This is a genomic window from Sphingobium herbicidovorans, assembly GCF_002080435.1.
GTDB lineage: Bacteria > Pseudomonadota > Alphaproteobacteria > Sphingomonadales > Sphingomonadaceae > Sphingobium > Sphingobium herbicidovorans.
Window position 1 is genome coordinate 2,641,298 of record NZ_CP020538.1, and the last position, 109,732, is coordinate 2,751,029.

Annotated in this window: 116 protein-coding genes, 2 tRNA genes, 1 other RNA gene and 4 pseudogenes (1 of these 123 only partly in view); 65 read left to right on the plus strand and 58 right to left on the minus strand. The window is 63.6% G+C overall.

Annotated features, from left to right (window positions below):
• Positions 1-532: pseudogene (locus B6S01_RS21640) on the minus strand (GMC family oxidoreductase) (its annotated part extends 65 nt beyond the left edge of the window); the annotation flags it as partial.
• A 321-nt stretch (positions 533-853) separates the two neighbouring features.
• Here B6S01_RS21640 and B6S01_RS13095 point away from each other — a divergent pair.
• Positions 854-1,066 (plus strand): ferredoxin, encoded by a 213-nt coding sequence (locus B6S01_RS13095; RefSeq protein ID WP_231568053.1) that lies wholly within the window; start codon positions 854-856, stop codon positions 1,064-1,066.
• Positions 1,067-1,241: 175 nt separating this feature from the next.
• Here B6S01_RS13095 and B6S01_RS13100 read toward each other — a convergent pair whose 3' ends face one another.
• The 11 genes and pseudogenes from B6S01_RS13100 to B6S01_RS13145 form a co-directional block, all read right to left on the minus strand.
• Entirely contained in the window at positions 1,242-1,820 is a 579-nt protein-coding gene (locus B6S01_RS13100) for a ParB/RepB/Spo0J family partition protein (protein ID WP_037467896.1), read from the minus strand.
• A 93-nt stretch (positions 1,821-1,913) separates the two neighbouring features.
• Positions 1,914-2,330, minus strand: a complete 417-nt coding sequence (locus B6S01_RS13105; RefSeq protein ID WP_037467895.1) for a DUF2958 domain-containing protein — start codon at positions 2,328-2,330, stop codon at positions 1,914-1,916.
• Positions 2,327-2,479: a hypothetical protein gene (locus B6S01_RS21095; protein WP_174525939.1), complete on the minus strand. Its 153-nt coding sequence runs from the start codon at positions 2,477-2,479 to the stop codon at positions 2,327-2,329. Before B6S01_RS21095 ends, B6S01_RS13105 begins: the two co-directional genes overlap by 4 nt.
• 106 nt (positions 2,480-2,585) lie before the next feature.
• A complete protein-coding gene (locus B6S01_RS13110) occupies positions 2,586-3,587 on the minus strand; it encodes a site-specific integrase (protein WP_037466134.1) in 1,002 nt (333 codons plus the stop codon).
• A complete protein-coding gene (locus B6S01_RS13115) occupies positions 3,584-4,948 on the minus strand; it encodes a tyrosine-type recombinase/integrase (RefSeq protein ID WP_037466136.1) in 1,365 nt (454 codons plus the stop codon). The genes B6S01_RS13110 and B6S01_RS13115 overlap by 4 nt, the downstream gene beginning before the upstream one ends.
• Positions 4,945-6,177: a site-specific integrase gene (locus tag B6S01_RS13120; RefSeq protein ID WP_037466138.1), complete on the minus strand. Its 1,233-nt coding sequence runs from the start codon at positions 6,175-6,177 to the stop codon at positions 4,945-4,947. The genes B6S01_RS13115 and B6S01_RS13120 overlap by 4 nt, the downstream gene beginning before the upstream one ends.
• A 223-nt stretch (positions 6,178-6,400) precedes the next feature.
• Positions 6,401-6,487: pseudogene (locus B6S01_RS22140) on the minus strand (zincin-like metallopeptidase domain-containing protein); the annotation flags it as partial.
• A gap of 378 nt (positions 6,488-6,865) precedes the next feature.
• A complete protein-coding gene (locus tag B6S01_RS13130; RefSeq protein WP_016744716.1) occupies positions 6,866-8,215 on the minus strand; it encodes a dihydrolipoyl dehydrogenase family protein in 1,350 nt (449 codons plus the stop codon).
• Positions 8,197-8,976, minus strand: coding sequence for an organomercurial lyase (gene merB / locus B6S01_RS13135; protein WP_021224338.1), 780 nt, complete (start codon positions 8,974-8,976; stop codon positions 8,197-8,199). The genes B6S01_RS13130 and merB overlap by 19 nt, the downstream gene beginning before the upstream one ends.
• Before the next feature lie 12 nt (positions 8,977-8,988).
• Entirely contained in the window at positions 8,989-9,213 is a 225-nt protein-coding gene (locus tag B6S01_RS13140; RefSeq protein WP_021224337.1) for a GDCCVxC domain-containing (seleno)protein, read from the minus strand.
• On the minus strand, positions 9,206-9,565 hold the full coding sequence (locus tag B6S01_RS13145; RefSeq protein ID WP_021224336.1) for a hypothetical protein: 360 nt from the start codon (positions 9,563-9,565) through the stop codon (positions 9,206-9,208). Before B6S01_RS13145 ends, B6S01_RS13140 begins: the two co-directional genes overlap by 8 nt.
• Before the next feature lie 74 nt (positions 9,566-9,639).
• Between B6S01_RS13145 and B6S01_RS13150 the strand changes: the two genes are divergently transcribed.
• On the plus strand, positions 9,640-10,056 hold the full coding sequence (locus B6S01_RS13150) for a MerR family transcriptional regulator (RefSeq protein WP_016744720.1): 417 nt from the start codon (positions 9,640-9,642) through the stop codon (positions 10,054-10,056).
• A gap of 3 nt (positions 10,057-10,059) precedes the next feature.
• Here the strand turns inward: B6S01_RS13150 and B6S01_RS13155 are convergent, their stop codons facing one another.
• The 12 genes from B6S01_RS13155 to B6S01_RS13215 form a co-directional block, all read right to left on the minus strand.
• Positions 10,060-10,923: an ArdC family protein gene (locus tag B6S01_RS13155; RefSeq protein ID WP_030538909.1), complete on the minus strand. Its 864-nt coding sequence runs from the start codon at positions 10,921-10,923 to the stop codon at positions 10,060-10,062.
• Between the two features lie 169 nt (positions 10,924-11,092).
• Positions 11,093-13,255 (minus strand): hypothetical protein, encoded by a 2,163-nt coding sequence (locus B6S01_RS13160; protein ID WP_037466144.1) that lies wholly within the window; start codon positions 13,253-13,255, stop codon positions 11,093-11,095.
• Positions 13,252-15,039, minus strand: coding sequence for a hypothetical protein (locus tag B6S01_RS13165; protein WP_021224414.1), 1,788 nt, complete (start codon positions 15,037-15,039; stop codon positions 13,252-13,254). Before B6S01_RS13165 ends, B6S01_RS13160 begins: the two co-directional genes overlap by 4 nt.
• Complete coding sequence (locus B6S01_RS13170; RefSeq protein ID WP_021224415.1) at positions 15,036-16,385, minus strand: tyrosine-type recombinase/integrase; 1,350 nt, start codon at positions 16,383-16,385, stop codon at positions 15,036-15,038. Before B6S01_RS13170 ends, B6S01_RS13165 begins: the two co-directional genes overlap by 4 nt.
• Before the next feature lie 157 nt (positions 16,386-16,542).
• Positions 16,543-17,367, minus strand: coding sequence for an ArdC family protein (locus B6S01_RS13175; protein WP_051908359.1), 825 nt, complete (start codon positions 17,365-17,367; stop codon positions 16,543-16,545).
• A gap of 927 nt (positions 17,368-18,294) precedes the next feature.
• On the minus strand, positions 18,295-18,591 hold the full coding sequence (locus B6S01_RS13180) for a DUF736 domain-containing protein (protein WP_037467285.1): 297 nt from the start codon (positions 18,589-18,591) through the stop codon (positions 18,295-18,297).
• Positions 18,592-18,975: 384 nt separating this feature from the next.
• Positions 18,976-20,784, minus strand: coding sequence for a DUF6504 family protein (locus B6S01_RS13190; RefSeq protein WP_081570415.1), 1,809 nt, complete (start codon positions 20,782-20,784; stop codon positions 18,976-18,978).
• A complete protein-coding gene (locus B6S01_RS13195; protein WP_051908361.1) occupies positions 20,702-21,394 on the minus strand; it encodes an ImuA family protein in 693 nt (230 codons plus the stop codon). Before B6S01_RS13195 ends, B6S01_RS13190 begins: the two co-directional genes overlap by 83 nt.
• A 265-nt stretch (positions 21,395-21,659) precedes the next feature.
• Positions 21,660-22,004, minus strand: a complete 345-nt coding sequence (locus tag B6S01_RS13200; RefSeq protein WP_322787650.1) for a DUF1810 domain-containing protein — start codon at positions 22,002-22,004, stop codon at positions 21,660-21,662.
• Positions 22,001-22,621, minus strand: a complete 621-nt coding sequence (locus tag B6S01_RS13205; protein ID WP_037467232.1) for an SOS response-associated peptidase — start codon at positions 22,619-22,621, stop codon at positions 22,001-22,003. The genes B6S01_RS13200 and B6S01_RS13205 overlap by 4 nt, the downstream gene beginning before the upstream one ends.
• Before the next feature lie 79 nt (positions 22,622-22,700).
• On the minus strand, positions 22,701-23,096 hold the full coding sequence (locus tag B6S01_RS13210; protein ID WP_037467235.1) for a type II toxin-antitoxin system VapC family toxin: 396 nt from the start codon (positions 23,094-23,096) through the stop codon (positions 22,701-22,703).
• Positions 23,096-23,305, minus strand: a complete 210-nt coding sequence (locus B6S01_RS13215; RefSeq protein ID WP_231568037.1) for a type II toxin-antitoxin system VapB family antitoxin — start codon at positions 23,303-23,305, stop codon at positions 23,096-23,098. The genes B6S01_RS13210 and B6S01_RS13215 overlap by 1 nt, the downstream gene beginning before the upstream one ends.
• Before the next feature lie 161 nt (positions 23,306-23,466).
• On the opposite strand from B6S01_RS13215, the gene B6S01_RS13220 reads away from it, so the two are divergent.
• Positions 23,467-23,985, plus strand: coding sequence for an SOS response-associated peptidase family protein (locus B6S01_RS13220; protein WP_037467239.1), 519 nt, complete (start codon positions 23,467-23,469; stop codon positions 23,983-23,985).
• Between the two features lie 471 nt (positions 23,986-24,456).
• Here the strand turns inward: B6S01_RS13220 and B6S01_RS13230 are convergent, their stop codons facing one another.
• The 5 genes from B6S01_RS13230 to B6S01_RS13250 form a co-directional block, all read right to left on the minus strand.
• Positions 24,457-25,698, minus strand: coding sequence for a tyrosine-type recombinase/integrase (locus B6S01_RS13230; RefSeq protein ID WP_037467244.1), 1,242 nt, complete (start codon positions 25,696-25,698; stop codon positions 24,457-24,459).
• Between the two features lie 131 nt (positions 25,699-25,829).
• Positions 25,830-26,525 carry a tRNA (guanine(46)-N(7))-methyltransferase TrmB gene (trmB, locus tag B6S01_RS13235; protein ID WP_037467247.1) on the minus strand — a complete coding sequence of 232 codons (696 nt, stop codon included), beginning with the start codon at positions 26,523-26,525 and terminating at the stop codon, positions 25,830-25,832.
• Positions 26,526-26,620: 95 nt separating this feature from the next.
• Positions 26,621-27,826, minus strand: a complete 1,206-nt coding sequence (gene metK / locus B6S01_RS13240) for a methionine adenosyltransferase (protein WP_037467251.1) — start codon at positions 27,824-27,826, stop codon at positions 26,621-26,623.
• A gap of 59 nt (positions 27,827-27,885) precedes the next feature.
• Entirely contained in the window at positions 27,886-29,487 is a 1,602-nt protein-coding gene (lnt, locus tag B6S01_RS13245; RefSeq protein ID WP_407695202.1) for an apolipoprotein N-acyltransferase, read from the minus strand.
• On the minus strand, positions 29,454-30,089 hold the full coding sequence (locus B6S01_RS13250; protein ID WP_037467253.1) for a YqaA family protein: 636 nt from the start codon (positions 30,087-30,089) through the stop codon (positions 29,454-29,456). The genes lnt and B6S01_RS13250 overlap by 34 nt, the downstream gene beginning before the upstream one ends.
• 116 nt (positions 30,090-30,205) lie before the next feature.
• Here B6S01_RS13250 and B6S01_RS13255 point away from each other — a divergent pair, with 116 nt between their 5' ends.
• The 13 genes from B6S01_RS13255 to B6S01_RS13315 all read left to right on the plus strand — a co-directional run bounded on the left by B6S01_RS13255 (position 30,206) and on the right by B6S01_RS13315 (position 39,141).
• Positions 30,206-30,448 carry a hypothetical protein gene (locus B6S01_RS13255; protein ID WP_037467303.1) on the plus strand — a complete coding sequence of 81 codons (243 nt, stop codon included), beginning with the start codon at positions 30,206-30,208 and terminating at the stop codon, positions 30,446-30,448.
• Position 30,449: 1 nt separating this feature from the next.
• Complete coding sequence (locus tag B6S01_RS13260) at positions 30,450-31,187, plus strand: hypothetical protein (protein WP_322788853.1); 738 nt, start codon at positions 30,450-30,452, stop codon at positions 31,185-31,187.
• Positions 31,188-31,337: 150 nt separating this feature from the next.
• Positions 31,338-31,991 carry a glutathione S-transferase family protein gene (locus B6S01_RS13265; protein ID WP_037467256.1) on the plus strand — a complete coding sequence of 218 codons (654 nt, stop codon included), beginning with the start codon at positions 31,338-31,340 and terminating at the stop codon, positions 31,989-31,991.
• A 152-nt stretch (positions 31,992-32,143) separates the two neighbouring features.
• The gene (locus B6S01_RS13270) at positions 32,144-32,716 is read left to right on the plus strand and encodes a hypothetical protein (RefSeq protein ID WP_037467258.1); all 573 of its coding nucleotides are present in this window, start codon (positions 32,144-32,146) and stop codon (positions 32,714-32,716) included.
• Positions 32,717-32,834: 118 nt separating this feature from the next.
• The gene (locus B6S01_RS13275; protein ID WP_407695203.1) at positions 32,835-34,169 is read left to right on the plus strand and encodes a DNA-packaging protein; all 1,335 of its coding nucleotides are present in this window, start codon (positions 32,835-32,837) and stop codon (positions 34,167-34,169) included.
• Positions 34,170-34,230: 61 nt separating this feature from the next.
• Positions 34,231-34,569, plus strand: coding sequence for a hypothetical protein (locus B6S01_RS13280; RefSeq protein ID WP_037467309.1), 339 nt, complete (start codon positions 34,231-34,233; stop codon positions 34,567-34,569).
• A 113-nt stretch (positions 34,570-34,682) separates the two neighbouring features.
• The gene (locus B6S01_RS13285) at positions 34,683-35,810 is read left to right on the plus strand and encodes a phage portal protein (protein ID WP_037467260.1); all 1,128 of its coding nucleotides are present in this window, start codon (positions 34,683-34,685) and stop codon (positions 35,808-35,810) included.
• A 166-nt stretch (positions 35,811-35,976) separates the two neighbouring features.
• Entirely contained in the window at positions 35,977-36,297 is a 321-nt protein-coding gene (locus tag B6S01_RS13290; protein ID WP_037467262.1) for a DUF6127 family protein, read from the plus strand.
• The gene (locus B6S01_RS13295) at positions 36,294-36,707 is read left to right on the plus strand and encodes an HK97 family phage prohead protease (protein ID WP_037467264.1); all 414 of its coding nucleotides are present in this window, start codon (positions 36,294-36,296) and stop codon (positions 36,705-36,707) included. Before B6S01_RS13290 ends, B6S01_RS13295 begins: the two co-directional genes overlap by 4 nt.
• A gap of 100 nt (positions 36,708-36,807) precedes the next feature.
• Entirely contained in the window at positions 36,808-37,923 is a 1,116-nt protein-coding gene (locus tag B6S01_RS13300; protein WP_231568036.1) for a phage major capsid protein, read from the plus strand.
• Positions 37,924-38,003: 80 nt separating this feature from the next.
• The gene (locus B6S01_RS13305; protein WP_051908362.1) at positions 38,004-38,555 is read left to right on the plus strand and encodes a head-tail connector protein; all 552 of its coding nucleotides are present in this window, start codon (positions 38,004-38,006) and stop codon (positions 38,553-38,555) included.
• Positions 38,531-38,746, plus strand: coding sequence for a hypothetical protein (locus B6S01_RS13310; protein ID WP_051908364.1), 216 nt, complete (start codon positions 38,531-38,533; stop codon positions 38,744-38,746). The genes B6S01_RS13305 and B6S01_RS13310 overlap by 25 nt, the downstream gene beginning before the upstream one ends.
• Entirely contained in the window at positions 38,743-39,141 is a 399-nt protein-coding gene (locus B6S01_RS13315; RefSeq protein WP_037467273.1) for a DUF3168 domain-containing protein, read from the plus strand. The genes B6S01_RS13310 and B6S01_RS13315 overlap by 4 nt, the downstream gene beginning before the upstream one ends.
• 135 nt (positions 39,142-39,276) lie before the next feature.
• On the opposite strand, the gene B6S01_RS13320 is transcribed toward B6S01_RS13315, so the two are convergent.
• The gene (locus B6S01_RS13320) at positions 39,277-39,591 is read right to left on the minus strand and encodes a hypothetical protein (protein WP_037467276.1); all 315 of its coding nucleotides are present in this window, start codon (positions 39,589-39,591) and stop codon (positions 39,277-39,279) included.
• Positions 39,592-39,647: 56 nt separating this feature from the next.
• Here B6S01_RS13320 and B6S01_RS13325 point away from each other — a divergent pair, with 56 nt between their 5' ends.
• The 12 genes from B6S01_RS13325 (at position 39,648) to B6S01_RS13375 (ending at position 49,569) form a co-directional block, all read left to right on the plus strand.
• Complete coding sequence (locus tag B6S01_RS13325) at positions 39,648-40,055, plus strand: phage tail tube protein (protein ID WP_037467277.1); 408 nt, start codon at positions 39,648-39,650, stop codon at positions 40,053-40,055.
• Positions 40,052-40,363: a gene transfer agent family protein gene (locus B6S01_RS13330; RefSeq protein ID WP_037467279.1), complete on the plus strand. Its 312-nt coding sequence runs from the start codon at positions 40,052-40,054 to the stop codon at positions 40,361-40,363. The genes B6S01_RS13325 and B6S01_RS13330 overlap by 4 nt, the downstream gene beginning before the upstream one ends.
• Entirely contained in the window at positions 40,360-40,554 is a 195-nt protein-coding gene (locus B6S01_RS13335) for a phage tail assembly chaperone (protein WP_037467282.1), read from the plus strand. The genes B6S01_RS13330 and B6S01_RS13335 overlap by 4 nt, the downstream gene beginning before the upstream one ends.
• Positions 40,555-40,590: 36 nt before the next feature.
• Positions 40,591-41,142, plus strand: a complete 552-nt coding sequence (locus B6S01_RS13340) for a hypothetical protein (protein WP_062792992.1) — start codon at positions 40,591-40,593, stop codon at positions 41,140-41,142.
• Positions 41,139-43,469: a DUF2460 domain-containing protein gene (locus B6S01_RS13345; protein ID WP_037467924.1), complete on the plus strand. Its 2,331-nt coding sequence runs from the start codon at positions 41,139-41,141 to the stop codon at positions 43,467-43,469. The genes B6S01_RS13340 and B6S01_RS13345 overlap by 4 nt, the downstream gene beginning before the upstream one ends.
• Positions 43,466-44,281 (plus strand): DUF2163 domain-containing protein, encoded by an 816-nt coding sequence (locus B6S01_RS13350; protein ID WP_037467925.1) that lies wholly within the window; start codon positions 43,466-43,468, stop codon positions 44,279-44,281. The genes B6S01_RS13345 and B6S01_RS13350 overlap by 4 nt, the downstream gene beginning before the upstream one ends.
• Before the next feature lie 8 nt (positions 44,282-44,289).
• Positions 44,290-44,700: a hypothetical protein gene (locus B6S01_RS13355; protein ID WP_037467935.1), complete on the plus strand. Its 411-nt coding sequence runs from the start codon at positions 44,290-44,292 to the stop codon at positions 44,698-44,700.
• Positions 44,688-46,883 (plus strand): phage tail protein, encoded by a 2,196-nt coding sequence (locus B6S01_RS13360; RefSeq protein ID WP_037467927.1) that lies wholly within the window; start codon positions 44,688-44,690, stop codon positions 46,881-46,883. Before B6S01_RS13355 ends, B6S01_RS13360 begins: the two co-directional genes overlap by 13 nt.
• Before the next feature lie 30 nt (positions 46,884-46,913).
• Positions 46,914-47,417, plus strand: coding sequence for a DUF2793 domain-containing protein (locus tag B6S01_RS13365; RefSeq protein WP_037467929.1), 504 nt, complete (start codon positions 46,914-46,916; stop codon positions 47,415-47,417).
• A gap of 177 nt (positions 47,418-47,594) precedes the next feature.
• Positions 47,595-48,683 carry an OmpA family protein gene (locus tag B6S01_RS13370; protein ID WP_062792994.1) on the plus strand — a complete coding sequence of 363 codons (1,089 nt, stop codon included), beginning with the start codon at positions 47,595-47,597 and terminating at the stop codon, positions 48,681-48,683.
• A gap of 126 nt (positions 48,684-48,809) precedes the next feature.
• On the plus strand, positions 48,810-49,010 hold the full coding sequence (locus tag B6S01_RS21100) for a hypothetical protein (RefSeq protein WP_156103321.1): 201 nt from the start codon (positions 48,810-48,812) through the stop codon (positions 49,008-49,010).
• 7 nt (positions 49,011-49,017) lie between these two features.
• On the plus strand, positions 49,018-49,569 hold the full coding sequence (locus B6S01_RS13375) for a superoxide dismutase family protein (RefSeq protein ID WP_037463413.1): 552 nt from the start codon (positions 49,018-49,020) through the stop codon (positions 49,567-49,569).
• A 22-nt stretch (positions 49,570-49,591) separates the two neighbouring features.
• Here B6S01_RS13375 and thpR read toward each other — a convergent pair whose 3' ends face one another.
• Entirely contained in the window at positions 49,592-50,137 is a 546-nt protein-coding gene (thpR, locus tag B6S01_RS13380; protein ID WP_037463380.1) for an RNA 2',3'-cyclic phosphodiesterase, read from the minus strand.
• 118 nt (positions 50,138-50,255) lie between these two features.
• Here thpR and B6S01_RS13385 point away from each other — a divergent pair, with 118 nt between their 5' ends.
• Positions 50,256-50,990, plus strand: a complete 735-nt coding sequence (locus B6S01_RS13385) for a Bax inhibitor-1/YccA family protein (RefSeq protein WP_037463378.1) — start codon at positions 50,256-50,258, stop codon at positions 50,988-50,990.
• 59 nt (positions 50,991-51,049) lie between these two features.
• Here B6S01_RS13385 and B6S01_RS13390 read toward each other — a convergent pair whose 3' ends face one another.
• The 3 genes from B6S01_RS13390 to B6S01_RS13400 form a co-directional block, all read right to left on the minus strand.
• The gene (locus tag B6S01_RS13390; RefSeq protein ID WP_037463376.1) at positions 51,050-51,679 is read right to left on the minus strand and encodes a glutathione S-transferase family protein; all 630 of its coding nucleotides are present in this window, start codon (positions 51,677-51,679) and stop codon (positions 51,050-51,052) included.
• A 129-nt stretch (positions 51,680-51,808) separates the two neighbouring features.
• Entirely contained in the window at positions 51,809-54,127 is a 2,319-nt protein-coding gene (gene clpA, locus B6S01_RS13395) for an ATP-dependent Clp protease ATP-binding subunit ClpA (RefSeq protein ID WP_037463375.1), read from the minus strand.
• 156 nt (positions 54,128-54,283) lie between these two features.
• Positions 54,284-54,481, minus strand: a complete 198-nt coding sequence (locus B6S01_RS13400; protein WP_037463373.1) for a DUF1192 domain-containing protein — start codon at positions 54,479-54,481, stop codon at positions 54,284-54,286.
• Between the two features lie 101 nt (positions 54,482-54,582).
• Here B6S01_RS13400 and B6S01_RS13405 point away from each other — a divergent pair, with 101 nt between their 5' ends.
• The 7 genes and pseudogenes from B6S01_RS13405 to B6S01_RS13435 all read left to right on the plus strand — a co-directional run bounded on the left by B6S01_RS13405 (position 54,583) and on the right by B6S01_RS13435 (position 61,154).
• Positions 54,583-55,587 (plus strand): NAD(P)H-quinone oxidoreductase, encoded by a 1,005-nt coding sequence (locus B6S01_RS13405; protein WP_037463371.1) that lies wholly within the window; start codon positions 54,583-54,585, stop codon positions 55,585-55,587.
• 100 nt (positions 55,588-55,687) lie between these two features.
• Positions 55,688-56,548 carry a UDP-2,3-diacylglucosamine diphosphatase gene (locus tag B6S01_RS13410; protein WP_037463369.1) on the plus strand — a complete coding sequence of 287 codons (861 nt, stop codon included), beginning with the start codon at positions 55,688-55,690 and terminating at the stop codon, positions 56,546-56,548.
• Positions 56,548-57,575: pseudogene (locus B6S01_RS13415) on the plus strand (glycosyltransferase family 4 protein). Before B6S01_RS13410 ends, B6S01_RS13415 begins: the two are co-directional and overlap by 1 nt.
• 114 nt (positions 57,576-57,689) lie before the next feature.
• Positions 57,690-58,373 (plus strand): DUF1013 domain-containing protein, encoded by a 684-nt coding sequence (locus B6S01_RS13420; protein WP_037463365.1) that lies wholly within the window; start codon positions 57,690-57,692, stop codon positions 58,371-58,373.
• 123 nt (positions 58,374-58,496) lie between these two features.
• Positions 58,497-60,203, plus strand: a complete 1,707-nt coding sequence (locus B6S01_RS13425; RefSeq protein ID WP_037463363.1) for a long-chain-fatty-acid--CoA ligase — start codon at positions 58,497-58,499, stop codon at positions 60,201-60,203.
• 42 nt (positions 60,204-60,245) lie between these two features.
• Positions 60,246-60,779, plus strand: a complete 534-nt coding sequence (gene msrA / locus B6S01_RS13430; RefSeq protein ID WP_037463362.1) for a peptide-methionine (S)-S-oxide reductase MsrA — start codon at positions 60,246-60,248, stop codon at positions 60,777-60,779.
• A gap of 144 nt (positions 60,780-60,923) precedes the next feature.
• Positions 60,924-61,154, plus strand: coding sequence for a hypothetical protein (locus tag B6S01_RS13435; RefSeq protein ID WP_051908065.1), 231 nt, complete (start codon positions 60,924-60,926; stop codon positions 61,152-61,154).
• Between the two features lie 6 nt (positions 61,155-61,160).
• On the opposite strand, the gene B6S01_RS13440 is transcribed toward B6S01_RS13435, so the two are convergent.
• Positions 61,161-62,114 carry an L-threonylcarbamoyladenylate synthase gene (locus tag B6S01_RS13440; RefSeq protein ID WP_037463356.1) on the minus strand — a complete coding sequence of 318 codons (954 nt, stop codon included), beginning with the start codon at positions 62,112-62,114 and terminating at the stop codon, positions 61,161-61,163.
• 110 nt (positions 62,115-62,224) lie between these two features.
• Between B6S01_RS13440 and B6S01_RS13445 the strand changes: the two genes are divergently transcribed.
• Complete coding sequence (locus B6S01_RS13445) at positions 62,225-63,043, plus strand: ATP-binding protein (protein ID WP_037463354.1); 819 nt, start codon at positions 62,225-62,227, stop codon at positions 63,041-63,043.
• On the opposite strand, the gene B6S01_RS13450 is transcribed toward B6S01_RS13445, so the two are convergent.
• Positions 63,044-64,372 (minus strand): PQQ-dependent sugar dehydrogenase, encoded by a 1,329-nt coding sequence (locus B6S01_RS13450; protein WP_037463353.1) that lies wholly within the window; start codon positions 64,370-64,372, stop codon positions 63,044-63,046.
• A gap of 42 nt (positions 64,373-64,414) precedes the next feature.
• Positions 64,415-64,588, minus strand: coding sequence for a hypothetical protein (locus B6S01_RS21380; protein ID WP_169802840.1), 174 nt, complete (start codon positions 64,586-64,588; stop codon positions 64,415-64,417).
• 215 nt (positions 64,589-64,803) lie between these two features.
• Here B6S01_RS21380 and B6S01_RS13455 point away from each other — a divergent pair, with 215 nt between their 5' ends.
• Positions 64,804-65,013: a hypothetical protein gene (locus B6S01_RS13455; RefSeq protein WP_174525895.1), complete on the plus strand. Its 210-nt coding sequence runs from the start codon at positions 64,804-64,806 to the stop codon at positions 65,011-65,013.
• Positions 65,014-65,046: 33 nt separating this feature from the next.
• Here B6S01_RS13455 and argC read toward each other — a convergent pair whose 3' ends face one another.
• The 4 genes from argC to B6S01_RS13475 are packed head-to-tail and all read right to left on the minus strand — an operon-like array spanning position 65,047 to position 68,722.
• A complete protein-coding gene (gene argC, locus B6S01_RS13460) occupies positions 65,047-65,991 on the minus strand; it encodes an N-acetyl-gamma-glutamyl-phosphate reductase (RefSeq protein ID WP_037463352.1) in 945 nt (314 codons plus the stop codon).
• Complete coding sequence (locus B6S01_RS13465) at positions 65,988-66,896, minus strand: C40 family peptidase (protein WP_037463350.1); 909 nt, start codon at positions 66,894-66,896, stop codon at positions 65,988-65,990. The genes argC and B6S01_RS13465 overlap by 4 nt, the downstream gene beginning before the upstream one ends.
• A complete protein-coding gene (locus B6S01_RS13470) occupies positions 66,856-67,263 on the minus strand; it encodes a MarR family winged helix-turn-helix transcriptional regulator (protein ID WP_037463348.1) in 408 nt (135 codons plus the stop codon). The genes B6S01_RS13465 and B6S01_RS13470 overlap by 41 nt, the downstream gene beginning before the upstream one ends.
• 55 nt (positions 67,264-67,318) lie before the next feature.
• The gene (locus B6S01_RS13475; RefSeq protein WP_037463346.1) at positions 67,319-68,722 is read right to left on the minus strand and encodes a leucyl aminopeptidase family protein; all 1,404 of its coding nucleotides are present in this window, start codon (positions 68,720-68,722) and stop codon (positions 67,319-67,321) included.
• Between the two features lie 139 nt (positions 68,723-68,861).
• Here B6S01_RS13475 and B6S01_RS13480 point away from each other — a divergent pair, with 139 nt between their 5' ends.
• Together B6S01_RS13480 and B6S01_RS13485 are read left to right on the plus strand one after the other, a co-directional pair.
• Positions 68,862-69,062, plus strand: a complete 201-nt coding sequence (locus tag B6S01_RS13480) for a hypothetical protein (RefSeq protein ID WP_037463410.1) — start codon at positions 68,862-68,864, stop codon at positions 69,060-69,062.
• Positions 69,062-69,907 carry a DUF4163 domain-containing protein gene (locus B6S01_RS13485; protein ID WP_081570417.1) on the plus strand — a complete coding sequence of 282 codons (846 nt, stop codon included), beginning with the start codon at positions 69,062-69,064 and terminating at the stop codon, positions 69,905-69,907. The genes B6S01_RS13480 and B6S01_RS13485 overlap by 1 nt, the downstream gene beginning before the upstream one ends.
• Positions 69,908-69,949: 42 nt before the next feature.
• Here the strand turns inward: B6S01_RS13485 and rimO are convergent.
• From rimO to serS, 4 genes and pseudogenes are all read right to left on the minus strand, one after another.
• Positions 69,950-71,316: pseudogene (gene rimO / locus B6S01_RS13490) on the minus strand (30S ribosomal protein S12 methylthiotransferase RimO).
• A gap of 53 nt (positions 71,317-71,369) precedes the next feature.
• Positions 71,370-72,428, minus strand: a complete 1,059-nt coding sequence (locus B6S01_RS13495; protein ID WP_037463345.1) for a potassium channel family protein — start codon at positions 72,426-72,428, stop codon at positions 71,370-71,372.
• A 19-nt stretch (positions 72,429-72,447) separates the two neighbouring features.
• On the minus strand, positions 72,448-73,212 hold the full coding sequence (surE, locus tag B6S01_RS13500; RefSeq protein ID WP_037463342.1) for a 5'/3'-nucleotidase SurE: 765 nt from the start codon (positions 73,210-73,212) through the stop codon (positions 72,448-72,450).
• A 94-nt stretch (positions 73,213-73,306) separates the two neighbouring features.
• Positions 73,307-74,584 carry a serine--tRNA ligase gene (gene serS, locus B6S01_RS13505; protein ID WP_037463340.1) on the minus strand — a complete coding sequence of 426 codons (1,278 nt, stop codon included), beginning with the start codon at positions 74,582-74,584 and terminating at the stop codon, positions 73,307-73,309.
• A gap of 91 nt (positions 74,585-74,675) precedes the next feature.
• Here serS and B6S01_RS13510 point away from each other — a divergent pair, with 91 nt between their 5' ends.
• The 4 genes from B6S01_RS13510 to B6S01_RS13525 all read left to right on the plus strand — a co-directional run bounded on the left by B6S01_RS13510 (position 74,676) and on the right by B6S01_RS13525 (position 77,341).
• Positions 74,676-75,116 (plus strand): host attachment family protein, encoded by a 441-nt coding sequence (locus B6S01_RS13510; RefSeq protein WP_037463403.1) that lies wholly within the window; start codon positions 74,676-74,678, stop codon positions 75,114-75,116.
• A 131-nt stretch (positions 75,117-75,247) separates the two neighbouring features.
• A complete protein-coding gene (locus B6S01_RS13515; protein WP_234810769.1) occupies positions 75,248-75,745 on the plus strand; it encodes a hypothetical protein in 498 nt (165 codons plus the stop codon).
• 705 nt (positions 75,746-76,450) lie between these two features.
• Positions 76,451-76,915, plus strand: coding sequence for an RNA polymerase-binding protein DksA (dksA, locus tag B6S01_RS13520; protein WP_037463338.1), 465 nt, complete (start codon positions 76,451-76,453; stop codon positions 76,913-76,915).
• A 63-nt stretch (positions 76,916-76,978) separates the two neighbouring features.
• Positions 76,979-77,341 carry a PilZ domain-containing protein gene (locus tag B6S01_RS13525; protein WP_037463336.1) on the plus strand — a complete coding sequence of 121 codons (363 nt, stop codon included), beginning with the start codon at positions 76,979-76,981 and terminating at the stop codon, positions 77,339-77,341.
• 117 nt (positions 77,342-77,458) lie between these two features.
• On the opposite strand, the gene B6S01_RS13530 is transcribed toward B6S01_RS13525, so the two are convergent.
• Positions 77,459-77,614: a YdcH family protein gene (locus tag B6S01_RS13530; protein ID WP_081570468.1), complete on the minus strand. Its 156-nt coding sequence runs from the start codon at positions 77,612-77,614 to the stop codon at positions 77,459-77,461.
• Positions 77,615-77,799: 185 nt separating this feature from the next.
• Here B6S01_RS13530 and B6S01_RS13535 point away from each other — a divergent pair, with 185 nt between their 5' ends.
• From B6S01_RS13535 to B6S01_RS13555, 5 genes are all read left to right on the plus strand, one after another.
• Positions 77,800-77,979 carry a YdcH family protein gene (locus B6S01_RS13535; protein WP_037463399.1) on the plus strand — a complete coding sequence of 60 codons (180 nt, stop codon included), beginning with the start codon at positions 77,800-77,802 and terminating at the stop codon, positions 77,977-77,979.
• Between the two features lie 118 nt (positions 77,980-78,097).
• On the plus strand, positions 78,098-78,577 hold the full coding sequence (locus tag B6S01_RS13540) for a DUF1465 family protein (RefSeq protein WP_037463334.1): 480 nt from the start codon (positions 78,098-78,100) through the stop codon (positions 78,575-78,577).
• Positions 78,578-78,691: 114 nt separating this feature from the next.
• Positions 78,692-80,698 carry an autotransporter assembly complex protein TamA gene (locus tag B6S01_RS13545; protein ID WP_407695204.1) on the plus strand — a complete coding sequence of 669 codons (2,007 nt, stop codon included), beginning with the start codon at positions 78,692-78,694 and terminating at the stop codon, positions 80,696-80,698.
• Positions 80,698-84,873, plus strand: a complete 4,176-nt coding sequence (locus B6S01_RS13550; RefSeq protein WP_037463330.1) for a translocation/assembly module TamB domain-containing protein — start codon at positions 80,698-80,700, stop codon at positions 84,871-84,873. Before B6S01_RS13545 ends, B6S01_RS13550 begins: the two co-directional genes overlap by 1 nt.
• Positions 84,874-84,988: 115 nt before the next feature.
• The gene (locus B6S01_RS13555) at positions 84,989-85,642 is read left to right on the plus strand and encodes an outer membrane protein (RefSeq protein ID WP_037463328.1); all 654 of its coding nucleotides are present in this window, start codon (positions 84,989-84,991) and stop codon (positions 85,640-85,642) included.
• A gap of 41 nt (positions 85,643-85,683) precedes the next feature.
• On the opposite strand, the gene pyrF is transcribed toward B6S01_RS13555, so the two are convergent.
• Entirely contained in the window at positions 85,684-86,358 is a 675-nt protein-coding gene (gene pyrF / locus B6S01_RS13560; RefSeq protein ID WP_037463326.1) for an orotidine-5'-phosphate decarboxylase, read from the minus strand.
• Positions 86,355-86,690 carry a hypothetical protein gene (locus B6S01_RS13565; protein WP_037463324.1) on the minus strand — a complete coding sequence of 112 codons (336 nt, stop codon included), beginning with the start codon at positions 86,688-86,690 and terminating at the stop codon, positions 86,355-86,357. The genes pyrF and B6S01_RS13565 overlap by 4 nt, the downstream gene beginning before the upstream one ends.
• 168 nt (positions 86,691-86,858) lie before the next feature.
• On the opposite strand from B6S01_RS13565, the gene ku reads away from it, so the two are divergent.
• The 3 genes from ku to B6S01_RS22005 all read left to right on the plus strand — a co-directional run bounded on the left by ku (position 86,859) and on the right by B6S01_RS22005 (position 90,476).
• On the plus strand, positions 86,859-87,734 hold the full coding sequence (gene ku / locus B6S01_RS13570) for a non-homologous end joining protein Ku (protein ID WP_037463322.1): 876 nt from the start codon (positions 86,859-86,861) through the stop codon (positions 87,732-87,734).
• Positions 87,735-87,736: 2 nt separating this feature from the next.
• Positions 87,737-90,229 carry a DNA ligase D gene (gene ligD, locus B6S01_RS13575; protein WP_037463320.1) on the plus strand — a complete coding sequence of 831 codons (2,493 nt, stop codon included), beginning with the start codon at positions 87,737-87,739 and terminating at the stop codon, positions 90,227-90,229.
• A 61-nt stretch (positions 90,230-90,290) separates the two neighbouring features.
• Positions 90,291-90,476 carry a hypothetical protein gene (locus B6S01_RS22005; RefSeq protein WP_081570418.1) on the plus strand — a complete coding sequence of 62 codons (186 nt, stop codon included), beginning with the start codon at positions 90,291-90,293 and terminating at the stop codon, positions 90,474-90,476.
• 86 nt (positions 90,477-90,562) lie between these two features.
• Here B6S01_RS22005 and B6S01_RS13585 read toward each other — a convergent pair whose 3' ends face one another.
• Positions 90,563-90,943 (minus strand): EF-hand domain-containing protein, encoded by a 381-nt coding sequence (locus B6S01_RS13585; protein ID WP_037463397.1) that lies wholly within the window; start codon positions 90,941-90,943, stop codon positions 90,563-90,565.
• 268 nt (positions 90,944-91,211) lie between these two features.
• Between B6S01_RS13585 and purB the strand changes: the two genes are divergently transcribed.
• Entirely contained in the window at positions 91,212-92,528 is a 1,317-nt protein-coding gene (gene purB / locus B6S01_RS13590) for an adenylosuccinate lyase (RefSeq protein WP_037463318.1), read from the plus strand.
• A 180-nt stretch (positions 92,529-92,708) separates the two neighbouring features.
• On the opposite strand, the gene B6S01_RS13595 is transcribed toward purB, so the two are convergent.
• Both B6S01_RS13595 and B6S01_RS13600 read right to left on the minus strand, forming a co-directional pair.
• Positions 92,709-92,785, minus strand: a tRNA-Pro gene (locus B6S01_RS13595).
• 100 nt (positions 92,786-92,885) lie between these two features.
• Complete coding sequence (locus tag B6S01_RS13600) at positions 92,886-93,185, minus strand: JAB domain-containing protein (RefSeq protein WP_037463316.1); 300 nt, start codon at positions 93,183-93,185, stop codon at positions 92,886-92,888.
• Between the two features lie 227 nt (positions 93,186-93,412).
• Here B6S01_RS13600 and thyA point away from each other — a divergent pair, with 227 nt between their 5' ends.
• The 4 genes from thyA (at position 93,413) to B6S01_RS13620 (ending at position 98,439) form a co-directional block, all read left to right on the plus strand.
• On the plus strand, positions 93,413-94,303 hold the full coding sequence (gene thyA / locus B6S01_RS13605; RefSeq protein ID WP_051908067.1) for a thymidylate synthase: 891 nt from the start codon (positions 93,413-93,415) through the stop codon (positions 94,301-94,303).
• A 104-nt stretch (positions 94,304-94,407) separates the two neighbouring features.
• Entirely contained in the window at positions 94,408-95,715 is a 1,308-nt protein-coding gene (locus B6S01_RS13610) for a 3-methyl-2-oxobutanoate dehydrogenase (2-methylpropanoyl-transferring) subunit alpha (protein ID WP_037463314.1), read from the plus strand.
• A 424-nt stretch (positions 95,716-96,139) separates the two neighbouring features.
• Entirely contained in the window at positions 96,140-97,144 is a 1,005-nt protein-coding gene (locus tag B6S01_RS13615; RefSeq protein ID WP_037463312.1) for an alpha-ketoacid dehydrogenase subunit beta, read from the plus strand.
• Positions 97,145-97,149: 5 nt separating this feature from the next.
• Positions 97,150-98,439 carry a dihydrolipoamide acetyltransferase family protein gene (locus tag B6S01_RS13620; protein ID WP_037463310.1) on the plus strand — a complete coding sequence of 430 codons (1,290 nt, stop codon included), beginning with the start codon at positions 97,150-97,152 and terminating at the stop codon, positions 98,437-98,439.
• Between the two features lie 108 nt (positions 98,440-98,547).
• On the opposite strand, the gene B6S01_RS13625 is transcribed toward B6S01_RS13620, so the two are convergent.
• Entirely contained in the window at positions 98,548-99,015 is a 468-nt protein-coding gene (locus B6S01_RS13625; protein WP_037463394.1) for a DUF11 domain-containing protein, read from the minus strand.
• A 157-nt stretch (positions 99,016-99,172) separates the two neighbouring features.
• Here B6S01_RS13625 and B6S01_RS13630 point away from each other — a divergent pair, with 157 nt between their 5' ends.
• Both B6S01_RS13630 and B6S01_RS13635 read left to right on the plus strand, forming a co-directional pair.
• Positions 99,173-100,327: an AI-2E family transporter gene (locus B6S01_RS13630; protein WP_037463309.1), complete on the plus strand. Its 1,155-nt coding sequence runs from the start codon at positions 99,173-99,175 to the stop codon at positions 100,325-100,327.
• A gap of 41 nt (positions 100,328-100,368) precedes the next feature.
• Positions 100,369-100,445: transfer RNA gene (locus tag B6S01_RS13635), tRNA-Asp, on the plus strand.
• Between the two features lie 149 nt (positions 100,446-100,594).
• Here B6S01_RS13635 and B6S01_RS13640 read toward each other — a convergent pair.
• The 5 genes from B6S01_RS13640 to B6S01_RS13655 form a co-directional block, all read right to left on the minus strand.
• Entirely contained in the window at positions 100,595-100,783 is a 189-nt protein-coding gene (locus B6S01_RS13640; protein ID WP_169802841.1) for a DUF2842 domain-containing protein, read from the minus strand.
• Positions 100,784-100,830: 47 nt separating this feature from the next.
• Positions 100,831-101,409 (minus strand): 5-formyltetrahydrofolate cyclo-ligase, encoded by a 579-nt coding sequence (locus B6S01_RS13645; protein WP_037463305.1) that lies wholly within the window; start codon positions 101,407-101,409, stop codon positions 100,831-100,833.
• A gap of 152 nt (positions 101,410-101,561) precedes the next feature.
• Positions 101,562-101,718, minus strand: a non-coding RNA gene (gene ssrS, locus B6S01_RS22230) — 6S RNA.
• Between the two features lie 11 nt (positions 101,719-101,729).
• Positions 101,730-102,068, minus strand: coding sequence for a cell division protein ZapA (locus B6S01_RS13650; RefSeq protein WP_037463303.1), 339 nt, complete (start codon positions 102,066-102,068; stop codon positions 101,730-101,732).
• Positions 102,061-102,258 (minus strand): hypothetical protein, encoded by a 198-nt coding sequence (locus tag B6S01_RS13655; RefSeq protein WP_231567931.1) that lies wholly within the window; start codon positions 102,256-102,258, stop codon positions 102,061-102,063. The genes B6S01_RS13650 and B6S01_RS13655 overlap by 8 nt, the downstream gene beginning before the upstream one ends.
• Positions 102,259-102,432: 174 nt before the next feature.
• Here B6S01_RS13655 and tkt point away from each other — a divergent pair, with 174 nt between their 5' ends.
• From tkt to B6S01_RS13680, 5 genes are all read left to right on the plus strand, one after another.
• Positions 102,433-104,400: a transketolase gene (gene tkt / locus B6S01_RS13660; RefSeq protein WP_037463390.1), complete on the plus strand. Its 1,968-nt coding sequence runs from the start codon at positions 102,433-102,435 to the stop codon at positions 104,398-104,400.
• 29 nt (positions 104,401-104,429) lie between these two features.
• Complete coding sequence (gap, locus tag B6S01_RS13665) at positions 104,430-105,440, plus strand: type I glyceraldehyde-3-phosphate dehydrogenase (RefSeq protein WP_037463301.1); 1,011 nt, start codon at positions 104,430-104,432, stop codon at positions 105,438-105,440.
• Between the two features lie 162 nt (positions 105,441-105,602).
• Positions 105,603-106,775: a phosphoglycerate kinase gene (locus B6S01_RS13670; protein ID WP_174525897.1), complete on the plus strand. Its 1,173-nt coding sequence runs from the start codon at positions 105,603-105,605 to the stop codon at positions 106,773-106,775.
• Positions 106,776-106,869: 94 nt separating this feature from the next.
• Complete coding sequence (locus tag B6S01_RS13675) at positions 106,870-107,766, plus strand: fructose bisphosphate aldolase (protein WP_037463298.1); 897 nt, start codon at positions 106,870-106,872, stop codon at positions 107,764-107,766.
• A 7-nt stretch (positions 107,767-107,773) separates the two neighbouring features.
• Positions 107,774-108,250: an AAC(3)-I family aminoglycoside N-acetyltransferase gene (locus B6S01_RS13680; protein ID WP_037463297.1), complete on the plus strand. Its 477-nt coding sequence runs from the start codon at positions 107,774-107,776 to the stop codon at positions 108,248-108,250.
• On the opposite strand, the gene B6S01_RS13685 is transcribed toward B6S01_RS13680, so the two are convergent.
• On the minus strand, positions 108,247-108,963 hold the full coding sequence (locus B6S01_RS13685; RefSeq protein WP_037463295.1) for a DUF72 domain-containing protein: 717 nt from the start codon (positions 108,961-108,963) through the stop codon (positions 108,247-108,249). The two genes, B6S01_RS13680 and B6S01_RS13685, sit on opposite strands and share 4 nt — an antisense overlap.
• Positions 108,964-109,039: 76 nt before the next feature.
• Between B6S01_RS13685 and thiE the strand changes: the two genes are divergently transcribed.
• A complete protein-coding gene (gene thiE, locus B6S01_RS13690; RefSeq protein WP_037463388.1) occupies positions 109,040-109,732 on the plus strand; it encodes a thiamine phosphate synthase in 693 nt (230 codons plus the stop codon).

Here is a 109,732-nt window from a genome sequence, read left to right on the forward strand (position 1 = left end):
CCGCCGACAGGATCACTTCGCGCGAGGCACTTGCCTGCTCCAGCTGGCCGGCGCGTCGCCAGCTGATCCCGGTCGCACGGCCATTCTCGACGATCACGCGCTCGACATGCGCGCCGGTGATGACGCGCAGGTTCGGTCGACGCAGCGCAGGCTTCAGGTAGGCGCGCGCAGCGCTCCACCGGTAACCGGCCGACGCGGTCACGTCGGCAGGCACGACGCCTTCGCGCTGCGACCCGCTGGGATCATCATTATAGGGCACGCCAGCGGCGACCGCCGCATCGCGGAACGCCTTGGCCTGCGGATTGAATGCCGGGCCGAGTTACGACTACGGGGCCGCCGCGGCCATGATAGCCGTCCTCGCCGCCGGGCTGGAATCCTCCAGCTTCTTGAAATAGGGGAGCACATCGTCATAGCTCCACCCTTCATTGCCGAGCTGCCGCCAGCCGTCATAGTCGGCCGCAGCGCCGCGGTCATAGACCATGCCGTTGATGGACGAGGAGCCGCCCAGCACCTTGCCGCGCGGCGTATACATCTTTCGTCCGCCAGCATGCGATTGGGGCACGTGGTGAATTGGTCAATATGATACGCAGGTCAAGCCCGATGTGATGCGTCTGACGACCTTGAGCTGTCCATGTTGCGAAAACAGGCCATGATGTCCCAGCACGTTGCGGAGGATACGTCGGAAAATGGCCTTATCGAACCTCGAAACTTCCGCACGCCTCGACCTCGGGTCGATGTAAGACTGGCGAAGCACGGAATGTCTTGAACGGTTCCTGATGGCAGATGCTCCCACCCCATCATAGGCCTTCCGTCGCCGCCTTGTTAATAAGTGGAACCGGATGAGCAGGAGAGAGTGCTGGATGCGCGTGATTGCCAATATAAAGGTCTGTCAGGGACAGGCCGATGTGAAGACCTGTGCCCGGAAGTCTTTTCGACAGACGCCGCCGAGGGCAAGGTAGTCATAGAAAAAGCTGAATTTCCGCAAGAATTGGAAGAAAAGGTGCGTCTTGCAGTTCGCAACTGTCCTGAAGGCGCTCTTCGTATCGCCAGAGGGGTGGCGGAATGAGCTTTTATCCACAATCTCCTGATCATGTTCCAGCAGACCGAATTATCGATTTCGATTTTTTCGACGTGCCGGCCGGCATATCTGATCCGATCGAAATATGGCACGGGCTGGTGAAGCGCGGTGCCCCGCCCATTTTCTAGACACCGCGCAATGGCGGGCACTGGGTATTCCTGCGCTATAGCGATATCGCGGAGGGATATCGTAACCACGAGATGTTTTCGACGACCAAGGCACAGGTTCCGCCGTTGGAGCCATTCCCGGTTCTGCAACCCAATGGCGTTGACCCGCCAATGCGGGGCAGCAGGTTGCCGAGCGCAAGGATGCGCCGCACCGTCAGTTCAGGCAGACCGAATGTGGACGAAAGATCCTCGAGCGTCCGCCCCTGCTTCACCAGCCGGACAAAGCTCTCCCAGCGCGACACTTCGTCAGGGTCGAGGCGGGCGAGATTTTCGATCAGCGAGGCTTCGAGCGCTGCGGCATCGTCTCCTGCCTCCATGATGGCGGCCGGCAGGCGGGCGAGCTCGGGGTCGGCACCCTCCTCCTGGCACGCGAGTCGCGCTGCGTGCACGCGCCGCCTTCCTGCAACGATTTCGAAGCGGCCTTCTTCGCTGCCGGGCCGGAGGATCACGGGGACGATGACGCCGCGCTTGCGGACCGTTGGCAGGAGATCGGAGACGTCCGGGTCCCTGCGGCTGTGCCGCATGTTCATGACACACACATCGATATTGCAAAGGTCGATAAAGTCGAGTTTCATCGGTCTGGCTCCTGATGGAGTGCCGGTTCCGTTATGCGTTGGACTGCCAGACGGAACCGGCTTTCTTCGAAAAGACGGCAAACGGCCGCCGCGTCAGCCGCCGTGCGAGGGCGGAAGCTTGTGGAAGCGGGAGGATGCCCGGTTCAGGAAAGTTTCGGCTTGGATGATCGAGCCTGTGCGCTGGGCGGTCTGCGCCCATGCGGACAGGGGAAAGGGCGCGGCAAAGCCCAGGTCCCGTTCGATGCGAAGGCCAAAAGGCAGACGGATCGCCTCGATTTCCATCAGCGAGAAGCAGCCCAGTTCCGGGCACCCAAAGCCAAGGTCGGCGAGGCCGAAGAGGGTGTCGCCGTTCTCATACAGTTCCGTCGCCAGCCAAGTCGCTGCGCCAACGGGGTTGAAGAATTTGACGACCGGGGCGGGATCATGAAGCCGGTCATCATGCTGAGCCTCCATGCTGGCCGCGAAATTGGCTGACAGCGCGGCGCGCAGTTCGGGGGTGAGGAGGATCATGCGGCCAGCCTCCCGTCGCAAACGGCTTGTCCAGCCTCCCGATGCCGCGCGAGCAGCCATTCAGCAGCTTGGCTTGCCTGTCGGGCTGCCCGGAAGATGGCGCGTCCACGCGGGCCGGTGCTGCCGCGCACGGCGGGATCGTCGCTCATGTCGCCGCGCAACACCTCCAGTAATCGCGAGGTGACAGTAATGTGAAGGAACGGAGTTCGGGCTGCGCTACTCTGCGGCGATCCGAGCCCCGTCCTGCACATTATTTCAGAGGGTATCGAGCCAGGCGAGCAGGCTCGCATCCCGCTTCCATGACGGCTGACACGCTGCTGCTGGAACGCCGACGTGTTCGAGCGCCTTTCGCTTGGTTTCCAGATTGGCTTGGGCGTAGTGGCTGGTCGTATCGAGGCTGACGTGCCCGAGCCAACTGCGGATGACGGTAATATCGACGCCGGACGAGACGAGGTGGACAGCGGTCGCATGGCGGAAGCTGTGCGGGGTCACGTGCTTCGACCGCAGCGTGGGGACTATCTTAGCGGCGGCCTGGACGTATGATGCGAGTTTGAACCGTACACCCGATGCGCCAAGCGGTTCGCCATAGCGATTGACGAAGAGCCGATCGCTCGGTGCCCTTGGCTGCCTGTCCAAGAGTTTCTTCAACAACGTCACCGTTTCCGGCCAGAGCGGACTGATGCGTTCCTTACGCCCTTTGCCGTAAAGGCGCACGCAATGCGGCGCTTCGAACCGGATCGCATCGGGACGTAAATCGAGCGCTTCCTGGATGCGTGCGCCGCTGTTGTACAGGAAGGATAACAGCGCGTGGTCACGCATTCCCTCCAGCGTTGATCGGTCGGGTTGTGCGAGGATCGCTTCGACCTCATTCGGCTCAAGATAACAGGGCGCAGGGATCGCTCCCCGTTTTATCGGGACGGCAAGAACCTCGGCGCATTGGGCGATATATGTTGGCTCTTTACCCGCCACGAAGCCGAAGAAGCTGCGGATGGCGGCAAGCCGGCAGTTGCGCGTGCCGATCGTGCCTTTCCGCTCATGTTCCGCATGGGCCAGGAACGCGCCGAGCTCACCGGCGGTGAGATCGGCCAGCGCAACCGCCGCTACTCCACCACCTTTTCGTGCAGCGACGAACCGGAGGAACAACCGCCAGGTGTCACGATAGGACCGGATGGTATGGACGGACGCGTTGCGCTGCTCGGCCAGCCACTCATGGAAGAAGGCGCGCAGCAGGGCGGGGAACGGATCGATCTTTCTCATGCCCGCGCCTCCTGCGTTATATTGAGGCAGGCGGCGCCGATCATGCGGAACCTCTCGCTTGCTTCCTGCATCAGGTCCTGCGTGACCGTGATGTAGACCAGCGTCGAGTTGATATCCCGATGCCCAAGATAAGTTGCAAGGAACGGCAGCCTGTCCTGGGGATTGATGCCGGACCGATACCATTGAAGCATCCGGTTCACGACCATCGAGTGCCGCAGGTCATGGATGCGCGGTCCGGTTTTTCCCGATGGTGGTTTGAACCCAGCACGGCGAAGGATATCGACAAGCATCCAGCTAACCGCTGCGGGGCTGTAGCGGTTATTGGATTGGTCGTGCCAGAACAACCCCGATTGGGGATACTGCGGCCCGCCGGCACGCCCTCTATCCTCGATATAGGCACGCAGTTCGACCATCACGCTATCGGGCAACGGCAAGATTCTGGTCTTGAAGAACTTCGTTTCGCGGATTGTGATCGTACCGTTTTCGAGGTCCACGTCCCCAAGGTCGAGGCGTGCTATCTCACTACGGCGCAGCCCCGCGCAATAGGCCAGCAGCAGCATGGTATAAATGGCCATTGGCCGCAGCGGCGCGCGCGGTGATGGGTAGGACCGCGCGATGTCCAACATGCGCTGCACATCGGCGGGGCTGTAAATATGCGGCTTGCGATAATGCCGTGCCACTTCCTTCAGCGGCCGTGTATTGGGCCGACGCACTGGCAGGCTCGGGTCCCGATGCCGGAGAGCCTTGGCCAATGCCTGTTTGAGTCTTTCGCATTCGGCCGCATGATTGCGGGTGGACTTGGCCTCCGCCCAATGTTCCAGCATCACCGCTAACGGCTTGGTTGCCAGCTCCGGATTCGCCTGGAGGAACCGATCGAACCGAAGGAACCATGCGCGTTGGGTCGTATAGCGATAGCCCCTGTTGCGCATCAGCGCGATATGATCGCGCATGATCTCGCCAAGCACGCTGCCGAAGGGCTTGGGCCGACGCAGTGCGGCAAGAGCATGATCCGGCATAGGTGCTATCAGCGCCCGCCAGATTGGCTTGCTATGTTCGACGCCGTATTCGCTGCGCAGGTCCGCGATGGGGTTGCGGGCGATCAGGTTCACTTCGACCAGATGGTCGAGAAAGCGATCAACGATCCGGGTACGATGCAACAAGGTGGAGGGGTGCCAGCGCGCTCCCCATTCCCGCAGCCACGCCTCCAGTGTCGACCGGTCGATGACCGGATGGCGCTCAGCCACTTCCCGGAAGCCATTCAGGACCTGGCGATAATAAATGTGGCTGATCTTGCTCCGCAACCGCAGCGTCGCCAGATACCTGGTGATGACGGCACGATCAGGATTGGGCAACGCGGTCATGCCAGCACCTCCGATCCCGGCACATCAAGAGCGATTGCCCTCAGATCCTCGGTGGCCAGCTTGAGATAGGGGATTGTGGATTCGCTCGATCGATGTCCGAGCAGGTCGCCGATCACCTTTTGCGGCACCGACGCGCGCAGCAGTTCGACGGCCCTGGCGTGGCGGAAGATGTGAGGGCCGCATTTTCCTGGCGGCTTGATCCCGGCAGCCCACAGCCGCCGTCGCACTTCGCTATGCAGGTCTTGCAGGGGCCGGTACGGCGCACGCGAGCGGATAAAGATTTCCCGCCTGTCTGTCTCAGGGCGTCCATGCCGTAAATAGTCGAGCAATGCCTCGCCAACCGGCGCCATCAACGGCAGGTACGAACAAGCGCCGGTTTTTGTATGCCGGATGCGCAAGGATTCCGCACGCCAGTTGACGTCCTCCAACAGGAGATTGCGGATTTCACCGGAGCGCAGCCCATAGGTCGCCAGCAGTTGCAATATGGCATAATCACGCAGCCCTTTGGGCGAGGTGTCGCGCCTCGTGATTTCCAGGACGGCCGCAATCTGGTCACGGCCCAATGTCGAAGGCACGCCTTCATAGGCGTACAGCACCGGGCCTACGACATGACCCGTGAGATCGGCGGCGACGTACCCCATGCGGTGCATGTAGCGCAGCAGCGAGCGAAGGCGTTCAGCGACATCCTTTAAGGACCGACGGCTCAGACCCGGCGCGCGCATGTCCATGTAGAGATCGATGTCCCGCACGCTCAGTTCCATGACGCTCGCCGTTCCGCCGTGATCGAGCTGCCATGCCAGAAAGTGACGCGCTTCCCACATCAGCGCGTAGATACTTGCACGGGCCAGGCCGCGGTCCTCATGCAGCCAGCGATCATATTCGCAGCATATCGCGTGCCGAACCGTCGCCTCTGGTCCGATCACTTCCGGTTCAGGCGGCCATTTGCCTTGGGCGAGGCGCAGCAACGCGTGGATTCCTGAGCGAGGGATCGCGTGCCACCGTGACGCGGGTGCTCGGTCATGACGCTTGCGAAAGCACCGGATTGCGTGGTGCAGATATTGTTCGATCTGGGGCGGCTTCACCGCCGCCACGTCCAGCTTCCGCCGTGCCAGGTATTGGAGAAAGCCGCGCGCGTAGCTGCAATAATTGGCCGCTGCCACCGGGCTATATTTCTGTCGGGCAAGGTCTTCCGCAAGCCTGGCGATCAATTCTTCATCGGGACTTAGCATCATTGGCTCCTCAGTCGGTTCGACGACCGCTGAGGTTCGCAACGTACTGGCTCCAGTCAAATAATGCGGATCCTTCCGCCTTCCGTCAGCAATGAAAAATAATGCTCAGCACTGTAGTTCGATTATCGCTGAAATTCTGCGGTTTTAACGCAGCCCGAACCTCGTTCCTTCACATTACCGTCACCTCGCGATTACTCGCCTAATGTCGAGCTGCCCATTAGGTCAACCATGATCCGATATAGTCCGCATGACGCACGGTCGGAACGATGCCCAGCGCCGCGCACAGGAAAGCCGATCCCATTTCGGCCACATATCCTGACAGTCCAGCCCAAAATGGCGGTTGGAAGGTGAAAACCATCGGTTGCCTCCAGCACTGCCCAAAAGCCCCATGGCCTCCCCCGAGGCGGGGGTGGGCGGCGAGAGCGACCGGAGAGGCCTGCTGAAGCGGCGGGCTGCACCCGCAGGGGCGAAATGAAATGGAGCAGCCCGGCGAAGCCGAGGCTTGCAGCGCGCCGCGGCGGGCCTAGCAGGGAGCGCCGACCACTCCCGCATCGAGGGAGAGGCCAAAAAATCGGAGCCGCCGCGCAAGCGGCGTCCGCTTAATGGCGGGCGACAGCCCGCATCGACATGCATCGCGAAGCGGCCGATCGCGCGAGGGATCGGCCGCCATGGCAGTGGCGCTCGTGCGTTAAGTCAGCATGTAGCCGACGTCGGAGGCGCCGGTCGGATAGGCGAACATGGTGGAGCGAAGATCGGCCGCGGTGAGGCCGTGGCGGATTGCCAGACCGAAAACGTTGATTACCTCGTCGGCGTTCGGCCCCACGAGATGCGCGCCGAGGATGAGGTCCGTGTCCTCGTCGATCAGCAGCTTATGGCCGTAGACCGGCTCGGCGAGGCGGCGGGCGGTGAACCAGTCTGGCGTCGAGGCTGCGTTGACCCGGAGCGCGACGCCGCCGCGGCGCGCCGCCTCCTCTGACAGTCCGACGGCGGCGATCGGCGGCAGAGTGAAGGCCACGCTCGGCACGCCGCGATAGTCCGGCTGGTGCGTCGGGCCATCCAGGAGGTTGGCGGCAACTACCTTGGCATCGTGGCTGGACACCGGCGTCAGCCGCGGCCCGACTCCGGCAGCGTCGCCGGCGGCATAGACCCGCGGGTTGGAAATGCTCCGCAGATGCGCGTCGAGCTGCAGGCGCCCGTCCTGCACCGCCACCTCGCCGGCGGACAGGTCGAGCGCCTTGAGGTCAGGACCGCGCCCGGCGGCATGAACGACGAGATCGGCGGCGACGCTGAGATCAGGCTCGCCCTGGCGCTCGGCGTGGACCAGCAGACCGCTCCCGCTGCGCTCGACCCGGGTAACGGTGGCACCGGTCTCGACGCGGATGCCGAGCGCCTCGAACCGGGGCGTCAGCCAGCCCACCAGGTCGGGATCGAAGTGCGGCAGGAGCCGCTCGGCCCGCTGTAGGATGGTGACCTCTGCGCCCGCTCGGGCCGCCAGATGCGAGAACTCCGCAGCGACATAGCCGCCGCCGATCAGCACGATCCGGCGCGGCAGGGCCTGAAGCTCCAGGAACGCATCGCTTGTGCTCACCAGATCTTCGCCCGGAATGCCGAGCGGGACTGGACGCGCGCCGCTGGCGATCAGGATATGGCGGGCCCGCAATGTCCGGCCTTCCACCACGATCGTGTCTGGGCCGGCAAAGCGAGCAACACCGTGTAATGCGTCGACACCGAGCTCGGCGTAGCGGTGCGCCTGCTTGGCGGGGATCGGATCGGTGAAGGTCCGCTTGAACGCCATCAGGTCGGGCCAGTCGATCGCCAGCGTGCCGTCGACGCCATGTCTGGCCATGCGCCTTGCCGCGTCGATCGCTTCCTCGCCGCTGACCAGCATCCTCTTGGGATCGCAGCCACGCAGCGCACAGGTGCCGCCGAACGGACGGTGATCGATGACGGCGACGGACCATCCAGCGGCACGGACCCGGCCGACCGCGACCTGCGCTGCCGTGCCACTGCCGATGACGATCAGGTCGTAGGAAGCCATGGTCGCATCTCCATCCGCATCGGCGCAAAAATCGCGCGCCCAACCTCGAGCGCTTCGGCCAGGCACAGACGAATGCCGTCATCGGCTCCGACCGGACCGCTCGCGCACCAGGCCGCCAGATGATCGTCATCGCAGAAGAAGGCCTGCAAGGTGCAGAGCGACGATGCCGCGCAGCCACTGGCATAGCGACGGCCGGACCAGACGACGATCGCGCCCGGCTCAACCTCTTCCAGCTCGCGGCCGCGGCTGGGGGTATGGATGGCGAGCGTGCGCCGGCACTGGCGGCAGGCCGAGCGGATCATGCAGTCCCGCTCCAGCATGGCGCCGATCCCCAACGCGTCGATGGCGCACATGGCGCTCATGGTCACTCCGCTGACTTCGACTTGATGTTCGCTGGGGCCGTCGGTGAACGGATAGGCGCCGGTCACCCGGCCCGCGCCGTCGAGGACCACGAGATCGCGCCCGGCGAGCCGCTGCAGGGCCGAGCCGACCTCGCCGGAGGGGAGTCCCGATGCGGCGGCGATCTGTGCCGGCACCGGCGAGCGACCATCGGCAGCATAGGCTTGAAGCACGGCGCGCCGGACCCGCTCCTCGACGCCGTCCATCCCGCGCCACTTCGAACCGATGAACGCCGCGAACAGTGCCGTCAGGGCTGCGCGGGCGCTGGGTGTTGTGACTGCGCTCCAGTCCGGGACAACGGCACCGCCGGGAAATGTAACCGTCGATCCAAAGGCGGCTTCAGCGGATGATGCGCGCGCCATCGCCCGCCCTCCTCAGCCGCAGCACGCCTTGCCGCCGCTCTCCTGGATCGGCGGACAGGGCACGTCGCCGTAGGAGCAATAGACGCAGCAATCGCCCGGCTTGGGCTTGAGGACCGCGCCGCAACCCCGGCAGTCGTAGAAATACTGGCAGGCATTGGTCGGCATGGTCTCCGTCGCCCGATGACCGCAGTGGGGACAGGTCAGCGTCGAGCGCAGCTCGGGGGTGGCATCAGACATAGCGATAGCCTGCCCAGAGCAGGGCCGCACCGAGCAGCAATCCGATGAGCGTGAGAACACGCATCCAGCGCGGCGTGCATATGCCGCCCGGCCCACAGCGCGCCGCCGTAACTTGCTGGCGCAACAGCAGCGCCGCGCCGGCAAGCAGGCACAATGCGCCAATGAGGAGAAGCGGCGTGCGATACGGCGCGGCGACAATGGCCACGCCGCCGAGCCAAGCTGCGCCGATCCCGGCGGATGCGAAGAGGATCGGCAGCGCACAGCAGGCGGCGACGCCGAACGCCGCAGCGATCCCCGCCAGCGTGAGCGTGGCGGTGCCGATCCCCTTAGGCGGGCTTGGCGTCTGGGTCACGGGCGACTCCTTGTGGCGGGCATTGAGCTGTCCTAACATCTGTAGCGACTACAGACTCAAGAGGTATTTTGGGGATGGCCGCAACCGGCGCGATCCAGATCGGCGAACTCTCACGCCGCACCGGATGCAACATCGAGACGATCCGCTATTACGAGCGGATCGGGCTGCTGCCCGCTCCGCCGCGGCGGGGCCGCTACCGCAGCTATGGCCGGGAGGACGTGGCTCGCCTGGGCTTCGTGCGCCGCGCGAGGGAGCTGGGCTTTACCCTGGACGAGGTACGCGCCTTGCTCGGACTCGCGGTTGGCGGTCAGGCCTCCTGCGCCGAGGTGCGCGAGCTCGCGGCGTCGCACCTGAAGGACGTACGCGCGCGGATCGCGGACCTCAAGCGGATGGAACGGGTTCTGGCCGACTCGGTGCGCGCCTGCGATGCCGGTCGGGATCCGGGCTGTCCGCTGCTCGACACACTTGGCGCCGAAGTGCGGGTCGCGTGAGCATTACGGCTGTCGGGCGTGCATCCAGTCGGCTGCCGCCTGCGCCTTGCTCGCCGCGGTGAAGATCGCCCGAGGCTCGTCCTTGAGCAGTTGCAGCCAGGAGGCGATGTAGGCCGCATGATCGGGTCGCGGTTCGTGCGCGATCCCAAGATCGGCGAGCAGGAACGATGCGGTCAGTTCGGCGGTCGCTTCCTCCATGGCGAGCGCGTGCCTGGTCCACTTGGCGCTGAAATCCCGGTCAAGCCGATGGGCTGCGCCACTGGCATGAGCCGCTTCGTGAATGTGGGTGGCGTAGAAGCCGTGGGCATCGTGGAAGGCGCTGAAATCCGGCATGTGAATGCGGTCTTCGGCGATATGATAATAGGCGCTGGCCGAGCCGTAGACAGTATCGATGCCGAGCGCGGCGATGAAGGCTTCGGCGGCGGCGAGGCGTTCGCTCTCAGGCAGGTCCGGCGCCGGTTCGGGCGCGTAGCCATCGACCTGATCGGCGTTGAACAGGCTGAACGCCTTGGCGAAAAGCCGTCGATGGTCGTCATCGCCGCCGGCGTCGTCACCCTTCGCGCGAAACTCCTTCCAGAGGACGCCGAGGCTGGCGTGCTCGCCCTTGCGGACCTGCGCGCCGAGCGCCTGCCACTGGCGATAGGTGCCCCAGACCCCGCTCGCGTAGCCGCTGCCATAGGCGGCCGCCCAGAGCGAGATCGTATTTATGCCGCGATAGGGCTTGCCGCTGGCGACGTTGGTCGGGCGGGTGACGTCGGCGCCAAAATGATGCCACGGCATGCGCCAGGTGCCGGTGCCGGCTTCGATGGCGTCGACGATCGCTTGCGTGACGCGAGCGTAGACGTCTGAGCGTGGTGAGGCTGACATGATATGTTCTCCGTTCTCGCGCCGGGGACCATCCCCGGCGGCGGAGGCCCGTTCGCGCCGGGCACAGGGGGGCTCGCGCACCCGTCAGGGCCGCAGCGAAGCGAAGGACGGCGAAGCCGTTGCGCGGGCGCGCCGACCGGCGCAGGACTCCGCCAACAGCCGGGGTGGTCTACGGCGCGGGAGGGTCGATCCCGGCAATCACCGCGGTCAGGCGATCAAGCTCGCGCTGGAGCGCCTGACGCTGGAGGTCGGAGATGCGCCGTTCGCGTAAGTGCGCCCGGGCATCGGCCGCCGCACGTTCCCAGGCCGGTCTGTGGCGGGCGGTGATGCAGGCGTTGGGGCAGCGGGTCGGTTCGCACAGGGCGGTAAGCGGCTGCGCGGGATCGGGGGTCGTCACGCGCTTGAGGCAGAGCGCGGTCGCGGGATCGAAGAAGCAATCCGCGAGCGGGCCGACATGGAAGGTGCGCGCGACGCTGGCGAGCATGACGCGCAGGCGGGCCCGATCGGCGATCATGGCGGGCAGTGGCCCGAGCTTAACGGCGGCATCGTCGAGGGTCCGCGCGATGCGTGGTCCCGCCGGTCCGCCGAGTGATGCGCCGCCCTGCCGCCGGTCGAAATAGTCCAGCAGATCGTCAATCTGACCGAGCCGGCGCTGCGCCTCGACCTCTGCGCGAAACCCCGATCCACTGGTCCCGGCATAGCCCTCGAAAGCGGCGACCGAGGCATGCTTGTACTGGATCATGCCGGCGATGGTGCCGAACGGACGGTTGGCGATGTGCCACGCGATGGTGCGCCGGAACTGCCGCGTCGTGATGCGCCACGGCTTGCCATCGGGGCCGGGTGGGATGACCGGCGCATCGGGGCTGCCGAAGACGGTGTTGAGGTGGTCGCGGAAGGCGTTGAGCTGGCGGACCACCTCGCTCGACAGATGCGTCTTGGTGACAGCGCGGGGACGAAGCACCGGCCAGAGCGTGTCGCTTCCAGTCTTCCGTGCCGCGTGTTCCGACAGCCGTTCGAGCACCGTGATCGCCTCGGCCACCGGTTCGATCGTCACCCAGCTCGCCGACTCACCGGCGCTCGATCGGCGCTTGTAGAGGGTCGATCGGACGCGTTGCCGCTCGATCAGGCCGTCTTCGCTGCGCGCGATCGAGAGGCAGCCGCGCCGCATCGCCTGGACCTCGCAGTCGCGCATGCCGGTCAGATAGGCGCATACGATATAGGCGGCGGCCTGCAGCATCCGCTCCTCGATCGCTAGGGTCTTCACGTCGAAGCGGGCACGCCATGGCCGACCGCTCTCGGGAGCGATCGAGATCGGCGTGTCCATGCCGCCGACCTCGGTACCAAGCGATGCAACCGCTTCGCGAATGACATCCGGTGCGCCGGTAGTGAGCATGAGATGCATGGCCGGCTCGGCGACGGCATCGATGCCGGCATGCAAATGGAGGAGATGGGCGTTGATCGGCGGGGTTGCATCCCCGGTGAGGGGATCGATGCGCGTGGCGCCGTTGTGTGCCGTCGTCCAGATGGGCACGCCGCGTCCTTGCCGGGCTCGGCGCGCGAGATAGCGCTCGAGGCGCGCGCGCTGCCGCAGGCGGCGCTCTGCATCAGGCAGTCCGCGTTCGGCGGCGAGCAGCCGAGCGCGGACTGCCTCGAGCCGATCGAGCGCGACCCGAGCCGCCAGAATATCGGTCGCGAAGGTCGTGACATAGCGCAGCGACCAGGCGAGCAGCGGCGTGACAATCTCCTCCGGCATGCGTGGGGTGCGGTTCTCGCGCACATGCCGATATCCGGCGACGCGCGCAGCCGCTTGCCCGGCCCACGGCTCGAACCCGAAACCGCCTCCAGGCAGGTGATCCCGGAGATGGTAGAGATCGGTGACCACCTGCAAGAGCTGGCCGACGATGACGGGGCGCCGCGCTGAATCATCCCGCAGGTGGCGCGCATAAGCGTCGATCAGCGCCTGATCGATGCGGCCCAGGTCGAGCCGCCCAAGCCGCTCGCGCGCGAAGGCGAAGAACCGGCGAGCCCGGTTGAATGCCTGTCGGATGCTGGCGGGCGGCAGCTTCGGGTGGTAGCCGGGAAGACCGACGTTGAGGCGGGCGTAGAGATAGGCGCGCATTGCCGCCTGCACATCGGCATGTTCGAGCACGTCGAAATGCACGGTGACGTGGCAGCGCCGAGCGTTCTCGCGGAAGACGGCGGGACCGAGATCCCAGGTCGGGTCGCCGACGTGCGACAGCTCCTCGCGGGCATGGCCCGCCTTGAGCGGCGCGCTCGCCAGCACAGGGCGATCGTCGAACGCGGGCACGAGGGCATGGACGGGCGTGGTCATGCGCGTGCCTCCGGCGGCAGATAGAGCCGTTCGCTCCCCATCTGCCGGCGCGCTTCGGCGATAACGGCATCGGAGAAGACCGGCAGGACCTGGACCGTGATCCGGGTGTGGACGCGGCCGAACTTGGCGGCCCAGTCGCTCGCCGGCAGGCTGCATCGCTGCTCTTCGACGAACGCGAGAAAGGCGAGGATCGCGGGGAGCTTGCGCGCGGTGATGACGGCGTTGGGACAATCGAGGCAGCCCCAGAAGGGCTGCGCGCAGGGCGAACCGGGCTCGGCGAAAGGACTGCTATGGAAGCCCGCGCAGGCGGCGAGCCAGACATCCTGTTCGCCGTCGAGCACCGGACCCACCGTATCAGCCGACATCAGCGACGCGACCTGTTCGGGCGCTTCGCGCAGCGCCTGCTCGGCGGTGGGTGGAAGCACGGTCGGCATCGCCGCAGCGACCGCTGCGCGGAAGGCATCGGCGACGGCCGCCTCGTGCAACGGCCGGAGCGACGGCAGATCGGCATAGTGGCGCGCCGCAACCTCGCGGGTGTGACCGACCGCGAAGCGGGCCATATGCCCCTCGGTCTTGGTGTACCATAACGCCTTGTGGGTCTTGCGCAGCCGGGAAAGCAGCAGATGGAGCGGCTTCCCATCATCGCCGGCGATACCATGGCGACGAGCCCAGGCGGCGAGTTGGAACTTGGGATCGACGATGCCGGCGCGAAGGCCGCCAACGTTGTGATAGAGCCAGAGGCAATCGTCGGTCAGATGCTCGCGTGCGACGGCGGTGACGTCGATCAGGCGACGCATGAGGCCGCCGGGTGTGCCGCTACCACCATCGCGGACCCGCATGCTCTTGTGCTCGGCACCGCGGGCGCGGCGCTTCAGATAGCGCAGCTCCACCGTGCCGGCATGCGGGTTGGTGAGACAATCCACGGTCAGCGTCTTCAGGCACTCCGGCTCGAGGCCGGTATCGAGCGTGAGCAGCACGAGCAGCGCCGGCAGATCGCGCGCGAGCAGATGATGGCGGCCATGCAGGTCGTCGATGAGCGTGCTGATCGGCAATCCGCGCCGCATGCGCATGAAATAGAGGCGCTTCAGCGCGGGCTGGTCTGCGACGATAAAGCCCTGCCGCGCGATGATCGCTTCGACATCGGCGCGCGCCCTGGCGACGACAGGGTCGCCCTCATCAGTGCGGTCGTCGGCGCCGAGGCGGCGAAGCATCGCTTCGATATCGGCCCTCGCGGCGTCGCGCAGCGCGCGGGCGACGAAGGGGCTATAGGCATCGCGCGGGGTCGAGCGGCCCGCCGAAGTGGCCAGCGTGTAGCGCAGCCGCTCATGCAGGTCGGGCGCGATCCGATCGGGCCGGTCTGCCTCGATCGCGCGCAGCGTGTTGATGACCTTGCCGACCGTTATGTGCCGGTGGATCGCGCCCATCCCACGCCGTTCGAGCGCGGACGCAAAGCCATCGATATGGACTGCGCGCAGGTCGTTGACGCCGGTCACCTCCGGCGCATCATCGCCAAGCCAGGCGAAGAAGTGGCGATAGACCTGAACATACTGCTTGATGACGCTGGCCGCACCGATGGGGCCGCCGAGCGCCGCCGATCGACGCAGCGCACCGGCGAAAGCGATGGCGAGTGGGCGAGGATCGAGCCCGGTCATATCGACTAGGACCGTTCCGCCATGCCGCGCCTCGATGGTGAACTTGAGGCCGAGCACAGGATCGGGCTGCGATCGCTCCGGCGTGATCGGCGCAAAGGCGACAGGCCGGCCCTTGCGGGGACGCCCGCTCATACGCCTTGCGGCCCCGGCAGTAACGCCAGCAGCTCCTCGACGGCCGCGTCCACCGTATCGGCGCGGGTCGCGATATGGTCGAGGTAGATATAGGTGGTGGTGAGGCTGGCGTGGCCAAGCAGGCGTTGCACCTGTTGCAGCGGGTCGCCCAGGATCAGCCGATAGCTCTCCACCGGCCCCACCGGCAATGCCGCTTCGCGCAGCCGCTGCTGGATCAGCAAGGCGAGCATATGGACTGCGAAGGCGTGGCGAAGCTGGTGCGGGCTGATCGACAGCGGGAAGCCGTTCTGTGCGCACCGCTTGCAGGCGCGGGTGAAGATCACCTCCCACGAGTTGGGGCGGACAGGCTGGCCGACCTCGGTCAGCCATAGCGCCGCCGGCTCGCGGGGCGTTCCATCCTCGTCGCACAGGATCAGGCGGCATCGTTCCTCCGGGGTGCAGATATCGCGCATGCGGTCGAGACCGGCGCGGGTGACAGGGATCGGTCGGTCGAAGCTGGCCGCACCGTCGCGCGCGGCGAACTTGGCCACGCCCGCGGCGCGCTCGACCGCGACATAGGCGGCGATCTGACGAAGCAGCCGGCGTGGGACCAGAACGCTGCGTCCGCGGTCGCCCTTGGTGAGCGGCGGCGGAAGGGGCAACCAAAGTTGTTGGACGTCACCGTCCTCGCGGTCGATCGCCGCGAGCTCGACGGTGAGCAAGCCCGACGCCTCTTCGAGGCGCAGGCCGGTGGTGACGAGAAGATCCGCGAACAGCGCGTTGCGCAGCCCATTACGGTCGCGAGCGCCGGGGCGCTCCGTGCCGTCAGGGGTGAGCCCGCGCAGGCCGACCTCGCGGAAAATGCGGTAGTCGTCCATCGTGACGAACCGGACATCCGATCGCCTGGCGACACGTTCATAGGCATCGTTGCGCGCCGCGATCATGCCGCGACGGCCACCTTGCGCCGGTCGCCACACGGCGCGGCGGCTGAACGGCGCGTCGGCGATCAACCCTTGCTGCTCGCCCCAACGGTAAAGGCGATCGAGGCTGGCGACGGCGCGGTTCCAGCTTGCCGCCGTTATCCGGTGATCGGCATCGTCGCGGCGTCGCTCACGATGATAGGCGTCGACATCGTCGCGGGTCGCAGCCCACACGGTCTTGCCGCAGGCATCGAGAAAACGAAGCCAGACTACGACATCATAGGCGTAGGCGCGAAGCGAGTGCCGCGAGCGGACGCCCGACAGCGGCAGGTCGAGAAAGAAGCGATCCAGATCGGGATCGTAGAGCGCGTCGTCGCGCTGGATCAGCGGCACATGCGCATCGAGGCCCCTGGCCTCGCGACGCTCGCAAACAGTAATGATCGACACCGGCGCGAAGCCCTCCCCCCGGACCCCCCACCCGGAAGCTGACCTTCACACCGATGCGCGCTATGGCCCGGCAGCTATCAGGCTGGCCTCCGCCAGCTCTTGGGTCAGCGCTACGGCCAGCCTGATTACTGCCTACCGTGGGCGTCCATCGCCGACCTTACTGCAATGTTGCGGACGGCGCAGACTGTCCAGATAACGCGACCAGTTCCTCGCGGGCATAGTCCTTCGTCCCGAAGCTGGTCCCGAATGTCCGGGCAAGACGCTTGGGATGGCCTGTCGCGTGAATCAGTTCGTGCAGACAGGTGCGATAATAGTCGACCTGCGCATAGAAAGCCGGTTGCGGCGGCACCTGCACAAAGTCTGCTGACGGAACATAATAGGCCTCGTCGCCGCCGATCCGGAAATCAACGCCGCTGGCGGCGATCACCTCCTCGGCGACCGGGATGATCTCACGTCCCGGGAGGGGAAGGGGATCGCGCGCAAGGCCGGGGTCAAGCCCCTCGCATTGCGCTACATTGAACAGGGTGAAGCGCTTGAGGAAGGCTATGGTCCTGGCTTGCCCACCTTCCGCAGCGACCCCCGCCTTCTCCTCGTCGGTGACGAACCGGTCGGCGTAGGCGACCATCGTCCCCTGTTCGCCCTTGCGAACATTGCCGCCTGCCTGCAACGCTTGGCCATAAGTCAGCCAGCCCTGCGAGGGCCAGCCGTTCGCGATGACCGCGCCCCAGAGCATGAGAATATTGACGCCCGAATAGGGGCGACCGGTGATGGCGTTGCGGGGCAGAGCAGGTCCAGCGCAGGCGGTGCTGTCCCATGGCTGAACCCATGGCAGGCGTCCCTCTTCCAGCTGCGATATGATTTTGGCTGTGACTTCCTCGTAGAGGCTTTTGCGGTTGGTGCCTTCACCATCTGCTGCCCGCAACTTGCGTTCCTTCCTCGCTCCGGGAGCGGAACGGGCCTTTCCGTTGATCATCTGGTTCATGCCTGTCCTCCAAGCCTGCCCAAAAACCACAAGGCCTCCCCGGAAAGCGGGGGTGGGCGGCGATGAGCGGACGGGAAGGCCCGCTGGAGCGGCCGGCGGCACCGGCAGGGGCGCAATGCACATGGAGCACCCCAAGCGTAGCGCCGGGGTTGCCGCAGGCCGCGGCGGGACTATCCGGGAGCGACGCCCGCTCCCGCGTTTCGGGAGAGGCCTCATCATCACGCCGTCGCGGCAAGCGCCGCAGCGACCATGGATAAGCCCGGTCCACAGGACGGGGCGTCGCGCCAGTGATCGTCACCGCAGGCCAAGACCCGGAGGGGCTTGGGGGCGAAGCCCTAGAGCACGGTCGGAAGGAGGCGCCGGAATGACGCTCTTTATGGAATGGACCTCACAAGAGGACGCCGCGGCCACAGGGAGTGATGGAAGCTCGCCCTGGAAGGTTGGCGAGGCATCTGTTCGCATCATGTGCCGGAGCGCGTGTTTGCAAACATCGATGCCGAGGAGTTTGATCAGGCGAATTTTGCGAGCCCTTTCCGGCGGTGGCAATCTTATCGGGATTGTCCGGCCGGCTGGATGAGCCGCTGGCTTGAGGATTGACCCGACGATCATGCGCCATGCGTGCATTGGGCGCTCCGGTTCGTGAAGCAACCGGGCTAAGACGTCGGAACGGACCGGCGGTCATGTCCTTGCCCATAGGAAGACATGCCGCCGTCCGCAGGAGGCCATGAGGACGCGACTCAAAACGTCAGCATGACCTGACCCGTCGGCAAGCTCACCCGCCGGGCTGTCCATATGATGATCTATCCGGAGGGGTGCAGCAAGTCTCCACGGTCAAGGCATTTGGCTTAAGACGGAGAGCAGCATCCTATCTGGTTTCCCAGCTGCACGCGAAAAGGGGCGCCCCAGACCAGCGGGGCGCCCCTCGGCTTATCGTGACCAGATGAGGTCGCAGGTCTTGCCATCCTCGCGCAGGACTAGCGAGGCGTAGACCGGAGCGGGGAAGCTTGGATCGTCAAACTTGCACGATAGATACTCCGATCCTGCGGCGGAGACCTTCTGCCAAGCCGCGCCAACGTCGGCATCGCCGGCGTAGAAGCGGTAGTCAGGCGCCTTGTCGGTTTCCTTCTCTGCCGGACGGAGGGTGACGCCGATATCGAGTGTCAGCGTCTTGATGGTGCCGGCAAAGCCGGCTTGGGTCTTGGTGAGTGTACCGATGATAGCCATGTTCATTCTCCTTTGCGGAAGGCCGCGCCCTTTGCGACCTCGATGGCGCCGAGAGGGGCGGAGGCGCGGTGACGGCATGCGAGATGCACCGCAGCGGCAGCGAAGGACCCGAAGCGCCGGCATTTTGTTTCGCGATGCAAAGCTGGCACGCCGGCGGCGGAAAATGGCGGCAGGCGCAGGGTTGCCGTCCAACCGCGAAGGCGCAGCCGGCTTCGGTCAGGCAGCCATCCCAGGAGAGGTCGGAAGGGCCGTTCCGCAGCTTTGGGAACATGTGCTGGGCGGCCCTCGATCCGAGCCCGGTCAGATCGAGCACCATTTTAGTGCGTGCGGGTCCGCGCAGGAAGGAGAAGTGGCTGGTGACCTGCAATTCGACATAGCGCGCCATCAGCCGAACATCCCGTGCATGAACCAGCTGAGATTGCCGGTCTCCGCGTCGACGCCATCACCGCGTCGGAAGAGCCAGAAGCGTTCGCCGCCTGCCGCCTCCGCCCGGAAATAATCCCGTACCGCCCACATTTCGTTCTCGTTCCTCCACCATTCGCCATGGATGCGCTCGGGGCCGTCGCCGGCGATGACGCGGTAGCTCTTGCCGCGCCAGGTGAAGCGGTGCGGCGGATGGTCGGGCATCAGAGCAACGACATGGACAAGAAGTTCAGGGCGCCTCAGCATCCGCACCGGCCGTTTCCAATCGGGCCAGCCCAGCGGCATTGCTAGCGGCGCGACACGCCGCACCGCCCGCTCGGGCACATCGCTTTCGTAGGACGAGAGGCGGAAGGGCCTGTCCGGCTCGATCCTGCCGGTCAACTGATCGATGAGCGGCGCGATGTCGCGCGGCCGATGATCATCCCCGCCAAGGCCGGCCTCTATCGTCTGGGCTGCGAGCGTCTCAACGCGCGGCGCGGCAAGGGTCATCGCTTCGATCCCGAGGCCTGGATCGATCCGCTCGACGCGCATGGCGAGCATGCGCTTCAAATGTAGGGGCTCGCGGGTCGCCCGGGCGGTGCCGATGGCGATGCGCTGCTCGCTGCCGTCCACGATCAGGCAGGCAAGATGCGCTGTGCGCAGGCCAAGGCCGCGTTGCTGCAGCGCGATGACCAGGTCCTCGATGAGATCGCCGATCACCTGGATGATCGCCTCTGCCGTGCCGATGGGCTCAAGCAGCCGCCGTCTCACGCGGGGCGCCTCGAACGGCACCACCGGGATTATGGGTTCGGCCGCCATGCCGCGCGCCTGGTCGAGCCGTTGCACGGTCGTGATGCCGAGCCGCCGGGCAAGGGGCGCGCGCGGCATGGAATAGAGGTCCGCTATCCGCTCGAGACCAAAGCGGGCGGCTGCGTGCAGCGCTTCAGGTTCAAGGCGCAGTGCGGCAAGCGGCAGATCGGCAAGCGCCTGCGTCTCTTCTCCCGGCGGCAAGAGCGTGATGGGGGCGCCGCCGTGGCGCGCAAGTGCATAAGCGGCGCCCCCCGTCCCCGCGACCGCGATGCTGGCGGTAAAGCCCAGCCGCTGCAGAAAGCGCAGCAGCCGGCGGCAGAAGCGCTGCTCGCCGCCGAAAAGATGGGTGGTCCCCGTCAGGTCCAGCCAGAGACCATCGGGATCGCAGACGCTGGCCGTCGGCGTCCAATGCCCCACCGCATGAAGGGCGAGGCGATCGAGCCAGGCGCGGTCGGCATCCGGCTCGGCGTCGCGGACCTCAAGCTCTGTCACCAGCGCGCGAGCGTGGGCCGCCGCCATGCCAGGCCGTAGACCAAGATCCAGCGCGACCGGGCAGGCCGAGGTGACAATGTCGCGCTGCCCGGAGCGGGCGATCAGGATAGTGGGCCTGCCCCACAAGCGCCTCCAGCTTATCGCAGGCGCTGAACCGCCGCCGCCTTCACCGGGTGCCATGGCCTTGAAGGGATGCTCGGCGGCTTCACTCCTGCGGCCCATCTCGCGCATGGACGGACGTTGAGGAGCCGGCAAGGCGTCGATGTCGGACTGGTTGGGCTTATGTCCTGGCGCTCCTTCTCGCGCCCAGCGCGCACCGGGCCGCCAGCCGCCGCCGCGCGGCACGGAGCATGCGCCTGGATCATCGTCGATCGGCCGCGCGAAACGGGGCGCGGCCGGGACGTGCTCAAGCGGCCTGGCTGGCCGCTCCAACCGCCGCAATCGCTCGATGGCGAGTTGCGGCAGGTAGAGCGAGGCGACCCGTGTCATCGCACGCTTCCAGTTCGAGGGAGAAGGGGACGCCGTTACGCTGGCGAACCAGCTCGACCGACCAGCGGGCGCGGCCCACCCCCGGATGAGGAAGGGGCGCAGAAGGTAGGCAGCCGATCCGCCAGCGTGTCATCGCCGAGGAGAGCCCGCTCAAGGGACAGCGCTCGCGCAACCGATGGCGCCGGTAGAGCAGGATTGGGGTCTTGCCGTCGGAAGCCGCGAGTTGCAGCCGGCGGGTTGCGGTCTGATCCGCCGCCTTCACCTCCGCAATGACGCAGGCCAGTGATCCATCGCGCAGGGCATCCTCCGCCATGGCGAGAACGGCGCTGTCCTTCAGGCCTTGCGCATAGAAAATCCGGTCGGGGCCAAGGCCCACCTGTTCAAGACCTGGGGCATAAAGGTCAAAACGGCTCAAGGCCCAGAAAATCTCGGCCTTCTCGCGCGCCGCGAAGCGCGCGGCAATACCGGCGGCAAAGAGAGTGGCGGCGGCATCGTCGTTCAGCGTTGCCGAAGCAGCGGCAATCTCATGCAGGCCCGCGCCATGCAGACCATGGTCGGCAAGCCGGTCATCCATCTCCGGCAATCCGAAAGGCAGCGAAGCGGCCTGCACCGAGCAGCTCTGCCCGAGGCTCGCGCGAAAGGTCGCAACAGCATCAGCTGAGGCTGATCAAGAGAAAGAGAAGGGTTGGGCATGGGAACATATCGACTCAGATGTTCCCTTTATGTTCCGTTGTCGCGCGGGATTCGTCAAGGCTGATGAATCCTGCCGCTCCAGTCTCTTGGCGTGGCTTATCGGCTCAACCTTTGAGCATCTGCAGCGTTGCTGGATCCCGCGCACCGTCAAACCAGCGGTCCAGCGCCTCGGCAAAGAGCGGCTAAGGGTCAGCCCACTCGAACAGCGTCAAAGAGGAGCGCAGCTTCGTGGCGTCGACAGAACCCAAGACCGCGGCCGGGTCCTGGCTCCTGAGTGCCTGCAGCGCCGACACGCACTCGAGATAGCGGGTGCCGAGCAAGCCATGGGCGAGATAGGCACGGGCTTCGGCGAGCGAGGCAATGCCGTAATAATGGGCAGTCGGGCTCTGGCCCAAACCACGAAGCTGCGGGAAGATGAACCACATCCAGTGCGAGCGTTTTGCACCCGCCCGAATTTCCGCCAAGGCCGTATCATAGATTTCAGCCTGCGCCTCGACGAAGCGCGCGAGGGTCGCATCGGCTGTCATCGAACGAGCCCTCCCTGTGCGGGTGGGGCACCATAGACCTGGGTGACGGGCAGGCTACCCGGCGGCAGCCAGCGCAGTACCTCATTGGTCGGCACCGTCGGATCAAGCCAGTCGGCCCATTGGTCGCGGGTGAGCGGGATGATCTGGCGATGATGATAGGGCGCAACGTCGGGGCCTGCATCCATGGTCAGCATCGTGAACGCCTCGCCAGCAGCGCTCTCGCGCCAGATGCCCGCGATGCAGAACCATGGGTGATCCCTCATGGTGAACAGCCATTTGTCGAGCCGCTTCTGTTTCGGGTCTGCCGGGTCGGTGAATTCATAGAAGCCGTCCGCCAGGATCAGGCAGCGGTGCGAACTGAATGCGCGTCCCTCGCTGCGGAAGTTGTAGACAGGTTTGCCCCTCGGGCCGGGCCAGCTCCAGCGCCTGTTTACCAGTTCGCCGATGCCCCGTTCGCCTTCAACGGAACGGAGGATGGGCGCTATGTCGGTGATCTTGATGTCCTCGCGCGCGGGCACATTGGGCGCGCCTTCAGGCATTTTGATCTTGATCTGCAGATTTTCAAAATCCTCGGCGATCGAGGCGATGTCCACCTCAAGGCGGTAGTCGTTGCACATTGCATGATCCTCACCAGCTGCGCCTCTTGCTCCCGGCCATTCAACAAACAGGGTTCGTCTTATGGCGGGCCTTGCTCCTCTAGGCTGTTTCGATGTCGGTCTGAGGAAAGTCGTCGCCCTTGTAGAGGAGCGGCACGCCGGCAATCCGGGCACAAGCATAGGCAAAGCAGTCGCCGAAGTTGAGGGAAGCCGGATGCCGTGACTTCCCGTAGCGATCATAGGCATCGATCGCGTGATCTCGGGCCTCTGGCGGTACCGCTGTGACCTGAATTTCGGCAAGGGCGAGAAATTCCTCTACGGCTTCATGAGCGTGACGAACCTCCAGGTCGAGAATCCGAGAAATTGCTAGGACCGTCTCCCAGACTGCGAGGGGGGATGTGATACGGACGCGCGCCTTCTGGAGGCGAGCCAACAGCTCCGGAGCGTCGCCTTCGGCAGCCAGTATCGATGTAAGAGCGGACGCGTCCACAAACATTATGGTTCACCATAGAGGCTGTCGATAAATTCCTTGTCGGCCGTTCGTCCCGCAGCAGGTCCCGCTTTTGCACGCAGGGAATGGGCAAACGCCAATCCGCGTTCCACCAGCGAAGGCATTTGCTGCTCGCGCTCGAGCTCGTGTCGCAACGCCCGGCGAACGGCTTCGGTCTTGCTTATTTTTTGCAGCATCGCCAGACGCTCTGCCATCCGGTTCACTTCATTATCCTTGACGTAAAGTGACATGGGATATCCTCCGATAAGTTGGATATACTTTATATATATCAGTGGAACAACACCCATCGACGCTGGAACGAAAACCGGTCGCGCCGCGCCTTGCTGCCGACCGTCGTTCTCTGTATGTTCCTATTATGGACTCGAGCGCAACTCCATTCGATACGGCCGCTGCGGGAAGCCGGCGTGCGATCATCAGGCGAAACCCCAATGACGCAGCTGAGATCGAGATGATCGAGGCGGTCTGGGGTTCCAATCCGCAGTTCAGCGACGGCATTTCCTATGAGTTCATCCGTGTTGAAGGAAAGCGCTTCGCCAGCAACCGCTGCCTGGTACCGGCGTCCGAATTCCATATCCGCAATGGTGAGAAGAAATTTCGCGCCTTCAGGGAAGACGGCAATTTCTTTTATTTGGCTGGGATCTGGGAGCCGCCCATGGGTGACTGGCCGGTCAGCTATCGTATCCTCACGGTCGATGCCAATCCCGAGGTAATCCGCTATCAGGCTCGCCATGGAGCGATTATCGAGCGGCGTCAGGTCATGCAGTGGTTGGACCTGAGCCGTCCCGAGTCAGAACTGCTCGTGACGCCACCGGCTCAGATGTTCCGAATCGAGGAGATTTTGACGAAACCGGTTCAGACCAGCCTCGCCTTCTGATCGAGGCAGCGAGCGTGCGGGGATGGGTCACGGTAGCCAGTACGGTCAAGGTTATGCCGAGCATCCGCTAGCGTGATCGGCGGTGAAAAACGGCACGGCCGAACATCGCAAAGGCGGCGATGAACGCCCATCGGAACCCAAAGGCCAAGACCTCGGTCGGCCAAACCGGATGGCCGCCATAGCGAGCGATCGATAGCGTGAGGGCACTAAGAGTGACGAGCGCCAACAGGAGCCAGATCGGGCGGGGATGCATGCCTCGCACTGCCACGGCTGACGGCAAAACTCCAGATCGCGCTGCGCCAATTTGTCCAGCGAGCCGATTGGGCAGTTAGATGTATGATTCGGAAATCCTGCCCCCGCGAACTGAAAGTGACCGATCGGGCCCGCCGCAGCAAACCTCTCCCATTGGCTTTGCAAACCCGACCCCTCCCGGTCACATCCGCCGCTCTCCGAGTCACAGGACGCACGAAATCATGCGATCAAACGGAGATAGTCTTCGCTCGCGATATCAGAATCTACTGCGATTATCTGCGACAAGTGATCGTTCCAGGCCTCAAGCGCGGCTCGCTTTTCATCGCGCCAATCATGCCGTTGATAGATGCCCGCCACGCCGGATCGAGCTAAGCCTACGTGATTTAGCACAGCCTCGGTAACTTCGAAGCGGACACCCAGACGTTGAAAATTCGTCGCCAGGGTGCGTCTGAGATCATGCAAACGCCAGGGGGGCAAGGCGGACCCGCGTTCTGCCGTGATTGCGCGGTCCACCTTCAATTTACCTTTGTGATAGCCGGTGAATGAGCCGCCCCTGGAGGTCAAAAAGAGCCTTCCATGACCGGGCCACTGCGCTCCCCCGGCGACGTCATCAAGGACGCGGATGGCAAGGTCGTTCAAGGGGATCGTATTCGCCTTGCCATTCTTCGCCCGTGTGCCGGGAAGGGTCCAAAGCTTTTCGGCGCGATCGAGCTCCTCCCATGCAATCTTAGACACCTCTTCTCGGCGTTGGCCAGTTACTATGAGGAGCCGAACTATCGGACCGAAACAAGGATCTGCTATAGGAGCGTGCTTCCAGATTCTTTTAAGCTCATCGTCGGCGAGCCAGCGCTCCCGTGGCGTGACAGGAGGCGGCGTCTCCATACCTTCCGTAGGACTGCGCTCGAGATCGCCTCGGCTGACGGCCCAGCGAAACATGCGTCTGATCACTGCGAAGACATCTCGCCGCTTGGCGATCTGACTGACGGGCATGGCGTCGAGAACAGCGGCTATGTCGGATCGGGTGATCTGCGGCAGCGGTTTGTTCTTGAGTATGGGCTTAACATGCAGTCGGAGGGAGCGCTTGACCATTTTTGTCCACCCCTCTCCCCTCACTGAATTACCGAAGAGATCCGCGTAGTTGGAGAAGGCGAGATCGACGGCCTCCCGCCGCCGCAATTTGTCTGCTTCGACCGGGTCTCGGCCTTGCGCGACAAGGATCAGGAGGCGCTCTGCTTCGGTGCGAGCGGTCGTCGGTGTCCAGGGGGATCCGTGCCTACCAATTGTATATCGCCGCGTAGCAGCCTCACGGCCGCCCATCCTGTATTGGAGGACGTAGGAGATGGCTCCTGATTTGGTAAATTTGGCCCCGAACCCTTTGGTATCGAGGTCCCAAACAAAGCCGATATAGCCTTGGGACACCAACGAATCGACGGTCCGCTTTGTGATTTTTCCATTCGCCAACTTGGGGCCTCCCGCCTAGCGTGCCGAGTAATCACCGGGTAATCACCGTAGCGGAAAACACTGCTAAAAGACTACCAGGCTGGCGTAGGCAGGTCAGAAAAAACCTTTCTTTTTCAACGCTATAATACGATCTACCTACGTCTCCAGCGCACATACCACACTTCGTGGCCCAGGCTTCGGGCCTTGGCTTCGTAGCGGGTTTCGGGCCAGCCGCCGGGGCGGGTGAGGAAGTCCTTGGGATCGTTCGCCAGCCAGTCGAAATCGGGATGGCCGTTCATCACCATCAGCGCCCAGCGAAGATAGACCGGATGATCGGTGCCGAAGCGGAACTCGCCGCCGGGTTTCAGCTTGCGCGCGATCATTCCGACCGGGCCGGGGTTCATCATGCGGCGCTTGGCGTGGCGCGCCTTTGGCCAGGGGTCGGGATGGAGCAGATAGACGAAGCTCAATGCCCCGTCGGGGATGCGCGAGAGGACTTGCAGCGCGTCGCCCATATGGACGCGGACATTACCGAGCGCCTTGTCGCGAATATGGCCGAGCGCGGTGACGACGCCGTTCAGGAATGGCTCGCAGCCGATGAAGCCATGGTCGGGCAGCATATCCGCGCGATAGGCCATATGCTCGCCGCCACCGAAGCCGATTTCAAAATGGAGCGGGCGGTCGTAGCCGAAAAGGTCGGCGGCGGTGATTTCGCCTTCTTCGGGGACCGAGACGGCGGGGAGCAGCGTATCGACGAGTTGCTGCTGGCCTGCGCGGAGCTTGTGCCCCGACTGGCGGCCGTAAAGGCGGTTGAGCGTGGTGGGGTCGCCGGATTTGTGCGCGGTCATGGGCGCGCGCTTAGCGGGACGGAGCCATGGGGGCAAGGGCAAGGCGCGCAGGGATTATCTCCCCGCGCGCCTTGGTCATTGAGCAGCTTTGAGCGTTAGAGCGCCGCCTTCAGCTTTTCGATCAGGTCGGTGCGTTCCCAGGGGAAGAAGTCGCCTTCGGGCTTGCGGCCGAAATGGCCATAGGCGGCCGAGGGGCGATATATGGGCTTATTAAGGCCAAGATGCGTGCGGATGCCGCGCGGGGTCAGGCCGCCCAGTTCCTTGATCGACTTGATCGCTTCTTCGATCTTTGCATCGTCAACGCTGCCGGTGCCGTGGGTATCGACATAGAGCGACAGCGGCTCGGACACGCCGATCGCATAGGCGAGCTGGATCGTGCAGCGGCGGGCAAGCCCGGCGGCGACGATATTCTTCGCCAGATAGCGGGTGATGTAGGCGGCAGAGCGATCGACCTTGGTGGGGTCCTTGCCCGAAAATGCGCCGCCGCCATGGGGCGATGCGCCGCCATAGGTGTCGACGATGATTTTGCGCCCGGTGAGGCCAGCGTCGCCATCAGGCCCACCGATTTCAAAGCTGCCGGTCGGGTTGATGTGATAGACGGTTTCGTCGCTGAGCAGGTCGCCGGGCAGGACTTCGGCGATGACGCCCTTCACATAGTCCTTCAGCTCGGCTTCCTTGGCGCCCGTGTCATAGCCCGGCGCATGCTGGGTCGAGACGACGATGGCGGTGGCGGCGGCAGGCTTGCCATTTTCAAAGCGCAGCGTGACCTGGCTCTTGGCGTCCGGTTCCAGGAAGGGCGCGCGGCCGCTGTGGCGGTCGGCGGCCATCTTCGCCAGGATCTTGTGGCTGTAGTCGAGCGTGGCGGGCATGAGGTCGGGGGTTTCGTCACAGGCGAAACCGAACATGATGCCCTGGTCGCCCGCGCCTTCATCCTTGTTGCCCGCGGCGTCCACGCCCTGCGCGATGTGCGCGGACTGGGCGTGAAGGTTGTTTTCGAAGCGGAAAGTTTCCCAGTGGAAGCCGTCCTGTTCATAACCGATGCGCTTTACGGTTTCGCGAACGGTCCGTTCGATCTCTTCCTGCGCACCGGGCGCCCATGCGCCGTCTTCATAGACGCCCTTGCACCGGATTTCACCAGCGAGGACGACGAGCTGGGTCGTGGTCAGCGTTTCGCAGGCGATGCGGGCTTCGGGGTCCTTGGAGAGGAAGAGATCGACGATGGCGTCGGAAATCTGGTCCGCAACCTTGTCGGGATGGCCTTCGGATACGGATTCCGAGGTGAAGAGATAGTTGCTGCGCATGGGACTCCCGTTAGCAGGCTGGCTTGAAAAGCGACATAAAGAAAAGTTTATGTGCCCTATTAGCTTTTCGTTCTGGGGATGGCAATGGCCAGACCGGCAAGCAGCATCATGAACAGGATGGACGCCCAGTTGCCCAGCCGCGCGAACAGCGTTGGGGGCAGGGCTGGCGGCAGCGCGCCGTCGAGGAAACCGGCGCGGTTCAGGCCCAGCGCGCGCAGCACATGGCCGCGCGCATCGACGACGGCGGAGACGCCGGTGGGGGTGGAGCGGATGATGGGGATGCCCTCTTCAATGGCGCGCAGGCGGGCTTGCGCGAGATGCTGGACCGGCCCCCAACTGCCGAACCAGGCGTCGTTGGAGGGGTTGAAGAGGAAGGCGGGGCGATTGGCCGCGTCGATCACCTGCCCTGAGAAAATGATTTCATAGCAGATCTGGACGCCCATCTTGATTTCCGGGCGGCCTAGCGTGGCGGGCAGGGGCAGGCTTTGCGGGCCGGGGCCGGGCCAGAAATCGGCGTCACCGGGCACGAGGCGCGACAGGCCGATTGGCTGGAGCAGGGCGCGCATGGGCAGATATTCGCCATAGGGGACAAGGTGCGCCTTGTCATAGCGGCTGAGCAGCTGTGCCTGGGGCGAGACGATAAAGAGGCTGTTGTTCGCGCCCGCCAGCGCGTTGGTGGCGACGCCATTTTCCTCCACCTGCTTGAAATAGACCTTCGTCGCGCCGGTCATCAGCAGGTCGCCGGGACCGAGCAACGCGGCGAGGCGGGCGCGCCATAGCGGTTCCATGTCGAGATAGGCGGGGATCGCGGCTTCCGGCCAGAAGATGAGGCGGGGGGCGGGCCGCTGTTCGCCGGACAGGCGGGCGAGGGTGCGGAAATGCGCCTCCTCTAGCTCCGGCGAATATTTTTCATCCTGGCCGATGTTCGGTTGAACGACGCGAATGCGCGGTGCGCCTGCGGGGGTCGGCGGCGCGGGGGCAAGGAGGCCCCAGAGCGCGAGGGCGCAGAGCGGCGCGGCTATCGCGGCGGCGGGGAACCAGCGGCGACGGAGGCCTAGCAGGATGGCTCCGGCCGCGAGGATCGTCAGCGCGCCGAGGCCATAGGTGCCGATCAGCGTCGCCGCGATGGCGATGCCGGTGGGGAGCAGCGTGACGCCGAGCGGGTTCCACGCAAAGCCGGTGAAGGCCACGGCGCGCAGATATTCGCTGGCGATCCAGCAGGCGGCGAAGAGGAGGATGAAGGGAAGGCCGCTGCGTTCGGCCCGGAGCAACTTGCCGGACAACCACCACGCGCCCAAAGCCGCAAGGGCGGGATAGACGGCGAGATAGAGCGACAGGATGACCACCGCGCTATAGCCGAACCAGTGCGGCATCGCGTCCTGGAAGCTGAAGGCGTGGGCGATCCAGTTGAGGCCCAGCGTGAAATGGCCAAGGCCGAACAGCCAGCCGCGGGTGAAGGCTGCGCGGGGCGCGGGTGCGCGCGCGATAAGCCAGAGGAGCAGCGCGAGGCAGGCGAGGGTGACGGGCCAGAGCCGAAGTGGTTCGAAGCCGGTGGCGGCGAGGAATCCTGCGCCAAGCGCGCCGAGCCGGGGATAGCGGGCGAACATGTCCTGCATGGACCGAGCGATCAGCGCAGCGTGGCCATGGTGGCGCCGCTGCATGCGTCGCTCTTGTCCCCGCCGCCCGACAGCATGGAGGCCGCGATGAAGCCGCCGACGACAAGGACCAGGAAGGCTGCGGAGAGCAGGCCCAGATATTTTTCGATGAACGCCTTTATGGGGCGACCGAATTTCCAGAACAGAAAGCCCACCAGCATGAACTGGAATGCGCGGGACAGGATGCTCGCCCAGATAAAGGTGAAGAGGGGGAGGCCGATGAAGCCCGCAGTGATGGTTATGAGCTTGAAGGGGATCGGCGTCGCGCCCTTCACCAGGATGATTTCCGCGCCATATTCGCGCAGATAGCAGGCGGCGACCGGGAATTTGGAGGCCAGGCCAAGGGTGTCGAGTATCTGCTGCCCGACCGCTTCATAGAGGAAAAAGCCGATGGCATAGCCAAGCATGCCGCCCAGCACCGAGGCGAGCGTGCATATGACGCCAAAGCGGATCGCGCGTTCCGGCCGGGCAAGGCACATGAGGCCGAGCAGCGGATGCGGCGGAATAGGAAAGAAGCTGGATTCCATGAAGGATATGACGAAGAGCCAGCGTTCGGCATGGGCGTGGGCGGCTTTGGCCAGCGTCCACTGATAGAGCTTGGTGAGCATCGGTGGCGGACGTAGCGGAGATTGAAACCGACCGCCAGCGCTTTCCTTTTCATGACAAAGGCGAAATTGTTGACCCGGTGCGGGGCGCCTCTAGAATCGGGGCAAAGGAGAAGGTCATGCTAGGCATGGGAGAGGGCGCATGCTCGTTTGAATTCAACACCGATCCCGCGACGTTCAAGGTGGGCGACACAGTGAGCTATCGCGTGACGGGGAGCCTTGAAGGCATGCCCTTTGTCGGCACGCTGCTGGAGGTGCATGAGGATCATGTCGTGCTGACGTCCGATCCGGAGGATAAGGCGAGCCGGATGCGGGCGACGCGCGAAAGCCGCCCGGTCGTGCGCGAGGAAGACATATGCTGAGGTGACGGCGTTGACGCGCGGGCGGCGTGTGGGCAAGACCCCATTTCCGCATCAGCAGCCCGGCCGTTATTTCGTGACACTGACTTCCCCATCATGGTCCAGGGTGCGCGAGCGCGGCGGCGGCCTGCTGTTTGCGCTGGGGCTGAATGGTTTGCTGCTGCTGGCGTTGCTGACGCTGTCGCCGCAGCCTGAGCCGCGGGTCGAGGATCCCCGTCAGCCGGTGACTTTCGAAATGGCCGCTGCGCCCGAAGCCAGGGCGGAGAAGAGCGAGCAGCGGCAGGAGAAGCGGGCCGAGGCGGCGGAAGCGCGCAAGCCCGCCGTCGTCCAGCCGCCCAAGCCATTAGAGACGCCCACGGAAGAACGGCCCGCGACGTTACCCTTCCTGCAACTCGACCGCGCGCAGATGGCGTCAGCGGACATCGGCAAGATGGCGCGCAAGGATGTGGGCGAAGGCGCATCGGGCCAGGGGGACAGCCGCATGGCGGCTGGGCCGGGCGAGGGGCCGGGCGGCGTGCATCTGTTCGAGGCGGAATGGTATCGGCGGCCAAGTCATGCGGAATTGTCCACCTATCTGCCCGCGAGCGCGCCGGGCGACGGATGGGGGCTGGTGGCCTGCAAGACGGTTGAGAATTTCCGTGTCGAAAATTGTCAGGCGCTGGGCGAATCGCCGCAAGGGTCGGGCTTTGCACGGGCGGTGCGGCTGGCCGCGTGGCAGTTCATGGTGCGCCCCCGCGCGTGAACGGCAAGCCGATGATCGGCAGTTGGGTGCGGATCAGAATCGATTACAGTCGCAAACTGGTGGACGGCGGCGCGGCTGGCATGTGATTTAGGTTGCGTTTCGATACTTGTTTGGCATGATCCGCCCATTGACCGATCCGGGAGGAATATCATGATCATCTATGGTGCGCGGGTTTCACCCTTTGTCCGCAAGGTCATCGTCTTCGCCGCAGAAAAAGAGCTGGCGGTAGAGGTGAAGCCGGGCGGGTTCGGGCAGGGCGGGGAAATCTTCGCCCAGGCATCTCCCTTCGGCAAGATACCGGCATTTCAGGATGGCGATTTCCTGATCAGCGACAGCAGCGCGATCATAACCTATATGGATGCTGTCCAGCCTGAACCGAACCTGATCCCGCTGGAGCCGAAGGCGCGGGCTCGGACAATATGGTATGAGGAATTTGGCGATACCATCGTGCAGGCGGCGGGCGCTGCGATCTTCTTCAACCGCGTGGTCGCGCCGCTGATGGGCATGCCGCAGGATCTGGCGGCGGCGGAAAAGGCAGAGGCCGAAGCTCTGCCGCGCGTGCTGGATTATATCGAGAAGACATTGCCTGACAGCGGTTTTCTGGTGGAGGATCGATTTACGTTGGCCGACATCGCGGTCGTGTGCCCGCTGATGAATGTCGGCTATTGCGATACGGTGCAAATCGCGGATCGTTGGCCAAAAGTTGGACAATGGATGGAGCGGATGCGCGCGCGCCCCAGCTTTGCCGCTGCCCTGGAGATTGAAATCCCGCAGATCGAGAAAATGAAGGACAAGCTGAAATAACCTATTTGGAACATTTATCTTGACATCGTCACGCTGTTCTGGCAGGAATGTCGATATTGGGAGTTGTGAGTCGCCGCAGCGGTGACGAGGCAAGGGCTGGTCCGGTTGGACCGGCCCTTTTTGCTTGGGGATGAGCGGGAGGACAGCGTGGCATGGCAAAGCAGGAGGACGGAGCCGGGACGAGGCGTTTTTCCGGGAAGGCGAGCGATGGCCCGGACCGCGTCCTGACTGTGCAGCGCAGCCAGCGCGGTGCGGCGGGAAGCGGAGCGCAGGTCAGGGCCGTGCGCAAGGATGGTTGGACAGAGGCGAGGCGCAAGAGCTTCATGGAAACGCTGGCCGCGACCTGCAATGTCAGCGAGGCGGCGCGGGTGGCCGGCAAAAACCTGTCGAGCGCCTATTATCAGAAGCGGCGCGATCCGGGCTTTGCGCGGGAATGGGCGCAGGCGCTGAGCATCGGTTATGCCGAGTTGGAGGCCCTGCTGCTGCGGCAGGCGCTGTTCGGGACGGAGCAGGAAGAAGTGGTGCTGGATGCGCAGGGGCAGGTGAAGAGCCGCAAGCTGAAGCGCGGGCATCCCAATGCGGTGGCCGTGCGGCTGCTGGTGCAGCATCAGCGCGAAGCGGCGGGGAGGATCGCGGCGGATGCGGTCGACAGGCCCGATGGCGAGGATGCTGTCGAACGGCTGCGCAAGGCGCTGGAGAGAGTGCGGGAGAAGAGGGGGGATTGAGTAGGGATCGATGTTTCGCGTCGGCCCCTGCTCATCGCCAAACATTCAGGCTGCCAGTGACGCAAAGGAAGTGACTGACGACGAAGTAGAGGCTGAGCGCGGGAAGGGAGCAAGGCCTGTGGGGGGCATTTCGGATTTCGAGCGGTTGGCGGCGCTGCCCGACGAGGCGCGCGAGCGGGTGTTGGCCGGGCTGAACGGCGCGGCGGCGCAGGCGTTGGCGCATGATTGGGAATGGCTGGCGCGGCCCGAACAGTTGGCGCCCGAAGGCGACTGGCGCATCTGGCTGATGATGGCCGGACGCGGATTTGGCAAGACGCGGGCCGGAGCGGAATGGGTGCGCGCCATCGCCGAACGGGACGGGCGGGCGCGGATCGCTTTGGTCGGCGCGACGCTGGGCGAGGCGCGCAGCGTGATGGTGGAGGGACCGTCCGGGCTGCTGGCGGTTGCGCCATGGTGGAACCGGCCAGCCTTTTCTCCCGCGCTGCGGCGGCTGATATGGCCCAATGGCGCGATGGCGCTGCTGTTCGGCGCGGCGGACGCGGAATCGCTGCGTGGGCCGCAGTTCAGCCATGGCTGGGCGGATGAGATCGCCAAATGGCCGGGCGGCGAGGCGGCGTGGGACAATCTGATGATGGGCATGCGGCTGGGCGATCGGCCGCGCGTGCTGGCGACGACGACGCCGCGCCCGGTGCCGCTGGTGCGGACATTGGTGGCGGGGAAGGACAATGGCGTCGTGGTGACGCGCGGGCGAACGGCGGACAATCTGGCGAACCTGGCGGATGGCTTCGTGGCGGCGATGGAGCAGAGCTATGGCGCGACGCGGCTGGGGCGGCAAGAACTGGAAGGCGAGCTGATCAGCGACGTCGAGGGCGCGCTGTGGAGCCGCGACCTGCTGGAGCGGTGCCGGGTGGCGCATGTGCCCGAGCGGGAGGATGGCGGCGCGCTGCTGTCGCGGGTGGTGGTGGGCGTCGATCCGCCAGCGTCCGCGCATGGCGATGCGTGCGGGATCATCGTAGCGGGACTGGGCGGCGACGGGCGCGCTTATGTAATTGCCGATGCAAGCGTCGAGAAGGCGACGCCGGAGGGCTGGGCCCGCGCGGTCGCGCAGGCGGCGGCGCAGCATGGCGCGGACCGGGTGATCGCGGAGGCCAATAATGGCGGCGCGATGGTGGAAAGCGTGCTGCGCGCGGCGGAGGCGGCGCTGCCGGTGCGGCTGGTGCATGCGAGCCGGGGGAAGTCGGCGCGGGCAGAACCGGTGGCGGCGCTGTATGAGGCGGGACGCGTGCGGCATCGGGGGGCCTTCTGGACGCTGGAGGATGAGATGTGCGGGCTGGTGGCCGGTGGCGGCTATGTGGGGCCGGGCCGGTCGCCCGACCGGGCCGACGCGCTGGTGTGGGCGCTGAGCGAACTGATGCTGGGACGGCGCGGACAGGCGCGGGTGCGGCCGGTGTGAGGAACCGCGCCGGCTTGCCCGGCGTACTGTTGCAGTGAATTTTGTGTGAGGAGTGAAGGTCATGAAGCTGGCCAGAATCATGATGATAGCCGCTGGCGCGACGCTGGTTGCGACGCCGGTGATGGCTGCGTCGCTGAGCAGCAAGGAACGGGCGCGTGTGGCCCGCGCGGCTCCACGGGACAGGGATGATGTGCGCTATTGCCTGTTGCAGGCGAAGAAGGGGCGTGATCGCGGGACTGTGATCGGCGCGGCTGGCGGTGCTGGCGTGGGCGCTTTGGCGGGCGGCAACCTGGGCGAATCCCTGCTGGCTGGCGCGGCGGGCGCCGTGGCGGGGCGTGTGATCGGAAAGAGCGAGGGAACGAACGCGGAGTGTGATCGGGTGTTGCGGCGTAATCCTTGAGATGAAGGGAGAGGGCGTTCCCCTCTCCAGGTTATGGTAGGCGGCGAGCCGCCAACCTTCACCATCCTCTCCCCTGAACGGGAGAGGATTTTGTTTTTGTGGCGGGGGCTTTCATGAAATTGTTCGGGGCGAAGGCGGCGCGTTCGGGCGCGCGGCCGGTGTTGGCGCGTGCCTGGGGATCGGGCGCGATGGCTTTGGGGGAGTGGCCTGCTTCCTATGAGGCGCAGGTGCGCGCCGGGGTGATCGGCAATCCGGTGGCGCAGCGGGCGTTGCGGCTGGTGTCGGAAGGCGCGGGCGCGACAACGCTGGCGGTGAATGGGGTGGAGGATGCGGAGTATGGCCGTGTGGCTTCGCTGTTGACGCGTTGTTCGGCGGGGCAGGGGCTGGTCGAGACACTGGCGAGCCATTTGATGCTGCACGGCAATGGCTATGTGCAGGTGATGGCGGGCGCTGACGGCAAGCCTGCCGAGCTATATGCGCTGCGGCCCGAGCGGGTGAGCGTTGAGGCTGACGCGCGAGGGTGGCCTGCGGCTTATCTCTATCGCGTGGGGGATAGTGTGACGCGGTTGATGCCGGAGGATGGCGTTGGGCGGGCTTCGATCCTGCACCTGAAGGCGCTGCATCCGCTGGACGATCATTATGGGCTGGGTTGTGTCGGCGCGGCGGCTGGGGCGGTGGCGATCCACAATGCGGCGACGGTGTGGAACAAGGCTCTGCTGGACAATGCGGCGCGGCCTTCGGGGGCGATGGTCTATGATCCGGGAGACGGGTCGGTGATGTCGCCTGAGCAGTTCGAGCGGGTTAAGCGGGAGATGGAGGTCGCTTTTTCCGGTGCGGCCAATGCGGGGCGGCCGATGCTGCTGGAGGGCGGGCTGGATTGGAAGGCGATGAGCCTGACGCCGGCGGAGATGGATTTCGTCGGCCTGAAGGCTGCGGCGGCGCGGGAGATTGCGCTCGCCTTTGGCGTGCCGCCGATGTTGATGGGCCTGCCGGGCGACAATGCCTACGCCAATTATCGCGAGGCGAACAAGGCGCTGTGGCGGCAGACGATATTGCCGCTGGTGGGGAAGATCTGCGGCGGGCTGGCGCAGGGGTTGCAGGGGTGGTGGCCGGGGCTGACGCTGGCGGCGGATATGGATGCGGTGCCTGCCTTGTCGGATGAGCGGGCGGCTTTGTGGGAGCGGGTGGCGAGCGCGGATTTCCTGACGGCGGACGAGAAGAGGGCGATGCTGGGGATTTGAGGTTCGCGCAGAGGCGCAGAGGGCGCAGAGGGCGCGGAGGGCGCGGAGGGCGCGGAGGTTCTTGATTCACGCGGAGGCGCGGAGATTTTTGAGGGCCGCCTTTGGGCGGCTTTTTGTTGCTCTGCGATCTCTGCGGCTCTGCGCGAAAATAATCGGGAGTGGGCCGATGAAATATGATGGCGAGATGCTGGCGCGGCTGGTGGCGCAGGCTGAGAGCGCGCCGGGGCAGGCGGACATGGTGATGATCCGCGCTCTGATTGAGGAGGCGAGCGAGCTGGGCGCGGGGCGGGCGCTGGAGCGGCTGGGGCTGTCCGATCGCAGCGCGGAGGGGGATGTGCGGGAATTGCGGGAGCTGCTGTCGGCATGGCGCGACGCGAAAAAGGCGGCGCGCGGCGCTGTCGTCGGCTGGGCCGTGCGGATCGTGATGGCGCTGATCCTGCTGGGCGTTGCGGTGAAGGCGGGCCTGATCGGGATGGTGCGCGGATGAGCGGGCCGGAGCCTTGTGAGGATGTCCGGTTCGCGGGCTATGCGGCGGTGTTCGACCGTATGGATCATGGCGGCGATGTGGTGCGTCCGGGCGCCTTTGCAGGTGTGGCGGCGGGCGTGCCGCTGCTGTGGCAGCATTCGCCCGGCGATGCGATCGGAACCGTGGAGCGGGTCGAGGAAGATGCGCGCGGATTGCGGGTGATCGGGCGGGTTTCACGGCGGACCAGCGCCGGACGGGCGGCGGCGCGCGCGCTGAAGGACCGGACGGTGGACGGCCTGTCCTTCGGCTATCGGGTGCGCGAGGCGCGGGGGGCTTCTCCGCGCGAACTGCTGGCTTTGGAGCTGGTGGAGGTGAGCGTCGTCACGCACCCGATGCAGCCATTGGCGCGGGTGATTGCGGTGGAGGGGTAGCAAGCCCCCTCATCCAACTTTGCCTGGCCAGCGAGCTGGCAAGGCTTCGTATCCTTCTCCCCGGTGGGGAGAAGGTTTTTTTATGTCTGAGGAGTGGTGGATGACGGACCAGTTGGAAGCGAGCTTTGACGCGGTGGTGCAGGGTGAGCGCATCGAGGCGCTCGAAGGGGAGATTGCGGCGCTGAAAGGGGTGCTGGTGCAGCAGCAGCGGCCTGCGCTGGATGGGGTGAAGGGCGGGGCCTTCGACCCCAAGCGGGCGGCGTTTGTCGATCGCTATTTGCGGCAGGGGCTTGAGGCGGGCGTGGAGCTGAAGAGCTTTTCGGGCGCGAGTGGCGCTGCGGGCGGCTATGCGGTGCCGCGCGAGATCGACCAGATCATCGACGCGACGCTGAAGAGCATTTCGCCGATCAGGTCCATCGCCAATGTCGTGCGGACGGGCACGGCGGGTTATCGCAAGCTGGTGACTTCGGGCGGCATTGTGTCCGGCTGGGCCAGCGAGACGGGCGCGCGGGCGGAAACGGGGACGCCCAGCTTTAACGAGATCGTGCCGCCTTCCGGTGAGCTGTACGCCAACCCGGCGGCGAGCCAGGCGATGCTGGACGACGCGCAGTTCGATGTCGAAGGCTGGCTGGCGGGGGAGATCGCCCGCGAGTTCGCCGCAGCCGAGGGCGCTGCCTTCGTCAACGGCAATGGCACGGACAAGCCCAAGGGTTTCCTGACCTACGCAACCACCAATGAAGCCGACGGCGTCCGTGCTTTCGGGTCGCTGCAATATGTCGCGGCGGGCGCGTCGGCGGGCTTTGCGGCCACCAGCCCGCAGGACAAGCTGATCGACCTGGTGCAGAGCCTGCGCGCGCCCTATCGTCAGGGGGCCGTGTTCGTGATGAATTCGGCGACGCTGGCGGTCATTCGCAAGATGAAGACGAGTGATGGCGCGTTCATCTGGCAGCCTTCGCTTAGCGCCGGGCAGCCAGCGACGCTGCTGGGTTATCCGGTGGTCGAGGCCGAGGACATGCCGGATATCGCGGCGGGATCGCTGTCCATCGCCTTTGGTAATTTCCAGGCGGGCTATGTGATTTCCGAACGCAGCGAGACGAGCATCCTGCGCGATCCGTTCAGCAACAAGCCGTTCGTGCATTTCTATGCGGTCAAGCGGATCGGCGGCGCGGTCGCCAATTCCGAGGCGATCAAGCTGATGAAATTCTCGGCTTCGTAACGGCCCTTCTTCCAACTTCGCCTAGCCAGCACGCTGGCAAGGCTTCGTATCCTTCTCCCCGCGAGGGGAGAAGGATCATTATGCGGGAGGGGCTGGTGCTGGTGCGGGACGAAGTGGTGACGCCGGGCGCGTCGCTTGAGGAATTGAAACACTATCTGCGGATCAGCGGGAACGCGGAGGACGGGCTGCTCGACGGGCTGCTCAAGAGTGCGACGGCGCTGTGCGAGCAGTTTGTCGGGCAGTGGCTGATCATCGGCGAGGCGCGGGAGACGGTGCGGGCGGATGGCAGCTGGCAGCGGCTGTCGGCGACGCCGGTGGTGGCGATATTGGGCGGGGAGGCTGTGGCCCCGGACGGCGGCGCGGAGGTCTTGCCCGCCGATGCCTATGCGATCGACATCGACGCGGCGGGCGATGGATGGGTGCGGGCGCGGCCGCTGGATGGTCGGCGCGTGCTGGCGGTGCGCTATCGTGCGGGGATGGCCGAGGATGCCGATGGGCTGCCAGAGGCGATCCGCCACGGGATCGTGCGGCTGGCGGCGGAGAATTTCGCCGCGCGAGAGGGCGAGACGGCGAGCCCGCCCGCCGTGGTGGGGGCGCTGTGGCGGCCATGGCGGCGGATGCGGCTGGCGTGAGGGTGCGGGTGCTGGCGCGGCTGGTGGAGGCACGGGCGGCGCGGCGGCGGCGAGAGGTGGCTGACGCGATGCTGGCGGCTGGGGTGGAGGCGCAGGTCGAGGGGGAGGCGGTGCGGCTGTCGGGGCGGGGACTGCTTCGACGGTGGGCGGACGACCTTGCTGTGCGCGAGGCGGGAAGGGGCAGGGGATGAGCGCGGAAGTGACGGTACGGGCGGCGGCGATCGCGGCGCTGCGCGAGGATACGGTTTTGATGGACGGGCTGAACGGCCTGTTCGACGGACAGCCGGTGCGGGCGAGCGTGCCTTATGCGGTAGTTGGTGAATGTCTTGCGAGCGACTGGGGCGGGAAGGGGCTGGACGGACGCGAGTTGCGGCTGTCGATCAGCCTGCATGATGCGGGCGAGACGCCGGGGCGATTGGCGATGCTGCTCGGTCGGATCGAGCCGGTGGTGCAGGCCGCCGACGGGGGCGAGGGCTGGCGCATCGTCGGCGTGCGGCTGATCCGGTCGCGGCTGGTGAAAGCGCGCGACAGGGACGGTTGGCAGGCGGTGGTCGATTACCGGCTGCGGGTGGTGAGGGAAGGATAGGCTATTGGCCCGTCGACAGGCCCAGGGCGAACGACGCCAAGAGGTTCGGGACGAGCAGGGTCAAGGGGGTGAGCTTGGCTCGCCTATATGTCGTTGCGATCATGCCGCCATGGACGTGGTCACAGTTCAGCCGCCCTATCTCGAATAATCTTCGAATTCTTCGGTAACTTTGTCGAAATATTCGGCGATCTGGTCGTCCGCTTCCGCCTGGGCATCCTGTTCCGACATGCCCGCAGATTTTTCGTCGGCGACGATGGCGGCGCGGAAGGCGGCTTCCCTGGCGCTACACCTGGACTTCACCGCCGATCGGAAACCGGCGAGCGACAGCTTCTTGTCCAGCGCCGAGCCGACCTCCTTCGACAGGCATTCCGAAAAGGCCTTGCGGCCAGCGCCAACGGCGTCGCCTTGGGGGGCGGCGGCCAGCATCAGCATGAGGGAAGCGAAAAGCATTTCGACCTCTCCAGCCCCCCGATTCTTACACGGTTTAACCTACAGGAGAATGCTCCATGAGCGTTGAAAAAGGAAGCGCATTTCTATTGAAAGTGGGCGATGGCGGGTCGCCTGCGGCCTATGCGACGGTCGCCGGAATGCGCACGACGCAGCTGTCGGTGAATGGCGAGGCGGTGAACATCACGTCCAAGGATTCCGGGGGCTGGCGAGAGCTGCTTTCGGGCGCGGGCGTGCGGTCGGTCAGCGTGTCGGCGGCAGGCATATTCACCGGATCGGCGGCGGAGGTCAGCATCCGCAATCATGCGCTGGCCGGGACGATCGAGCAGTTCGAATTGAGCTTTGAAAGCGGCGAGCGGATGCGTGGGCGCTTTCTTGTGACGCGGCTGGACTATGCCGGGGATTATAATGGCGAGCGCAACTATGCCCTGAGCCTGGAAAGCTCCGGCCCGGTGGTGTCCGAATGAGCGGGGCGAATAGCGCCAGGGGCGAGGCAGCGCTGGAACTGGGCGGTGAGACGCTGCGGCTGCGGCCGAGTTTCGCGGCGCTGGTGGCGGCCGAGGATGAACTGGGGCCGCTGTTCGATCTGGTGGACCGGGCGGCGGAGGGGAAATTGTCGCTGTCCGACATCGCCGCGCTGTTCTGGCACTGCCTGGTCGATCCGCCGCGCGGGCTGACGCGCGAAGCGTTGGGCGAGGCGATCGTCGATGCAGGGCTGGCGAAGCTGTCGCCGGTGCTGCGCGGCATCCTGAAGCAGATATTGGGGGGACGATGAGCTTCTTCAAAGCGGCGGCGCGGCTGGCGGGCGTTGCGGGGTGGCTGCTGGGCTGGCGGCCGGACGAGTTCTGGCGATCGACGCCGGTCGAGCTGGAGGCGGTGCTGCGGGCCGCGCGTGGCGACGATGAGCCGGATGCAGGGATGGATGCGGGGGAGCTGGAGCGGCTGCGGGCGGTGATGCCGGATTGAGGCCGGGGTGCATTTTGTTGGCTGCGGGAGGGGCGGATGGACGAGGAAATCGAGACGCTGGTGGTGCGGGTGCGGGCCGACACGCAGGGCCTTTCGCGCGATGTGGAGGCGATGCGCGGGGAATTGGAAGGGCCGTTGGCTTCGGGGGCGGAGCGGGCGGGGCGACGGATCGAACAGGGCCTGTTGCGCGCGGTGCGGAGCGGACGGTTCGGCTTTGAGGAGTTGAAGCAGATTGCCCTGTCCGTGCTGGAGGAGATTGCGGCGGGCGCTGTTCGGTCGGGGGCGAGCAGCGTCGGGGGCGTGGGTGGTTCCTTGCTGACACTGGGGGCGGCGGCGCTGGGCCTGCCGGGGCGGGCGACGGGTGGGCCGGTCGCTCCGGGGCGCGCCTATGTGGTGGGCGAGCGGGGGCCGGAGCTGTTCGTGCCGACCGCCAGTGGTCAGGTGGTGGCCAATGGCGGCGGCGGCGGCCGGGACGTGCGAGTGAACATAGCCGTGCAGGGGCGCGGCGAGGGATGGGACAATGCCCGGCTGCTGGCGCGCAGCGCGCGGCAGGTGGCGCGAGCAGTCAAGGGGGCGCTGAACGGATGAGTGGTCTGGGCTACTGGCTGGCGGACGCGCGGCGGGGACAGGAAGCGCGGTTCATGAAGCGGTTTGCGCCGACGCACTGGACCGTCAATTTTCCGCGCCCGATGATGGCGAGCGTGGTGACGACAGCACCGGACGCTTTGCGCGCCGATGCTGTCTTTTATGGGTCCGGCGATCTGGCGGGCCTTATCTGGGAAGCGGAGGATAAGTGGAGCCATCCGCTGCTCGCCTACGAAACGTCGCGGGATTTCCGGGACTGTGTGCTGCGCTTCCGCTGGCGCAGCGGGGGGCTGAAACGGCTGGACGAGGTGCATGGCCCGACGCTGACGATCGAGGGGCGCAATGCGGCGGGTTCTCCACGATCCTGGTATGTGCGGCTGTGGAACTATGCGAACGGGTCCGCGGAAGATGCTGAAATAACGCTCGACTTCGCCGCATTGAATGGTGGGTTCCTGCTGCCGGGCGAGGCCGATCCGGTTTGGGCCGGGGACGTGGACCGGATGTTCATTTCGCTGACGCCGCCGGATTATGATGCCGGTAGCACCCCTTTCGCGGCCGGTGTGGAAGGCTGGGCCGAGCTGTCAAACATAAGATGCGACGGCGCGGGATCGGTGCTGGGCGTCGGCGATGTCATGGTGCCGGAGCATGGCCTGTCCATGGCGACGGGCTATGACGACTGTTTCAACCAGACGCCTGAGCGGGTCGTCGCCGCCATCCATGCGCTGGGCTATCGCGGCGACATCAATCATTATGTGGGGATGAGCCATTATTTCCGGCTCGAACCGCTGGGTGGCGGATTCTACGTCAGCCTGGCGGGCGGTGTGCTGAATGCGCCGTGCACAGCCTGGCATGACGACTTCGCGCGACGGGCGAAGGCTTTGGGGCTGGGCGTGATCTGGTCGCTTTCCTATGAGCTGCTGGACGCCCATTGCTGGAACGACTGGAAACAGCGGGCGGAAAATGGCGATCCGGCGCTGACCGGCTGGTCGCCGCCTTCCACCCTGCTGTCGCCCGCGCATGACGGGGCGATGAGCTATTTGCGATTGGTCGCCGGGGCGTTTGTTTCCATCGGCTTGGGCGCGGGGATTCCGATCAAGTTTCAGGTGGGCGAGCCATGGTGGTGGGTGATGCCCGCCGATGGACGCATCTGCATCTATGACGACGCGGCGCGGCTGGCCTTTGGCGGAAGTCCCGTGTCGATTCCCGATGTGCGGGGCGCGTTGAGCGGGGCGCAGACGGCGCTGCTGGATCAGGCGGGCGCGATGCTGGCGGCGTCGACGGCGGCCCTGTGCGCCTGGGTGAAGGGCGTCGCGCCGGGGGCGGTGACGCTCCTGCTCGCCTACCTGCCGACCGTGCTCGATCCGTTGGCCCCGGAAGCGAAGCGGGCGAACATGCCGGTCGGCTGGGCTTGGCCTGCGTTCGATGTGTTGCAGCTGGAAGATTATGACTGGGTGACGGAGGGGCGGCCAAGCCGCACGGCGCGCGGCATCGAACTGGCGACGACGCGGCTCGGCTATCCGGTTGAGGAGCAGCATTATTTTTCCGGCTTCGTGCTGATGCCGGAGCAGGCCGCGCAATGGGCGCGCATCGCCGATGCGGCAGAGGCTGCGGTGCAGAGGGGGACCGCTGCGACCTTCATCTGGGCGCTGCCGCAGGTGGCGCGCGATGGCTTCACCTGCTTCAGACTTCAGGGGGACGATGATATGCAAGCCTTTGACGATGTGGCCTTTCCACTGGCCATCGGGCGGGAAGCGAGCCTGGCTCCTGCCTTTTCGACGCAGATCGTGGAAAGTCCTTCAGGCCATGAGCGGCGCAGCAGCGACTGGGCGGATGCGCGTTTGTCCTTCGACGCGGGGCCGGGGGTAAGATCGGAAGCGGACATTGGCGCGCTGATCGCCTTTTTCCGTGCGCGGCGGGGGGCGGCGCGGGGGTTCCGCTTTACCGATCCCTATGATGACCGCAGTTGCGGCATGGGGGAGGTTCCCGGACCGCTGGACCAGCGGCTGGGGATTGGCGACGGCGTTCGGACGGAGTTCGGGCTGCAACGCTTTTACGGGCAGGGCGAGGATGCGCAGGTGCGGCGCGTCACCCGCCCGGTTGCGGGGAGCATCCGCATTGCGGTGGATGGCGTCGAGATGACCGCCGGGTGGAGCCATGCCGGGTTGGGCGTCATAGCCTTTGATGAAGCGCCGGGGGCAGGCGCGGTGCTGACGGCGGGGTTCCGCTTCGATGTGCCGGTTCGCTTTGCGGAGGACCGGCTGGACATCAACCGCGCGACATTCGCGGCAGGCGAAGCGCCTTCGGTGCCGTTGGTGGAGATACGGGAATGAGCGGGCTGGAGGCTTTGGAGCAGCGCCTATCGACGCTGGCATTCTGCTGGCGGCTGGAGCGGCGGGATGGCGTGACGATTGGGCTGACCAGCCATGATCGCGACCTGGAGATAGGGCAGGTCCGCTACCGCGCGGCTCCCGGCGTCATGCCGTCCGCCGTCCGCAGCGGGATTACGGCGGATGGGAGCGATACGGACCTGCAAGGCGCGCTGGTCGCCGACGCCATCAGCGAGACTGACCTGATGGCGGGGCGGTGGGACGGCGCGGCGCTGGAACTGCGGCTGACGCAATGGGAAGCGCCCGGCGCAATGTGGCTGCTGCTGGCCAAGGGCGAGATTGGCAGCGTGGCGCGGAAGGCGGGCGCTTTCACGGCGGAGCTGGTGGGGGCGATGGCGGCCCTGAAAGCGCCGGTCGCGCCGTCCACTTCGCCCGATTGCCGCGCGCGGCTGGGCGACAGACAGTGCCGGGTCGACCTGGAGCCGAGGCGGCGGGTCGTTGCGGTGACGGGCGTGGAGGCGAGCGATGTCGGAGTTTCAGGGCTTGAGGCGGGGGCCTATGCATTTGGCGCGCTGCGATGGATGACTGGCCCTAATGCCGGGATGGCGCAGGCGGTGGTGGACAATGGCGCGGATGTCCTGACCCTTGCCGATCCGCCGCCCTTCGCGGTCGTTGCGGGGACTTTGGCGCTGCTGACGGAAGGGTGCGACCGGCAGTTGGAGACGTGCCGGACACGCTTTGCCAATGTCGTGAACTTCCGGGGCGAGCCTTATCTGCCGGGAACCGACCTGCTGACCCGCTATCCGGGCGCATGAGGGGCAAGATGGCGGACCGGATCGTCGCGGCGGCGCGCGATCTGGTGGGGGTGCGCTTTCGGTTGCAGGGCCGGTGCCGGGCAGGGGGACTGGACTGCATTGGGCTGGCGGCGTTGGCGCTGGCTGAGGCGGGGCACCGATGCGCCGTGCCTGGCGGCTATGGGCTGCGGTCGGGTGACGAGCCGCTGGCGCGGCGCTGGCTGGATCTGGCGGGGCTGTGGGCCGTGGATGAGGCGCGGCCGGGCGATCTGGCGCTGGTGCGGCCGGGGCCGCTGCAACTGCATCTGATGATCGTGACGCAGGGCGGGCATGTGCATGCCCATGCCGGGCTGGGGCGCGTGGTCGAAACGCCGGGGCAATCGCCCTGGCCGGTGATCGGCCATTGGCGGACGAGGGAGGACGAAACATGGCGACATTAGTGCTGACCGCGCTGGGCACCGCGATCGGCGGGCCGCTGGGCGGAGCCATCGGCGGCCTGATCGGCGGTAGTTTCGATCAGGCCGTGCTGTTCAAGCCGAAGGGGCGTGAAGGGCGGCGGCTGACCGACCTGCAATTGCAGACGTCAACCTATGGCGCGCAGATCCCCAAGCTGTTCGGCAGGATGCGCGCGGCTGGATCGGTCATCTGGGCGACGGACCTGAAGGAAAAGCGGAACAAGAGCGGCGGCGGCAAGGGGCGGCCGAGCGTCACGAGCTACAGCTATTCGGCAAGTTTTGCTGTCGCCTTGTCCGCGCGCAAGGTGCGGGCGGTGCGGCGGATCTGGGCCGATGGCAATTTGTTGCGCGGGGCGGCGGGCGATTTCAAGACGGGGCTGAATGCGTTTCGGCTGCATTTGGGGGATGAGGATCAGGCTGCGGACCCGTTGATCGCGTCGGCGATGGGGGTTCCGCTGACGCCTGCGCATCGAGGGGTCGCCTATGCGGTGTTCGAAGATCTGCAACTTGCAGACTATGGCAACCGCATTCCTTCGCTGACGTTCGAGGTCGAGGCGGATGGGGGGCCGGTGACAATCGGGGCGGTGGCTTCGGACGTTAGCGGAGGCTTGCTTTACGCGGCGGTCGCCGGATCGGTCGATGGCTTTGCTGCGGGCGGAACGGATGTGAGCGACGCAATCGCTCCGCTGGCCGAGGCGTGGGATCTTGCGTTTGTCGCCGATGAGGACGGGCTGCGGCTGGCCGGTACGAGCGTCGTCGGACCGCCATCTGACATCGGCGCTGCCGTGCTGTGCAGGCGTATCAACGGGCGCGCCGTCGATCCTGTCGAACAATCCAGCGATGGCGCGGAAACCGTGCCGCTTTCCCTGTCGCTGCGCCATTATGACCCGGCGCGCGATTATCAGGCGGGGGTCCAGAGGGTGAGCCGCCCCGGCGCGGGCCGTGTCGAGCAGGGTATGGACCTACCCGTCACCATGTCCGGCAGCGCCGCACGGCAACTGGCGGCAAGGCGGTTGGGCCATGGTTGGGCCGGTCGATCGACGATGACGCTGCGCTGCGGCTGGGACGCGCTGCGCCATCAGCCGGGGGAGATCGCGACGGTTGAAGGGCTGCCGGGGCTTTGGCGGATCGAAGAGCGCGAATGGGAGGCGATGGCCGTGCGGCTGGCGCTGCGTCGGGTGCCGGGAGCGGGAGGCATATTGCCGCAGGGCGCGTCTTCCGGTGCGATCGTGCGGCAGTCGGATGCGCCGCATGGGCCGACGACGCTGATGCTGGTCGATCTGCCGCCCTTACGGGACGCGGCGGCCGTTGCGCCGTTGATCGTTGCGGCGGCGAGCGGCGGCGAAGGATGGAGGAACGCCGCCCTGTTCGCCATGAGCGATACGGGCGAGGCGGTTCCTGTGGGCTATGCCGCACCCCGCGCCGTGATGGGCCAGGCGGACGAGGCGCTGGGCGAAGGCAGTTGCACGCTGATCGACGCGGTCAACAGCCTGAACGTGACCCTGATTGCCGATGACATGGAACTGGACGACGCGGATGAAGCGGCCCTGGCGCAGGGGCGCAACCTTTGCCTCGTAGGCAGGGAACTGCTGCAATTTTCTCGCGCGGTGCAGACGGGCGCGGCCAGCTATCGGCTTGAGGGGCTGCGGCGCGGGCTTTGCGGCACCGAATGGGCGGTGGCCGCGCATGTGGCCGGTGAGCGGTTCCTTTTGATCGAGGACGACCGGCTGGCTGAGCCCTATGCGGGGCAGGGAAGCAGTGAGATCGGTGGCATGCTGCGGCTGGCGGCCATCGGCATTGGAGACGCAGAGCCAGCGGAGGCGATGCTGACCGTCAGCGGAGAAGCCGTGACGCCGGTTTCGCCGGTCCACCTTCGCGCCGTGCCCGATGGGACAGGCGGCTGGAACGTCAACTGGACGAGGCGGAGCCGGAACGGGTGGCGCTGGGCCAGCGGCGCTGATGTACCGCTGGGCGAGGAAAGCGAGCGTTATGAATTGCGCGTGCTGAGCGGCGGCAGCCTCCTCCGGCGGGTCGAAACGCTATCCCCGGACTGGGCATATGGCGCTGCGGCGGTAGCCGCCGATGGCGGGGGCGTCGTGACGATCGAAGTGCGACAGATCGGCGCATTCGCCCTTGGGCGGCCCGCGCGGATTGCCCTCACCCTTTGATACCCGAACAACTCGGAAAGGAAATTGGCCATGACCATGGATGCGACCCCTCGCTGGATGCTGCCGCAGCTTTTTGCCGGGCAGGCGCAGAAGGAGGTTTTTCACAACGAGGCGCTGGTGCGGATCGACATGCTCCTGCATGGGCAGGCAGAGAGCGCGGACGAGGATTCTCCGCCGCCATCGCCCATGGTGGGACAGTGCTGGATCGTTGCGGCGGGCGCGACGGGCGACTGGGCAGGGCAGGATGGCGCGGTCGCCTGCTGGACAGAGGGCGGGTGGCGCTTCGTCACGCCGCGGGCGGGGTTGGCGCTCTGGGTCGCGGACAGGGGATATTCAATGGCGCACAATGACGGCGCATGGCGAAATTCGCCGGTCCGCGCCGACGGCTTTCATGTGGGCGGCGTGCGGGTCGTGGGTGCGCGGGAGGGCGCGATCCCGGCCCCCGCCGGGGGAAGTTCCGTCGACAGTGAGGCACGGGCTGCGATTGGTTCCATCCTGTCCGCAATGCGGAGCCATGGTTTGATCGAGCCATGACTTGCCGATGTCCGGTTATTACAATGCGTGGCCACAGAAATGCTTAATCTACCGGGTCATACGTCGGCCATGATGCATTTGTGCAACAGTTTCACCAAATGTGGACTTGCCATGAAACTTTCTTGCCGATACATGGTTTCAGCAGTCCTTCGTGACACTTTTGAAAGGGGAATTCAGATGCGGAAGCTTGCCCTCGCGGCTGCGCTTGCGACCACCGTCTTGGCCACACCGGCCTTGGCGCGTGATAACAGCTGGTACATTGGTATCCACTCAGGCGTCGTTCTTGTCGAAGACCAGGACATCACCTTCACCCCCGGCTTCGATCCCAACACCGGCGCCCCCACTGCCAGCAGCACGCTGGAAGATGTGGACTATCACAAGGGTTGGGACGGCGACGCCGTCATCGGTTACGACTTCGGTGGTTTCCGTCTGGAAGCCGAAGCTGGCTACAAGCGCGCCAAGGTCGATCTCGACAAGAGCGGCTTCGGCGGTTCGGCGTCGGCTCTGTCGTTCATGCTGAACGGCCTGCTTGACTTCGGTTCGGACGATGGCCTGCAGGGCTTCGTCGGCGGCGGTGTAGGCGTTTCGCGCGCCAAGCTGGCCAACGACCTGGTCAATGACAGCGACACCGGCTTCGCCTGGCAGGCTCTTGCTGGCGTTCGCTACCCGCTGACCAACAACCTCGACGTGTCGTTGAAGTATCGCTTCTTCAACCAGGACGACATCAACCTCGTCCCGGCATACACCACGGCTGTTGGCGTTGCTGGCGGTGACGTCGAAACCAAGCTGCGCACCCACAGCCTGCTGCTGGGTCTGACCTACAACTTCGGTGGTGAACCGGCTGCTCCGCCGCCGCCCCCGCCGCCGCCCCCGCCGCCCCCGCCGCCCCCGCCGCCGCCTCCGCCGGTCGCTGAGTGCAGCCCTGGGCCGTACATCGTGTTCTTCGAATGGGACAAGTCGGACGTCACGCCTGACGCCGCCACCATTCTGGACAACGCGGTTTCCGCCTACAGCAACTGCGGCAGCGCCCAGGTCATGCTGGCAGGCTATGCGGACCGTTCGGGTTCGGCCTCGTACAACGTCGGTCTGTCGCAGCGCCGTGCTGACGCAGTCAAGGCCTACATGGCGTCGAAGGGTATCCCTGACGGCGTGATGACGACCCAGGCGTTCGGTGAATCGAACCCCCGCGTCGAAACCGCCGACGGTGTTCGCGAACTGCAGAACCGTCGCGTGGAAATCACCTACGGTCCGGGTTCGGGCATGTAAGCAATTTCCATCCTTGCGGGTGGGAACAAGGTCGAGGGGCTGGTCGAAAGACCGGCCCCTTTTCCTTTGGCTCGATCGAGATAGGACAGGCTCTCTCGCGGGGTGTGGTTGACGCGTGATCCGACAATGCTGATCCGGATCATGCTCCCTATATCCTGGGTTGGCGCATTTTCCCGGCCAGCAGGTGATGCCACCGGCTTCGAAAAAGCTCCCATGCTGTTTTCAGGGAATGAGCCGGACAAAGTTCAGCTGGCCTGGAAATGGCGATTATATCCGCAACAAACCGCTTTTCATCGCGTTCGTTATTCATGCTTTGCCGGGAGTTGAATTTATCATGAAAAATGTCCCCCTTGTCTTTGCATTGTCGATGGCGGCCAGCCTTTCCGCTTGCGCGAGTGCGGATAGCGGCGCTGTAAATTCGGGATCTGGCTCTACGGCCAGCGCGCGGGCCGCCTTGCTGGCGGCGGATGGATCATCCCGTGGCGACGCGACGGTGACGGAAATGGCAGACGGTCTGCATGTTGCGGTGCGCGCGACCGGCGTGTCGCCTGGCGTTCATGCGGTTCATGTGCATATGACCGGAACCTGCACGCCCCCGGATTTCAACAGCGCAGGCGGGCATTGGAATCCCACGGGCCGACAGCATGGCAGGGATAACCCGGCTGGCATGCACATGGGCGACATGCCCAACATGACCGCAGCGGCCGATGGTACGGGAACGATGGAATATGTCATTCCGGGCGGCACGCTGCGTTCGGGCGCCCATCCCTTGCTGGATGCAGATGGCGCTGCGGTCGTGATTCATGCGCAGGCCGATGACAATAAGAGCGATCCTGCCGGAAATGCGGGCGGGCGCATCGCATGCGGGATATTGTCCGCGGGCTGATCGGCTTCGTGTCTGCGGACGCCTAAAGCCGCTGCGGGGCTGCCGGGTAGACAGCGCCAACATCATAACGCGCTCCTGCCTGCGTCAGATGGCTTTCGAAGAGAATGAATCTGTCGATCAGGAAGGGAGGGCTGGAAAGCGCTGCGTTGTTGGACAGGAAGCTGTCCGTCATGCCGCCGGATCGGCTGAAACGGGCGAGAGTGATATGGGGCAGATAGGCGCGTTGATCCGCTGGAAAGCCGGCATCGACGCAGGCGCGGTCGATCTTGCGGTGGAGTTGGGTGAGGGAATCGCGGGGTTGTACGCCGGCCCACAGGGCGTCGATCCGTCCCCTCCGGTCGAATTGACCGACGCCTGACAGCGAGATCGGGAAAGGGGCGAAGCGGATCGTCGCCAGCGCGGCGGCCAGATCGTCAGCTCGACGCGGATCGGTGTCGCCGACAAAGCGCAAGGTGAGGTGCAATTGATCATCATCCTGCCACCGCGCGCCCGGAACGCCACCCATGACCGACAAAAGCCTGGCCCGAATGTCCGCAGGCGGACGGATGGCTATGAAGAGACGGTGCATATTGCCGATATAGGAATGCCCATGTCATTGACTATGGCGGGTGGTCACTTGAATTGCTCGCAAGATAGGGCGATAATAGACAGACCGGTGGATATGTGCCGGCGAAGGAGAATATCTCATGGCCAATTGGTCTGATCCCCGCTCGGGCGTAGCCGGCTTCGGCGGGACGACGGTAGCGCGTGGTGAGGCGTTCGACGCCGGTCTGCGCAGCTATATGCTGTCGGTTTACAATTATATGGCGAGCGGCGTGCTTCTGACCGGCATTGTCGCGATGCTGTTTGCCTCGAGTGGGCTGGCCGCTCAAATATTGATGGGCCCCGGCATTCTGAAATATGTCATCATGTTCGCGCCGCTGGCCTTTGTCATGGTGCTGAGCTTTGGCATCAACCGGCTGTCGACGGTGACTGCGCAGGCGCTTTATTGGGCTTACGCGGCGGTGATGGGGCTTTCGCTCTCATCCATCCTGCTGGTTTATACCGGAACCTCTGTCGCGCAGACCTTCTTCGCAACGGCGGCGGCTTTCGCTGGCCTTAGCCTGTGGGGATACACCACGAAAAAGGATCTGTCGGGCTTTGGCACCTTCCTGATCATGGGTGTGGTTGGCCTGTTGGTTGCCTCGCTCATCAACCTTTTCATGCGCTCCAGCGCGATGGATATGGTGATCAGCTTCATCGGTGTGCTGCTGTTTGCGGGCCTGACCGCCTATGACACGCAGAAGATCAAGAGCATCTATGTCCATGTCGCGGGCACGGAGATGGTTGGCAAGTCGGTGGTGATGGGGGCGCTGAACCTCTATCTCGACTTCATCAACATGTTCCTGTTCCTGCTGCGCTTCATGGGCAATCGCGATTGATCGCGACAGCATAGCGACCTTCGACAAAGGCCCGGCGGATCCTTCGCCGGGCCTTTCGTTCATTCGGCCCTTTTCATCTGGGCGATCAGCGCGCCATCCATTTCCTTTTGCCGCTTGTAAGCGGGGCGTTCGCGCAGGCGGTCGGCATAGGCTTCGAAAGCCGGTCGCGATGGCATGGTGCCGAAGGTCAGGCCCCAATCCACCTGTGCGCCGACATAGACATCGGCCGCCGTGAACTGATCGCCGCAAATCCATGCCGGTACTGAAACCGCGCGTTCCAGTGCGTCGATGCTATGATCGAATGTCCCATAGCCCGCCATGCGATCGCGCCCCTCGGGCACGACGAAGCCCAAAGCCTTGTTGGTGACAGCTGCTTCCACGGGCCCCGCGGCGAAAAAGAGCCAGCGGTAATAGTCGGATCTATCGCTGACGGCTGGAGCCAGTCGGGCATCGGGGAAAGCGTCCGCGAGATAGGCGCATATCGCGGCTGCTTCGGTGACGACCTTGCCGCGATGAACGATTGCCGGGACTTTGCCCATTGGATTGATCGCCAGATAGTCGGCGGATTTCATGCCGTCGCTGTAATCCAGCACCACCGTCTCATAGGGCTGACCGACTTCCTCCAGCATCCAGCGGGCGATCTGTCCGCGCGACATGGGGTTGGTGTAAAGAGTGATGTCTGCGGGCATGCGCGAGGCTCCTTGGACCGGGGGGCGAGGGGAGGTGATCCTGCTGCCGACGATAGGGCAGCGCGGACATAGTGAAAAGGGCGGCCCGTGAGAGCCGCCCTTCCTTGTTTCACGATCGGTTCGCGAGGGTTATTTCGCGGACTCTGCGGGCTTGGCCTTGCCACCCTTCTTGCCCTTTTTGGGGGCTGCGGGGGTGATTTCGAAGGCGAGGGCCTCGTCCTTCAGCCGGACATGGACTTCGCCGCCATGCACCAGCTTGCCGAACAGCAGTTCCTCGGCCAGCGGCTGCTTGATCTTTTCCTGCATCAGGCGGCCCATCGGGCGCGCGCCATACAGCTTGTCATAGCCTTTCTTGGTCAGCCAGCTCTTGGCCTCATCATCGAGGGTGATGTGGACATCGCGGTCGGCCAGCTGCAATTCGAGCTGGAGCACGAACTTATCGATAACCCGCGCGACAATTTCCGGCGGCAGATAGCCAAACGGAACGATGGCATCGAGACGGTTGCGGAATTCCGGGGTGAAGAGCTTTTTCACCGCATCTTCCTGCGCATCCTCTCGGGTGATTTCGCCAAAGCCGATGCTTTCCTTCGCCATGTCCGACGCACCGGCATTGGTGGTCATGATGAGGATAGTGTTGCGGAAATCCACCGTCTTGCCGTGGTGATCGGTCAGGCGGCCATTGTCCATCACCTGCAACAGGATGTTGAACAGGTCGGGATGCGCCTTCTCGATTTCGTCCAGAAGCAGCACGCTGTGCGGATTCTGATCAACCGCGTCGGTGAGCAGGCCGCCCTGGTCATAGCCGACATAGCCCGGAGGCGCGCCGATCAGGCGGCTAACGGAATGCCGTTCCATATATTCCGACATGTCGAACCGCTGGAGCGGAATGCCGAGCAGCGTTGCGAGTTGACGCGCGACCTCTGTCTTGCCGACACCGGTGGGGCCGGAGAAGAGATAGTTGCCGATCGGCTTGTCAGGATCCCGCAGGCCCGCCCGCGACAGCTTGATCGCGGAGGACAGCACCTCGATCGCCCGGTCCTGACCGAAGACGACGCGCTTCAGGTCGGTGTCGAGCGAACCCAGCACCGACTTGTCGTCGGCCGACACGGTCTTGGGAGGGATACGCGCCATGGTGGCGATGACCTGCTCGATCTCCTTGGGCGTGATCGTCTTCTTCCGCTTTGACGGGACAACCAGCATCTGCATCGCGCCGACTTCGTCGATCACGTCGATCGCCTTGTCAGGCAGCTTGCGGTCGTTGATGTACCGCGCCGACAACTCCACCGCCGCCTTGATCGCGTCCGGGGTGTATTTGACGTTATGATGCTCCTCGAACGCGCTCCGAAGGCCGGCGAGGATCTTGATCGTATCCTCAACCGTCGGTTCGTTGACGTCGATCTTCTGGAACCGGCGCAGCAGGGCGCGGTCTTTTTCGAAATGGTTGCGGAATTCCTTGTAGGTGGTGGAACCGATGCAACGGATCGTGCCGCCCGACAGCGCGGGCTTCAGGAGGTTCGACGCATCCATCGCGCCGCCGCTGGTCGCGCCCGCGCCGATGACCGTGTGGATCTCATCGATGAAGAGAACCGCGTGCGGCATCTTTTCAAGTTCGGTGACGACCGCCTTCAGGCGTTCTTCAAAATCGCCGCGATAACGGGTGCCAGCCAGCAGCGCGCCCATGTCGAGCGAATAGATCACCGCTTCCTTGAGGACATCGGGAACGTCGCCCTCGACGATCTTGCGCGCAAGGCCTTCCGCGATGGCGGTCTTGCCCACGCCCGGATCGCCCACATAGAGCGGGTTGTTCTTTGACCGGCGGCACAGGATCTGGATGGTCCGGTCGACTTCGGAAGCGCGACCGATCAGCGGGTCAACCTTGCCCCGCGCCGCCTTCTCATTGAGGTTGACCGTGAACTGCTCCAAGGCACTGTCCTTTTTGCCCTTGCTGTCCTGCGTCTTCTTTTCCTCTTCCTGCGCGCCTTTGGTTTCGCGGGTTTCGGGCGCTGCCGTGCCCTTGCCCACGCCATGGCTGATATAGCTTACCGCATCGAGGCGGCTCATATCCTGCTGCTGGAGGAAATAGACGGCATAGCTCTCACGCTCAGAGAAAAGCGCGACGAGGACATTGGCTCCCGTCACTTCATCCTTGCCCGAGGACTGGACATGCAGGATCGCGCGTTGAACGACGCGCTGGAAGCCGCTGGTGGGGGAAGGGTCGCTGGAACCCTCGACCTTGAGGCTATCGAGTTCGCTGTCGAGATATTGGGTGACTGCATCGCCGAGTTCGCCAAGCTCCACGCCGCAGGCCTGCATCACCTTTGACGCATGTTCGTCATCGATCAGCGCAAGAAGCAGATGCTCCAGCGTGGCATATTCGTGACGACGCTCGGACGCATGGGTCAGCGCGTTGTGCAGGGTGGTTTCAAGGGCGGGTGCAAAAGATGGCATGTCTATACTACTCCTGGCCCCAAAGAGGGACGGTGTTGAACCATATGTCGGCATTGCTCGACGGTTGATCAAGGAGGGGCCCTCGATCGCCGGAATTGCCAGACTGCCCGTGCCCGGAGAAACCCTTGTCAGGGCCGCAGAGGGCGGGGCGCAGGTTCATCGTTTGAATAACGCCTCGGCACTTGCTTTGTGGTTAACGGCGTTTTCAATTTTTGATCGGGTTCGGGCGATTTCGCCCTCCAGCGCCTTGATCCGCGCTTCCAGATCGGCAACGGACAGCGGACCCAAATCCTGTCGAAGCAGTTGGGCCAGCGGATCATCAACCTTGCGAGGCAGATCGTTGTCCATGTCCATGAATGCCAATGTTGACCGTGAAGGCTGGTCTGTCAATAAGGCGCTTGAGCCGCTGGTTGAATATTGGTGCGGCGCAACATCGTTGCTGGGGGACAGCCATCATGGCGGTTGATAACGCACTGCCCGACGAAATGACGGCGATCGCCATTTCCGTCCCGGGCGGTCCCGAAGCATTGGCGCCGGAGCGGCGCCCGCTGCCTGTTCCAGCCGCCGACGAAGTCCTGATCCGTGTCGCCGCCGCTGGCGTGAACCGGCCCGATGTGATGCAGCGGCAGGGCAAATATCCGCCTCCTCCGGGAGCGTCCGACATACCGGGTCTGGAGGTTTCGGGGACGGTCGTCGCAGCCGGCGGCAACGCCGAGCGGCTGATCGGGCAGCGTGTGTGCGCGCTGCTGTCCGGCGGAGGCTATGCCGAATTTGCAGTGGCGCCAGCGGGGCAGTGCTTGCCCGTGCCGGATCATTATGATCTGGTGGAGGCAGCGGCGCTCCCCGAAACGCTCTTCACCGTTTGGACCAACCTGTTCGAACGCGCTTATGTCGTCGGCGGCGAAACCGTATTGGTGCATGGCGGGACGAGCGGCATCGGCACCATGGCGATTTCGCTGTGCCGGCTGTTCGATGTCCGCATCATCGTTACGTGCGGCAGCGACGCCAAATGCGAACAGGCAAAGGCGTGGGGCGCGCACCACGCCATCAATTATCGCGAGCAGGATTTCGTCGAGGAAGTGAGCCGGATTACCGGTGGTCAGGGCGTGCAGGCGGTGCTGGACATGGTGGGTGGCGATTATGTGCCGCGCAACCTTCAGTGCCTGGGCGACGATGGCCGCCATGTGTCGATCGCGGTGCTGGGTGGGGCAAAGGCCAGCGTCTTTCTGCCAGCGGTCATGGCCAAGCGGCTGACGTTGACTGGATCGACATTGCGGCCCCGTTCCTCCGAGTTCAAAACTCTGGTGGCGGAAGAGCTGGTGCGCGAGGTCTGGCGCTTTGTCGAGCAGGGGCAATTGCGGCCTGCGATGGATCAATGCTTCCCTCTTGCCGAAGCGGCGAAAGCACATGCGCGGATGGACGCAGGTGAGCATTTCGGAAAGATCGTGCTGATCGCCTGACCCTTCCCTGGTGTAGCATTTCCGTCACATCCGGCGCGGAGTTGTAACATTGCGCCGCTAAAGATCCGGTCCCGAGGACAATAGCTCCAGGGGCTGCATCATGAACGCCATCACGCGCTTGCCATTTCTGGCGGATCTGGAAGAGGGCACGCATTGTCTCGACACACCAGAGAGGCCCGCGACCCGCCGTCGTTACCGCACCATCTGGATATCGGACATCCACCTCGGCACGCGGGGTTGCAACGCGAAGATGCTGATCGATTTCCTCGACAGCGTCGATAGCGAGACCATGTATCTGGTCGGCGACATCATAGATGGCTGGCGGCTCAAGAAGCGCTTCTATTGGCCCGCAGCGCATAATGACGTGGTTTGGCGCATAATGAAGCGCGCCAAGCGGGGCACACGCGTCGTCTATATCCCCGGCAATCACGACGAAATGTTCCGCCAGTTCACGGGCCTCAATTTTGGCGGAGTGGAGATCCGGCGCAAGGCGATCCACGAGACCGCCGACGGGCGCAAGCTCCTCGTCCTGCATGGCGACGAGTTTGACACCATCATGCTTGCCCATCGCTGGCTGGCCTTTGTGGGAGACGCCGCTTACAGCATGCTGATGCGGCTGAACTTCGTGGTGAATGCCGTGCGGCAGCGCATGGGGCTGCCTTATTGGTCTCTCAGCAAGATGGCCAAGCACAAGGTCAAGAACGCCGTCGAGTTCATTTCCCGTTTTGAAGAGGTGGTTTCGCATGAAGCCGGCGCGCGCGGCGTCGATGGCGTCGTGTGCGGCCATATCCACAATGCCGAGATGCGCGAGATCGGCGGGATCCAATATTATAATGACGGCGATTGGGTCGAAGGCTGCACGGCGCTGGTCGAACATTTCGACGGTAGTATGGAGGTGCTGCACTGGGCCGATGAGGTTGCGGCCCGCAGCGCTGGCGAGCAGGAGCTGCTGGCGGCGTGATGCGTATCGTCATCGTGACCGACGCCTGGCTTCCCCAGGTCAATGGCGTCGTGCGGACGCTTCAGACCATTCAGGCGGAGTTGGAGGCGAGGGGGCATCTGGTCAAGGTGATCTCCCCCGATCTCTATGGCTCCATTCCCTGTCCAACCTATCCGGAAATCCGGCTCGCCTTCGTCAGGTCGGGCGCGGTGGGGAAAGCGATTGCCGCGTTTCAGCCCGACGCTGTCCATCTGGCCACCGAAGGGCCACTCTGCCTGGCCGCGCGGCGCTGGTGTCTGCGTGGGGGGTGCCGTTCACCACTGCCTATCACACGCATTTCCCCGACTATGTCGCCCGCCGGACGGGGCTGCCCGCCCGCTGGTTCTGGTCCTATATCCGCTGGTTCCATGGTCCCGCCCAGGCGGTTCTGGTTTCGACAAAATCCGTCCGGCAGCAGCTCCGCTCCCATGGTTTGGCGCAGGTGCGCCCATGGGGCAGGGGCGTCGATCTTTCCGCATTCACGCCCGATGCGACGCCGCCAGAGTTGTTCGCGGGGTTGGCGCGCCCAATCCAGCTTTATGTGGGCCGCGTCGCGATAGAGAAGAATCTCGAGGCTTTCCTCGCCAGCGACCACCCCGGCAGCAAGGTCGTGGTGGGCGACGGTCCGGCGCGGGCGCAGCTGGAGCGGGCCTATCCGGACGCGCATTTCATGGGAGCGCTGTTCGCTGAAGAACTGGCGGGCGCTTACGCAGGCGCGGACGTTTTTGTATTTCCCAGCACGACCGACACGTTCGGCCTGGTGATGATTGAGGCGCTGGCCTGTGGTACGCCCGTCGCCGCCTATCCGGTGACCGGGCCGATCGACATCGTGACGCCGGAATGTGGCGCTTTGGCGGAGCGGTTGGACGATGCGATCGCCGCAGCCCTGCTGTGTGACCGTGCGGCCTGCGCGGCGCATGGGCGCAGCTTTAGCTGGCAACGCAGCGCGGATGAGTTCCTTACGGCGCTTCATTGCATCGACCCTGCCGTCATGGACAGTGCTGCCTGACGCTTTTCCTTGCTCCACGGGGCTCCATGCACTATCTCGGATCGGGCGTGGCCGCCCTGCTTGGGCGGCCCTTGTCATTTTTAGTGCCGGAGAATCCCCGTGTCCCAGCCTCTCATGCCCCATGCGACCGCCAGCTGGCTGGTCGACAATACTGCGCTGAGCTTTGATCAGATTGCGGAGTTTTGCGGGCTGCACATTCTGGAAGTGCAGGCGATCGCCGACGACACCGCCGGTATCAAATATACCGGCCGCGACCCCGTCCGCGCGCATGAGATCACCATGGAGGAAATCCACAAGGGTGAAGCGAACCCGGACTATCGCCTGAAGATGCTGAAAGGCCCCGAGCCTGTCCGCCGTACCAAGGGCCCGCGCTATACCCCGGTTTCCAAGCGCCAGGACAAGCCCGACGGCATCGCCTGGATCCTGCGCAACCATCCCGAGATTTCGGACGGGGCGATCGGCAAGCTGATCGGCACCACCCGCACCACCATCGCCGCGATCCGCGACCGCACGCATTGGAACATTTCCAACATCGTGCCGAAGGACCCGGTGACGCTGGGCCTGTGTTCGCAGCGTGAACTGGACGCGCTGGTGACGAAGGCCGCGAAGAAGGCCGGTATCGAAGCGCCGACCGATTCCCGACTGGACGGTGACCGTGAGGCGCTGATCGAAGAGCTGCGCCGCGAACGTGACGATGCCGCTCGCCGGGCCGAGGAAGCGTTGAAGAGCGAATCCGAACTGATTTCCGGCACCGCCACCATCCTGGATCCGTTCAGCAATAACCAGGGTCAGGTTTGATCCTTTAAGGTCATCCCGACATCAAGGCTGTCCGGCAACAGGCGGTCTTGATGTCAGGACGCGCTGCGCCGCATTACCTGCTTTACGCTTGCGTAAAGCAACTGCCTCACATACACCTTGTGCATGGAGAGCAGCGATAAGGTCTGGCAGGACCGCTATAATCATCCCGTTCCCTGGGATCAGTCCTTTCCTCCCATGTCGATGGTGGACATGGTCGTGGACAGCGCGACGGCCAATCCCGACGCGGTGATGATCGATTTCATGGGTCGCAAGACGACCTATGGCGACATGCTCCATACCATCCGCCGCATCGCCAAGGGGTTGCAGGATATGGGCGTGCGGAAGGGAGACCGGGTGGGTCTCTACCTTCCCAACGTGCCCCATTATGTCGCGGCCTATTATGGGGCGATGATGGCTGGTGCGACCGTCGTTAACTTCTCCCCCCTCTATACCGCTGCCGAGCTGGAACATCAGGTCGAGGACAGCGGAACGAAGATCCTCTTCACCTTGTCCGCCGCCGCATTGCTGCCCACCGCGCAAGAGGTGCTCGACAACAGCAGTCTTGAACGGTTGATCGTCGGGTGCGTGGCAGAGGCGCTGCCGCCCGCCAAATCCGTACTCTTTCGCATATTCAAGCGCAGCGAAACCGCGCCTGTGCCGCATGACCCGCGCGTTACCAACTATTCCGACCTGCTGCGCCACGGAGAGAATCCGGCGCCGGTCGATATTGATCCGGTCAACGATGTCGCCTTGCTGCAATATACCGGAGGGACCACGGGGCGTCCCAAGGGCGCCATGCTGACGCATCAGAACCTGACCGCCAATGCTCGCCAGATTCGCCTGATCGATCCGCATCCCGAACTGGTCGATCGCATCATCGCGGTGCTCCCGTTCTTCCACGTGTTCGCCAACACCTGCGTCCTTAACCGGACGGTGTTGAATGGCGGGGAAATGGTGATGCTGCCGCGCTTCGAAGCGGTGCAGGTGCTGGCCGCGATCCAGCGGACCGGCCCTACCTCAATGCCGGGCGTGCCAACCATGTATCAGGCGCTGCTGGATCATCCGGCAACGCCCAACATCGACTTTTCCTCGCTGCGTCTGTGCATCTCCGGCGGCGCGCCGCTGCCGCTTGAACTCAAGCATCGGTTCGAGGCCGTGACAGGCGCAAAGCTGTGCGAGGGCTATGGCCTTACCGAAAGCAGTCCGGTCGTCTGCTCCAATCCCTATGAGGGTCTGAACAAGGCGGGCACGGTGGGCCAGCCCGTTCCTGGTACGCATGTGAAGCTGGTCAATCGGGAGGATCCGACCCGCCCGCCGCCGCCCGGAGAGCCGGGTGAGCTGGTTTTTTCAGGCCCGCAGATCATGAAAGGCTATTGGCAGAGGCCCGACGCGGACAAGGAAGTTTTCGTCGATGGCTGGCTGCGCACCGGCGACGTCGGGCTGATCGACGAAGACGGCTATGTGAAGATCGTCGATCGTTTGAAGGACATGATTGCGGTGGGCGGCTTCAAGGTTTTCCCGAGCCAGGTCGAGGAGGTCCTCTACCATCATCCCTCCGTCAAGGAAGCGCTCGTCATCGGCATTCCCGACGCCTATCGCGGGGAATGTCCCAAGGCTTTCGTCACGCTTCAGGAAGGGACGGAGATTGACGGCGAGGGGCTGAAGGCGTGGCTTAATCCGCAGTTGGGCAAGCATGAGAAAGTCTGCGAGGTGGAGGTTCGACTGAACCTGCCCAAGACGCTTGTCGGCAAGCTGTCACGCAAGGAACTGGTTGCCGAAGAACGCGCCAAGGCCGAGCGAGCAGCCGGACAGGCTGGAACCGCCGCCTGATCGCACCTATGTTCCGGCGCCAGGCAGAATAAGGACAGGCAAATGGCGCAAGACATCGCGACGCTGGCAGGCGGCTGCTTCTGGTGTACCGAAGCGGTGTACCAAAATCTGAAGGGCGTCCAGGCAGTCGAAAGCGGCTATATTGGGGGGCAGCGACCCAATCCGACCTATGAGCAGGTATGCTCTGGAGCGACAGGCCATGCCGAGGCGATCCGCATCACCTACGACCCGCAGGTGATTTCCTACGGCGATCTGCTCGACATCTTCTTTGCGACGCATGATCCCACGACGTTGAACCGGCAGGGTAATGACGTGGGCACCCAATATCGCTCGGCCATCTTTCCCCGTTCGTCCGAGCAGGAGGCCGAGGCAAGAGCCGCGATTGCGCGCGCGCAGCCCGATCATGGCAGCCCCATCGTCACGACCATCGAAGCCGACGCGCCCTGGTATCCGGCCGAGGACTATCACCAGAAATATTGGGAGCGCGCAGGAGATCGGAACCCCTATTGCATGGCGGTCATCCCACCCAAGCTCGCCAAGCTGCGCAAGGGGTTTGCTGAGCGGATCGAGGGCTAGACCGGCCATGTAGACCGCCGCAAGGGGTTGGCTGCATCCCCCTTTCCGCCTAGGGTGGGGTTAATCCCGGCAGTTTCATCCTGCATCAAGTGTTTCAGAGGGCTCCGAGTGCGCGTAATTTATTCATTGGCTGCGGCCGGGGTCATGCTGATGCTGCCTGGCTGCATTGCGAAGACGGCGCTGGACGTCGCGACCATGCCGGTGCGCGCTGGAGCGCAGGCTGCTGACTGGGCGACCACCAGTCAGGACGAAGCTGACCGTAATTATGGCCGTCGCATGCGTGAGCAGGAGGCGCGGGAGAGCCGGGAACGCAAGAAGGCGGAAGAACAGCGCCGCCGCGAATGCCGGCGCGCCGGTTACAAGGATTGCGGCTGACCTGCTTTAGGCTGCCGCCCTTTGCAGCCGGTCGTTGATCGCGATCCCGATACCCGCATCGGGTATCGGTGCAACAGCGATCTGCGTGGCCGCGCTTGCATCAGCGATATGCAGGGCGGCGAACAGATTGGCAGCTGCTTCCTGCACATCGGCATCGGGGCTGAGGTTGATATTGCAGGGCATCAATCCGAAACCGATCAGATATTCGTCCTTTTCAGCCTTCAGCGCGTTGAGCCGAACCGGCTTTGACGGCGCATAATGGCTCTCCAGCTGACCGGGGGCTTCGATCTTTTCATCGCCGCTGGTCACCACGGCAAGCCCCGTCGCCTGTTCCAGCATCTGTGCCGTGACCGGCCCGGGCCGCAGCAATCTTATGCGGTCAGCCTCAGGCGCGACAATCGTGGATTCCAGCCCTTCGCTGGTCGGCCCTTCATCCAGGATCAGCCGCACCTTGCCATTCAGGCTGGCGAGAACATGTTCCGCCCGCGTCGGGCTGATCGCGCCGCTGCGATTGGCAGAGGGTGCGGCGAGCGGGCGTCCGCTTTCCCGGATCAGTGCGCGCATTGCGGGGTGGGCAGGCAGTCGGAGCGCCACCGTCGGCAGTCCCGCCATCACGAGGGGCGACAACCCGCTTGTGTCCCGCACCGGCAACACCATTGTCAGCGCGCCCGGCCAGAAGCGTGCGGCTAGCTTTTCCGCCACGGGCGAAAAGACCGCAAGCTGCTCCGCCATTTCCTTGTCCGCGACATGAACGATCAGCGGGTTGAAGCTCGGTCGCCCCTTGGCGCTGTAGATTGCCGCGACGGCGCTGGAATCCGTCGCATCGGCGGCGAGGCCATAGACGGTTTCCGTCGGCACCGCGACCGGCTCGCCTGCTCGAATCAGCAGCGCGGCTTCGCGTAGAGCCTCCCTGCCATAAGGACAGATCCGGGTGGAAAAGGCAGGATTTGGGATGGTCACGGCCCCAGCGGTATAAGCTCGACCGCAGGAGAGTAAAAGACCATTACTACAGCAGAATGACAGGAACTTGACCGCTTGCCGGGGCTGGGGAGGGGGGCTAAGCCCGGCCCATGAACGACAACCTCCTGAGCCGCATTGCCGAAGCACTCGAACGGATCGCGCCGCCGCCCGCCCGTTCGGCGGACCTTGCCGCCGCTCCAGCCTATGTGTGGGATGGCGTGGCGATCCAGGCGGTCGAAGCATTTGCGCCGGTTGATTATGACCTGCTGACCGGTATCGACATGCAAAAGGAGACGCTGCTTGAAAACACGCGCCGCCATGCCGCTGGTCATGCCGCGCATGACGTCCTCCTCTGGGGCGCGCGAGGGACTGGCAAGTCGGCGGTTGTCGCCGCCGTTGTCGATCGGCTTCAGCGTGGGGGCGAGGATGTCGCCTTGTTGCAATGTGCGATAGATGAGCTGGGCAGCCTGCCGCGCCTGTTCTCATTGCTGCGCGCCACGCAACGCCCGTTTATTCTGTTCCTCGATGATCTTGGCTTCGACGAAAATGGCGTGGGCGATGCGCGGGCGCTGCGCTCGCTTTTACAGGGTGGTACAGCCGCGCGCCCGGCCAATGTCCGCCTCTATGTGACATCCAATCGCCGCCACATCGTTCCGCGCCATCTTTCCGAACAGGATGATCCCGTCAATCCACGCGACGTCATCGACGACAAGATGGCGTTGTCCGATCGCTTCGGCCTTAGCCTGGGCTTCCATGCCATGGACCAGGATGCCTATGTCGATATCGTGAGCGGCTATGCGGCCAGCCTTGGCCTGACCTTCGATCCGCTTGAGGCCATCCAGTGGGCGACCCAGCGGGGCAGCCGGTCCGGCCGTGTCGCCTGGCAATATGTGGTTGAACTTGCGGGGCGCAACGGCATCGCCATCTGATCAGCGTGCGCCGGTAACTCGCCAGATAATGCCGCCAACGTCGTCGCTGACCAAAAGCGCGCCCTTGGCATCGGCGGCGACATCGACGGGTCGGCCGCGCGCGTTTCCATCCGCGTCGAGGAAGCCGGTCAGCACATCGACCGGCTTCGCCTTGCTGACCTCGCCATTCGCGGCGAAGGGTACGAAGACCACCTTGTAACCGGCGGCTGGTTTGCGGTTCCAGCTGCCGTGCAGACCCACGAAAGCGCCGTTCGCGAACGAACCGCCAATCTTTACCTTGTCGGCAAATGTCAGGCCAAGAGGGGCGACGTGATTGCCCAGCGCATAGTCGGGCCTTTTGGTATATTCGCGCAATTCGGGCCGCTGCGGTTGCACGCGGCGATCCTCATAGCCGCCCCAATAATTCCATGGCCAACCGTAGAAGCCGCCAAATTCCAACCGCGTCAGATAGTCGGGCACAAGGTCGCTGCCCAACATGTCGCGTTCATTGACGACACCCCATAGCGCCCCGCTATTGGGTTCGAATGCCAGACCCACCGGATTGCGGAGTCCAGAAGCGTAGATGCGATAGCCGCCGGTCTTGGGATCGACCTCTAGCACGGCGGCGCGGTTGGCTTCGCTGTCCAGCCCGTTTTCACCGATGTTGCTGTTGGAGCCAACGCCGACATAGAGCAGCCCTTCGGGGCTCACCGTCAGGCTTCTGGTCCAGTGATTGTTGGGCGCACCGGCTGGGAGATTCAGGATCTTGCGTCCCTTTGCCGTGATGCGCGTGTCGCCTGGCTTGTAGGGGAAAGCCATTAGTGCATCGGTATTCGCGACGTACAAAGTGTCGCCGACGAGCGCCATCCCATAGGGGGAATGGAGGCCCGTCAGGAACGCCGTCTTTGTTTCCGCGCGGCCGTCGCCATCGGCGTCGCGCAGCAACGTGATCCGGTTGGCCGAAGGCACGCCTGCGCCGGCTTTATCCATCAGATAGGTCATGACCCGATCGACGATTCCGCTGATCGGCCGGGGCGGGCTGTTGGTTTCGGCGACCAAAATGTCGCCATTGGGCAGCGTCAGCATGGACCGGGGATGCGCCAGTCCTTCGGCAAAGCGCGCGACGGCCAGGCCTTGCGCCGCCGTTGGCTTCTGATCGGCGGTCCAGACCTTCACCTCGGCCACGTTGATGGTCGGGATCAGCTCGCTGCGCGGCGCGGTGAAAACCGGTTCCTTGCCTGTGTCCGCGCCTGCCGCCAGCTGCGCTTTATCCCCTTGCGCCAGATAGATAATGACGCCCGTAGCGATGAGCAGGATGATAAGGGTGATGGCGATCAGATGTTTCTTCATGCGCCCTTGTCTATGCTGCGATCAATCGCGCGGCAAGGCGTCCTATTGCCCCCGTTCGCGCAGCCACAGCAGCAACGCGATCACCCCGCCCAGCGCCGCTCCAGCCAGCAGCCCCGCGCTGGGCTGACCCAGCATGCCGCCCGCTATTGCGCCCGCCAGGATAAGGAACGCGATGATGGCGCCAGCGCCGGTCGGATTCTTCTTGCCGTTGGTCATCCCCCGAGCCCTTGCCACGGCCGGGACGACAAGGCCAGCGCCTTTGCTCGATGCGCCATTCCGGGACGTCGGTTGTGCCGCCGCTGGACGGGTGTGCCGCATCGGGACTTGGCTAATGGGTTGTTCACCCTCGAAAACCGCCGCCTTCGGACGAAGCGCGAAACTGGCACAAGGATTGAACGGAAGCGCTTATCGGGTTTCAATCGGGGGTCGTCATGCAGTTGCCATATCTTTCGGGTCGGCGGAGCTATGAGGACGCGGCCGAACTCATGGCGGCTTTTGGTGACAATGCAGGCTATGAGGCTGCAGCGCGCGCCGACCGCAGCCGGGACCTGGGCAACCACATCCATTTCTGCCACTGGCGCCAGATCGAGCGGCTCATCGTGCTGCTGACTCATGATGCACCGCTGGGAACGGTTCACTGACCCAGTACGCAACCGATCGATAACTTGGTCGGCTCAGAGCCGCAGACCTGCGGTCTCTGGTAGTCCGGCGAGAATGTTGAGGTTCTGCACAGCCGCGCCCGCCGCGCCCTTGCCGAGATTGTCGAGCGCCGCCACCAGCCGCACCTGACCTGCCGCCTCATTGCCGAACACGAACAGTGCGAGCCGATCGGTCGCGCCCACATGTTCAAGCGCAAGCTGGCTGGTCGTGGCGCTTTCCTCCAGCGACGCGACGCTCACCAGCGGAGATCCGGCATAAGCCTCCGCCAAGGCTGCATGAATGTCCCTCACCTTGGGTGCGGCCGCCATGGCGTTCAACTGCAGCGGCACTTCGACGATCATGCCGCGATAGGCATTGGCCACAGCGGGCGCGAAAATCGGCGCGTGAGCGAGGCCGGAATAACGCTGCATCTCCGGGATATGCTTGTGCGCCAGGCTGAGGCCGTAGGGACGGAAAGCGGTGGGCGCACCCTGCGCCGCTTCAAACTCCGCGATCATCGCCTTGCCGCCGCCCGAATAGCCGGACGCGCCCGAGACGGAGACAGGCCAGTCAGCAGGAAGCAGCCCCGCGAGGACCAGTGGCCGAACCAGCGCAAGGAAGCCGGTTGGCCAGCAGCCCGGATTGGAAACGAACCGCGCATTCGCCAGCTTTTCCCGGTGGCCCGGTTCCAGTTCGGCGAAACCATAGGTCCAGCCTGCCGCCACGCGGTGCGCCGTGGACGCGTCGATCACGCGCGTATGGCCGTTGTCTATCAGAGCCACAGCTTCCCGTGCGGCATCGTCCGGCAGGCACAGGATGACAATGTCCGCGGCGTTCAGTGCTTCCCGGCGCGCGCCCGCATCCTTTCGCTTGTCGTCATCCAGCGTGATGACGGACAGTTCAGGCCGTCCCTCCAGCCGCTCGACGATCTCCAGGCCGGTGGTGCCAACGCCGCCATCGATGAAAATCTTATGGGTCACGCGCCGATCCTCCGCCGCGAAATGACAGGTTGCGCGTGGTCGATGGCTAACCGCGACACGACATCGGCCAGAGGTTCGATCACTACCGCCATCCAGTGCGCGTTGGCATGCAGCAGGTTTTCGGCGTCCGTCATGATGCCGACATGGCCGGGAAAGAAGATGAAGTCGCCGCGCTTCGCCGCTTCGTCCGAAGGAAGGGGGCTGCCGATTGCATCGCGTTGAAGGTCGGTGTCCCTGGGCGCGCTGATGCCGCACTGGCCCAACGCCACCTGCGCAAGTCCCGAGCAGTCGATGCCGCGATGACCCCGTCCGCCCCAGACATAGGGCTGTCCAAGGTAGCGCAGCGCCACGGCGACCCAATCGGTCTCCAGCGCATCGACGCTTACGGCGTGCCGTGCATGCACAAAGCCTTCGGCGCAGGCGATGAAGCCATCCTGCGCTTCTCCCCGGAACAGCGCTCCACCTGGCCAGTAGTCGCGTACCGGTGATTTGATGTCTGGCGCGCTGAACAGAGGTGCGGTCCCCGCGAAGACGCGATGATTCGTTTCCTCGTGGATATCCAGCGCATCGCGCCGCACGTAGCCGACATAGCCGTCATGCCCACAGAAGCCCCAAGCCCAGTCGGTCGTTACGTCCAGAGCATGGAAGCTTTCGCCCCGCAGCAATTCGCTGACCGCGGTCGCGGTGATGGAAGGCGCGGAGAGCAGGGGAGCGCCGGCAGCGACGCAGGTCAGCTCGATCGCCCTAGCGTAATGCGCCGAAAACAGCACGCCCGCCAGCGACAGATCCGCCAGATCGCCGCGCGCAGCGTGAATCCGGCTGTCGAGCTTTACAGAGCGGCCATCCAGCTTGAATCGAATGCGTTCAGGGGGTGCGTTCCGCGGAGGAGAGTTCATGGAGTTCATCGCGGCCGGTTCCTGCGATGAAATGGTGAAAGGCGTCAAGGAATTCCGCCCCTTTGGGGGTCCGTGTGATGAAAATATTACGTCGATCGGCGGCATCCCGCTCACGGCGGAGGTAGCCGAGTGCTGACAGCTTGTTGAGCGCCCGCGTAATGACCGGCTTGGAAACGTGGAGCGCTTCGGCGAGTCCCCTGACGGTGTGAGGGCCTGACATGATGTAAACGGTCATCATCAGCGCCATCTGCCGATTGGTAAGATCGGGCCTGCCGGATCGTACATAATCGACCAGCGTACGCATCCATTGGCCAAGCGGTTTCAGACCCGGGCGGTTCAGCTCAGTCGTCTGATCCTGTGCAGAGGAGACATCCATGACCCGGTAACGCACAATGGCCAATCCGGTTGCGTAACGGCCTCACGTCACGGGATCATTTCTGCGTTGAATTTCCATAGCGCTGCTGAAGCAGATGGAAAACCGCCCGCAATCCGAGCGCTTCGCCGCCCTTTGGTCGGCCAGGTCGGGGGGAAGGGCGCCAGGCGAAGGTGTCCAGGTGCATCCATTTTGTCTGGTCCGGGACGAAGCGTTTGAGGAAGAGGGCGGCAGTAATGGCGCCGGCAAAGCCGCCTTCGCCTGCATTGTTGATGTCTGCGATGTCAGACTTGAGCATTTCCGCATAGCCGTCCCAGAGCGGTAGCCGCCAGGTCGGGTCGTCTACCTCAACGCCAGCGGCGTCCATGTCGGCGGCGAGGTCATCATCATTCGTGAAAAGGGCGGGAAGGTCGGGCCCAACCGCGACGCGTGCCGCGCCGGTAAGGGTTGCATAATCGATGACCAGTTCCGGCTTGCTCTCCCCAGCCAAGGCCAGCGCATCGGCCAGCACCAGCCGTCCTTCCGCATCGGTGTTGCCGATCTCTACCGTCAACCCCTTGCGGCTGCGCAGTATATCTCCAGGCCGGAACGCATTGCCGCCCACCGCATTTTCTGCCGCCGGAATCAACAGATGCAACCGCACAGGCAAGTGCGCGCCCATGATCAATCTGGCCAGCGCCAATGCGTGCGCTGCCCCGCCCATGTCCTTCTTCATGAGGCGCATGGCCGAGGAAGGCTTGATATCCAGCCCGCCGCTGTCGAAGCAGATGCCCTTACCGACAATGGCGATGAGGGGGTGCGCGGGATCGCCCCAATGCAGTTCGATAAGGCGGGGTGCGAACGCCTTGTCGGCCGCGCGGCCAACGGCATGGATCATCGGAAAGCCTTGTTCGAGCGGATCGCCCTTGGTGACGGTGAAGCGCGCCCCAAAACCCTCGGCCACCTTCGCCGTTTCAGCTTCGAGTTGCGCAGGGCCCATGTCCCCCGCCGGTATGTTGACCAGATCCCGCACCAGCGCGACGGCTTCGGCCAGCCGGACGGCCGGATCGATCTGGGCAATCTCTTCCGTCAGCAGCACGCGCGCGCCGGTTGAATTTTCATCGCGGCGATAGCGGTCGAAGCGATACTGCGCGGTCAGCCAGCCCAGCATCGCTGGCCCGGCTTTGCCGTCTGCGAGCCGATAGTGCCCCTCTGGAAGGACTTCCGCCAACTTGGCGAGGCACCAGCTGCCCAGTTTCGATCGGTTAGCGACACCAGCGATGACCGACCAATCGGCGGAACCATCGCCTGGGATGATTGCATATTCGTAGCCCTTGCCCGCGAATTTCTGCGCGGCGGTGATCTCGCGCACTCGCTCCGGTTGGGCGTTGAGCCAGGATTCGAAGCTCTCCGCATCGACGAGATGGATCATATGAGCGGCCTGATTGTTGTCCGCTCTGAGCAGGTTGGAATAATCGGTCATGCCTGGAGTCTGGACAAGGACGCGATGGTTTGAAAGCCCAATTTTCGCCGCGTTGTCGTCTCACTCCGACCACGCAGCATTTGCGTGGCGCAGGCAACAGGCCTAGATTGACGCAAAGCCAAAGAAGGAGAGCGACATGATGATGCATGGCGATAATGCACGGCTTCAGGCGCTTAGGGCGCGTGCTTACCAGCTGGCCGAAACCGGGCGGTTCGATGGCGCTCATGCGGTCGAACAGGCGCTGGTCGCGGAAGGGTGGGCCAATGCCGCCGCGGCCTTGCAGAGCGGCTATACCCGCAAGGCGATCAGCGAGCGTTGTCTGGCAGCCAAGCCGCATTGATGCTGCGCCAGATTAATGGGAAGGCAGGGCCGCTCCTCGGACTGACCCTGTTTTTCTGCGCCTGTTCTCCGTCGGCGCAGGATCAGGCAGGAACAACCGCCAACCACAGCGGAAATGATACGGCGACGGCAAAGTTCGTCAGCCGTATGGCGGGTGCGGAACAGTCAGCGGCGCCATCCGCGAAGCCATTTCAACAATCTGAAAAGACGGATCTGCTCGAATTCCTATATGCTTGGCCCGCGCAAGCGGCTGCGGTGCCGGACATCGTGGCCAAGTTTCGCAAGGATATGGACAGCGGCAAGGCCGACGCCTTGAAAATGGCCGCAGACGATCGCAAGTCCGCCCAGCAGTCGGGCTTTCCCTTCCATGCCCATAGTCTCGAAACGCGCTGGACCGTCGCTGCGGACACGCCCCGATTTCTTTCGTTGCAGTCGAGCCGTTACACTTACACGGGCGGCGCGCATGGCATGACCGGCTATGATACGCTGCTCTGGGACAAAGCGCGCAAGCGCGAGACGAGCATGAGAACTGTCATGACGTCACCGTCCGCCTTCGCGGCAGCAATAGGTGATGCTTTCTGTTCCGGCCTTGACCAGGCAAGAGCGGAAAAGCGCGGTGGTCCTGTCATGCGCGGTGATGATCCCTTCACTGAATGCGTCGATCCGATGAAGGAAACATTGGTGCCTGTCTCCAAGGACGGCAAGCTGATCGACGCCATTAAAGTCGTGATCGGCCCCTATAGCGCCGGACCCTATTCAGAAGGCACCTATGAAGTTCTGCTGCCGGTGGGTGAGGCGATGCGCAAAGTCATCAAGACCGAATATCAGGATGCCTTCGCCAGATAGATCGGTTCGCCGGACTTATGCATGGCTGTCGCTAGCTGCGCGCTATGCGGTGGGCACCCCGAAAAGATCGTGCTCATCGGCATCTTCGATCCTTACATCGAAGACGTCGCCTGCCTTGCGGCCTTCACCGACATCGCGCAGGAATACATTGCCGTCGATTTCCGGCGCATCTGCCTGGCTGCGCGCGGTTGCGCCGATCGATCCATCCTCGTCCGGTTCGCCGACCTCATCCACAATGACGGGCAGCACCCGCCCGACTTTCGCGGCCAGCTTCGCGGCGCTGATCGCGGCGGTTTTTTCCATGATCCGCTGATAACGCTCTTCCTTCACCGCCTCCGGCACCGCGCCGGGCAGATCATTGGCAGCCGCGCCTTCGACAGGTTCGAAGCGGAATGCTCCCACCCGGTCCAATTGCGCCTCGTCCAGCCAGTCGAGCAGATATTGGAAGTCCGCTTCCGTCTCGCCGGGAAAGCCGACAACGAAAGATGACCGGATCGCTATATCGGGGCAGATGTCTCGCCATTTGCGGATACGGTCCAGCACCTTTGCCTCGTTCGCCGGGCGCTTCATGGCTTTCAGCACATTGGGCGATGCATGCTGAAACGGAATGTCGAGATAGGGTGTCAGCAGCCCTTCGGCCATCAACGGGATCACATGATCCACATGGGGTAGGGGTAGACATAATGCAGGCGCACCCAGGGCGCATTGCCCTCGGCCGTGCGCAATTGACCAAGCTCGCGGGCCAGATCGGTCATGTGCGCGCGGACTTCGCGGCCCTTCCAGTTGCGCGGCTCGTGCCGGGTATCGACGCCATAGGCCGATGTATCCTGACTGATGACCAGCAGTTCCTTCGTCCCGGCGTGTACCAGTTTTTCCGCTTCGCGCAGCACCGCGTCCACGCGCCGCGAAACCAGGTCGCCACGGATCGAAGGGATGATGCAGAAGGAGCAGCGATGGTTGCAGCCCTCCGAGATCTTCAGATAGCTGTAATGGCGCGGCGTCAGCTTGAGTCCGCCTTCGGGCACCAGATCGACAAAGGCATTGGGCACCGGCGGCGAAGCGTCATGCACCGCATTGACCACCTGCTCATATTGATGCGCGCCCGTGACCGCCAGCACCTGCGGGAATTTCTGGCGGATCAGTTCCGCTTCATCGCCCATGCAGCCTGTGACGATGACGCGGCCATTTTCCGCAATCGCCTCACCAATGGCTTCCAGCGACTCTTCCTTGGCGGAGTCGAGGAAACCGCAGGTGTTGACCAGCACCACGTCCGCCCCGGCATAGTCGGCCGACATCAGATAGCCGTCGGACCGCAGCTTGGTCAGGATGCGCTCGGAATCGACCAGATTCTTGGGACAGCCGAGCGACACCATGCCGACCTTCGGCGCTTCAGGAATTTTGGTTGCCATGATCGGCGCGCACATAGGGATTTTTGCGCCAAATGTCACGCGACACTGAAAGGTCAGCGTAAATCGGGAGTCTCGCCGACGGCATCCCCTTGAACGATCTCGATGATAAGATCGCCCGGTTCCAGTTTGCGGGCGCCGTCTTCCCAAAAGCCGACCACATCTGCGCCGCGATGAATCCGCAAGCCCAACCCCGTCGTGATGGCCGACAGAGGCTTGCCGATTTCCTCCGGCAACACCGATCGCTCGTTCAGCTTCACCCGTCCGCCTGACGCAGCCAGGTCCGCCATATAATCGGCGATATGGCGCCCGCTCGTGCTCCCTGCCAGCAGCAGCCCGGCAAAGCTGACCGGATTGATCACGGTCGTCGCACCCGCCTGCCGTGCAGGAAGTTCGTTGTCCTCATTACGCACGACGATACTGATTGGCAGGCGCGGCGCGAGGTGCCGTGCGGTGAGCGTGATCAGGATAGAAGTGTCGTCGCGTCCCGCCGACACGATCATTGTGCGCGCGCGGTCGATGGCGACATCCTTCAACGTCCTGTCGCGCGTCGAATCGCCGCACATGACATTGCAGCCCAGATCCTCGGCCTCAATCAGCGCCCTTTCCTGGGGATCGACGACTACGATCTCGCGCGGATTGACGCCGCGCGCCAGCAGTTCGCGCACAGCCTCGCCGCCACTGGTCCCAAATCCGGTGACGACGATATGATTATGCAGATCAGCCTGAATACGCGCCATGCGCCACCTGTAGAAGATATTGCGGAGGAAAAGGTTATAGGCCGTTCCGAGAAAGATCAGCCAGACGAAGAGCCGTATCGGCGTCACCAGCAACGCTTCGAACAGGCGTGCCGCCGGGCTTACCGGCACAATGTCGCCATAGCCTACGGTCGTTACCGTGACGGTCGTGAAATAGAGAACGTCGATGAAGCTGATATGGTTGTCCAGATTGTCCTTCAGTCCGTCTCGCCCGAGCCAGTGCAGCGCAAGAACCACTGCGATCAGTCCGAAGACCAGCGCCACCCGCCATGCGAGGTCAGCCCATATCGGTATCGCCGACCGCCGTCGCAAAAAGCCGGTCTGGGCCATTGGGAGGCGGGCGGGATTGATCCTCATCGCGTGCGCGGCCTGCCCGTCACTTCACAAACAGTCGAGCCGTGGCGGCCATCGCGCTATCTTGCGTCAGATCGTAATGAAGCGGTGTAACCGTCACATAACCCTCCGCGATTGCGGCCAGGTCGCTGCCCTCGGGCACTGCTGAACTGCTTCCCAGGCCGAACCAGTAATAGTGATAGCCACGCGGGTCGGTCCCTTCGACGATACGCGTCCGGTCAATGTCGTGGAACCCCTGCCGCGCAACGCGGATGCCCTTCACCGCCTGAGGATCGATAGCCGGGAAGTTCACGTTGAACAGCAAGCGCGGGCTCGCGGGCATGGCGATCAACGGTCGTAATACCTGTTCTCCCCAAGCGCGGGCCGTGGCGAACGGGACGGCGTCGCCCATCCCCTCGCGCGAGTAGACCTGGCTCAAGGCTATCGACTTGATGCCCGAGATAGCACCTTCCATCGCGGCGGAGACTGTGCCGGAATATGTCACATCCTCGGCCAGGTTGGCGCCACGGTTGACGCCGGAAAGAATCAGGTCCGGCTTGGCGTCCTTCATCAGTTGTCCGACCGCCATCATCACGGCGTCAGTCGGAGTACCGGTGACGCTATAATGCCGCTCGCCATGTTGGTGAATGCGCAGGGGACGCGTCAGCGTCAGGCTATGGCCGGCGCCCGACTGCTCCTCCGACGGAGCCACGATCCAGATATCGTCGGAAAGTGTCCGCGCAATTTCCTCCAGCACCTTCAGGCCGGGCGCGTGCACGCCATCATCATTAGTGAGCAGGATACGCATAGACACTCTCTAACATCCGTTCGCATCGAGCGAAGCCGAAAAGCCGATTCCCCCATTTCTCGACATCGCCGGAAACGAACGGGGCAGGCAGTGATCAGCGGGGCACAAGCCGCGTAAGCCCGCCCATATAGGGCAGCAATGCTTCCGGCACGACCACGCTGCGATCATCCTGCTGGTAATTTTCGAGTACCGCGACCAGCGTGCGGCCGACTGCCAGCCCGGACCCGTTCAGCGTGTGCAGGAAGCGTGTCTGCTTTTCGCCTTCCGGCTTGTAGCGCGCGTTCATCCGGCGTGCCTGAAAGTCACCGCAGTTGGAGACCGAGCTGATTTCCCGATAGGTCCGCTGGCTGGGCAGCCATACTTCCAGGTCATAAGTCTTGGCGGCGGAAAAGCCCATGTCGCCGGTGCACAGCATCATTTTGCGATAGGGCAGGCCGAGTGCCTGGAGGACGCCTTCGGCCGCGGCGCACATGCGGTCATGTTCGGCATCCGATTCTTCGGGCTTGCAGATCGCGACCAGTTCCACCTTTTCGAACTGATGCTGGCGGATGAAACCGCGCGTGTCGCGTCCGGCCGATCCTGCTTCCGATCGGAAACAGGGGGTCAACGCCGTAAACCGCAGCGGCAAGCTATCGGTTGCCACGATCTGCTCGCGCACCAGATTGGTAAGGCTCACCTCAGCGGTGGGGATAAGCCAGCGCCCGTCCGTCGTACGAAACAGATCCTCGGCGAACTTGGGAAGTTGCCCGGTGCCGAACAGCGCATCATCCCGCACCAGCAGCGGCGGGTTCACTTCCTCATAGCCATTCTCGCCAGATTGGCGATCCAGCATATATTGCGCCAGCGCCCGGTGCAGCCGCGCCATCTGACCGCGCAGCGCGGCAAAGCGCGCGCCCGACAATGCGGCGGCGGCTTCGAAATCCAGCCCCAGTGCAGGGCCGAAATCGGCATGGTCTTGCGGCGTGAACGTGAATTGCTTTGGCTCGCCCCAGCGCGCGACCTCCACATTGGCCGTCTCGTCTTCGCCCTCTGGCACATCGGGGGCGGGCAGGTTGGGGATGGCCGCAAGCATCGCGTGCAGGCGTTCGCTCACATCCCGGTCCTCATTTTCCAGCGCGGGCATGCTTTCCTTGAGCGCAGCGACCTCGGCCTTTAGCGCCTCTGCTTTCTCCATGTCCTTTGCCGCCATCGCTGCGCCGATAGCCTTGCTTGCTTCGTTGCGGCGAGCCTGGCCCTGCTGCAATTCCGTCTTTAGGGCGCGGCTGCGTTCGTCGAGCGCCAATATCTCGGTGCTCAGCGAAGACAGGCCGCGGCGCGCCAGGCCGGTGTCGAATGCTGCGGGATTTTCGCGGATCAAGCGGATGTCATGCATGCGTCTGCCCTATGCCGTTCCGCGTCAAGCCGCGCAACCCTGCGCGCTCCCGGCCGTTTGTCAGGTGAATGATAAGGGAAAGGAGCCGATAATGTGGATTGATCATGGCGCGATGGTTCTTGTCGCCGATGGACGCAAGATGCTGGTGTTCAGGAACAAGGGTGACCGCATGAATCCCAATCTGGAAGCCGAAACGGTCAAGGTGCAGGACAATCCCTACGACCGGGATCACGCATCTGACGCGCCCGGCCGAGTATTTAATTCAGTGGGCAGCCGGCGTAGCGCCATGGAGCAAACCGACTTTCATGAGCTGGAAGAGACGCGCTTCGCGGTGGAAGCCGCCGATCTGCTCAAGCGGGGCGCCCTTTCCAACGATTATGAAAAGCTGATCGTCGTTGCGCCGCCCACGGCTTTGGGCGAAATGCGCAAACATTATCACAAGGAAGTGCAGAGCCGCCTGGTGGGAGAGATCGCCAAGGATCTGGCCAATCATCCCGTGCCTGAGATTGAGCGGATCATCGCCCAGAGTTGAACAAAGGTCGTAACCAAGGCGACAACGAAAAGGGCGGTCCACCAAGGCCGCCCTTTCTGATTGTCATGCGCTTGTCAGGACGTTAGGCAGCTTTCTTTCGCTCGGCGAACCGCCGCCTTGCGATCAGTGCGATGGCCCCGGCACCGAATAGCAGGACCATCGGCGGCGCAGGGACTTCCGTGCCCCCGGTGCTGGTCGATCCCCCGGAACTGCTCGAAGAGCTGGAAGACGAACTGCTCGAAGATGAGCTTGAGGAGGAAGAGGAGGATGACGACGACGAGCTGGAGCTCGAACTGGAAGACGATGAACTGCTCGTCACGTTACCGCTGGACGTGGACACATTCCCGCTCGATGTCGATACGTTGCCGCTGGAGGTAGATACGCCACCTGTCGATGTGGAAACCCCGCCGGTGGAAGTGGAAACCCCGCCCGTCGAAGTCGAAACGCCACCTGTTGTCGAACTGGTCGAGCTGCTGATCCCGCCGGTGGAACTGCTGGTCGAGGATATCACCACCGATCCGCCGCTGCTTCCGCCGCCGCTGCCGCCGAAGAACCCACCGATGAAGCCGCCCCCCCAAAGCCGCCACCACCAGCCATCACTACCGGCGCCGCGCCGCCGCCCGACATGACCGGCATTTCACCTGCCACCATCGGCGGAGGCAGGGGGATTGGCGCGCCCTGCGTAGTCACCGTGAGGGTTTGCGGGGCGCAGGACGTGACCGTCTTGACGACCTTGCGCTTTACGGCGCGGACGGGATAGCGCTTGCGTGGCGCCGCCTTCGCGCTCTTGGAGCTGTGGACCACTGCGGGCCGGGGGCTTTCCGCGACATGCACCGCGCCCCCACCTATGATCGCACCACCGCAGGTGCAGGCGCATAATTTGGCCAATGCCATCCGTACCGACATAGGGATCCACTCTTGTTCATCTTCAAGCTGTTCTGGTCATATCCGTTGACATCAACGACCGGAGAGCTGTTGCCTTCGTATAACAACGCAAAAGAACAGGTTAACTTCAACACTGTTAACCTTGAATGTGGTCGATAAGTGGATGAGGTATATAACGAAAGGCCAACTTTTATGGTTAACGTCTCATTATGAAACGCCGATCGTTGCTTGCGAGTATTTGTATTTTCCAAGGGGAAGTGATCGATGAGGGGCAGGAGGCTTTTGCCAACCCCGCCCTTTTTTCGTTGACCCGCTGGTCATGGCGGTAGTGACCGTTCAGTGGAATGCGTGCTTGTGTCGTCTCTCACCGCTCGTTATTAGGCGCCGTCAATCATAAGTCATGGGCGACCGGCAGTTTTCCGCCGGCGCCTCTCGAGTCGGAGAGCCAGATGGCATCGGTCCTGAATTCCGATAAAGACGGCCAAAATCCGCCAAAATCGGCTGTAATGCTTCCCCCCGACTATCGCCCTTCGCCTGATGAAGAGTTCATGAATCCCATGCAGCTCGAATATTTCCGGCGGCGGCTCTGGGACTGGAAAAAACAGATACTGGCAGAGGCGGAAGGCACACTTGCCGTTTTGCAGAATGAACCGCTCCGGGAGCCCGATCTGAACGATCGAGCGTCGAGCGAGACGGATTGGTCCATCGAACTGCGCACCCGCGATCGCCAACGCAAGCTGATCTCCAAGATCGATGCCGCGTTGCGCCGTATTGACGAGGGCGAATATGGATATTGCGAAGTGACCGGCGAACCGATCTCGCTCGGACGCCTCGAGGCGCGGCCAATCGCAACCATGACGGTCGAGGCGCAGGAGCGGCATGAGCGTCAGGAAAAGGTTTCGCGCGACGATTAACGCTTTGTCCACCGCTCGCTGGCAAGATCCGGGAAAATAGCGGGTCATTGCAAGGGATTGGACATGGACAGCGATCAGGGAATGGCGGAACGAGGCCCGGCTCGGTCGGGTCCGCGTGACAGCCTGTTCCTGCTCACCAACTTGAAATCGAGCGAGGGTACGCCGCTTGGTCGTGCGCGCGTGCGCAACCTCTCCGCGACCGGTCTGATGGCCGATTGCGAACGGCCAGTGCCCGCGGGTTCGGTCATCATGCTCGAGCTACGCGGCGTGGGCCGCGTCAACGGCAAGGTTGTTTGGTCTCGCGAGGATAAGATTGGCGTCGCCTTCGACGAAGAAATCGACCCGCAACTTGCTCGCAACCCCGTATCTGTCGGGGCGCGCGAACGCACGCCCACCTATTTTCGTCTGCATCAAATCGGTCGGTAAGAAATGAGCGCAGGTTTATGCGGTAGTGCGCTCGTCCCCTTCATTTTCCTGTAGGGGAAGGGAAGGGAAGGGCGGGCGGCCTGCCTGGCTACGCCGCGCCCCTCTCTCAATGTCGGATCAGTTTCGCGACATTTCCTCTTTCAGCCGCAATTTCTGCTTCTTGAGCGAGGCGACCAGAATCGCGTCCGGCATCGGCCGACTCGACTCCGCCTTAATTCGCGCCTCAAGCCCTGCATGCTTGGCCGAAAGAGCTGAAATGTGGCTATTTTCCATGACATTCTCCTGATGAGGGTAATGGACGAATGAGTAGATCATAATTCAATCGCTCTGTCTTTCCGCGAATCGGGCTTTGCGACAGGTCGCGCGCAAATTTGCGATGGTCCGATTGGGCATGCCGGGCTATCAGGGGCCGTCCGCAAATGGCTGAAAGTGGGTAGTGGGTGAGCCGGGAAGACATCATGCGACGGCTGGAACTGCTGCGGGTCGAGCATCGCGATCTCGATGACGCCATAGCCGCGCTTGTCGAAAGCGGAGGCCGCGACCAGATGCAGGTTGCACGCCTGAAGAAGCGCAAGCTGCGGCTGCGTGACGAGATCGCTCTGCTCGAAGATGCGCTCGTCCCCGACATCATCGCTTGAAGGCTATTGACCGATTGTTGGTTAACTTCGGTCAGACCGGCCCTGAATGAGACAATCTCACCGGAAACGCGCGCGTCGGGACTGACAAGCGTACGCTTTTATGTCAGTGATTCGGCCTATGTCTCGTGCCGTCACTCTTGACCGTGGCCTGCATCGACGCCTGGTCGATGGCCTTTATCTGGAAGCCATGGTCATGGCCGACGAAGCGCGCGCCTATTTCGATCTGCGCGATACGGATGAGCCGGAATTGGAAGACCCCCTCCGCCGGGTTTCCTTTGCATGCGAATCGCTCAAGGTCACGACACGGCTGATGCACATAATCGCCTGGCTGCTGAGTCAGCGGGCATGGCAGCGCGGTGAGATCGCAGACGCGGACCTGGCGGACGAAAAATACCGGCTTGGCCGCGCGACCAATACGGATGCCGAGATCGTGGCGTCTTTCCCTTTTGCTGCGCGCGCAATCATCGAGGCGAGTCAGGACCTTTATGACCGGGTTGCGCGCCTGCAGGATCGCATGGACCGGATGGCCGGTTCGCGTGGTCAGCGGGAAAGCAGCCCGGCTCGCGCGTTGATGGATCGGCTGAACACAGCCTTTTGAAATCTGTGCAAGACCTGGCGCGATCATTGCCATACGGGCTGGCGCTTCCTTTCCCATTTGGGCTAGACCGTTGATATGAACACGGGCTTGCGGACTTGGCGCCGCGTATCAGCCATGTCGCAAGCCACCCGGCTTCTTGCCCTGCCGCTCTTGCTGGCGGCCCCGGCCGCTTATGCCCAAACCGCTGCATCGCCGGGGAGTGCCGCCGATCCCGAGATGCAACTCGACCCAATGCCGGACCTGGGTGTGGATTGGCCGGATATGGAGCAGTTCGATACCGTCGCGCCCCTGCAACCGGATCCAGCAGATGTCGTCGATATGACTCAGCCGCCGGAAGAGGAAGCGGCTGATCCCGTTGAGGAGGAAACGGATCAAGTCACGGACTTCGCGGATTCGGGCGAAGAGCGGCGATACTCGGTGCAGTTGAACGGTATCGACCAGATTGCAGATGTGCAGTTCGACACCCGCTTCAAGGAATTGTCGGTCCTGCGAGAGGGCGAAGGGAAGCCAGCCAATCTTGCGCAGATAAATCGGCGCATCAAGGAAGACAGTGAACTGCTCGACCGCCTGCTGCGCGCCAAGGGCTATTACGCCGCCCGCATCCGCAGTTCCGTTTCTCCACCTTCGCCGGGTGGAGACCGGTTGGGCGTGCGTTTCGACATCGTTCCGGGTGTACGTTATCTGCTCTCTTCCATCGATCTTCCGGGGCTGTCTGCGGCAGGAGAACGCGCACCCAAGCTGCGGGAGGCCTTTGCAGTCCACTCTGGCGACCCCGTCGATGCCGACGCCATTCTCGCGGAACAGGAATCCCTGTCGGTCGCTCTGCTCGAAAGCGGTTTCCCCTTCGCGCAGGTCGGCGAACCGGAGGTCCGTATCGACCATGAAGAGCGCAAGGGCGATCTGGACATCGTCGTGACGCCGGGCGCCTACCGGACTTTCGGATCGATCATCCTGAATGACGAAAAGCTGTTCAGCGCCCGGCATGTGGCGCGGATCGCCCGCTTTGATCGAAACGACCCCTATATGGCGTCGGATGTCGAGGATTTGCGGAGTGCAATCGTTGCAACGGGACTTGTATCATCGGTCACGTTGACGCCCAAGGACGCTGGTGACGGCGAACATGTCGATCTGGCGGTAGATGTCCACCCAGCACCGCTTCGTACGATCGCCGGGGAACTGGGCTATGGCACGGGCGAAGGTTATCGCGCCGCCGTCAGTTGGCAGCACCGAAATCTGTTCCCGCCCGAAGGCGCGGTTACATTGCGCGGGGTGTTGGGCACGCAGGAGCAGACGGCGTCCTTCACCTATCGGCGCAACAATTTCCGCAAGCGAGACCATGTGCTGACCGGACTTTTTTCGGTCAGCAACATCAGGCGCGATGCCTATGACGCCCGGACGATCACCCTGTCCGGCGCGCTGGAGCGGCAGAGCAACATCCTGTTCCAGAAAAAATGGGTCTGGCGGGTCGGTACTGAATTGATCGCGTCGGACGAAAGAGATGCTTTCAGCGGGGGCAGCAGGCGCACCTTCCTCATCGCAGCAGTGCCACTCAGTTTGACCTATGACGGCAGCGACGATCTTTTGAACCCGACCAGCGGGTTCCGGCTCGGTGGTCGCCTCAGTCCCGAACTTTCTTTCCAGAACAGGACATTTGGTTATTCACGCGTCCAGTTGGACGGCAGTATTTATCAACCTGTCGGCGATCGCATCGTGTTCGCTGCGCGGGCGCGGTTCGGGACTATCCTGGGTTCGACAGTCGATCAGATTGCGCCGTCCCGCCGTTTCTATGCGGGCGGCGGTGCTTCGGTAAGGGGCTATGGCTATCAGGCGATTGGCCCACGCGATGCCGATAATGATCCAATCGGCGGCAAGAGCCTCGCTGAATTCTCGCTGGAATCGCGCGTACGGTTCGGCAATTTCGGCGTCGTGCCTTTCATTGATGCAGGCAATATTTCCACCAGCTTCCTTCCGCGGTTTCGCGACCTGCGCATCGGTGCTGGCCTGGGCGTGCGCTATTACAGCAGCTTTGGACCTATCCGCGTGGATGTGGGCACGCCGTTGAACCCGCAGAAGGGCGATCCGCGAATAGCTGTTTATGTCTCGTTGGGGCAGGCCTTCTGATGGGGGAGGATCAGCCTCAGGACAAACCAAGGCGCCGCCGCGCATGGGATGCGGGGTGGCAGCGCTGGCTGACTGGACTGTTCGCCCTTTTGCTGGTTATTACTGCGGGTGCGGTTGTCTGGCTCGATACGTCGGCAGGACATCGGTTCCTGGCCTCGCGTATCGCCGGGATCAGCCCGCCTTCCGGCCTTCGCATACGTGTCGATCGGATCGAAGGCAGCATATATCGGCGTGCGGTGCTGCATGGCGTCACGCTGTCCGATCCCAACGGAGTTTTTCTGGCCGCGCCGCGTGTGGAACTGGATTGGTGGCCGCTGGCGTGGCTTTCCAATCGGCTCGACATTGACCGGCTGGCTATCCCGGTTGCCAGGCTCCACAAATTGCCGCGGCTCAATCCCTCCAGGCAGGAAGGGCCGATCCTTCCCGGCTTCGACATTCGGCTGATGGAGTTTTCCGTAGGCCGCCTTTTGATCGACAAAGGGGTGAGCGGGCGGGCGCAGACCGCGACTATTTCCGGCGATGCGGATATTCGCGGGGGACGCGCGATCATCGACCTCTCCGCGCGCGCGCTGGATGGAGAGGATGCTCTCAACATCGCGCTGGACAGCCGACCCGATGATGATCGCTTCGACCTCGACGTCACCCTTAACGCGCCGCGAGGCGGCGTCCTGGCGGCGATGGCCGGATTGCGACAGGACGGCAATCTTCGCGTCCGGGGCAAGGGCAGTTGGACCCGCTGGGACGGCCGCCTTGCAGCTACGCTGGATGGCTCCCCGGCGGTCGATATGGCTTTGGCGGCACGAAGCGGAATATACGCTGCTACCGGGTCGATAGAGGCATCCGCCATTGCCGGGCAGGGACTGCTACAGCGGCTCTCCGTGCCGCGCATCGCGATAAAGGCGCGCGGGTCGTTGAAGGAGAGGGTGGTCGATGGCACCCTGTCGCTGCGCTCGGCGGCTGTCGACATCCATGCAGACGGCGCTATCGATCTGCGCAACAACGCGCTCGACAATATATTGCTCGATGTGAAGCTGACGCGGCCGCAGGCGCTGTTGAAGTCGATGCGCGGGCAAGATGTGGCGGCGAAGGTACGGCTCGATGGACCCTTTTCGGCGTTCGGTTATGAATATCTGTTAAGCGCCAGGCAGCTCACCTTTGACCGCACGGTCATCAGCGATGTGCGCGCTGACGGCAAAGGGCGCAAGGCGAAGAATGGCGCTACACTGATCCCTGTTCGCCTGCGCGCGCGGCGACTGGATGGGCAGGGCGAGCTGCTTGAGGGAATCGTCCGCAATTTCATGCTGGATGGCATGTTGCAACTGAAGGGGCAGCAGATCGTCAGCAATGCGATGACGATTCGGTCTGACAAGCTGAACGGCAAGTTGCTGATGCTCGCCGACCTCAAGACCGGCCGATATGACTTTGGACTGGACGGGCAGATACGTAGCCTTTTCATTCGCGGTCTCGGCATTGTCGATCTCACCTCAAAGCTGCGGGCCGTGCCGGGGCCAAAGGGCGCATTCAGCCTGAGTGGGAGCGCGATGGCCAGGATGCGCCGGTTGGACAACAGCTTCCTGCAAGGGCTGGGCGGAGGGCTCCCGGTCCTCAAAAGCGGTCTGTCGTTGGGGCCTGACGGTCAGCTGATGTTCACGGGGCTGCGCCTTGAAGCGCCGCTGCTCAGCGTCTCGGCAAATGGATATCGCCGTCGCGACCGGACCTTCCATTTCGAAGGAAGTGGCACCCATAGCCGATACGGACCCCTACGGCTCACACTGGATGGCAGGATCGAGCGGCCGACCGTCGATCTGCTGCTGAACCGGCCACTGGATGCGCTGGGGGTCACCGACATGCGGGTACAGCTCGACCCCAATAGCGAAGGGTACAGCTTCACGGCGCAAGGGGGATCGACGCTGGGCGCCTTTACGGGGAATGGCGCCATACTGCTTCCCCCCGGGGGACAAGCCGTGGTGAGGGTTGCCCAACTTGCTGCGTCCGGGGTGACGGCAAGCGGGGACTTGCGCCCGGTCACCGGTGGCCTTGACGGGCAACTGGCTGTGGCCGGCCCCGTGAAAGGCAGCATCGCCTTTACGCCGGTGAACGCGATGCAGCAGCTGGTCCTCAAGCTGGACGCGGCCGACGCCAGCTTTGCGGGCCCAACCATTATCGCGGTGAGACGCGGGAAGCTGGACGCAACGGTTCTGCTCGATCCGGCAGGCACATCGATCAAAGCTACCGTGCAGGCGCGCGGCTTGCGCGTCGGCGGACTGCTGATTGGTCGCCTGGCTGCAAATGCCGATCTTGTGGGCGGGCGGGGTTCGGTGAAAGCCAGCGCGTCGGGCCAGCGAGGGCGCCTGTTCGACCTGCAGGGGGATGCCGAGGTTGAACCGGATCGGATCCGGGTCGCAGCGCGCGGCACGATCGACAAGCGCTCGATCCGCCTGACCCGCACGGCGGTCTTTACCCGCAGTGCTGATGGCTGGCGGTTGTCGCCCGCGACGATCAGCTATGCGGGGGGATCGCTGCAAATCGGCGGAGAATTGAGCGGCATGACGACAAGCATCGAAGGACGCATGCAGAAGCTGCCTCTTTCGCTGCTGGATATTGCGTATGACAATCTGGGTCTGGGCGGCACGGCCACTGGCTCGCTCAGCTATGTTCACACGCGCGGCGCGATGCCTGTCGGAAAGGCGGAACTGCGAGTGCGGGGCCTATCCCGATCCGGATTGTCGCTCAGTTCCCGACCGGTCGATGCGGGGGTCAACGCAGTCCTGACACGTGATCGGCTGGCGGCGCGCTTGTTGTTCGCCGTCGGCGGGCAGACTATCGGCCGGGCCCAGATATTGCTGACGCCGCTTGGCGTGGAAGGCAGCCTTGTGGAGCGGTTGAACCGGGCGCCGCTATTTGGGCAACTGCGTTATAGAGGCACGGCAGACACGCTGTGGCGCCTCACCGGGGTTGAGATCATCGATATTTCCGGCCCGGTGAGCGCTTCTGCGGACGCGCGTGGGACGCTGGGCAACCCCGTGATTGCAGGTTCTCTCTCAACCGATGACGCCGCCATAAACAGTGCCGTCACCGGTATGCGGCTGCATAATGTGAAGGCGCGAGGCCAGTTTTCGGGCGCACAACTTGTCATGTCGAGCTTTTCCGCCAACGCCCAGAATGGCGGAACTGTCACGGGTGCGGGCAGCTTCACTTTTGCCGGGATTGCTGGTGTGGCGATGGAATTGCGGTTGCAGGCGGATAACGCCGCCCTACTGGAACGGGATGATATCGCTGCAACCGTGACCGGGCCAATCACGTTGCGATCGAATGGGGCCGATGGCACCATTGGCGGCGACCTGCTGCTCAACCGGAGCCGCTTCACCTTGGGCCGGGCCGCAGCCATAGCGCAAATTCCGGAGCTGCGCGTTACCGAAATCAACCGAAATGGTGAGGAAATTGAGCGCCCGCGCGCGAAGAGACCATGGGCGCTGGCGATCAAGACGCGTGCTCGCAATCGCCTGACCGTCACCGGGCTTGGGCTGGACAGCGAATGGCGCGCCGATCTGGATATTAGCGGCACCGTGACGAGTCCTGCCATCGCGGGCACGGCGCAGCTGGTTCGCGGCGAATATACCTTCGCTGGCCGCCGTTTCGACCTTCGCGAAGGCAAGATACAGTTTGACGGCCGTACTCCGGTGAACCCTGTGCTGGACATCGATGCGGAGGCCAACGTCAACGACCTTACGGCGGTGATTCATGTCGGCGGGACGGGTCTGAAACCTGTCATAAGCTTTACCAGCATACCCGCGCTGCCGCAGGACGAACTGCTTTCACGGATACTGTTTGGAACGTCGATCACCAACCTGTCGGCACCCGAAGCCTTGCAACTCGCATCCGCTGTGGGATCATTGCAGGGTGGCGGCGGGCTTGATCCGATCAATGCCGTGCGCAAGGCGGCGGGACTCGACCGGTTGCGCATTATCGCAGCGGACCCGGCACAGGGGCAGGGCACGTCGCTGGCAGCTGGGAAATATCTTACGCGCAAGACCTATGTGGAACTCATCACTGACGGCCAGGGCTACTCGGCTACACACATAGAATATCAGGTCACGCGGTGGCTTTCTCTATTGGCTGCGATCTCGACGTTGGGTCGGGAGAGCGCGAACGTGCGTATATCCAAAGACTATTGACGTTGCTTAAATGCCACATTTTCAACTGTTTATCTGAGGTTCATGCAACCATCGCAGACGCACGGGACTTTCTACACTTCCTCCTCAAGGAGGTAAGTGATGGATGGAGTACCCTATGCGAAAGATAATGGTCGCAACCCTGTTGGCCGGATCGGCCGTCGCCTCTCCCGCCCTGGCGCAAGACGCCGGCACGACCTTCACTGGTCCTCGGGTCGAAGCGATCCTGGGCTATGATCATACCGGCGCAGGCAGCAGTGTAGATAATGACAATGGCAATGATGACCAGTCGATCGACGGCCTGCTCTATGGCGTCGGCGCGGGCTATGATTTCAATCTAGGCAGTGCTGTCGTTGGCATCGAAGGAGAGTTTACCGACTCGACAGCCAAAAGCAGCCGCAATCCCTTTACCGACCAGTTCGGTTTCGGACGTGTGAGCCAAGGCCGTGACCTGTATGTCGGCGCGCGCGCGGGCATACTCGCCAGCCCTAACACGCTCGTCTATGTGAAGGGTGGCTATACCAACACCAAGCTGAACGTTCTGGCGGGCGACACGGACGAAACCACCGATACGTCGTTCAAGCTCGATGGCTGGCGTGTTGGCGCCGGTGTAGAGCGCGCCTTTACCCCGAACATGTTCGGCAAGGTGGAATATCGCTATTCAAAATATGACAGCGCGCAAATCGACTTCATGGATGGCGCGACGAGCAGCGAGTTCGACATCGACACCGATCGCCATCAGGTCGTGGCCAGCGTAGGCTGGCGTTTCTGATTTAACTCGGGGGGACTGGCAGAGCCTGTCCCCCTTACTTTCTACAAGGTCGCCTCAATTTCCCGCGCGGCCAGGTCGGGATCTTCGGCAAGGCTGATCGGACGCCCCACGACAAGAATGGATGCGCCTCTGTCGAGGGCTTCGCGCGGCGTTACCGCCCGCTTCTGGTCGCCCATCGTCCCGCCAGCAGGCCGGACGCCCGGCACCACGAAGAAGCCATCGGACCAGGCGCGTTTCGCCAGCGCGACTTCCTCTCCCGAACATACGATGCCGTCCAGTCCCGCGTCCCGGACGAGATTGGCCAGGCGCGTCACCTGATCCTCCGCCTTGCCGCCCACGCCGATGTCGCTCAGGTCGCTGTTGTCCAGGCTGGTAAGGACGGTTACCGCTACAACTTTGGTATGGACGCCCGCAGCCGCTTTCGCGTCCTCCAGCATCGCTCGCCCGCCCGCTGCGTGGACAGTCAGGATTGCGGGTTCCAGCCCATTGAGCGCCTGAACCGCTTTGGCGACGGTGTTGGGAATATCGTGGAGCTTGAGGTCCAGGAAAATAGGCAGATCGAACTTCATCATTTCGCGTACGCCATGATGACCGTTGGCGCAGAAGAATTCGAGTCCCAGCTTCAACCCTCCCACATGTCCGCGCACCCGCCGGGCCAAATCCTGCGCTTTGGTGAGGTCGGGCGTGTCGATGGCGACGTATATCGGGCTGCTCATGTTGTTCCTGTTGCGGGGAGGGAGGAGGGAGGCGTCGAGATCTCTTCGGTGTTTGCAATGGGCAATGAAGCGGGCGCGGACGCGGCTGTCGCGGCGACGAGCGCACGCTCGGTGCTCTCCAGTTTCCGCTTCATACGCCAGCGTGTTGTGCGCGCCATGATCCAGAAGGGAACGGCGCCCGCCAGGAAAGCGATCACGATCGGAAACCAGATACGCGTGCCCCAGACGATGTCGCCCCAGATTTTAATTTCGGTAGGCCGGTTGTTCGCCTTGCAGAACAGGGCGATCGCGACGGCCAAGACAACCCAGAAGGCAGTCCGCAGGAATTGCATTCGGCATGTCCTCTAGCTGCTGATTTCAGGCAGCTTAGGCCATTTCGACGCAGTTCGGAAGCGTCTCGTCGTGTTGAGCCGGTAGAGCTATTTCGGGGGACCGGCGCTCCTCCCGTCGGAACCCTATCGGGAGGAGCGCATTTCTGATCTGCAAGGAGGATCCGAGAAATGGCCGCGCGCGCATATTGGCAGGGGCAGATCAGGCTGGCGCTGGTGTCGATACCGGTCGAAATCTATGCCGCGACCAAGTCGGGCGCTCAGATCTCATTTCACCAAATTCACGAGCCGAGCGGCAAGCGCGTGCGGTATGAAAAAACTGTGCCGGGCCTTGGTCCTGTAAAGCCCGAGGATATCGTCAAAGGTTTTGAGGTGAGCAAGGGCGACTATGTTCTCCTCCAGCCTGAAGAGATCGAGGCGGTCAAGCTGGAGAGCAAAAAGACGCTTGAGCTGACGCAGTTCGTCGATGCCGACGAAATCGACGTCCTGTATTATGAGCGACCCTATTATGTCGTCCCCGCTGACGACCTGGCCGAAGAAGCATTTGTCGTTTTGCGGGAAGCTCTGCGCCGCGCGAAGAAGGTCGGGCTTGGTCAGCTTGCCATGCGCGGCCGCGAATATATCGTCTCGCTCAAGCCGTGCGGGCGCGGCATGGTGCTGGAAACGCTCCGCTACGCTGACGAGGTCAACCGGGCCCAATCCTACTTCCGCGAAATTGAGGATGTTAAGCCGGACCCGGAGTTGCTGGACCTCGCCGAGGCGTTGATCGAGAAGAAGACCGCGCCGTTCAAGCCCGACAGTTTCCACGACCGATATGTCGATGCGCTGGAAAGGCTGATCGAAAAGAAGAAGAAGGCGAAGGGCCGCCGGATCATCGAGGATGAGGGCGATGCGCCCGTCAAACGAAGCGGCAATGTCATCGACCTTATGGCCGCGCTCAAAAAGTCGGTCGATAGTGGTCAGAAAACGCCCGCCAGGAATGCTGCGAAAAAACCTGCGGCCCGGCGAGCGACCCCAAGCAAGGCTCCCGCGCGTAAGCGAGCCTGACCATGGCCCAGGCCGATCTCCTGAAGGAATATAATCGCAAGCGGGATTTCGCCCGGACGAAAGAGCCGGCCGGCAAGCGGGGGCGCACTCGCGGCAACAGCTTTATTGTTCAGAAGCATGACGCCACGCGGCTGCATTATGATTTTCGCCTCGAACTTGATGGCGTGCTGAAAAGCTGGGCGGTGACGCGCGGGCCAAGCCTTGATCCTGCCGACAAGCGATTGGCGGTCCGCACAGAGGATCATCCCCTGTCCTACGCCAATTTCGAAGGGACGATCCCCAAAGGCGAATATGGCGGCGGCACGGTGATGCTGTGGGACGAGGGGAGGTGGGAGCCTGTGCCCGGCAAGAGCGCCGAGGACCTGGCCAAGGGGCATCTGCACTTCATTCTTCATGGCGAACGGATGAAGGGCGAATGGCTTCTCATCCGGCTGAAACCCCGCGCGGGTGAAGGTAAGCGGGAAAACTGGCTGCTTCGCAAGATCGACGACGCCTATGCCGGACCTGCCGAGGATCTGGTGGGGCGCGAACTGACGAGCATCAGGAGTGGCCGGACGATGAGCGAGATCGCCGCCAACGCCTCCGCCATTTCCCTCAAAGGCAAGCGAGGGAAAACGTTCGACGATGCCATGGCGAAGGCACAGAAGGCGACGCCCGCGCGTGCCCCGATCAAAGGACGGAGCGGGAAGCCGCCGGCGTTTCAGTCCCCGCAACTGGCAACTTTGGTCGATGCTGTCCCGACAGGCAGCCATTGGTTGCACGAAATCAAATATGACGGCTATCGCAGTCTGCTGAGCGTTGCGGGAAGTCGCGTAAAGGTTTTTACTCGCACCGGTCTCGACTGGACGGACCGCTTTGCATCGCTGGCCCAGGAGGTGGGGAGCCTGGGGCTGCCGTCTGCCCTGATCGACGGGGAGATCGTCGCCTTGGGAGCGGATGGAAATCCCGATTTTTCCACATTGCAGCAGGTCTTGAAGGGCGAAGGCAAGGGGGCGCTTCACCTGTTTGCTTTCGATCTTCTGTCGCTGGATGGAGAGGATCTGGCATGGCTTCCCAATATCGCTCGGAAGGAAAAGCTGGCTGCGCTGCTGGGGCAAGGTAGCGCCCACTTGCATTTTTCCGACCATATCGTCGGCGCCGGTGAAAAGCTGTTCCGCGCCATGTGCGAGGCAGGGCAGGAGGGGATAATCTCAAAGCGTGCCGATGCTCCCTATCGGGGCGCGCGGACCAGGAACTGGCTGAAAGTCAAATGCACAAGGCGGCAGGAATTCGTCATTGTCGGGTGGACGCCAAGTTCCGCCAGTGGCCGCTCAATGCGCAATATCCTGCTCGCGCAGAATGGCGATGAGGGTCTTGTCTATGCGGGGAAAGTGGGAACCGGTTTTAACGCTCGAAACAGTGAGGCTTTGCTCCGGCAGTTGAAGGCGCTGAGCCGCAAGTCCGCGCCTCTAACGGTGCCGCGCACCGAAGGGCGAAATGTGCAGTGGGTGCGGCCCCGCCTGGTAGCGGAGATCGCCTTTGCCGAATTCACCGGCGAAAACGTCGTACGCCACGGCAGTTTCCTTGGCCTGCGCGAAGACAAGCAGGCGCGTGATGTCACGAGGGAGCGGGCCATGACCACACCTGAAATTGACAGCGATGTTCAGGTGTCTAGCCGAGACCGGCTGATTTTTCCGGAAGCGAAGGTGACCAAAGGTCAGCTTGCCGACTATTATGAAGCGGTCGGCGCGATCATGCTGCCATGGGTTGCTCATAGACCGATAAGCCTTGTCCGCTGTCCCCAGGGCCGGGCAAAGAAATGCTTCTTCCAAAAGCATGACAGCGGCAGCTTTGGCGATCATGTGAAGCATGTCGCCATTCGTGAGAAGGATGGCGGCGAACAGGACTATCTCTATGTCGATGATATCGACGGCCTGATCGCCTGCGTTCAGATGGGAACGATCGAATTCCATGGATGGGGATCGCGGGTGGATAATGTCGAGAAGCCGGACCGGCTTATCTTCGATCTTGACCCGGATGAAGGACTCGACTTCGAAGATGTGAAGAAGGCTGCCCGCGATATTCGTCATACATTGGAAGATATCGGCCTGGTCAGCTTTGCCATGCTATCGGGCGGAAAGGGCGTGCATGTTGTCGTCCCGCTGACCCCGGATGCGGAATGGCCGCAGGTAAAGGATTTCGCCGACCGGTTTTCGAGGGCGCTTGCTTCCACGGAGCCCGATCGCTTCACCGCCACGATGAGCAAGGCCAAGCGCAAGGGGCGCATTTTCATCGACTGGTTACGCAACCAGCGCGGGGCCACAGCCGTGCTGCCTTATGTCGTGCGCGCGCGTGAAAATGCCCCGGTTGCGGCACCCGTCAGTTGGGCCGAACTCAACGATGTCGATCGCGCTGCTGCCTTCACCATTGCGGATGTTGCACAACTGCTTGAACGAGCCGGGTCACTGGAGTTGCGGGGATGGGGCGAAGCGCGCCAAACGCTCCCGGACTTTTGAAGGGTAATAAGTTTATCCTTCTTTCCTCCCGCTTTGCCTTTGTGCATAAGTTCAAGTCACTATGAGCAAACCCGATAAAGATACCCCCGAGGCAGGAACTTCTGGCCCGGAAACCAATCCAAAGCCGGACCTGGCATCCGCAGCGCGCAAGACAGCTGGCCGAAGCGTGTGGACGGGCGCAGCGGTCGGCATAGGATCTGCTGCAATCGTTGCCGCGCTGTTATACGCTAACAAGAAGCGCGGCTGATCCAAAAAAAGAGGCGGCATGGCCTTCGCTCCACGCCGCCCCATGTTGCGACCATCAGGCCCGCCTGATGGCTGACACTTATTGCATCACGCCTCGCCGCCACTGAGATAGCTGATAAGCTCCGCTTTGCTTATCGCCATGCTCTTGTCCTTGTCTGCCGTAGCGAAAGCGCCATCGGCCCAGGCCGTGATTTCTGGAGGAGCCAATTTCTGGCCACTGCTCTTCATTTCCTGATCCTTGAGCGCCACCATCCAGCGCGAAAATTCGGCCTTGTCGAGTTCGCCATCGCTGTTCGCATCATAGGCCGGAAATTCAGCATCCACGATCGAAGCAACGGAATCGGCGGGGGCGGGTGTCGGGATGGCCGATCCCGCTTGAGGATTGCCGGAGGGCGAGCTGGATGCTTCCTGTGCGATCGCTGGCAACGCGCTCGCCAGCGCCGCCGATATTAACAAGCCACGAAGCATCAACATCTCCCTAAATCACCTTCGGACAGGGCGACGAACCCTGATCGATTCGAACAATACATAAGTCGCAAGAGCGTTTCCTGAACGGTCGTTCATCCCCCTCTATTCATCTTCGCAAGCGCCTCATCTCGTCCGCAGATGATGCGGGATTTGGGGTGAAAAGCGTTGCGATGGACGGCTCGCGGCTCTTCCGGTCGCTCAATTTGCCCTTCATTGGCTGGCCTGCTAGGCGGCGCGCGACCCTTCATCAGCAATCAGGATTCGCCCGATGGTGCCCCGTTACGCCCGCCCGCAAATGACCGCCCTCTGGGAACCCGAAGCGCGTTTTCGCATCTGGTTCGAGATAGAGGCGCATGCGACCGAGGTCTTGGGCGATCTGGGCGTGGTGCCCAAATCGGCTGCCAAGGCGCTGTGGGATTGGTGGGCGACCAACCCCGTGATCGACGTGGCCGCCATCGACGCGATCGAAGCCGTGACGAAGCATGACGTCATCGCTTTCCTGACCTGGGTAGCCGAGCAGGTTGGCGACGAAGCGCGTTTCATGCATCAGGGGATGACGTCTTCCGACGTGCTCGACACCTGCTTTGCTGTTCAGCTCTCTCGTGCCGCCGACATTCTGATCGATGATCTCGACAAGCTGCTCGACGTCATCAAGCGGCGCGCGTTCGAACATAAGCTGACGCCTACGATTGGCCGCAGCCACGGCATTCATGCAGAGCCGGTCACCTTCGGCCTCAAGATGGCAGAAGCCTATGCCGAGTTCAGCCGCTGCCGCGCCCGCCTTGTCGCAGCGCGTGAGGAAGTGGCAACCTGCGCCATTTCGGGCGCTGTCGGCACGTTCGCCAACATCGACCCGCGTGTGGAAGAACATGTCGCGGCCAAGCTGGGCCTGGCGATCGAGCCGGTATCGACCCAGGTCATTCCGCGCGATCGTCACGCCATGTTCTTTGCGACGCTGGGCGTTATCGCAAGTTCGATCGAGCGGCTCGCCGTCGAGGTGCGCCACCTGCAACGGACCGAAGTGCTGGAAGCCGAGGAATATTTCTCTCCGGGCCAGAAGGGCAGTTCGGCGATGCCCCATAAGCGCAACCCGGTGCTGACCGAGAACCTGACCGGCCTGGCCCGTATGGTGCGCAGCTACGCGCTGCCGGCCATGGAGAATGTGGCTCTATGGCATGAGCGGGACATCAGCCATTCGTCGGTGGAACGCTATATCGGCCCGGATGCGACCATTACGCTGGACTTCGCGTTGGCCCGCCTGACCGGCGTGATCGACAAGCTGCTTATCTATCCCGAGCGGATGATGAAGAATCTCGATAAGATGGGCGGCCTGGTTCATTCGCAGCGGGTTCTGCTGGCGCTTACTCAAGCAGGCGTGTCGCGTGAGGACAGCTATCGCTATGTCCAGCGCAATGCGATGAAGGTGTGGGAATCCGATGGCCAGCTATCACTGCTGGAACTTCTGAAGGCTGACCCGGATGTTGCCGCCGCCCTTCCGGCCGAGCAGATCGAGGAAAAGTTCGATCTGGGCTATCACTTCCGCCAGGTCGATACGATTTTCCGCCGCGTCTTTGGGGAAGCGTGACGCCGGTTCCGTCGCACCAGGGATCAAAGGAGGGCGCGGAGACGCGCCCTTTTTTGTGCCTGGGCGACGGCTGCATTGACCATGTCATGAAGGTGATGCGCGTTGGCCTGGACGCGCCGGGCGTTGCAAGCCGCGCAGCGCCTACCGAGCCGCTTTACAGCTATGACAGAATAGGTGAATTGGTCGGGGAGAGAGGATTCGAACCTCCGGCCCCTGCCTCCCGAAGACAGTGCTCTACCAGGCTGAGCTACTCCCCGACCGATAGCGGCATTGCTCTGCAACGCCGCTGGGCAGGCGGGGTCTATAGAGGGGGCTTTTCGGGCTGGCAAGCGGCTGGAGGCGCTTTTTTTGTCATGATCAAAGCAGGCCCGCCGCACGGAAGCTGAACTGGTCGCCGCTGCCCCGGATCACATGATCGGCCAGCTTCACATCCATCGGACGAAGGCGGCGGGAAATGGTGCGGGACAGTCGTATGTCATCCCAGCGGGGGACGGGAGCCTGATCGTCGAAGCGCCGCTGTTCGATGACGAGCCATTGGCTGTCTAACTCCAACAGTTCACGCACGACGCGGCGCCAGCCGTCATCGGCGGCGACACGGCGGAGGGGACGCCCATCATTGTCGAGGAGGAGGAATTGCGTGCTTTCTGTCGGACTCATGCAACCAACATGGTGTTACGGTAGAGCGGGGCCACCTCGAACCGCATCCACTATGGATATGACGGCCATCAAATTGATCCGAAGCGAAAGCAGGATTTGGCTTGAGGTCGCTCGCTCGGCTAGATGCGGCATGGAAACATGCGGAATCGCCGCAACAGGGAAGAACCTCTTTGACCAGCATCATCACCCCCGGCGAAGCGCATTATGAGCAGCAATATCTGGACCTGATGCGCCGGGTCTGGACGCAGGGGGATGAGCGGGTCGATCGCACGGGCGTGGGGACACGTTCCCTGTTGGGCGCGAGCATGCGCTTTTCGCTGCGGGACGAGGCGGTGCCGTTGCTGACGACAAAGCGGGTTTATTGGAAAGTGGCGGCGCGGGAGATGCTTTGGTTCCTGTCCGGCGACACCAGCATCCGCGAACTGGTGCGGCAAGGGGTCCACATCTGGACCGACTGGCCTCTGGATGCATATCGTAAGGCGACGGGGGAAGAGATAAGCCGCGACGATTTCGAGGCGCGGATAATTGCAGATGCAGGCTTTGCCGAGCGCTGGGGCGACCTGGGGCCGGTTTATGGCGCGCAATGGGTGAACTGGCCCCGCTATGAGCCGGTGGGGGATGGCCTCTACCGGCGGGCGGAAAGGGGGCATAACCAGATTGCGGAGCTGGTCGACGGGATCAGGAATAATCCGGGGTCGCGGCGCTTGCTGTTTACCGGCTGGAATGTCGCGGAGGTGGCGCGGATGGCGTTGCCGCCCTGTCATATGACCTATCAGTTCCAGGTGGCGAACGGGCGGCTGAACGGATTGCTGTTTCAGCGCAGTTGTGACCTGGGGCTGGGATTTGCCTTTAACATTTTTGGCCTGTCGATGATCACCCGGATGCTGGCGCAGCAGTGCGATCTGGAACCGGGGGAAATCGTCTGGCAGGGCGGTGACGTTCACCTGTATCTGAACCATGCCGAACTGGTTGAGGAGCAGATCAGCAGGACGCCGGGCGGGGCGCCGAAATTGAAGATCAACCGGCGGCCGGAGAGCATTTTCGACTATAAGATCGAAGATTTCGAGGTGGTCGATTATACGCCGCAGAAGCATATTTCGGCGCCGGTGGCGGTTTGAAATCGAGAATGAAATAGCGAGAAAAACGGAACTCTTGCCTTTTGAAGGCGTTGTAATATAATAATTGCGATAAGCAATAATGTTGCAAGCGCGTAGGAGGCGGGATGGGCGACCGGGGCAATTCGGGCGCTGGGATGGCCGGAAATGAGCAGGAGCAGCGGCGCAACCTGCCGCCGCTCCGCTTGCATGTGCCCGAGCCGCGCTTCCGCCCCGGCGATGTCGCCGATTTCAGCGATCTGGAGATTCCGGCGGCCGGGATGATGCCGCGCCCGGATGAGGGCGGGGACCCGGCGAATATGCATGACCTGGCCTATGGGCTGGTCCGCGTGCTGGACGCGGAAGGAAAGGCGGTAGGCGCGTGGGACCCGAAGCTGCCGCCCGAAACGCTGATCCGCATGTTACGCGCGATGGCGCTGACGCGGGCGTTCGACCAGCGGATGTTCAGGGCGCAGCGGCAGGGCAAGACCAGTTTCTACATGAAATCGACCGGCGAGGAGGCGGTGTCCATCGGCGCGGCAGCGGCGCTGGCGAGCGATGACATGTGCTTTCCCAGCTATCGCCAGCAAGGCGTGCTGATCGCGCGCGGCTGGCCGATCATCGACATGATGAACCAGATTTATTCCAACAAGGGCGACCGGCTGAAAGGCCGCCAGCTGCCGATCATGTATTCGGCGCGAGAGGCCAGTTTCTTTTCGATCTCCGGCAATCTGGCCACCCAATATCCGCAGGCGGTCGGCTGGGCGATGGCGAGCGCGGCGCGCGGCGACACGCGGATCGCGGCGACATGGTGCGGGGAGGGATCGACAGCCGAAGGCGATTTTCATTCCGCCTGCATCTTTGCCAGCGTCTATCGTGCGCCGGTGATATTGAATGTTGTTAATAATCAATGGGCTATAAGCAGTTTTTCAGGATTTGCCGGAGCGGAGGCGACGACCTTTGCCGCGCGGGCCATCGGCTATGGGATCGCGGGGCTGCGCATCGACGGCAATGACGCGCTGGCGGTCTATGCGGCGACGCGCTGGGCGGCGGACCGGGCGCGGGCCAATCATGGGCCGACGCTGATCGAACATTTCACCTATCGGGCCGAGGGTCACAGCACTTCGGATGATCCGGGCGCTTACCGGTCGGCAGACGAGGGAAGCCAATGGCCGCTCGGCGATCCCATCGCGCGGTTGAAGCAGCATTGCATTGCGCTGGGCATCTGGGACGAGGATCGCCACGCGGCGATGGACAAGGAACTGGCCGAGCAGGTGCGCGACGCCGCGCGGGAGGCGGAGAAGAACGGGATACTCGGGCACGGGCTGCATCATCCGATGGAGACGATGTTCGAGGATGTGTTCGAGCAGATGCCCTGGCACCTGAAGGAACAGCAACAAGCTATGCTGGACGAGTGGAAGGCGGCGGGGCTGTGAGGGTTTTTCGTGTCCGTCATTCCAGCGGAAGCTGGGATCTGTCTGCCTTGTGCCGACCTGTGGATTGGGGGGACGGGATTCGAGCTTCCGCTGGCATGACGGGTTGGTGGGGGTGGGGGCCTTCGTCTTCGTTCGGGGCGAGCGGCGGGAATTTTTCTGGTCGCGCGGAGGCGCAGAGTTCGCAGAGGGTTTTGCGGGGCGACGGCAGTCTTTCGAGACTTGGGGCCGTTGTGTGGTCAGGATTTTCATTGGCTACGGCGAGCCCCGTCCGCGCTCTCTGCGCCTCTGCGCGACATAAGCAGATGTGGTCGTCGGGAAGGAGGGAGATCCCAGCTTTCGCTGGGATGACGGTTTTTGCCGGGGCGAGGGCGAGAATAAACTCAGGTGCGCGGGCATGACTGAGGCGGCCACCGAATCCCGCCAGATGAGCATGATCCAGGCGATCAACAGCGCGCTGGACGTGATGATGGAGCGTGACCCCGATGTCGTCGTGATGGGGGAGGATGTCGGCTATTTCGGCGGCGTCTTTCGGGCGACGGCTGGGTTGCAGGCGAAATATGGCAAGAACCGGGTGTTCGACACGCCGATCACCGAAATCGGGATCATTGGCGTCGCGATTGGCATGGGCGCCTATGGGCTGCGGCCTGTGCCTGAAATCCAGTTTGCTGACTATATCTACCCGGCGCTCGACCAGTTGGTCAGCGAGGCGGCGCGGCTGCGTTACCGGTCGGCGGGCGAGTTCATCGCGCCGATGACGGTGCGGTCGCCCTTTGGCGGCGGGATTTTCGGGGGGCAGACGCACAGTCAGTCGCCCGAGGGCATTTTTACCCATGTGTCGGGCATCAAGACGGTGATCCCATCGACGCCCTACGACGCCAAGGGGCTGTTGATCGCGGCGATCGAGGATAATGACCCCGTCATCTTCTTCGAACCCAAGCGCATCTATAATGGGCCGTTCGACGGTCAATATGATCGCCCTGCAAAAAGCTGGGCCGGGCATCCGGGCGCGATGGTGCCGGAGGGCTATTACCGCGTGCCGCTGGGGCAGGCGCGGACTGTGCGGGAAGGCGAGGCGCTGACCATATTATGCTATGGCACGATGGAGCATGTCGTTGAAAGCACCGTCAGGGAAATGGGCGTAGATGCGGAAATCATCGACCTGCGGACGTTGGTGCCGCTGGATATCGAGGCGATAGAGGGTTCGGTGAAGAAGACTGGCCGATGCCTGATTGTGCATGAGGCGACGCGCACGAGCGGTTTCGGCGCGGAACTATCGGCGCTGGTGCAGGAGCGGTGCTTTTATCATCTTGAAGCGCCGGTGGAGCGGGTCACGGGGTTCGACACGCCCTATCCGCACAGCCTGGAATGGGCCTATTTCCCCGGCCCGGTGCGGATCCGGGAAGCCATCAACAAGATCATGAGGGATTGAGGGCCATGGCGCTGTTCACGTTCAGGCTGCCCGATATTGGCGAAGGCATTTCCGAGGCGGAGATTGTCGGTTGGCATGTGAAGGTCGGCGACCGGGTCGAGGAAGACCAGCCTATCGCCGACATGATGACCGACAAGGCGACGGTAGAGATGGAAAGCCCGGTGGCAGGCGTGGTGACGCGGTTGGCGGGGGAAGTGGGGGATCAGATCGCCATCGGGGCGATGCTGGTGGAGATTGAGGTTGAGGGAGAGGCGGAGGCTGCTGGCGGTGAGCGGCCTTCTGAAGAGGAGATTGCGGCGGAGACGCCGGGAGCGGGAGAAATTGAACCTCACCCGCTGAACGAGATAATGACATCCTCCGTTCGCCCTGAGCCTGTCGAAGGGCAAGACGGGGGCTTCGACAAGCTCAGCCCGAACGGGGGTGGTCCTGCAGGAGAACGGGTGCTTGCCTCCCCCGCCGTCAGAGCGCGGGCGAAGGACTTGGGGATCGACCTGGCCCAGGTGAAAGCCAGCGGGGACCATATCCGACATTCGGACCTGGATGCATTCCTGCTTTATCGCGCCGGGCAGGGCTATCGGCCCGCCGGACAGCGCATGAAGCGCGCGGACGAGGTGATAAAGGTGATCGGGCTGCGTCGCCGGATCGCGGAGAATATGGCGGCGTCGAAGCGGCATATTCCGCATTTCTCCTATGTGGAGGAGATCGACGTCACCGAACTGGAGCGGATGCGGGCGCAGTTGAACGGTGAGCGGGGCGATAGGCCGAAGCTGACGATGCTGCCGCTGCTGATCGCCGCGCTGTGCCGGGCATTGCCGGATTTTCCGATGCTGAATGCGCGCTATGATGGTGAGGCGGGCGTGGTGACACGTTTTGGCGCGGTGCATCTGGGGATCGCGACGCAGACCGATGCGGGCTTGATGGCGCCAGTGATCCGGGACGCGCAGGACATGAATATCTGGCAGCTGGCGAGCGAGATCAGGCGGCTGGCCGATGCTGCACGGTCTGGCAAGGCGAAGGCGGAGGAACTGTCGGGATCGACGCTGACGCTGACGTCGCTGGGCGCGCTGGGCGGGGTGGCGACGACGCCGGTGATCAATCGGCCGGAAGTGGCGATCATCGGACCCAATCGCGTGATCGAGCGGCCAGTGTTCCGGGGGCGGGAGGTCGTGCCCGCCAAGCTGATGAACCTGTCGATCAGTTGCGACCATCGGGTCGTGGACGGGTGGGACGCGGCGAACTTCGTGCAGGCGGTCAAGCGGTTGCTGGAGATGCCGGTGCTGTTGTTCGCGGATTAGTGGAGGAGCAGTATACCGTCATGCCGGTGAAAGCTGGCGTCTCCCCATGAGGCGCGCCTTCTGGACTGGGATCCCAGCTTTCGCTGGGATGACGGTGCGATAATGTGCTCACCGCATCATGGCGCGGTAGCTGAGGCGCGCGGTTTCTCCGGGCGACAGGCGGCTGGGCATGGACCAGCGGAGATGCGTAATATCGGCGGGCACGGCGCGGCGCGTGCCACCCAGCGGGGTGGGCAGCCAGAGATCCTCAAGACGGCCCCAGCGTGTGCCGCCGTCCACCGACACCTGCATCGAGGGATCGGCTTCGGTCAGGAGCGCGCCGCGTGGGACGGGATTGGTGAGCGCGACGCCTTGCACCGGTTCGCTGCCTTCGTTGCGCCAGTGGACGACGAATATAAGCTGGTCGCCCGGCGCGGCATGGCTGGCGCTGGCCAGGATGCGGCGGGGGCGGCCGTTGATATCGGTGTGGACACGTTCGACGAACATCTGTCTTTCCACCCGCAGGTCCGGCTTTGCCATCGCCGCCGACGCCGTCATCCCCCATGCCGCCATGCCCGCCAGCGCCATTTTCCGCATCATTCCAGTCAGTCCCACCCTGTTTGCCGATGGTGTAGCGCCAGAGCGACGAAGAATTGGTTAATCGCTCCTTTGCCATGATGCGGGCATGGAATGAAATTGACGCGCCGCAGCAGGCCGGTACACAACAGCATCAGGCGGCAGGATCGAACATTCAGTGACACCCCATGACCAGCGGGAAATCAATCGGCGGCGCGACCGCCTGCTGGCGTCGATTGCGCTGACGACCGGCATCGGGCTGGTCCTGGCCCTGCCATTCGCATTGCGTGAGGGGGCGGAGTTTTTCCTGCCGCTGACCGCCGCATTGGTGATCGCGATCGCGCTGGTGCCGTTTTTGGAATGGATGGAGCGGCGGCGGGTGCCTTCGGCGATGGCGGCGCTGGTCGCGGTGATCGCTTTCCTGCTGGCGGCCAACATGGCGCTGGTGCTGATCGTGGTTCCGGCCGCCGACTGGTTTCGGCTGCTGCCGCAGCGGTTGCCCAAGATACAGGACAACCTCGCGCCGCTGATCAACTTTTATTCGCAGCTTCAGCGGTTCGTCGATGAAACGGTGCAGATGCTGGCGACGGGGCCGGTGGCGGCGGCGCAGACGGCGGCGGTTGATGCGCCGCGTTCGCTGCTGCAATTCGCGGCGACATCCGCGCCATCGGCGATCATCCAGATGGTGTTCGCGCTGCTCATCATCTATTTTTTCCTGGCGAGCTGGACGGGGCTGCGGCGGCGGACGATCAACAGCCGGGGCAGTTTCGACGGGGCGATGGCGATCGCGCGGGTGATCCAGAATGTCGTCGATGCGACATCGGCCTATGTCCTGACCATCGCGACGATCAACCTGTGCCTGGGGCTGGCGGTGGCGCTGGCGCTGTGGCTGATCGGCATGCCGTCGCCGCTGATGTGGGGCGGGATCGTCGCGCTGCTGAACTTCGTGCCCTATTTCGGGCCGATGCTGGCGGCGGCGCTGCTGGCGCTTGGCGGGTTGATGGTGTTCGACGATGTATGGAGGGCGCTGCTGCCAGCGGCGACGCAGGTCGGCTTTCACCTGGTCGAGGCCAATGTCATCACGCCGACCGTGCTGGGGCGGCGGCTGACCATGAATCCGTTGCTGATTCTGGTGTCGCTGACATTTTGGGGATGGGTGTGGGGGACGCCGGGCGCGCTGCTGGGCGTGCCGTTGCTGATCATCATCCAGACCGTCGTGGCGGCTGCGGGGACGCCGGATATTGCGGGCTTCCTGTTCGAGCGGGGAACGCTGACGGTGGCTCCACGCGAAGAAAATGACGAGAAAGAAGAAAGTGGTGAAAGAGCCGGTTGACAGGTCCGGCGCACCCGCATAGATGCCCGCCCACACCGAACGCGGGTGTAGCTCAGTTGGTTAGAGCGCCGGCCTGTCACGCCGGAGGTCGCGGGTTCGAGCCCCGTCACTCGCGCCACTCTCCTTGAAGAGTGGATGGTCCCAAGAGGCCGAAATTATCCCGAAATTTGATAATCGTCATGCCAGCGGAAGCGGGCATCTCGTGGGCCAGGTTGTGCCCTTATGGCCTGAGATCCCAGTTTGCGCCGGGATGACGGAGAGAGCCGATCAGTCCCGCCGCCAGCGGCCTGTTTCCATCCAGGCGAGCAGGCGCTTCAAGGGCAGAATCCAGATCCAGATGAGGCCCAGGAACACATAGACCGGCACCTGCGCGATCATGGGCAGGCGGCCGATGAAGCCCGACAGGCTGCCGATCAGGATGGCCCACAGCGTGATGAGTCCCAGGATGATGAACATGCCCACGGGCTTGCGCCAGCTAGGCTGATAGGGGGCGGGCTGGCGGTTCACGCGTCTGGTCCTTCGATCAGTTCGATTTCGGTGAGGATGATGTCGAGCGGCAGATCCCACGGGTCGGCAGGCAGGGCGTCCTGTTCCTGCACCGACCAGGCAAGGCCGATCCGCAGCGCGTCGGGAAAGCGGGCGAAGGCGCGGTCATAATAGCCGCCGCCCTGCCCCAGCCGGTTCATCGTGCGGTCAAAGCCCAGCAGCGGCGCGATGATGGCGTCCGGCGCTACCGCTGGCCCGCTGGGTTCGGGATGATGGGTGCCGTAGAGGCCGGGGTGAAGCTGGTCCTCGGGCGTCCAGGCGAGGAAATCCATGCTGCCCAGCCGGTCGATGACGCGGGGCAGGGCAAGCGTCTTGCCCATGGCGGTAAGCTGTGGCGCCAGGCGCTGGGCCGGAGCTTCGTCGTCCAGGCCCATATAGAGCGCCACGGTCTGCATATCGGCCAAGCGCCGGGCTAGGGGGGAGGGAACCGCCTTGAACGCCAGCCGGTGCGCGAGCGGGTCCAGCGACGTCAGGAACGCGCGGCGGCGTGTCCGGGCGAGGGTGCGCAGGGCGGTCTTGTCGGTGTCGTCGCTCATGGGCTCGCGTTTAAAGCAGCGCGCTGCAAATTGATATTATTTATGAGTTTACGCCCTAGCGCCGATGCGACCTGGGCCCCCTCTCTCATTCAAAAAAGAAAGGGCTTCGACAGGCTCAGCCCGAACGGTGTTTGGGGGTGGCCAGGAAGGGTGACGGGACCGCCTTGGCCGTTTGCTGGAATATCCTCTGACGCCTCAACGTCAGGTGGGGACCATGTAGATCGGGCCTGGACCCGCCCAGGGACAGCCCCCTTGGATGTGATTATCGCCTCAGGGATGTTCGCTAAAGCTCGTACCAGGCAGTGCCCGTCCCGATCAATCTAGGCGTCGGCGCCCGGCTCCACAAGCCTGTCCCGCAGCTTTTCTATGCGCGCGGCAAGCGCCTCGATCGCGATGGCGGCGGATTCGTCCTCCTCTTCGCCAAGGGCGAGGCTCTGTTGGCGGCCGACGACTTCGCGTTTCAGGTCGTTGAGTTCGTCAGCCAGGAACAGCGCGGCGAACAGCAGCGTGCGCACTTCGGTAAGGCCCGGCGTGTTTTGCTGCGCGAGGCGCGCCTTGCGTTCGATAAGGCTGGCGAGATGGGCAAGATGCGCTTCCTCGCCATCGCGGCAGCGGATGGCGTAGTGACGCCCGGCAATCTGAAGGCTGGTTTCAGCCATGCGCGCTTCCTTTGATATCGGCGATCAGTTCGTCGAGCGAGCGGAGCGCGGCGCGGGCGGCGGCTGGGTCTATGCCGGGGGAGGAGGGCGAAGAGGCGCTCGCCGAGACGAGGCCGTCCACATCCTGTTCGAGCCGGCCGACCGCGCGTTCCAGTGCGCCGATCGCCTGCATCATGCGATTGCTTGCCATGACCTACGCATAAACAAAGTTTTCGCCTTGCAAAAGCCGTCATTGGACGGCTTGGCGCTCTCCAGGGTCCTGCCACGGTTGACGCTTTGGGTGCAACGCGACAAAGGGGACGCGATTTCGATTCGCCGGCTCAGCAGGGGGCCGCTCAGCCAAGCAGGAAAGACGCCAGCCCAGATGACCGTTTCCGAAAAGTCGCTCGCCAGCGCCATCAGGGCGCTTTCCATGGACGCAGTGCAGGCGGCGAACAGCGGCCATCCGGGCATGCCGATGGGCATGGCGGACGTCGCGACGGTATTGTTCAAGGATTATATCAAGTTCGATCCGACCCAGCCGAAATGGGCCGACCGCGACCGTTTCGTGCTGTCGGCGGGCCATGGGTCGATGCTGATCTACTCGCTGCTCCACCTCACTGGCTATGCGCGCCCGACGATCGAAGACATCGCCAATTTCCGCCAGTTGCACAGCCCCTGCGCCGGGCATCCTGAGAATTTCGAGCTGGCGGGCGTGGAAGCCACGACCGGTCCGCTGGGTTCCGGCCTTGCCACAGCGGTCGGCATGGCGATTGCCGAGCGGCACCTCAATGCGCAGTTCGGTGACGATCTGGTCGATCACCGCACCTGGGTAATTGCGGGCGACGGATGCCTGATGGAAGGCATCAACCATGAGGCCATCGGCCTGGCCGGCCACCTGAACCTTGGCCGCCTGATCGTGCTGTGGGACGATAACAAGATCACCATCGACGGCGCGGTCGACCTGTCGAGCAGCGAAGACGTCCGTGCGCGCTATGCCGCGACCGGCTGGCATGTCGTGTCGTGCGATGGCCATGACGTCGCCGACGTGCGCCGCGCCATTGACGAGGCGCTGGCCGATCCGCGCCCGTCGCTGGTCGCCTGCGCCACCAAGATCGGCTATGGCGCGCCCAACAAGGCGGGAACGTCGGGCGTGCATGGTTCGGCGCTCGGTGAAGCGGAAGTCGCGGCTGCGCGCGAGTTTCTGGGCTGGACCGCTGAACCCTTCGTCATCCCCGAAGATGTGGCCGCCGAATGGCGCCGGATCGGATCGCGTGGCGGCGAAGTGCGTGCGGCATGGGAAGGCCGTCTGGCTGGCAACGGCCAGAAGGCGGAGTTCGAGCGGCGGATGGCAGGCGACCTGCCCGCCGATTTCTCGCTCGACGCCTATATCGACACGCTGATCGCCAATCCGCAGAAGGTCGCGACCCGCAAGGCGAGCGAGCTGGCGCTGGGTGCGATCAATGACCTGCTGCCCGAAACGCTGGGCGGTTCCGCGGATCTCACCGGCTCCAACAACACCAAGACCAAGAGCACCGGGCCGCTGACCCGCGACGATTATTCCGGCCGCTATGTCTATTATGGCATTCGCGAGTTCGGCATGGCCTGCGCGATGAACGGCATGGCGCTGCACGGCGGCGTCATCCCCTATGGCGGCACGTTCCTGGTCTTTTCCGACTATATGCGCGGCGGCATCCGCCTGGCCGCGCTTCAGCAGCAGCGCGTCATCCATGTGCTGACGCATGACTCCATCGGCCTGGGTGAGGACGGTCCGACCCACCAGCCGATCGAGCATGTGATGTCGCTGCGCATGATTCCGAACCTGGACGTTTATCGTCCGGCGGATATCGTCGAGACGGCCGAATGCTGGGAACTGGCGCTGAAGGACGCGACCGGCCCGTCGGTGTTGGCGCTGACCCGGCAGAATTTGCCGCAGCTGCGCACGGAAAAGACCGAGAATCTTTCAGCCAAGGGCGCCTATCGCCTGCGCGCCGCCAAGGCGGATCGCAAGGTCGTGCTGATCGCTACCGGTTCGGAAGTCGAAATCGCGGTCGCGACCGCCGACCTGCTGGAAGGGCAGGGCATTGGCGCGGACGTCGTGTCGATGCCGAGCTGGGCGCATTTCGATGCTCAGCCGCAGGCGTATAAGGATGATCTCCTTCCGCACCATGTGCTGCGCTGCTCGATTGAGGCAGGCACGACATTCGGCTGGGATCGCTATGTCGGCATTGCGGGCTTGCGTTTCGGCATCGACACGTTCGGCGCTTCGGCTCCGGCGGAAGTGCTGTACGAGCATTTCGGCCTGACCGCAGCGAAGATCGCGCCGCAGGTTGCGGCCGCTCTCGATCATTAAGAACATCTACCAATCAGGAGGCTAGTGCAGTGGCAACGAAGGTAGCAATTAACGGTTTCGGACGCATCGGCTGCCTGGTGGCGCGCGCAATCCTGTCGCGCACCGACCATGACCTGGAACTGGTCAGCATCAACGATCTGGGCGACGCCAAGGCGAACGCCCTGCTGTTCAAGCGGGACAGCGTCCATGGCAACTGGGCCGGCGACGTCAGCGTCGATGGTGACGCGCTGATCATCAACGGTAAGCGCATCGCCGTCACCGCCGAGCGTGACCCCGCCAAGCTGCCCCACGCCGCGCAGGGCGTCGAAATCGCTCTCGAATGCACCGGCATCTTCGCCGACAAGGCGAAGGCGAGCGCGCATCTGACCGCTGGGGCGAAGCGCGTCGTCATTTCCGCGCCTGCGACCGGCGTGGACAAGACGGTGGTGTTCGGCGTCAATCATGACACGCTGACCGCCGACGATGTCGTCATTTCCAACGCGAGCTGCACGACCAACTGCCTCGCCCCGCTCGCCAAGGTGCTGCACGATGCCGTCGGCATCGAAAGCGGTTTCATGACGACGATCCACAGCTACACCAACGACCAGAACACGCTGGACCAGATCCACAAGGACATGCGTCGCGCCCGCGCCGCCGCCCTGTCGATGATCCCGACCACCACCGGCGCCGCCCGCGCCGTCGGCGAAGTGCTGCCCGAACTGAAGGGCAAGCTGGACGGTTCGTCGGTGCGCGTGCCGACGCCGAACGTGTCGGTCGTTGACCTGAAGTTCATCGCCAAGCGCGACACCACGGTCGAGGAAGTCAACACGCTGCTGAAGGCTGCTTCGGAAGCCGGTCCGCTCAAGGGCATATTGGGCTATTCGGACGAGCCGCTGGTTTCGATCGACTATAATGGCGATCCGCGCAGCTCGACCGTGGACAGCCTGGAAACCGCGGTCATCGACGGCAAGCTGGTGCGCGTGCTGAGCTGGTACGACAATGAATGGGGCTTTTCCAACCGCATGATCGACACGACCGGCGTGGTTGCGGGCCTGCTGTAAGCGAATAGGGGGCGGGCCTTGAAAACCCGCCCTTTTGTCATCCCGGCATAGGCTGGGATCCGATTTTACGTCCTGCCCACGGGATGAGATCCCAGCTTTCGCTGGGATAACGGCGGGCGCTAGGAGATAGCTGTGGCCAAGCCCTTCAAGACGCTGGACGATATGGGCGACATCAGCGGCAAGTGCGTGCTGGTGCGTGAAGATTTGAACGTGCCGATGCAGGACGGATCGGTGAGCGACGACACCCGGCTGCGTGCGGCGATGCCGACGATCCTGGAACTGGCGGATCGCGGCGCGAAGGTGCTGATCCTTGCCCATTTCGGCCGTCCCAAGGGGCAGAAGAACCCGGAATATTCGCTGTCGAAGATCACGCGGCCGCTGACCGCCGTGCTGGGGCGCGACGTGCAGTTCATTCCCGATTGCTGCGGGCAGGCGGCGGTGGACGGCATCGCGGTGATGCGTCCGGGCGACATTTCGATCCTGGAAAATACCCGTTTCCACGCTGGCGAGGAAAAGAATGACCCGGCGCTGGTCGAGGCGATGGCGGCGATCGGCGATTATTATGTGAACGACGCCTTTTCCGCCGCGCACCGCGCCCACGCATCGACCGAGGGGCTGGCGCACAAGCTGCCCGCCTTTGCTGGCCGGTCGATGGAGAAGGAACTGGACGCGCTGCAGGCGGCGCTGGGCGAGCCGGTGAAGCCGGTCGCGGCGGTTGTCGGCGGGGCGAAGGTTTCGACCAAGCTGGATGTGCTGAACAACCTTGTGGCCAAGGTCGATCATCTTATCATCGGCGGGGGCATGGCGAACACCTTCCTGCACGCGCGCGGCGTCGATGTCGGCAAGTCGCTGTGCGAGAAGGATCTGGCGGATACAGCCGAGGCGATCTTCGACAAGGCTGAGGCTGCCGGTTGCACGATCCACCTGCCCTATGATGTGGTGGTGGCGAAGGAATTTGCTGCGAACCCGCCGTCGGTGCGGACGTGCAACGTGCATGAGGTCGCTGCCGACGAGATGATCCTGGACGTTGGGCCTGCCGCTGTCGAGGCGCTGGGCGATGCGATCAAGAACTGTCGGACGCTGGTGTGGAACGGGCCGCTGGGCGCGTTCGAGATCGCGCCGTTCGACAAGGCGACGGTGGCGCTGGCCAAGACGGCGGCGGCGCTGACGAAGGAAGGGCAGCTGACGTCCGTGGCGGGCGGTGGCGACACGGTGGCCGCGCTCAACCATGCGGGCGTGGCGGCGGACTTCACCTTCGTTTCGACGGCGGGCGGCGCTTTCCTGGAATGGATGGAAGGCAAGGAACTGCCGGGCGTCAAGGCGCTGATGGCCTGAACATAATGGGGTCGCCGTCGACAAGATGGCGGCCTCTTTCATTTAACGACGCCGCCGATGGGGCGGTGCAACCCAACAGAGAAGGTATGTGCAGATGCTGGATCAGGACATGAAGAACAAGATTGCGGCCGGGAACGGCTTTATCGCCGCGCTGGACCAGAGCGGCGGTTCGACGCCCAAGGCGCTGAAGGGCTATGGCATCGAAGAGGGTGCATGGTCGAACGACGAGGAAATGTTCGGCCTGATCCACGACATGCGCAGCCGCATCATCACCTCGCCCGCTTTCAGCGGCGAGAAGGTGATCGGCGCGATCCTGTTCGAACGGACGATGGACGGCCAGGCGGGCGGCAAGTCCGTGCCTCAGGCGCTGATCGAGCGGGGCGTCGTGCCCTTCATCAAGATCGACAAGGGTCTGGAGGATGAAGCGAACGGCGTGCAGATGATGAAGCCGATGCCGGAACTGGATGCGTTGCTCAAGCGCGCCAGGTCGCTGGGCGTGTTCGGGACCAAGGAGCGTTCGGTTATCAATCTCGCCAACCGCGAGGGCATCGCCGCCATCGTCAAGCAGCAGTTCGAGGTAGGGCAGCAGGTTCTGGCCGCCGGGCTGATGCCGATGCTGGAGCCGGAAATCAACATCAAGAGCCCCGAGCGCGCCGACGCCGACCAGATCCTGCTGGAGGAACTGACGAAGGCGCTCGACGCGCTGCCAGCCGACCAGCAGGTCATGTTGAAGCTGTCGCTGCCCGCCAAGGCCGGTCTGTTCGACGCGCTGGTCGATCATCCGCGCGTGCTGCGTGTGGTGGCGCTGTCCGGCGGCTTCTCACGCGCCGAGGCTTGCGTGGAGCTGGCCAAGAACCGGGGGATCATCGCCAGCTTCAGCCGCGCGCTGCTGAACGACCTGCGTCACCAGATGAGCGATGACGAGTTCAACGCATCGCTGGGCCAGGCGATCGACGAAATCTACACGGCGTCGACCAAGAAGGCGGCGTGACCGGGCGATGACGGCGGCAGCAAGCAGTTCCCGCGCCGCCGTCATCCGCCTCTTACGGGGCGACATCGAGACGATGCGCGCTGTCAATGCGCTGTTCGCCGATGTTTTCGATGACGCGGGATCCTATGCCGCGCTGCCGCCGTCCGGCGCCTATCTGGCCGAACTGCTCGATGACCCGCATTTCATCGCGCTCGCCGCGCTGGACGGTGAGCGGGTGGTGGGCGCACTGGCCGCTTATGTGTTGCGGAAGTTCGAGCAGCAGCGCAGCGAAATCTATATCTACGATCTGGCCGTGGCCGCAGACCGGCGGCGACAGGGCATTGCCACCGCGCTGATCGATGCGCTTTCTCCCATCGCGGCTGTTGTCGGAGCATGGGTGATCTATGTCCAGGCAGACATGGAAGATGAGCCTGCGGTCGCGCTTTATACGAAGCTGGGCGTGCGGGAGGATGTGCTGCATTTCGACATCGCGCCCCGCGCTTAGCTTGTCATGGTTTTGAGCGCGCGGGCGTCGGCAATGGCGTGCGCTTCGGTGTCGTTGTTGAAATAGGCCCAGACGGTAAAGCCTTCCTGCGCCTGATCGGACATCCAGGCGGCCCAGTCGAGCAGCTGCTTTTCGGGGTAGCGGCCCCGATATTTACCCTTGGCGCCGTGGAAGCGGACATAGACGTCGCGGCCGGTGGCGAGGCGCGGACTGGCGGAGCCGGGCATGTCATGGACACAAAAGCTAGCGCCGTGGCGATCGAGCAATCGATAGACGCTGTCCACATACCAGCTGGGATGACGAAATTCGAATACCGGAACGATGCCGCGTGGCTGGAGGGCAAGGAAGCTGGCCAGACGGTCGAGATTGAGCGTCAGGTTCGGCGGCAACTGGTAGAGGATGGGACCGAGCGCCGGGCCGAAATGGCGGAATGACGCCATCATCCGCTCCATCGGTTCTTCGCCATTTTTGAGCTTGAGCGCCTGGGTAAGATAGCGGTTGGCCTTTGCCGCGTAGCAGAAGCCGGGCGGCGCCTGATCGCGCCAGGCATCGACCGTTTCCGGCCTTGGCAGGCGGTAAAAGCTGTTGTTGATCTCCACCGTGTCGAAATGATCGGCGTAGAAGGCGAACCAGTGTTTCTGCGCCAGTTTTTCGGGATAGAAAGGCCCGCGCCAATGGCGGTAATTCCATCCTGAACAGCCGATCCTGATCATGGCCCGTGAACGCGTGGGGGTCGGGATCGGGTTCCATCCTTTTCCTTCGGACTGGAAACGCGCTAAAGGGCAGCGCATGACCGACTTTACCGACGAAGAACTGGCGCTCGACCCCCATTTTGCCGACCAGTTTGAAAAGGGCTTTCGCCCGGCGTGCCAGCTTTACCTGATCTCTCCGCCGTCCATCGGCGACGACTTCGCCGACCGGCTGGCGCAGGCCTTTGATGGCGGGCAGGTGGCGGCGTTCCAGTTGCGGTTGAAGGGCGTGGATGAGGACACCATCGCGCGCCTTGCCAAACCGTTGCAGACACTGTGCGCGCAGCGGGAAGTGGCGTTCATTATCAATGACAGCGTGGCGCTCGCCCAGCGGCTGGGGGCTGATGGCGTGCATCTGGGTCAGGGGGATGGCGACGCGCGGGAGGCGCGGAAGATACTGGGGCCAAAGGTGCAGATCGGCGTCACTTGCCACGACAGCCGCCATCTGGCGATGGAAGCCGGGGAGGCGGGGGCGGACTATGTCGCTTTCGGCGCCTTCTATCCGACGACGACCAAGGAAGTGCTGCATCGGGCCGAGCCGTCGATCCTTGGCTGGTGGACGACGCTGTTCGAGCTGCCCTGCGTCGCCATTGGCGGGATCACGGCGGCCAATGCCGCTCCGCTGGTCGCGGCGGGCGCGGATTTTCTGGCGGTGAGCAGTGCGGTGTGGGCGCATCCGGACGGGCCGGAAGCGGGCGTGCGGGCATTTGCGAAGGTGCTGGGGACGGGCTGA

Excerpts from the sequence above, each read along its gene's own strand:
- B6S01_RS13130 (WP_016744716.1), bottom strand. The coding sequence starts at position 8,215 with ATGGCTTCCTACGACCTGATCGTCATCGGCAGTGGCACGGCAGCGCAG.
- B6S01_RS13455 (WP_174525895.1), top strand. The coding sequence starts at position 64,804 with ATGCAGTTGCCATATCTTTCGGGTCGGCGGAGCTATGAGGACGCGGCC.
- merB (WP_021224338.1), bottom strand. The coding sequence starts at position 8,976 with ATGGCGCGCGCATCATCCGCTGAAGCCGCCTTTGGATCGACGGTTACA.
- B6S01_RS13515 (WP_234810769.1), top strand. The coding sequence starts at position 75,248 with ATGGCCCCGGCACCGAATAGCAGGACCATCGGCGGCGCAGGGACTTCC.
- B6S01_RS13655 (WP_231567931.1), bottom strand. The coding sequence starts at position 102,258 with ATGGCAAGCAATCGCATGATGCAGGCGATCGGCGCACTGGAACGCGCG.
- tkt (WP_037463390.1), top strand. The coding sequence starts at position 102,433 with ATGACCGTTTCCGAAAAGTCGCTCGCCAGCGCCATCAGGGCGCTTTCC.
- B6S01_RS13360 (WP_037467927.1), top strand. The coding sequence starts at position 44,688 with ATGGCGACATTAGTGCTGACCGCGCTGGGCACCGCGATCGGCGGGCCG.
- B6S01_RS13285 (WP_037467260.1), top strand. The coding sequence starts at position 34,683 with ATGAAATTGTTCGGGGCGAAGGCGGCGCGTTCGGGCGCGCGGCCGGTG.
- B6S01_RS13620 (WP_037463310.1), top strand. The coding sequence starts at position 97,150 with ATGGCGCTGTTCACGTTCAGGCTGCCCGATATTGGCGAAGGCATTTCC.
- B6S01_RS13140 (WP_021224337.1), bottom strand. The coding sequence starts at position 9,213 with ATGTCTGATGCCACCCCCGAGCTGCGCTCGACGCTGACCTGTCCCCAC.
- B6S01_RS13615 (WP_037463312.1), top strand. The coding sequence starts at position 96,140 with ATGAGCATGATCCAGGCGATCAACAGCGCGCTGGACGTGATGATGGAG.
- B6S01_RS13200 (WP_322787650.1), bottom strand. The coding sequence starts at position 22,004 with ATGACAGCCGATGCGACCCTCGCGCGCTTCGTCGAGGCGCAGGCTGAA.
- B6S01_RS13215 (WP_231568037.1), bottom strand. The coding sequence starts at position 23,305 with ATGGCAGAGCGTCTGGCGATGCTGCAAAAAATAAGCAAGACCGAAGCC.
- msrA (WP_037463362.1), top strand. The coding sequence starts at position 60,246 with ATGGCGCAAGACATCGCGACGCTGGCAGGCGGCTGCTTCTGGTGTACC.
- serS (WP_037463340.1), bottom strand. The coding sequence starts at position 74,584 with ATGCATGACATCCGCTTGATCCGCGAAAATCCCGCAGCATTCGACACC.
- B6S01_RS21100 (WP_156103321.1), top strand. The coding sequence starts at position 48,810 with ATGCTGATCCGGATCATGCTCCCTATATCCTGGGTTGGCGCATTTTCC.
- B6S01_RS13375 (WP_037463413.1), top strand. The coding sequence starts at position 49,018 with ATGAAAAATGTCCCCCTTGTCTTTGCATTGTCGATGGCGGCCAGCCTT.
- pyrF (WP_037463326.1), bottom strand. The coding sequence starts at position 86,358 with ATGAGCAGCCCGATATACGTCGCCATCGACACGCCCGACCTCACCAAA.
- B6S01_RS13685 (WP_037463295.1), bottom strand. The coding sequence starts at position 108,963 with ATGATCAGGATCGGCTGTTCAGGATGGAATTACCGCCATTGGCGCGGG.
- B6S01_RS21095 (WP_174525939.1), bottom strand. The coding sequence starts at position 2,479 with ATGAGCGACGATCCCGCCGTGCGCGGCAGCACCGGCCCGCGTGGACGC.
- B6S01_RS13220 (WP_037467239.1), top strand. The coding sequence starts at position 23,467 with ATGGACTCGAGCGCAACTCCATTCGATACGGCCGCTGCGGGAAGCCGG.
- thiE (WP_037463388.1), top strand. The coding sequence starts at position 109,040 with ATGACCGACTTTACCGACGAAGAACTGGCGCTCGACCCCCATTTTGCC.
- B6S01_RS13410 (WP_037463369.1), top strand. The coding sequence starts at position 55,688 with ATGAACGCCATCACGCGCTTGCCATTTCTGGCGGATCTGGAAGAGGGC.
- B6S01_RS13155 (WP_030538909.1), bottom strand. The coding sequence starts at position 10,923 with ATGTCAGCCTCACCACGCTCAGACGTCTACGCTCGCGTCACGCAAGCG.
- B6S01_RS13355 (WP_037467935.1), top strand. The coding sequence starts at position 44,290 with ATGGCGGACCGGATCGTCGCGGCGGCGCGCGATCTGGTGGGGGTGCGC.
- B6S01_RS13310 (WP_051908364.1), top strand. The coding sequence starts at position 38,531 with ATGGCGGCGGATGCGGCTGGCGTGAGGGTGCGGGTGCTGGCGCGGCTG.
- B6S01_RS13645 (WP_037463305.1), bottom strand. The coding sequence starts at position 101,409 with ATGAGCGACGACACCGACAAGACCGCCCTGCGCACCCTCGCCCGGACA.
- B6S01_RS13625 (WP_037463394.1), bottom strand. The coding sequence starts at position 99,015 with ATGCGGAAAATGGCGCTGGCGGGCATGGCGGCATGGGGGATGACGGCG.
- B6S01_RS13400 (WP_037463373.1), bottom strand. The coding sequence starts at position 54,481 with ATGGACATGGACAACGATCTGCCTCGCAAGGTTGATGATCCGCTGGCC.
- B6S01_RS13290 (WP_037467262.1), top strand. The coding sequence starts at position 35,977 with ATGAAATATGATGGCGAGATGCTGGCGCGGCTGGTGGCGCAGGCTGAG.
- B6S01_RS13160 (WP_037466144.1), bottom strand. The coding sequence starts at position 13,255 with ATGACCACGCCCGTCCATGCCCTCGTGCCCGCGTTCGACGATCGCCCT.
- B6S01_RS13305 (WP_051908362.1), top strand. The coding sequence starts at position 38,004 with ATGCGGGAGGGGCTGGTGCTGGTGCGGGACGAAGTGGTGACGCCGGGC.
- B6S01_RS13545 (WP_407695204.1), top strand. The coding sequence starts at position 78,692 with ATGTCGCAAGCCACCCGGCTTCTTGCCCTGCCGCTCTTGCTGGCGGCC.
- B6S01_RS13165 (WP_021224414.1), bottom strand. The coding sequence starts at position 15,039 with ATGAGCGGGCGTCCCCGCAAGGGCCGGCCTGTCGCCTTTGCGCCGATC.
- B6S01_RS13445 (WP_037463354.1), top strand. The coding sequence starts at position 62,225 with ATGAACGACAACCTCCTGAGCCGCATTGCCGAAGCACTCGAACGGATC.
- B6S01_RS13640 (WP_169802841.1), bottom strand. The coding sequence starts at position 100,783 with ATGTTCATCATCCTGGGACTCATCACGCTGTGGGCCATCCTGATCGGC.
- B6S01_RS13485 (WP_081570417.1), top strand. The coding sequence starts at position 69,062 with ATGCTGCGCCAGATTAATGGGAAGGCAGGGCCGCTCCTCGGACTGACC.
- B6S01_RS13255 (WP_037467303.1), top strand. The coding sequence starts at position 30,206 with ATGCTAGGCATGGGAGAGGGCGCATGCTCGTTTGAATTCAACACCGAT.
- B6S01_RS13450 (WP_037463353.1), bottom strand. The coding sequence starts at position 64,372 with ATGAAGAAACATCTGATCGCCATCACCCTTATCATCCTGCTCATCGCT.
- B6S01_RS13335 (WP_037467282.1), top strand. The coding sequence starts at position 40,360 with ATGAGCTTCTTCAAAGCGGCGGCGCGGCTGGCGGGCGTTGCGGGGTGG.
- B6S01_RS13390 (WP_037463376.1), bottom strand. The coding sequence starts at position 51,679 with ATGCCCGCAGACATCACTCTTTACACCAACCCCATGTCGCGCGGACAG.
- B6S01_RS13270 (WP_037467258.1), top strand. The coding sequence starts at position 32,144 with ATGGCAAAGCAGGAGGACGGAGCCGGGACGAGGCGTTTTTCCGGGAAG.
- B6S01_RS13670 (WP_174525897.1), top strand. The coding sequence starts at position 105,603 with ATGGGCGACATCAGCGGCAAGTGCGTGCTGGTGCGTGAAGATTTGAAC.
- metK (WP_037467251.1), bottom strand. The coding sequence starts at position 27,826 with ATGCGCAGCAACTATCTCTTCACCTCGGAATCCGTATCCGAAGGCCAT.
- B6S01_RS13405 (WP_037463371.1), top strand. The coding sequence starts at position 54,583 with ATGGCGGTTGATAACGCACTGCCCGACGAAATGACGGCGATCGCCATT.
- B6S01_RS13495 (WP_037463345.1), bottom strand. The coding sequence starts at position 72,428 with ATGAGGATCAATCCCGCCCGCCTCCCAATGGCCCAGACCGGCTTTTTG.
- B6S01_RS13265 (WP_037467256.1), top strand. The coding sequence starts at position 31,338 with ATGATCATCTATGGTGCGCGGGTTTCACCCTTTGTCCGCAAGGTCATC.
- B6S01_RS21380 (WP_169802840.1), bottom strand. The coding sequence starts at position 64,588 with ATGACCAACGGCAAGAAGAATCCGACCGGCGCTGGCGCCATCATCGCG.
- B6S01_RS13340 (WP_062792992.1), top strand. The coding sequence starts at position 40,591 with ATGGACGAGGAAATCGAGACGCTGGTGGTGCGGGTGCGGGCCGACACG.
- B6S01_RS13510 (WP_037463403.1), top strand. The coding sequence starts at position 74,676 with ATGTGGATTGATCATGGCGCGATGGTTCTTGTCGCCGATGGACGCAAG.
- ku (WP_037463322.1), top strand. The coding sequence starts at position 86,859 with ATGGCCGCGCGCGCATATTGGCAGGGGCAGATCAGGCTGGCGCTGGTG.
- B6S01_RS13585 (WP_037463397.1), bottom strand. The coding sequence starts at position 90,943 with ATGCTTCGTGGCTTGTTAATATCGGCGGCGCTGGCGAGCGCGTTGCCA.
- B6S01_RS13480 (WP_037463410.1), top strand. The coding sequence starts at position 68,862 with ATGATGCATGGCGATAATGCACGGCTTCAGGCGCTTAGGGCGCGTGCT.
- B6S01_RS13610 (WP_037463314.1), top strand. The coding sequence starts at position 94,408 with ATGGGCGACCGGGGCAATTCGGGCGCTGGGATGGCCGGAAATGAGCAG.
- clpA (WP_037463375.1), bottom strand. The coding sequence starts at position 54,127 with ATGCCATCTTTTGCACCCGCCCTTGAAACCACCCTGCACAACGCGCTG.
- B6S01_RS13110 (WP_037466134.1), bottom strand. The coding sequence starts at position 3,587 with ATGAGAAAGATCGATCCGTTCCCCGCCCTGCTGCGCGCCTTCTTCCAT.
- B6S01_RS13330 (WP_037467279.1), top strand. The coding sequence starts at position 40,052 with ATGAGCGGGGCGAATAGCGCCAGGGGCGAGGCAGCGCTGGAACTGGGC.
- surE (WP_037463342.1), bottom strand. The coding sequence starts at position 73,212 with ATGCGTATCCTGCTCACTAATGATGATGGCGTGCACGCGCCCGGCCTG.
- purB (WP_037463318.1), top strand. The coding sequence starts at position 91,212 with ATGGTGCCCCGTTACGCCCGCCCGCAAATGACCGCCCTCTGGGAACCC.
- thyA (WP_051908067.1), top strand. The coding sequence starts at position 93,413 with ATGCGCCGGGTCTGGACGCAGGGGGATGAGCGGGTCGATCGCACGGGC.
- B6S01_RS13250 (WP_037467253.1), bottom strand. The coding sequence starts at position 30,089 with ATGCTCACCAAGCTCTATCAGTGGACGCTGGCCAAAGCCGCCCACGCC.
- B6S01_RS13650 (WP_037463303.1), bottom strand. The coding sequence starts at position 102,068 with ATGGCTGAAACCAGCCTTCAGATTGCCGGGCGTCACTACGCCATCCGC.
- B6S01_RS13180 (WP_037467285.1), bottom strand. The coding sequence starts at position 18,591 with ATGGCTATCATCGGTACACTCACCAAGACCCAAGCCGGCTTTGCCGGC.
- B6S01_RS13350 (WP_037467925.1), top strand. The coding sequence starts at position 43,466 with ATGAGCGGGCTGGAGGCTTTGGAGCAGCGCCTATCGACGCTGGCATTC.
- B6S01_RS13530 (WP_081570468.1), bottom strand. The coding sequence starts at position 77,614 with ATGGAAAATAGCCACATTTCAGCTCTTTCGGCCAAGCATGCAGGGCTT.
- dksA (WP_037463338.1), top strand. The coding sequence starts at position 76,451 with ATGGCATCGGTCCTGAATTCCGATAAAGACGGCCAAAATCCGCCAAAA.
- trmB (WP_037467247.1), bottom strand. The coding sequence starts at position 26,525 with ATGACCGCGCACAAATCCGGCGACCCCACCACGCTCAACCGCCTTTAC.
- B6S01_RS13470 (WP_037463348.1), bottom strand. The coding sequence starts at position 67,263 with ATGGATGTCTCCTCTGCACAGGATCAGACGACTGAGCTGAACCGCCCG.
- B6S01_RS13525 (WP_037463336.1), top strand. The coding sequence starts at position 76,979 with ATGGACAGCGATCAGGGAATGGCGGAACGAGGCCCGGCTCGGTCGGGT.
- B6S01_RS13205 (WP_037467232.1), bottom strand. The coding sequence starts at position 22,621 with ATGTGCAACGACTACCGCCTTGAGGTGGACATCGCCTCGATCGCCGAG.
- B6S01_RS13540 (WP_037463334.1), top strand. The coding sequence starts at position 78,098 with ATGTCTCGTGCCGTCACTCTTGACCGTGGCCTGCATCGACGCCTGGTC.
- B6S01_RS13150 (WP_016744720.1), top strand. The coding sequence starts at position 9,640 with ATGGCCGCAACCGGCGCGATCCAGATCGGCGAACTCTCACGCCGCACC.
- B6S01_RS13420 (WP_037463365.1), top strand. The coding sequence starts at position 57,690 with ATGCCCCATGCGACCGCCAGCTGGCTGGTCGACAATACTGCGCTGAGC.
- B6S01_RS13210 (WP_037467235.1), bottom strand. The coding sequence starts at position 23,096 with ATGTTTGTGGACGCGTCCGCTCTTACATCGATACTGGCTGCCGAAGGC.
- B6S01_RS13475 (WP_037463346.1), bottom strand. The coding sequence starts at position 68,722 with ATGACCGATTATTCCAACCTGCTCAGAGCGGACAACAATCAGGCCGCT.
- B6S01_RS13295 (WP_037467264.1), top strand. The coding sequence starts at position 36,294 with ATGAGCGGGCCGGAGCCTTGTGAGGATGTCCGGTTCGCGGGCTATGCG.
- B6S01_RS13100 (WP_037467896.1), bottom strand. The coding sequence starts at position 1,820 with ATGAAACTCGACTTTATCGACCTTTGCAATATCGATGTGTGTGTCATG.
- B6S01_RS13120 (WP_037466138.1), bottom strand. The coding sequence starts at position 6,177 with ATGCTAAGTCCCGATGAAGAATTGATCGCCAGGCTTGCGGAAGACCTT.
- B6S01_RS13535 (WP_037463399.1), top strand. The coding sequence starts at position 77,800 with ATGCGACGGCTGGAACTGCTGCGGGTCGAGCATCGCGATCTCGATGAC.
- B6S01_RS13435 (WP_051908065.1), top strand. The coding sequence starts at position 60,924 with ATGCTGATGCTGCCTGGCTGCATTGCGAAGACGGCGCTGGACGTCGCG.
- B6S01_RS13190 (WP_081570415.1), bottom strand. The coding sequence starts at position 20,784 with ATGACACGGGTCGCCTCGCTCTACCTGCCGCAACTCGCCATCGAGCGA.
- B6S01_RS13175 (WP_051908359.1), bottom strand. The coding sequence starts at position 17,367 with ATGAACCAGATGATCAACGGAAAGGCCCGTTCCGCTCCCGGAGCGAGG.
- B6S01_RS13280 (WP_037467309.1), top strand. The coding sequence starts at position 34,231 with ATGAAGCTGGCCAGAATCATGATGATAGCCGCTGGCGCGACGCTGGTT.
- B6S01_RS13345 (WP_037467924.1), top strand. The coding sequence starts at position 41,139 with ATGAGTGGTCTGGGCTACTGGCTGGCGGACGCGCGGCGGGGACAGGAA.
- thpR (WP_037463380.1), bottom strand. The coding sequence starts at position 50,137 with ATGCACCGTCTCTTCATAGCCATCCGTCCGCCTGCGGACATTCGGGCC.
- ligD (WP_037463320.1), top strand. The coding sequence starts at position 87,737 with ATGGCCCAGGCCGATCTCCTGAAGGAATATAATCGCAAGCGGGATTTC.
- B6S01_RS13680 (WP_037463297.1), top strand. The coding sequence starts at position 107,774 with ATGACGGCGGCAGCAAGCAGTTCCCGCGCCGCCGTCATCCGCCTCTTA.
- B6S01_RS13370 (WP_062792994.1), top strand. The coding sequence starts at position 47,595 with ATGCGGAAGCTTGCCCTCGCGGCTGCGCTTGCGACCACCGTCTTGGCC.
- B6S01_RS13315 (WP_037467273.1), top strand. The coding sequence starts at position 38,743 with ATGAGCGCGGAAGTGACGGTACGGGCGGCGGCGATCGCGGCGCTGCGC.
- B6S01_RS13565 (WP_037463324.1), bottom strand. The coding sequence starts at position 86,690 with ATGCAATTCCTGCGGACTGCCTTCTGGGTTGTCTTGGCCGTCGCGATC.
- B6S01_RS13300 (WP_231568036.1), top strand. The coding sequence starts at position 36,808 with ATGACGGACCAGTTGGAAGCGAGCTTTGACGCGGTGGTGCAGGGTGAG.
- B6S01_RS22005 (WP_081570418.1), top strand. The coding sequence starts at position 90,291 with ATGAGCAAACCCGATAAAGATACCCCCGAGGCAGGAACTTCTGGCCCG.
- B6S01_RS13425 (WP_037463363.1), top strand. The coding sequence starts at position 58,497 with ATGGAGAGCAGCGATAAGGTCTGGCAGGACCGCTATAATCATCCCGTT.
- B6S01_RS13600 (WP_037463316.1), bottom strand. The coding sequence starts at position 93,185 with ATGAGTCCGACAGAAAGCACGCAATTCCTCCTCCTCGACAATGATGGG.
- B6S01_RS13465 (WP_037463350.1), bottom strand. The coding sequence starts at position 66,896 with ATGAACTCCATGAACTCTCCTCCGCGGAACGCACCCCCTGAACGCATT.
- B6S01_RS13675 (WP_037463298.1), top strand. The coding sequence starts at position 106,870 with ATGCTGGATCAGGACATGAAGAACAAGATTGCGGCCGGGAACGGCTTT.
- lnt (WP_407695202.1), bottom strand. The coding sequence starts at position 29,487 with ATGCAGCGGCGCCACCATGGCCACGCTGCGCTGATCGCTCGGTCCATG.
- B6S01_RS13325 (WP_037467277.1), top strand. The coding sequence starts at position 39,648 with ATGAGCGTTGAAAAAGGAAGCGCATTTCTATTGAAAGTGGGCGATGGC.
- B6S01_RS13105 (WP_037467895.1), bottom strand. The coding sequence starts at position 2,330 with ATGATCCTCCTCACCCCCGAACTGCGCGCCGCGCTGTCAGCCAATTTC.
- B6S01_RS13555 (WP_037463328.1), top strand. The coding sequence starts at position 84,989 with ATGCGAAAGATAATGGTCGCAACCCTGTTGGCCGGATCGGCCGTCGCC.
- B6S01_RS13320 (WP_037467276.1), bottom strand. The coding sequence starts at position 39,591 with ATGCTTTTCGCTTCCCTCATGCTGATGCTGGCCGCCGCCCCCCAAGGC.
- B6S01_RS13115 (WP_037466136.1), bottom strand. The coding sequence starts at position 4,948 with ATGACCGCGTTGCCCAATCCTGATCGTGCCGTCATCACCAGGTATCTG.
- B6S01_RS13365 (WP_037467929.1), top strand. The coding sequence starts at position 46,914 with ATGACCATGGATGCGACCCCTCGCTGGATGCTGCCGCAGCTTTTTGCC.
- B6S01_RS13550 (WP_037463330.1), top strand. The coding sequence starts at position 80,698 with ATGGGGGAGGATCAGCCTCAGGACAAACCAAGGCGCCGCCGCGCATGG.
- B6S01_RS13385 (WP_037463378.1), top strand. The coding sequence starts at position 50,256 with ATGGCCAATTGGTCTGATCCCCGCTCGGGCGTAGCCGGCTTCGGCGGG.